Origin of the sequence: Solwaraspora sp. WMMD406, from assembly GCF_029626025.1 — a bacterium.
In the GTDB taxonomy this organism is placed as follows: domain Bacteria; phylum Actinomycetota; class Actinomycetes; order Mycobacteriales; family Micromonosporaceae; genus Micromonospora_E.
On the sequence record NZ_JARUBF010000001.1, the window covers coordinates 5,481,304 to 5,596,646 of the forward strand.

Sequence of the window (115,343 nt, forward strand, 5' to 3'; positions counted from 1 at the left end):
GCCGCCGAGCGCGCCGGCGACACCCACCAGGTGGGCGACCTACGAAGCGGTGCCGGTGACGGACGAGCCGCTACGGCGCACCGTGTACGTCACGGTCGCCCCACTCCAGAAGTGGAAGGTGAGCGTGACCGGGGCGTTGTCGTTCACCTCGGCGAAGAAGGTCGAGGTCAACGAGATGGTGTTGGCGCTGTAGTTCGGCGCGAACGTGACGTCGAACTCCTTGTACGACGTCCAGTTGTGCGGGCCGGCGTTGGACCCGTCGGCGTACCGCGCCTCCATCGTGGCCAGTTGGTCGCCGTTGAAGGCGGTCGGAATGCTGAACGCCGACGTGGTGCCGGTCGCGTTCTGCAGCACCGGCCGGTCGTGCGAGAGGATGTTGATCCGCCAGGGCACACCAGCGGAAAAGTGGGCGTGCAGGGTGGCGTTCACCCCGTACGCCCGGTTGCCGACCAGTCGGGTGACGGCGGACGCGGTCAGCGTCAGCTGGTTGCCGCTGATCGTGTAGTCGGTCCCCCGCACCAGCTCGGTGTTGCCCTGTCGCAGGCTCTGGAAGGTCAGACCGTTGAGGTTGAGCGCGAGGGTCTTTGCGGTGATGCCGCCGGTGCGCGGAACGAAGATCATGTCACTGGCGGCGGTGCCGGACCGGGTGGTCCAGCTCGACTTGATCTGCGCGATGAGCTCGGGGTCGCTCCACTGGAAGCTGGTCCGGCCCAGGTGCTGGCCGTTGTCCCAGAGTTGGGTGGCGATCTTGCGGGTCCGGGTGTGGTAACCGAAAAACTCGAAGAACTTGAGCTTCTCACCCTGTTGGATGGTCCCGGTGTGCCGGTCGAAGCCGAGCAGACCGTACTCGCCGATGACCACCGGGATGCCCCGGGAGACGAACGTGTTCTGCACCCGGTTGAGTGAGTCGATCACGTCCTGTTGCGCGGTGGCGTCGAACCGGTATCCGCCGGCCACGTTGACACTGAACGGCCAGTAACCGTAGTAGTGCACGGTGGCGATCAGGTTGGGGTCGTTCAACGCGGTGAAGGTGCTGGCCAGTTCGTCCAAGCGCGCCTGGTCCGACGAGGTGTGCAGGGTCGGCAGGATGAGCAGCCGGGTGGCGTTGTTTCCGCCGGATCCCCGGACGATCTGGTGGAACCGACGGTTCAGCTCGTCGAGCAGCTGCGCGTTCTGCGCGTCGCCGGAGCTGTTGGCGAACTGCGGCTCGTTGACGCTTTCGAAGTGCAGCTTGGGCGACGAGTCACGGAACGTCGCCGCCAACTGGGTCCACAGGGCGCTGTAGCGGGCCAGGACGGTGGTCCGGTTGCTCGGCATCTGGTGGATCCACTGCCACGAGTCGTGATGCAGGTTGATCATCACGTACAGGTCCTCGGCGAGCGCCCAGTCGACGACCTGTTTGACCCGGGCCAACCGGGTCGGATCGATCGTGTAAGTGGGGGCCGCGCCGTGGTGGTGGGTCCAGGTGGTCGGGATGCGGATGCTCTTGAAGCCCTGGGCCTTGATGTTGCGGATCAACGCCTGGGTGACCAGCGGGTTGCCCCACGACGTTTCGCCGCTGCCGGCCAGGTTGTCGCCGGTGGCGTCGAGGGTGTTGCCGAGGTTCCAGCCGGGCTGCATGTCGTCGACGATCGCCTGGGGGTTGCCCGGCGGGCGCGGGGTGCTGGTCGGGGGCGCGGTCGTCGGGGGCGCGGTGGTCGGCGGTGCCGTCGTGGGCGGTGCCGTCGTGGGCGGTGCGGTCGTCGGGCCGACGCTGCCGGTGCAGGTGACGCCGTTGAGCGCGAACGAGGTCGGGGCGGTGTTGCTGCCGGACCAGGAACCGTTGAAACCGAAGGAGACGGTCGCGTTGGTGCCGAGGTTGGCGTTGTAGCTGACGTTGGTCGCGGTGACCTGGCCGCCCGAGCTGGTGATGGTGGCGTTCCACGCCTGGGTGACCTGTTGCCCGGACGGGAAGGTCCAGGACAGCTGCCAGCCGCTGATCGGGTCGCCGAGGTTGGTGACGGCGACGTTGGCGGTGAAGCCGCCGGGCCACTGGGACGGTGCCGAGTAGATCACCCGGCAGCCGGTGGCCGCGTGGGCGCTGGCGGCGACGGCGAAGCTGCCGCCGAGCAGTGCGGCGGTGACGCCGCCGGCGACCAGGCCGGCGCGCCACCGTCGGCGGCCCGCTGTCGTTGTCTGTCGTGTCATGTCGCTCCTCGCCGTGGGGTGCCTGCACGCAGGCATGAGGGACGGGCACCGGCGGTCGGGGAGGCAGCCAGCACCAGCGAAGTGGCCGCAGACTAAGTCGGGAGCCTAAACTTTGTCAATCGGCGACGACCTATGTAGACAACTGACGATGCGTCTACGAGAGCGGATCGGAGCAGGGTCACAGACCCGCCCGAGCAAGGGAGGAAATACCGCCGGGCCCAGGTCTGTCGGGCCTCAAGGGTCAGACAGCCTGAGCCGCAAGGCGACAAGGTGACCAGACATCAGTCAGGACCGGTGACGTCAAGTCAGCCGTGGCCGGTACAAAGATGACCCAGCAACCACCACGGCCCCGCACCTCACCAGGTACGGGGCCGTTGCCGTGATGCTCAACGGCTCAGCGGGCCTGCTTCGCCAGCTCCACGAAGCTCGACCAGGCGGCCGGGCCGAAGGCGAGCGTACCGCCGTCGCGGTCCTTGGTGTCCCGGACGAAGACCCGGCCCGGGATGTTGTCGGCGACCTCGACGCATCCGTTGGTGTCGCTGTGGCTGCTCTTGTGCCAGTGCGCGCCGGTCATGTCCATCTCTCTTCCATCCTTGCAATCAGCTCCAGGCTCTGCCGGTGCGGCAGCGCATGTCCCCGGGTCACTTCCCACGCGTCCTCAAGCCTCGCCGTGTCATCCGGAGCCTCGACAATCCGGCCGCGCAGGTAGCCGTCCAGGAACCCCACGGTACGCCCTTCAACGGTGGCGAGCACCAGTCCGCCATGCAGCCCTGGATAGAGACCGGTCCCGAGGGGGATCACGTGGACCTGAACGTTGGGCCGCTCGGCGACCTCTAGCAACGCCCCGATCTGCTCACGCATCACGTCCCGGCTACCGACCTCGCGATGAAACGCCATCTCGTCGACCACCGCGACGAGCCGACATGGACTCTTCCGGGACAGGATCGACTGACGAGCAATCCGGGCGGCAACCAGGCCGTCTAGGTCGGCTCCGGGATCATCCTCGAAGACGGACAGCACCTCGCGGGCGTACGCCTCGGTCTGGAGCAACCCGGGTACGACGAACGGGTGAAACGCACGGAGCAGGGTTGCTCGCCCTTCGTACTCGACGAACGGACGGAGCCACACGGGCGCCCGCTCGCCGACGACGAACTCTCGATAGAACTCGGCGAGCGCCGTTCCAAACGCCTTGTCGACGGCTTGCAGGTAGTCAGGCAGGATGGGCCGCTCGCCGCGTTCGACCGAGCCGACGTGGCTCCCCGAGAAGTGAATGCGCTCGCCCCATGCCTCTTGCGTCAGCCCTGCCGCTTCACGCAGTCGACGCAGTTCCCTTACCAGATATCGACTACCGCCCATAGACCTTCACATCCCTCAAATTCTCCGTGTTGGACCGCGCCACACCTTCGCAGCCACCGAGGACCGCAGACTGCCACGAGCAACCACCTGGTCACTCCTGGTCGTCGTTCATCTTCCGTCGATACCGATCCGCAGTCCAGGGTGGAAATCGACCTGGGACGAATCCTTGCCAACCCGAGGTCCCCGAACCGCCCGCTCTCCGAAGGGGATCAAGGTGCCCAGAGATAACGGCGCATCCGCCGGCCGCAACGCCCAGCTACCAAAACGCGTTCCCGGGCAGACGGACGTCGAGCACGATCCGCGCTTCCGCCTCATCGCGGCACGCGGTGTCGCCCAGGCCCCCGCCCGATCGAAAATGCCCCTCGCGGTATCGGTCGAGATCGCACGCTCGACCGTCGAGGCCCGTGAACGCATCAAGCAGCACATGCCGTCGCGGCATGGAGACTGCCCGACGTGCGAGGAGACCGCACCGTGCCGGCCGTTTACCCGGGCGCTGACCATCCTCGACAGGCACGACCCGGGCATGGCACGGCGGGTGCGCGCGGTGCTTCAGGTCCTCGCGCTGCCGGCGCCGCCCTCGGCGAACCAGGGGGCCGCGTGATGACCGAGGATGAACCACTGCTGCGCGTTGGCGAAGTGCTCAACCTGAGCAAGGCAGACTGGGTGTACGGCGACCGAGACCTGACCGTCCGGGTCTCGGACATCCGCTACGGACTCGACAAGCCGGATTGCCTGGTCGTCGCGATCCTCGCCACGGTGATGGAGTTCGGCCGGGACGGGCGCATGTTGATGCTCAACGTTTACAAGTCCGCCCTGACCCGCCCGGGCGTCCGTGCGGTGAACGGCGCAGTCCCGTGACGCGCGCCGCGTTCCGGGCAAGATCCCCGCCCTGTCTATGCTCGGCTCTGAACAGCGCAGACAGCCTTAGATCGGAGACGCGGACATGCAGGTCGCCGAAGTCCTGGACGTGCTCGAAGCACTGTTCCAGACCAGCAAGCACCCGGACATCACCGATGTGCGGCGATACGGGCAGGACACCGAGCCCGGCGCCAACTCGCCGGCCGGGGTACGGGTCTACTACTCGACCGGGTCGACCGGAATGCTGTGGGTGGCCGCCGGCAAGCCCGCCCCGGCCCCGGCACCGTTGCCGGCCGAGCTGCCCGCGCCTCGCGAACGGGCACGTCGCACCCTGGCGTTCGCAGTACAGCTGCTGGACTTCGCCCGCCCTGAGGAGTTCACGTCGTGGGAGCCGTGCGCCTTTTCTGGCGTGCACATGTCCCCATCCGGGATGAAGATCACCTGCCGGGACGGCAGCGCCGTCTACCTGCGGGCGACCGCCACCACCGGACCGGGCGGCATCGCAGGCGAACCACAGGAAGACCCGTATCCGGACTACCAGATCCCCGAAGGAGTCCATTCATGGCGCCAAGAGGTAGATGCTCGGTCTGCGGCCAGCAGGTAACCAGCGCCCCCGGCCAGCCCGCACCGCCGCACCAGAGCCCGGGAAGCCGGGCCGGATGTGCCGGATCAGGCCAGCCCACGGCATAACCGACTCAACCTTGCGTGCGAGGCACCAAAGGGCCGATCCCGGCGGAAGACCGGAGTCCTCCGCCGGGATCGACGCAGCTGAGCAATGGGCGTCAGTGCCGTCAGTGCACCGTCACGGTCGGCCCGGACACCAGGTCCCGCAGCTCGGCCGGCAACTCGGTGCCCATCTCGTCGGCCAGCCGCAGCGCCTCCTCGACCAGGGTCTCCACGATCTGCGACTCCGGCACCGTCTTGATCACCTCGCCCTTGACGAAGATCTGACCCTTGCCGTTACCCGACGCCACCCCCAGGTCGGCCTCCCGGGCCTCACCGGGACCGTTGACCACACAGCCCATCACCGCGACCCGCAACGGCGCCGGAAACCCGTCCAGCGCGGCCGTCACCTGGTCGGCGAGAGTGTAGACATCCACCTGGGCCCGCCCGCAGGACGGACAGGAAACGATCTCCAGGCCGCGCTCGCGCAGCCCGAGCGACTCCAGGATCGCCGCGCCGACCTTGATCTCCTCCACCGGAGGCGCGGACAGCGACACCCGGATCGTGTCCCCGATCCCCTCGGCCAGCAAGGCACCGAACGCGACCGCCGACTTGATCGTGCCCTGGAACGCCGGACCGGCCTCGGTCACCCCGAGATGCAGCGGATAGTCGCACCGCTCGGCGAGCAGCCGGTACGCGCGGATCATCACCACCGGGTCGTTGTGCTTGACCGAGATCTTGATGTCCCGGAAGTCGTGCTCTTCGAACAGCGAGCACTCCCACAACGCCGACTCGACCAGCGCCTCGGCGGTCGCCTTGCCGTGCTTGGCCAGCAGCCGCTTGTCCAGCGAACCGGCGTTCACCCCGATCCGGATCGGCGTACCGGCCGCTGACGCCGCCTTGGCGATCTCCGCCACCTTGTCGTCGAACTGCCGGATGTTGCCCGGGTTGACCCGGACCGCCGCGCAGCCGGCGTCGATCGCGGCGAAGACGTACTTCGGCTGGAAGTGGATGTCGGCGATCACCGGGATCTGCGACTTACGGGCGATCGTCGGCAGCGCGTCGGCGTCGTCCTGCGACGGTACGGCGACCCGCACGATCTGGCAGCCGGACGCGGTCAGCTCCGCGATCTGCTGCAGGGTGGCGTTGACGTCCGACGTCAACGTGGTGGTCATCGACTGTACGGAGACCGGCGCGCCGCCGCCGACCGGCACCGAACCGACCATGATCTGCCGGCTGATCCGACGTGGCGCCAACGGCGGCGGCGGCACGGCGGGCATGCCCAGGCTGACAGCGGTCACTTTCAACTCACCTCGTGAACAGCGTGATCGGGTTGACCACGTCCGCGGTGATGGTCAGCAGCGTGAACGCGCCACCGATCAGCAGGACCGCGTACGTGAGGGGCATCAGTTTGAAGTAGTCGACCCGGCCCGGATCGGGACGGCCGAACACCGCGTACACCCAGGAGCGGATCTTCTCGAACCAGGCGATCGCGATGTGGCCGCCGTCGAGCGGTAGCAGCGGCAGCAGGTTGAACACCCCGACGAAGAAGTTCAACGAGATGAACAGCAGGACGAACAGCTCCCAGGCGTCGTTCGCCACCGCCTCGCCGCCGAGTCGGCTGGCACCGACCACGCTGATCGGGGTGTCGATGTCCCGCTCGGAACCGGTGATCGACGCCCACAGCGCGGGGATCTTCTCCGGGATCCGCATCATCGCCTCGAACGTGCCGATCGCCATCTGGCGCAGGTAGTCGCCGGTCGCGGGAAAGGCCTCCAGCGGCGAATAGGTCACCATGCCGGGCTTCTCGATCCGCAGACCCACTCCGAGAGCGGCCACGGTGCTCACCGGGCCGTCGTCGGCGCCGAGCGCCGGACGCCGTACCGCCGCGAGATCGGCCGGGACGGTGTCGGTCACCCCGTCGCGCTCGTAGGTCACCGTCGTCGTGCCGGGTTCGGCCGACCGGACGACCTCCAGCATGTCGCCCCAGGTGTCGACCGGGGTGCCGCCGACGGCGGTGATCCGGTCCCCGTCGCGCAGTCCGGCGAGTTGGGCCGGGCTCGGCGGGTCGTCGGCGGCGCAGGCCCGGGCGACCGCCTCGACGATGACGCAGTCGGTCACCGTGACCACCGCCGGCTCCTGCCGGGCCTGCTCCTCGCTGGCCGGGAAGTCCGGGTTGGGCAGGCCCATGAAGACCGCCGCCAGCCACAGCGCGACGATCGCCAGACCGAAGTGGGTGATCGACCCGGCCGACATCACGATCGTCCGTTTCCACACCGGGTAGCGCCACATCACCCGGGACTCGTCGGCGGGGTCGACGTCGTCGTCCTGCGGCGTCATCCCGACGATCTTGCAAAAGCCACCGAGTGGGATGGCTTTGAGACCGTACTCGGTCTCGCCGCGTCGGAACGACCAGACAGTGGGGCCGAAGCCGACGAAGTAACGGGTGACCTTCATCCCGAACTTCTTGGCCGTCACCATGTGACCGGCCTCGTGGAGGCTCACCGAGATCAGGATCGCGAGGGCGAACAGAACCACCCCGAGCAGGTACGCCATCAAGCTCCCTCCGCCGACGCACCGATGAGCTCCTGCGCCCGGGACCGGGCCCAGGACTCCGCAGCGAGCACATCCTCGACCGTACCCGGTTCGCCGAAATCGGGGGCCGACCCGAGCACCCGTTCCACCGTGTCGACGATGCCGAGGAACGGTAGCCTGCCGGCGACGAACGCCGCCACGCACTCCTCGTTCGCCGCGTTGAACACCGCCGGGCGGCACCGCCCGTCCGCGCCGGCCTGCTTGGCCAGGACGACCGCCGGGAACGCCGTCTCGTCCAGCGGGGCGAACTCCCAGGTTTGCGCCCGGGTCCAGTCCACCGGTGTGGCGGCCGCCGGCACCCGGGCCGGCCAGCCGAGCGCCAGCGCGATCGGCAACCGCATGTCCGGCGGGCTGGCCTGGGCGATCGTCGAGCCGTCCACGAACTCCACCATCGAGTGGATCACCGACTGCGGGTGGACCACGACCTCGATTCGCGGGTACGGGATGCCGAACAGTTCGTGCGCCTCGATCACCTCCAGGCCCTTGTTGACCAGGGTCGCCGAGTTGATCGTGACGACCGGGCCCATGGTCCACGTCGGGTGGGCCAACGCCTGCTCCGGGGTGACCCCGGTCAGCTCGGCGCGCGGCCGCCCCCGGAACGGGCCACCGCTGGCGGTCACCACCAGCCGGCCCACCTCGGCGGCCGTACCGGAGCGCAGACACTGGGCGAGTGCCGAGTGCTCCGAGTCGACCGGCACGATCTGGTCCGGACGTCGCAGCGCCGCCCGTACGATCGGGCCGCCGGCGATCAACGACTCCTTGTTGGCCAACGCCAGGGTCCGACCGGCCCGCAACGCGGCGAGGGTCGGTGCCAGTCCTCGGGAGCCGTCCACCCCGTTGAGCACCACGTCACACGGCCACTCGGCCAGTTCGGCCATGGCCGCCGGCCCGGTCAGGATCTTCGGGATCTTGAATCCGCCCGTCGGGTAGCCCTGCCGGGACGCCTCGGCGTAGAAGGCGAGCTGCAGGTCCTGGGCGGCCGACGCCCGGGCCACCGCGACGACCTCGGCCCGCAGCTCCAAGGCCTGGCGGGCGAGGAGTTCGACGTTGCCGCCGCCGGCGCCGAGCCCGACGACCCGGAACCGGTCCGGATTCCGGGTGACGATGTCGACCGCCTGGGTGCCGATCGAGCCGGTCGAACCGAGCAGGACGATGTCCCGTGGGGAGGCTGTCACCGCCTCATTCTGTCGCAGCCTCGTCCAACAGCTCCGCCGGGTCGATCGAGAACTCGAAGGGCTCCTTCATCACGAACGTGGTGCCGGCCGCGGCCGCCGCAACCGGGCGGTACTCACCGTCGGCCAGCTCGTGCAACGCCAACGCCGGCACCCGGTTGCGAAGATCCACACGCAGGAACCATGGCACGCCGGCAGTGGCGTACTGACGTGGCCGGTCGATCACGTCCTTACGCCGGTTGCCTTTGGAGACGATCTCGCCCAACAGGACGGCGTCCGAGATCGGCATCGACACCTGGCCACTGCCGGGCACCCGAAGCACCGCGATGTCCGGAATGAATAGATCCTCACCCGAGACGATGTTCACCTCGTGGTAGAGCCAAAGCTTCGCCCGGCGCGCAGCCTGTTTCAACAGGTACGCCAGATCCAGCTCGATCGTCTGGTGGTCGTACCCTGCATGTGGTGTCACGATCACGCTCCCGCTGAGGACCTCGACCTTGGGACCATTGGTCTCCGGCAACAGGTCAAGGGCGAGCTGCGCGGTCCACGGCTCGTCGAAGTCCCCGAGTACGTCGAACGACGGTTCGCGCGGCGGCGCCGGATCGGGCACGAATGCCGGCTGTGCCACGTTGCTCACCCCTTTCCGCGGGACTGATGCACCGACCAGCCTAGCCGCGCCGGCCCGCCACGGCGGCACGCCGGGCCATGTCGCCAACCCGACGCACCGTAGGTGACCGCCGGGGCACCGGCGTGCCGGGCGTCGCGGGAGTGGCGGTTGCCCCGGTGGGGAAAGCTAGTCGGCATGGTCACCCGAGGTCGCCGGCTGGTCCGGGCAGCATTCCGGCCGCTACGCGGGCGGGACCTGTCCCTGCACGCCGCCTCGATCACCTTCTTCGGCGCGATCGCCGTCGTGCCGGTGGTGCTGCTGGCGATCTGGCTGACCGGGCTGTTCGCCGGCGCCGGCCGGGTCCGCCGCCTCACCGACCCGGCGATCGACACCCTGCCCGGCCAGATCGGCGCCGACCGGGCCGCCGCCGCGCTGATCGACGCCGGCCTGCACATGACCCCCCTGCTGGCGTTGGCCGCCCTGCTGCCCGCCTCGCTGTACGGCGAAGGGCTGCGCCGGGCGTTCGTGTCGGTGGCGCCGCCGCCGGAGCCGGCCGAGTCGCTGGTCGGTTGGCGGGGCCGGGTGCTGCTGCTGCCGCTGCTCGGTGCCGCACCGGCGCTGATGCTGCTGGTGCTGCTGGTGCTACCGTGGGCCACCGACCTGTTCGCCCGGGGCGGCTGGGCGGGCGCGCTCGGGGTGATCGTGTCGTTTCTGGCGGTCTGGCTGGGGCTCAGCCCGGTGCTGGTCTGGGTGTTCCGGGTGGTCGGACCCGGCAAACCGGACTGGTTGGCGACCGTCGCGGTCGGTTCGTTCACCGCCGCCAACCTCTCCGGTTTCCTGCACGGCTTCATTCTGTTCTGCTCGCTGCCGCTGGACCTCGGGGTGCCGTTCGGCGGGCTCGACCAGGTCGGCGCGGCGGTCGCGGTGCTGCTCTGGCTCTACCTCCTGCACGTGATCGTGCTGGCCGGCTACTCCGCGACGCTGGCGTTCAGCCGGTGGCGCCAGCGCCACCCGCCGAAGAACCACCCGCCGAAGAACCGCCTGTCGGACCCACCGACACCAGCTCCCGCCGGGGTGGCGCCTCGTGCAGGCCGAACCGGCGGTACACCCGGCCCAACGGACCCGGCGCCCACCAGTTCCACCGACCCAGCAGCCGCATCGTCGCCGGCACCAGCAGCACCCGGACCAGGGTCGCGTCCACCACGATCGCCACGATCATCCCGACGCCGATCAGCTTGATGAACGAGATGCCGCCGGTGGCGAAGCCGGCGACGACCACGATCAGCAGCAGCGCGGCGGCGGTGATGATCCGCCCGGTGTGCTGCAGACCGGCGGCGACCGATGCGGTGTTGTCACCGGTGCGGTCCCACTCCTCGCGTACCCGCGACAGCAGAAAAACCTCGTAGTCGGTGGCCAGCCCGAACAGCACCGCCAACATCAGGATCGGGTTGGTCGGGTCGATGAACCCGGTCGGGGTGAACCCGAGCCAGTCGGCGAAGTGCCCATCCTGGAACACCCAGACCACCACGCCGAACGACGCACCGATCGACACCAGGTTCATCAGCACCGCCTTGACCGGCAGCACCACCGAACCGAACGCCAGGAACAACAGCACCATGGTGGCGGTAGCCATCAGCACCGCCATCCACGGCAGATAGCGACCGAGGCTGTCCAGCATGTCGATGTCGGCGGCGGTCCGACCACCGACGAGCACCTCGGCTCCGGCCGGCGGCGGCAGATCCCGGATCGCGCGGACCAGCGCCTGCGCCTCGTCGCCGGTGGGTTCGCCGACGTAGCTGACCCGGATCAACGCCGAGGCGTCACGTACCGCCGCGATCTGGGCGCCGGTCGCACCCGGCAGCCTGGCGATCTCATCGGCCAGCGTCTGGGCCAACTGCGGTCCGGCGCCGGAGACCAGCACCTCGATCGGGCCGACGCCGGACCCGTCGGGGAAGTCGGCGGCGATCGTCTCGGCCACCACCCGCGACTCGGCACCGGCCGGTAGCACCCGTTCGTCGAAGCCGCCGAACTCGGCCCGCGCGAACGGGGTGGCCAGCAGCAGCAGGCCGACCACCACGACGGTGGCGTAGCGCACCGGGCGGCGCATCACGCTGCGGGCGATCCGCGCCCACGCGCCGTCGGCGGCCGACTCACCCCGCTCACCCGGCGCGGCAGAGACCGCCGCCGCCGGGTCGGCGCGACGACGGCGCCACGGCAGCGGTACGGCGAGTGCGTTGATCCGGGGGCCGAGCACCGCCAGCAGCGCGGGCAGCGCCGTCACCGAGGCGAGCATGGCGACCAGCACGGCGGCCATCCCGCCGAACCCGATCCCGGTGAGGAACGGCTGCGGGAAGATCAGCAGGCTGACCAGCGCGGTGCCGATGATCAGGCCGGACACCGCGACGGTACGCCCGGCGGTGGCCACCGTGCGGACCAGCGCCGCTTCGGTCGGATGCCCGGCGGCCAACTCCTCGCGGAACCGGCTGACCACGAACAGCGCGTAGTCGATCGCCATGCCCAGCCCGATCAGGGTGATCACGTTGATCGCGAACACCGACACCTCGGTGACCAGGGTCAACGCCCGGACCGCCACGAACGCGCCGAGGATCGCCAGGACACCCACCAGCAGCGGCATCGACGCCGCCACCAGTCCGCCGAAGATGAACACCAGCAGCACCAGCAGGATCGGCAGGGCGATCAGCTCGGCCCGGGTGATGTCCCGGATGATCTGCTCGTTGGCCTGGTCAAGGAACGGCACCCCACCGCCGGCCTGGGTGGTCAGTCCGGGAGCGTCCACCAGCGGGCGGATCCGCTCGTACGCGGCGATCTTGGCGTCCTCGTCGACGCCGTCGAGCTGGACCAGGGCGTAGGTGGCCCGCCGATCGGCGGAGACCAACGCCGGGGACTGGCTGCCGTAGAAGCTGACGACACTGGTCACCTCGGGTCGTGCGGCCAGCTGGTCCAGGGTGCCGGTGACCGCCTCCTGGAACTGCGGATCGTCGACCGAGTAGCTGTCGCTGCGGTACAGCACCAGCACGTCGACGTCCTGATTGCCCAGCTCGGCGGTGATCCGATCCTGGGCCCGGGTCGATTCGGCGTCCGGGTCGGCGAACCCGCCGCCGGAAACCGCCCCGAACAGCCCGGTGCCCCAGGTCACGCCGACGACCACCAGCACCGCGGCGGCGGTCAGCACGACCCAGCGCAGCCGGACCACGGCCTGTCCCCACCATACGAACACGCCTCGACTATCGCAGGGCCTTCCCGCGCACCGCAGGGCGACTAGGGTCGACACATGGGTACGTCACAACCTGCGGCCACCCGACTCGACCCGCCGCTGCCCACCCGGGCCGACGTCGTCGTCGTCGGTGCCGGACACAACGGCCTGGTCTCGGCGGTCCTGCTGGCCCGGGCCGGGCTGGACGTGCTGGTGCTGGAGGCGGCCGACGTCGTCGGCGGCGCGACCCGCACCGAACAGCCGTTCGCGAAGGTGCCGGGACTGCGGCACTCCACCGGCTCGTACCTGCTCGGACTGATGCCGCCGGAGCTACTGGCCGTCCTCGACGTCGACATCCCGGTGCTGCGCCGCGACCCGCACTACTTCCTGCCCACCCCGGGCGGGCCGGGCTCGCCGTACCTGTTGTTCGGAGCCGACCGGGCCGCCACCCGGGCGCAGATGGCGTCGGTCTTCTCCCCCGCCGACGTGGCCGCCGACGACGCGATGCAGGCCGAGTTGGCGGCGCTGCGGGCCGACCTCGCGCCGGCATGGCTGGTCGAGCCGCTGCCGGTCGAGCAGACCGCGCAGCGCTACATCCGGCCGGCGCTGCGACAGGTCTTCGTCGACCTGGTCCGGGGGTCGGTCGCCGACTATCTGGCGCGCTTCGAGTTCCGTTCCGAGCTGCTGGTCGCGATGTACGCCGTCACCGACGGGCTGAGCGGGCTGACCGCCGGACCGGACGATCCCGGCACCGGCCACAACTTCCTGGTGCACAACATGTGCCGGTTGCCCGGTGCCGACGGCACCTGGATGATCGCCGCCGGCGGGATGGGGACGGTGTCCCGGACCTTCGCCGACGCGGCGCGGGCCGCCGGGGCACGGATCGTCACCGACACGCCGGTGACCGGGGTGACCGTGTCCGGCGGTGCCGTCACCGGAGTCGTCGTCGCCGACGGCCACGAGGTGGCCGCCGAGCTGGTGCTCGGCGCCGGTGACCCGTACCGGCTGCTGGACCTGGTCCCCGACGGTGCGTTGCCGGCGGAGTTGACCGATCGGATCGCGGCCACCCAGCGTCCGGGCAGCACGCTCAAGGTCAACCTGGCGCTGACCGGACTGCCCCGGTTCAGTTGTCTGCCCGCCGACGCGCCCAGCCCGTTCGGGGCCACCATCCACCTGCTGCCCGGCTCGGCGTCGCTGCTGCCCGACGGTGGGGGCGAGTCACCGATGGCCGCGCTGCGGGGGATGTGGTCGCAGGTGCGGGCCGGCCGGCTGCCTGCCGAGCCAACGATCGAGTGGTACCTGCACACCACCGTCGACCCGTCGCTGCGCGACGCCGACGGGCACCACTCGTCGGCGTTGTTCGTGCAGTCGGTGCCGTGGCAGCCGGCGGGTTCGTCGTGGTCGACCGAGCTGCCCGGGTACGTCGACCAGCTGTTGGCGATCTGTGACCGGTACGCCCCGGGCACCAGTGCGCTGGTCGCCGACGCCGTGCCGCTGGCTCCGCCCGGTATCGAGGCGCATTTCGGCATCACCGGCGGACACATCCACCACGTCGACAACACGTTCGCCTTCACCGACCGGATGCCGTACGCGACCGGGCTGCCCGGGCTGTACGCCGGAAGCGCCGGCTGCCACCCGGCGGGCAGTGTGATCGGTGCCGCCGGGCACAACGCGGCCCGGCGAATCCTGCGCGACCTGGGACGCTGAGGCCCGCCCCGGCTGTCGCGAACGCCCGTCAGGCCTGGGCGGCCGGCGCGTCGGCCGGTGCCGGTTCGCTGGCCGGTGCCGGTTCGTCGGCCCGGCGGGCCCGGATCTCGTGCCCGACGCTTGTCAGACAACGCCCGCTGGGCAGGTCGAACCGCCAGCCGTGCAGCTGGCAGGTGAGCTGATCACCGTCGACGATGCCGAACCGGGTCAGATCCGCCTTGAGATGGGGGCAGCGCCGCTGCACGATCCAGTCACCGAGCTTGATGTCCTCGGCGTCCGGGCGCTGCTCGGCGTACCAGCCCTCGGCGTACTGCAGCCGCTCGGTGGACAGGCACTTGAAGAACGCGTACACGAACTCGTTGTACTGGCCGATCCGGGCCGCCGAGAAGCGGCAGGACAGGAAGAGCGAGTTGACCCAGTCCACCTCGCCGATGTGCAGCAGGTGCTCCACCAGCGCCCGGTCGGTACGGAACCGGTAGCGGACCTTCTCGTCGCCGTACGGGCGGACCTGTTTGCCGGGGAAGTCGACCACGATCGACTCGACCGACTCGCCGTCGTAGCCGACCAGGTCGAAGCGGACCGGCCCGCCGACTCCGTTGGCCAGGTAGACCGACTCCTCCAGCAACGGTTCGATGCGGCGCTTCATCTCCACCAGCACGTCGACCTCGGGGTGCCGCCAGGACACCTTCTCTGCCTCGATGATCGGGCGCTTACGCTCGCGCATCTCGACCAGATGGGCTTCCTTGGCGGCGAAGAACTCCTCGACCGGCTGCGGATGGGTGGTCCGGCAGTCGTCGGCGGTGACCTCGGCGACCGAGCCGGGCAGCAGCACCACGCCGTTGGTACCGCCGACCTTGGCGTACTCGGTCAGGAAGACCTGCTGGTCGGGGAAGATGTTGCCCTCGTCGCCGTGGATGTCGTTGAACTGCCACAGCCCGTCGTCGAGGAAGCAGGGCGGACCGGCGATCGGGAAGACGTACGACGCCTTGAGATCGTCGATGTAGCGCCAGGTACGGTCGAACTGGCGGTCCCGTTTCTGCTTGCCGAACGCCGTCTTCGCGGCGGCCGGCAGCTCGTAGACCATCGGGTACCAGATGGCGCCGGAGAACTGCAGCAGGTGGGCGTGCACGTGGCCGAGGGCGGCGAACGTCGACAGGTCGGTGGGGCGGGCGTCGTTCTGGTTGAGCAGCCGAATGCCGTCGTGCTCGACCCACAACGACGAATCACCGATCGGGCCGTCGGTCGGGCTGGTCAGCGCCTGGATCATGATGTTGAGGCCGCCGTCGAGCTCGACGACCTCGTCGCTCTTGGTCCGCAGAAAGCTGGTGAAGCCCAGCTCCCGCAGCTCGTCCTCCAGCTCCGAGGTCGGATACTCCGGCAGCAGCACGGTCGCCTTCTTCGACACGTACCGCTTCAGGTGCGCCGCGTCGAAGTGGTCCCGGTGCAGGTGCGACACGTACAGGTAGTCGACCTGGCCGAGCGTCTCCCAGTCGAGCTGGGAGTTGTCCGGGAAGGGGAACCACGAGGCGAAGTAGGCCGGATTGACCCACGGGTCGCACAGGATGCTGCCCGCGGCCGTGTCGATCCGCATGCTGGCGTGCCCGGTACCCGTCACTCGCACCGCAAAGACCCCCTTGGTCGCACATCGAGGTGTACGTCGCAGACGCTACCGGAGCGCCGTGGCGCACCGGCTCGCGACGCCCGGATCGGGCGGCGGCACCCCGTCGAGGCGGACCGTGCCGGAGCCGGCGGGACGGGTCCCCGCCAACGGGATCTGCCAGCCCCATGCCAAACTGGTCGGGTTCCGTTTCGAACAAGGAGGACCGACCCGTGGCCGGAACCGAGCCGGTAACGTCGCCCGACCAGCACAAGCCGGGCCATCGTAAGGCAGGACGCATCGGTGCCGTGGTCTCGGCGCTGGCACTGCTCGCCATGCTGATCGGCAACCACGACGGCCGGGTCGAGAACATCTGGCTGATCGGCCTGGCCGTCGGCCTGCTGGCGATCGTCGTCGGCGACGCGGTGCTCCGCCGCAACGGCCTTCGTTCTTGACGGCGATCACCCGACCGACCGGTCGGCTTCGGGGGTCAGCGGCGCTGGAGAATGTCTTGCACCTCCTTGAGCGCCGCGTCCACCTCCGCTTCGAAGTAGCCGCCAGTGACCAACCCGAACTGCACGGTGTCCAGCTCGGCGGTGTCCACCGGCATCGGCCCGCGTCCGGCCATGGCGGTCAAGATGTCTTCGAACAGCCGGTCGACCTGGGCCGGGTCGTAGCCGCTACCGAAGCGGCGGACCTGGAAGGTGCGCCGCATCTGATCTATCCGCTGCAGTTCGTTGCCAGGGCCGGACGGACGCGATGACATCGGGCCGCCGATCGAGGGGCCCCGCATCCCACCGCCGGGTCCGCCCATCCCCGGATGGCCACCGCCGGGTCCGCCCATCCCCGGATGGCCACCGCCGGGTCCGCCCATCCCCGGGTGAGCCGGAGCTTCTCCCTGACCAGGGCGCGTTCCCTGACCGGGCATGCCGGCGGGCCCACCGACCGACGGTGGACCGCCCGACCCCGACCGACGGTCCGGAAAGTGAATCTCGGCAGTCATGTCGGCTCGGCCGTGCCGCCCCTGTTGGAAACCGTCGAACCTGCCCTCGGGGGTGGGGCCGAACCCGCCGTGCGGGCTGGCCGGGGCCGGCGGGGGTAGCTGACCAGCGGGCGTGACCGGCGGGTATCCCCCGGTGGCGCGCGGATCCTCGTACCGCCCGTAGGCGCCGGTGGGCTGATCGGCGTACTGGCCGTACGGGTCGTGGCTCGGTCCACCTGCCTGCGCGGGCAATGGACGCGGCGGCAGCGCGGCGGCCGGCGGCATCGGGCGATCGGGAATCATCGGGCGATCGGGAATCATCGGCGCCACCCGCTCCGGCGGACCGTGCCGGTCCGCCGGCACCGACCGGTTCTCGGCGACTCGCCCGGCCGGGCCGCGTTCCTCCAACTCGGCCAACTGCCGCTCCACCCGGTCCAGGTGAAGGTCGACCTGCCATTCGTCGTATCCGTTGAACCGGACCCGAAAAACGACGTCGTGTACCTCCTGGGCGGAAACCGGTGACCCGACCGGCTCACCCGCGAGTGTGGCCTCGACACGGTCCAGGAAGGCATCCACTTCGTCGACCTTGTAACCGCGACGAAGCGCCCTACGCCGAAAGCGCTGTCCCTGACTCGCCACTATGTCTCCTGGTGTACTCGCTGATCACGCCAGCAGCTCATGTCGCCACCGCCGCGGCGGCCAGCTGCCCGCATGCACCGTCGATCTCCCGGCCCCGGGTGTCGCGAACCGTGGCCGGGACGCCGGCCGCGCGCAGCCGCCGAACGAATTCCCGCTCCACCGGCTTGGCGCTGGCGTCCCACCGGCTGCCGGGTGTCGGATTGAGTGGAATGAGATTCACGTGGGCCATGCGTCCAGCCAGCAATCGGCCCAAGAGATCGGCTCGCCACGGCTGGTCGTTCACATCCCGAATCATCGCGTATTCGATGGACACCCGCCGTCCCGTGCGATCCGCGTACTCCCACGCGGCGTCCAAGACTTCGGCGACCTTCCACCGTTGGTTGACAGGCACGAGCTCGTCGCGCAGATCATCATCGGGCGCGTGCAACGACAACGCAAGGGTCACCGAAAGGTCTTCTCCGGCCAGCCGCCGCATCGCCGGTACCAGCCCGACCGTCGAAACGGTCAGATGCCGCTGGGACAGGCCCAGGCCTTCGGGCGGGGGGGCACAAAGCCGCCGAATCGCGGCGAGTACCCGGCCGTAGTTGGCCAACGGCTCGCCCATTCCCATGAACACGACATGCGACAACCGGGGCGGTGATCCGGTGACTCCACCGCCGGCCGCCACCCTCGCCAGGTAGACGACCTGGTCGACGATCTCGGCGGTCGACAGGTTGCGGGTCAGCCCGGCCTGACCGGTGGCGCAGAACGGGCAGGCCATTCCGCAGCCGGCCTGGCTGGACACGCAGACCGTGACCCGGTCCGGGTAGCCCATCAGGACGCTCTCGACCAACGAACCGTCGTGCAGCCGCCACAGCGCCTTGTGGGTGGCGCCCGCGTCGCACGAGCTTTCGCGCACCGGGGTCAGCAAGGTCGGAAGCAGGCGCTCGGTGATCAGGTCACGGGCGAGCGCTGGCAGGTCGGTCATCGCCGAGGGATCCCGGACCAGCCGACCGAAGTAGTGGTTGGAGACCTGCTTGGCCCGAAAGGCCGGTTGCCCCAGACCAGCGAGCAGCGTCCGCCGCTCGGCGAGATCCAGGTCGGCGAGGTGCCGGGGCGGCATGGTGGGCCGACCGGCGGCCTCGGTGGGCACCGGACGGAGTGGGGTCAGCGGCAGGCTTCTCATGACAGGTCCAGTCTCCCACGATCCCGCCGCAACCGGCTCACCCCGGGGCAGGGATCGATCAGTGACGGCACGAGCGCCCGGATCCACGTCTCATCCGGCTGGAGCGATCAGGGTCAACACAAGATAGGCGGTGGGCAGCGCGAACAGGATCGAGTCGAGCCGGTCCATCAACCCGCCATGGCCGGGCAACAGATTGCTCATGTCCTTGACGCGCAGATCCCGCTTGATCATCGATTCGGCGAGGTCACCGAGCACGGCGGCCACCGAGATCGCCACCCCGAACACCGCTCCCCACCAGGGCATGACGTCAAGCAGCAGGTAGAGCAGCAGCGCGCTGCCAGCGGCGGCGGCGGCCACCGAACCGGCAAACCCCTCCCAGGACTTCTTGGGGCTGATCGTCGGCGCCATCGGATGCCGGCCGAGGAACACTCCGGCCGCGTAACCTCCGGTGTCGGACAGGATGACCGCGGCCAGTGTCACCAGGATCTGGAGGTCGCCATCGGGTCGGCTCGTCAGCAACGCGGCGAACCCACCCAGGAACGGAACGTAGACGGCGACCAAGGTCGCGGCGGCGGCGTCCCGTTGGTACCCCTGAGGGCCGTCACCCAGCCGCCAGACCAGGGTGGCCAGCACCGTCGCCAGCAGCCCGAGGGCGAGCGCGTCCGGGCCGGTACGCCAGGCCAGCACCATCATCAGCACGCCACCCACCAGCAGCGGCGGTACCGGTGGCTGCAGTCCGGCGGTCCGCAGCGCCCGACTCATTTCCCAGATCGCGACGCCGATCGCCACGACCAGAACTCCGAGGAACGCCGGCCGCCAGACGAAGAGCGACGACAGGATGAGGGCCCCCAGCCCGACGCCGACGCCGATCGCCGCAGGCAGGTTCCGACCAGCCCGGCTCGGCCCGGGACCACTACCGCCCGGTCCGGAACCGGCAGACGGCTCCCGGCCAGCGGACGTCTCACGGTCAACCGAGACGTCGGCGGAGCCGGCCTTCGCGGCGGCAGAGGATCGACTCGGCGTGCCACCTGCGCGACGTCGGCGCGCGCCGGCGCGGCGACGCGCCGGGGATTCCGGCTCGGTCCGGGGCAGCATCTCGGTAGGGGTCTCGGCCGTCGCCGCTGACTCGTCTACCGGTGACGACCTGCTCCCGGTCGGCCGGTCGTTCGTACGTACACCATCGGGGTGGAGATGGTCCGGACGCGAGCCATCGGGACGCAGGTCGTCCGGACCATCGACGGCCCCGGCGTACGGGGCACGACCACCGGCACCGGTGAAGGGGCTACGGCCGGCGGTCGGTCCCGCGTACGGGAACTCGCCGGTACCGGTATACGGGCCACCGCCGGACGGGCCGGCACCGTTGATGCCGGCGTACGGGTTCGTCGGGGGTCTACCGTCGTATCCGGGGCGTCCGTATCCGGGGCGTCCCACCTGGCCGTTGGGTTCAGCCCGATCGACCGCCGGGTGGCCGTTACGGAACCCCGGAGCGGACGGTTCAGGCGCGGCACCGGAGTACCGCGCCCGATGACGATCGTCCGGGTGATCACCGCCGGCGGTCTCGGGGTAGGACATCAGACCTCGAGCAGCTCGGATTCCTTGTGCTTGACCAAGTCGTCAATGCTCGACACGTACCGGTGGGTCAGGTCGTCGAGTTCCTTCTCGGCCCGGCGTCCATCGTCCTCCCCTGCCTCGCCGTCCTTGACGATCCGATCCAGTTCTTCCTTGCCCTTACGGCGGACGTTGCGGATGGCCACCTTGGCGTCCTCGCCCTTGCCCCGGGCAACCTTGATCATGTCGCGCCGACGGTCCTCGGTCATCTGCGGCAGCAGAATGCGCAGCTGGTTGCCCTCGTTGTTGGGGTTCACCCCAAGATCCGAATCACGGATCGCCTTTTCCATCGCGGCCAACTGCGACATGTCGTACGGCTTGATGATCGCCATCCGCGGCTCGGGAACGGCCACCGACGCCATCTGGGTGATCGGCGTCGGGGTCCCGTAGTAGTCGAGCACGATCCGGGAGAACATCGCCGGCGTCGCCCGACCGGTCCTGATCGCGCCAAGGTCCTCCTTGGCGTGCTCGACAGCGCGCTCCATCTTCTCCTCGGCTTCGAGAAGCGTCTCCTCGATCACCTGCTCCGTCGCCTCCTTCTGGTGGTTCCTGTCCTGCGTGGCCGCTCGGCGGGCGTGCCGGCGGACAACCGTCCGTCAGGCCGTGATCAAGGTACCGATACGTTCGCCGGCGACCGCGCGCACGATCGTGTCGTCGCCCTGCGCGCCGAAGACCAGCATCGGCAGGTCGTTGTCCATGCAGAGGCTGAAGGCCGCGGCGTCGGCCACCCGCAGTCCGCGCCGGAGCGCCTCGGCGAAGGTCACGGTGTCCAGCTTGCGGGCGGTGGGGTCGGTACGCGGATCGGCCGTGTACACCCCGTCGACGCCGTTCTTGCTCATCAGCACCACGTCGGCGTGGATCTCCAGGGCCCGCTGCGCCGAGACCGTGTCCGTCGAGAAGTACGGCATGCCGGCCCCGGCGCCGAAGATCACCACGCGGCCCTTCTCCAGATGACGGATGGCACGTAGTGGGATGTAGGGCTCGGCGACCTGGGCCATGGTGATCGCGCTCTGCACTCGTGTCTCCACGCCTTCCTTCTCCAGGAAGTCCTGCAGAGCCAGGCAGTTCATCACGGTGCCGAGCATGCCCATGTAGTCGGCGCGGGCGCGGTCCATGCCGCGCTTCTGCAGTTCGGCGCCACGGAAGAAGTTGCCGCCACCGACCACGACGGAGACCTGCACGCCGAGCCGGGACACGGTCGCGATCTGCCGGGCGATGTCCTGCACCACGTCCGGGTCGACCCCGATCGCCCCGCCGCCGAAGACCTCCCCGGACAGCTTCAGGACGACCCGCCGGGACCGTCCGGGCGGGGGTGCCGTGGGGTCGTCCGCCGCCAGCGTGTGCCCACTCACTACCTGCGTCATCCGACCCGCCCTTCCCTAGCTGCCGTCAGCGCCGCACTGCCCACACTACGGAACGAGGAGGCCGTAGTGCCTGTCACGTACACCAACGGCCTCCTCTATCGATCGCTTTCACCTGTCCGTCGGCCTGGCCGACGGACAGGTCTGGCCCACGGATCAGGCCTGGCCGACCTCGAACCGCAGGAAGCCGGTGACGTCGATGCCAGCCTCGGCGAGCACCTGCTTGACGGTCTTCTTGTTGTCCGCGACCGAGGCCTGCTCGAGCAGGACGAAGTCCTTGAAGAAGGCGTTCACCCGACCCTCGACGATCTTGGACATCGCCGCCTCCGGCTTGCCCTCCTCGCGGGCGGTCTGCTCGGCGATCCGGCGCTCGGATTCGACCGTCTCGGCCGGGACCTCGTCCCGGGTGAGGAACCGCGGCCGCATCGCGGCGATCTGCATCGCCACGCCACGCGCGTCGGCGTCGCCGGCCTCGTCGGCCTTGCCCGCGTACGCCACCAGCACACCGACCTGCGGCGGCAGGTCCTGCGCCTTGCGGTGCAGGTAGACCGCCACGGTGCCGTCGAGGCGGCCGAACCGGTTCAGCACCAGCTTCTCGCCGATCTTGGCGGACTGCTCCTGGACGGCGTCGGCGACGGGCCGTCCGTCCGGCAGGGTGGAGCCGAGCAGCGCCTCGGCGTCGGCCGCCTTGATTTGCTCCCCGTGCTCGACCAGCAACTGGGCGAACTCGATGAAGTCAGTGTTCTTCGCGACGAAGTCCGTCTCGCAGTTGAACTCGAGAAGCGCGGACCCGTGGTGGGCCACCAGTCCGTTGGCGGCGGTCCGACCGGCCCGCTTACCGACATCCTTGGCACCCTTGATCCGCAGGATCTCGATGGCCTTGTCGAAGTCGCCCTCGGCTTCCTGCAGCGCCTTCTTGGAGTCCATCATGCCGGCGCCGGTGAGGTCGCGGAGCTTCTTGACATCCGCTGCGGTGAAGTTGGACATAACTCTCTCTTCGATCTCGTCAGGCAGCTGGTTGAATGGTCGTCATTCTGCGGCGGCGGGGGCGGGTGCGGGCTCGTTGTCCTTCTTGTCCGGGCCTTCGAGCAACTCGCGCTCCCACTCGGCGAGCGGTTCGTCGGTGGCGACGGCGCCCGGCTCGGGCTTGTCGTCGGTGCCCCGCTGCTTGCCGGAACGGGCGATCAGACCGTCCGCGACCGCTGCGGCGACGACCCGCGTGAGCAGTTCGGCGGAGCGGATCGCGTCGTCGTTGCCGGGGATCGGGAAGTCGACCTCGTCGGGGTCACAGTTGGTGTCGAGCACCGCGATCACCGGGATGCCCAGCTTGCGGGCCTCGTCGACCGCGATGTGCTCCTTCTTGGTGTCGACGACCCAGATCGCCGCCGGAACCTTCTGCATGTCCCGCAGACCGCCGAGGGTCCGGCTGAGCTTGTCCTTTTCCCGGGACAGCTGCAGCGTTTCCTTCTTGGTGTAGCCCTGCGCGGTGCCGGTCAGGTCGAGCGCCTCGAGTTCCTTCATCCGCTGCAGCCGCTTGTAGACCGTCTGGAAGTTGGTCAGCATGCCGCCCAGCCAGCGGTGGTTGACGTACGGCTGTCCCACCCGGGTCGCCTGCTCGGCGATTGCTTCCTGGGCCTGCTTCTTGGTGCCGACGAACAGAATGTTGCCGCCCTCGGCGACCGTGTCCCGGACGAAGCTGTACGCCTTCTCGATGTAGTCGAGAGTCTGGCGCAGGTCGATGATGTAGATGCCGTTACGCTCAGTGAAGATGAAGCGCTTCATCTTCGGGTTCCAGCGCCGGGTCTGGTGCCCGAAGTGCACACCACTTTCCAGCAACTGCCGCATGGTCACCACAGCCATGGTGCGTTCTCCCTCGAAGTCCCTGGTTGTCACGCCAGCCAGGTGGCCGGACGTCCTGGCGCCCGGTCGCCGGTCATGGTGGGCCTGAGCGATCAGGACCAGGGAACCGTCGCCCCCACGGCAACTGCCGGGGAGAAGGGCGCGCGAGGTCGACCACACAAGGTGGTCGCCAGTTGTTCAGTGTACGCCCTACGCCCCTCGCCGGGCCCGGCAGGCCAGGCGTACCCATTTCGGGCACATCGCCACCGCTCGCGCCGAGCCGACGCCCACGCATTCCAGGACCGCGTCGCCGCTGCCTGGGCTGGCCACCGCCCTGGCCGGCCGGGCCCACGGCTCGGCCGGCCAGGCCCACGACTCAGGCGGCCAGGCCCGCGACCAGGAAGAGCACCAGACCGACGAAGAGGTAGGCGGTCGGTGGACGCAGCCACGCGTTGGCCGGGTCACCGACCTTGGTCGCACCGGTGGTCAACGCGAACAGGCCGACGCCGAACGCCGGAAGCCCGATCATCATGACCGTGCCGGCGACGACCGCGCCCACCTGCACCGGGTCGGCCAGCGCTCCGTCGAGCAGGAGGCGCAGGGCAGGCACTTCGAAGATCATCACCAGTACGGCGTACAGGATCGCCAGCGCCGGTCGCCGGCTGCGGTACACCCCGTCGCCGAACGTTCCCGCTGCCGGCGCTCGACGGCCGTACTCCCCGGGTGGCTGACCGGACGGGTCACCCGCCGGCCGAGGCGTCACCGGCGGCATCAGGCCGGTCGGTACGTTCACGGAGCTGGTCGGCTCCGCCGGCCGGCCGCCCGGTTGGCCCGCGATCGCCGGCTCGCCGCGTTGCTCGGGTGCCGCGAGCGGCGGAGCGCTCGCCGGCCCCGCCGCGAACGGCGGGCTACTCGCGGGTGCGGCGAATGGCGGAGCGCTCGCCGGCCCCGCCGCGAACGGCGGGCTACTGGCCGGTGGGGCGAACGGCGGAGCGCTCTCCGACCGGGCGAACGGCGGAGCACTGGCGGGTTCCGCCGCAGCGCGGCGGCCCGGTTCCGCAGCGGCGCGGCGACCCGGTTCGGCAGCGGCGCGGCGGCCCGGCTCCAGCGGCGTACGGGACGACCGGCTCGACCGTGTCTCACCGATGCCGTCCGAGCCCTGTCCACCCTCGCTGCCGGGGTAGCCGCCTGGTTCGCCGTGCCGGGCGCCGAGGCCCAGCGGATCGTCGCCGAAGCGCTCGGCGGGCCCGTCCGCAGGATGGCCGGGATGGCCGTTGCGCGGCTCGGCGATCGGATACCGCTCCGCTCCGCCAGCCTGCCAGCCCTGGTCAACATAGGTGCGCTCGGAGTACCACCGAGGATCGGGGTCGTCCGGGTAGTTTCGGTTCGGGTCCACGGACAGGCACCGTATGCCACCGGCACCAACACCGCCACCCAGCCGATCGGGTGACCGTCGGCACCTCGGACCAGGGACGTGACGGGCCCGCTTAGCACACTCGCGGTGACGATCTCGCGCTGTCCACATCCGCCGCCGGTCGTCCACATCCCGGGACCGACACCGCGCGGCTGACCCGGCGTGCGCCGCAGGGTGGAGCGATGACTTCCACCAGACAGGCCGTCGGGGCGTACGGCGAACGGTGCGCCGTGCGGTACCTGATCAATGCCGGGCTCGTCATCGTCGCCCGCAACTGGCGTCGCCAGGGCGGCGAGATCGACATCATCGCGCGCGACGGCGAGACGCTCGTCTTCTGCGAGGTCAAGACCAGGCGGGACACCCGCTACGGGTCGCCCGAGGAAGCGGTCACCGGCGCCAAGGCCGCGCGGATTCGTCGGCTCGCCGCCCACTGGCTCGCCGAGAATCCGGATCAGGGCAGACGCGACGTCCGGTTCGATCTCGTCGCCGTTCTGGTGGGTACGCGCGGCGCGGCCGAGGTGCGACACCTGCCTGCGGTGTTCTGAGGCCCGGTGCCCGATCGCATAGCACATCACGGGTTCGCGGGAGGCGTTGTCCACAGCGACGCCGTCATCCACAGTGCCGGCTCCGGCGGCTCGTTCGGACGCCACACCGGACGCCATCGTCGACGCATGACAGTTCGATCGCATCCCCGTGCCCGTCGCGGAACGCCGGCACGCTCCGGCTCTGTTCCTGAGGCGGTCCGGCGATGAGCTACGCGAAGGTCGTCTGCGTCGGCCTCGTCGGGGTGACCGGGCATCCGGTGGAGGTCGAGGCCGATCTGGCCGCTGGTTTGCCTGCGGTGATCATTTCCGGCCTACCGGACACGACGCTGCACGAAGCGCGGGATCGGGTCAGAGCCGCCATCGTCAATTCCGGGCAGCACTGGCCGAACCGCCGCATCACCCTCAACCTGCTGCCCGCCACCTTGCCCAAGATCGGTTCCGGTTTCGATCTGGCGATCGCCACCGCTCTGCTCGGCGGAGCGGGAGAGCTGCCGCTGGCGGCGGTCGACGGTGTCGCTCTCCTCGGCGAGCTGGGCCTCGACGGCACCGTACGGCCGGTCCGTGGTGTCCTGCCGATGGTGGCCGCGGCCGCCCGGTCCGGGATCACCCGGGTGGTGGTGCCGATCCAGAACGCCGCCGAGGCGGCGGCGGTGCCCGGCGTACGGGTCAAGGCGGTCGACACACTGCACCGGCTGGTGGCCTTCATCCGTGGCGAGGGATCCCTGCTGGATCCGCCCTCGGCCGAACCGGCACCCCCGCGTACCGGTCCGGACCTGGCCGACGTCGCCGGGCAGGGCCTCGGCAAACGTGCGTTGGAGATCGCCGCCGCCGGCGGGCACCATCTGGCGCTGCTGGGGCCGCCCGGGGCCGGTAAGACGATGTTGGCCGAACGCCTCCCGACGCTCCTGCCGGCGCTCGACGACGATGCCGCGCTGGAGGTCTCCGCGCTGCATTCGATCGCGGGAGCGCTGCCCCCGGGCAGCCCGCTGGTACGGCAGCCACCCTTCCAAGCCCCGCACCACTCGACCACTGTCAGTTCGCTGATCGGCGGCGGGACCGGGTTGGCCCGACCGGGGGCGGTGTCCCTCGCCCACCATGGGGTGCTGTTTCTGGACGAAGCGGCCGAATTCTCGGCCCGGGCGTTGGAGTCGTTGCGTCAACCCTTGGAAAAAGGGCGGGTGCTGATCACCCGGGCGATGGGGACGACCGAATACCCCGCCCGCTGCCAACTCGTACTCGCGGCCAATCCGTGCCCCTGCGCGCGGCCGGCCGGCGACCAGTACTGCGAGTGCAGCCCGACGGTCCGGCGCCGGTACCGGGGCCGGTTGTCGGGGCCGCTGCTCGATCGCATCGATCTGCAGGTGACGCTCCATCCGCTGCGCGCCGCCGAGCTCACGGCGACGCATTCGCCCGCCGAAGCCTCGGCGATGGTCGCCGCCAGGGTCGCCGCCGCCCGGTCGGCGGCGGCGGCCCGCTGGTCCGGGTCCGGTTGGCGGATCAACGCCGTGGTGCCGGGACCGGCGCTGCGGCAGTCGCCATGGCGGCTTCCCACGGCAGACACCGCGTCGCTTCGCCAGCGGCTGGACACCGGGAGCATCTCCGCCCGGGGATTCGACCGCATCCTGCGGGTGGCCTGGTCGATCAGTGACCTCGACGGCCGCGACCGACCGGTAGCCGCCGACATCGACGAGGCCATCGAACTCCGGACGGGAGACTTCTGATGCGGACATCGCCCCAACACCCCACGCCGGAGCCGCCCGCACGACCCGCCTCGGAACCGCCGGTCCTACCCACACCGCCACTGGCGGCACCCACGACGCGGTCGGCCGACGACGTCCGGCTCGCCCGGATCGCCCTGACGTGGCTCACGGAACCGGGCAACGAAGCTGTCCATCACCTGGTCAGCGCGGTCGGCCCGGTGGAGGCACTGGCCCGGGTCCGCGCTGGACGAGCTCCCGATCGGCCCTTCCGTACGGCCGCCGCGCGCTGGTCCACCGGGGATCCCGAGGAGGTGGCCGCCGACGCGCTGAACCGGGCGTCCCGGCTCGGCGCGCGCCTGGTGACCCCGGAGGATCCGCACTGGCCACGGCAGGTCGACGAGCTACTCCGCCTGGTCCGGCGACAACGCCGGGGCGACGGGCAGCCCGACGAGCGTGACAGCGCACCGCCCCTGGCCCTGTGGGTCCGCGGACCGTTAGAGCTGGACGAAGCCCTTGCCAAGTCGGTCGCCGTGGTGGGTGCCCGAGCCCTCAGCGAGTACGGCCGGCACGTCGGTACCGAGTTCGCGTACGGGCTGGCCGAGCGCGGTTGGACAATCGTCTCCGGTGGCGCGTTCGGGGTGGACGCGGCCGCACATCGAGGGGCGCTCGCCGCCGGCGGATCCACCGTCGCGGTGCTGGCGTGTGGGGTGGACCGGCCCTATCCCAGTGGGAACGCGGCGCTGTTCGACCAGATCCTGGACACCGGTCTCCTGGTCAGTGAATGGCCGCCGGGCGCTGAGCCGCTGCGGCATCGCTTCCTCATCCGTAACCGGTTGATCGCCGCGGCGACGGCCGGGACCGTACTGGTCGAGGCCGGAGTGCGCAGCGGTGCCACCCAGACCGCCCGGCGCGCGTTGGCGCTCGGACGAGCGACCATGGTGGTGCCTGGACCGATCACCTCGGCGGTGTCGGTCGGCTGCCACGAGATTCTCCGCGAGTACCCACAGGCCCGGTTGGTCGCTGGCGTCGCCCACGTCCAGGAGGAGATCGGCCGGATCGGCGTCGATCTCGCGCCGACACCACGCGCGCCGGAGCATGCCCGGGACAAGCTCGACCCGCAGAGCGCACGGATCCTGGAGGCGGTGCCGAGCCGGGGCACCATCGGCTTGGACGCACTGGCCGGCCGGGCCGGGGTGGACACCCGAACCGCGTTGCGGAAGGTCTCCGCCTTGCAGACGCAAGGGCTTCTGGTCGGATCGGACGGGCAGTACCGACTTCCACCTCGTGGATCAGCGGGCAACCGTTGACCCGGCGCGGGCGGACCGGCACGACCGAGTCACCTTGATCACCGGTGGCTGGGCCCTCCCCGGCGGGTTCTCGGCCGGTGCGGCGGCCTCCCTGGCGGGTTCGCGGCCGGTGCGGCCGCCTCCCTGGCGGGTTCTCGGCCGGCGTGGCGGCTTGACGCATCGCCGATCACCATCGACGGTGCACCCATGAGCCAGGGTGACCGGGGAACCCAGCACCGGCACGGCACGCTGCCGCCGGCCATGCGGGAGTCGGTGGACTCCTTCGCCCGTCACCTGGCCCTGGTCGACAACCGCTCCGCGCACACCGTACGCGCCTACGTCGGAGACGTGGTGTCGCTCCTCGATCACGCCACCCGGATGGGTCGACACTCGCCCGCCGGACTCGACATCACGGTCCTGCGGAGTTGGCTGGCGCAACAACGGACCCGAGGCGCGGCTCGGACCACATTGGCCCGAAGGGCCGCCGCCGCACGCACGTTCAGCACCTGGGCCCATCGACAGAAGCTGATCGACAACGATCCGGGGGCGGCACTGGTCAGCCCGAAACCCCATCGGGAGCTGCCGGCTGTGCTCCGAGCCGAGCAGACCGCCCGACTTATGCCGGAACCGGACGGGCCGGCGGATCCGCTGCACCTGCGCGATCGGGTGGTGCTGGAACTGCTCTACGCCACCGGGATCCGGGTCAGTGAACTGTGCGGACTCGACGTGGCTGACGTCGACCCGGGCCGCCGCGTGGTGAGGGTCTTCGGCAAAGGCGCCCGAGAGCGGTCGGTGCCGTACGGAGAACCAGCCGCCGCCGCACTCGACGCGTGGCTGCGGCACGGGCGCGAGGCGCTGGTCGGTCCGGGCTCGGGCGACGCCCTCCTGCTGGGCGCGAAACGCGGTCGGCTGCAGACTCGCGTGGTACGGCGGATCGTCGCCGGAGCGGCCCGCGATGGCGGCATGCCCCACACCACCCCGCACGGTCTACGCCATTCGGCGGCGACGCACCTGCTGGAGGGTGGCGCCGATCTGCGAACCGTCCAGGAGTTCCTCGGTCACGCGTCGCTGTCGAGCACGCAGATATACACCCATGTCTCGGTCGAGCGACTTCGCACCGCCTACCAGCAGGCACACCCACGGGCGTGACCTCCTCGTAGATGGCCAGCGCCCGGCCCGGCGGCGTAAGTCGCCGTTCACCCCCACACCGGCCAGGTGGTGGATCGGTACGCACCCTCCGTCGGACACGCCCCCTTATGATCGACCCGATGAACGCTGCCTGGGTCCCACCACAGCCATTGGCCGGTGCCCGCATGTTGTTCTCGTTGGACCCCGCCGTGGCACACCTCAACCATGGTGCTTTCGGCGCCGTACCGATCACGGTGCAGCGCGCACAGCGGCGGCTGCGCGACGAGATGGAAGCCAACCCGACCCGGTTCTTCACCCATGGACTGCTGGACCGGTTCGCCCACACCCGCCGTCGTCTGGCGGAATTCCTCGGCGCCACGGCCGACCGGGTGACGCTGGTGGACAACGTCACGACGGCGTCGGCGATCGTCCTGCGATCCCTGCGTCTGGCCGCCGGCGACGAGGTCCTTCTCACCGATCACGGCTACGGAGCGGTCACGTTGGCCGTCGATCGGGAATGCCAGCGGACCGGGGCGCGGCGGCGTGCTGTCGCGGTCCCGCTCGGCGGTTCCTCGGAGGACATCGTCGCCGCCGTTCGGGCCGCACTGGCACCCGGACGCACCCGGCTGTTGGTGGTCGACCAGATCGCCTCGGCGACGGCGCAGCTCTTTCCGGTCGACCGGATAGCCGGCGTCGCCCGGGAACTCGGCGTACCCGTCCTGGTCGACGCCGCGCACGTCCCCGGGATGCTGCCGGTGGCGGTCGATCGGATCGGCGCCGACTTCTGGGTCGGCAACCTGCACAAATGGGCGTTCGCGCCGCGCGGCACCGCACTGCTCGTGGTCGGCGGCCAGTGGCTCGAACGAGTCGAGCCACTGGCGGTTTCCTGGGAGCAGGAGTCAGGTTTCCCGCAGCGGGTGGAGTGGCAGGGGACCCGGGACTACACCGCCTGGCTCGCGGCACCGGCCGGGCTCCATGCCCTGCGTACGCTCGGGATCGACCAGGTACGGACACACAACGCCGCCCTGGCCCGGTACGGGCAGCAGGTGATCGCCGACGCGTTGGCGGTGCCGGCGGACCGGCTGCCGGCACCCGACCCCCGCCAGCCGGAGGCCGCGAGCCTGGCGATGCGGCTGATTCCACTGCCCGACGGAGTCGCCAACTCGCTGGAACAGGCGCGGGAGCTGCGGCGACGCATCGCCGAACAGCTGGCTACCGAGGTGATGGTCTCGTGGTGGTCGAGCCGGACCTGGTTGCGGATCTGCGCACAGGTGTACAACCGTCCGCAGGAGTACGACCGGTTGGCCACCCGGCTCGCGGCGATGCTGCGCCGCTGATCTGCCGCTGACCGCGCTTCGGGTTCGCTCGGCGCGCATCGGATCGACCGGCAGCAGCCGGGCTCGGCCATCGCCCAGCAGCAGCAGCGGATCCAGGTAGGCCTCGCCGTACCGGAGTCCCCAGTGCAGGCAGGCCGGTCCGGGGCAGCCCCGATGGCCGGCGGCGAGCACGCCTATCGGGCTGCCGACCTCGACCTCGGCGCCGACCGGCAGGTCGGTCTCGACCGGCTCGTACGTGGTTCGCAGGCCGTCGTCGTGAACGATGGTCAGCACGCCACGGTCGACGAGTCGCCCGGCGTAGCCGACCGTCCCGGTTCCGGCGGCGAACACCGGGGTGCCGACGGGTGCCATGAGATCGATCCCGCGATGTCCACGACCCCAGGGAACCCGGGGTGGATCGAAGTAGCGGGTGACTCGTACCGGGCCCGGCAGCGGGACGGCGAATCGGGCGGTACCCGGCGCCCGGGCTGACACAGGGCTGATCCCTGAAGCCGCTGGACCAGGGGGTTCGACCGCGGCGGCCGCCCCGGTGAGGACGATCAGTACGGCGGTGACGGCGGCGACGACGAGCAGTGAGATCGTTGGGCGGCTGTTCATCTCGGCAGGATGTCCGGCCGCCGCGCCTGCCGGCCACCGGTCCGGCAACGCCCTGTGGACGGTCACCCGGGCTGTGGACAAGTCGGTCGGTGGACGAGATCCGTGCTACTGGCGGCCTCCGTCAGCCGACGCCGGACTCCGCCGTACGTGGCTACGAAGCTCGCCGACAGGGTCGACGGAGCCGCAGGGCCATCAGGTCAGCCGCTGAAACCGGAATCGGCGGGCAGCGAAATCTCCGGCTTGTCGAGTTCCTCGACATTGACATCTTTAAAAGTCATTACTCGGACATTTTTGACAAAACGCGCCGGACGGTACATGTCCCACACCCAGGCGTCGTGCATCTCCACCTCGAAGTACACCTCGCCGTCCGAGTTACGCACGTGCAGGTCGACCTGGTTCGCCAGATAGAACCGGCGCTCGGTCTCGACCACGTACGAGAACTGGCGGACGATGTCGCGGTACTCCCGGTAGAGCTGCAACTCCATCTCGGTCTCGTACTTCTCGAGATCTTCGGCGCTCATCGCAATCCGCCTTCCATGACCACATCTTCCCCCAGAAGCGCCGGTTGGCGAAGCTGCTCGTCCAACGCCACGCCGACGGTACCCCGTGCCGGGTCCGGTCGTCCCATCGGCTCACGGATGCCGATGCCGGGCTGGTCGGCCGGACCAGCCTCGCCCTCGCCGCCGTCCGGGCGCGCCGGTCGCCGGGAACGAGGGGGGCGGCCGGTTCGACCGGCGACCGCCGCCACGTTGACGTACGAGAATCGATGCTCCGCGCACGGACCCAGCCGCCGCAACGCGGCCTGGTGCTCAACCGTCACGTACCCCTTGTGCTCGGCGAATCCGTACCCCGGATGGCGCTCCTCCAAGCCGACCATGATCCGATCCCTGGTCACCTTGGCCAGCACGCTCGCCGCCGCCACGCAAGCGGCCACCCGGTCGCCCTTCCAGACGGCCAGTCCCGGTACGCCGAGCCCGTCGACGCCGAACCCGTCGGTGAGCACGTACTCGGGACGCACGGTGAGCGCCGCCAGCGCCCGCCGCATGGCGGCCAGGTTGCAGACGTGCAGGCCGCGACGGTCGACCTCCTCGGACCCGACGACCACGACCTGGAATGCCAACGCCTGCTCGCACACCGCCGCGTACACCCGCTCCCGGGCCGCCGCCGTGAGCAGCTTGGAATCGGCCAGGCCGGGCACCTCACCGCGACGGCCGGCCGGCAGGATCACGGCGGCCGCGACCAACGGCCCGGCGCAGGCCCCTCGGCCGGCTTCGTCGGCGCCGGCGACGTGGGCGAAGCCGCGCCGTTGCAAGGCGCGTTCCAGCGCGTAGAGGCCAGCGTCACGGCGAACCACGGTCCGTGGCGGGGTCAACACGATAGATCCTCTCCCAACAGGCGGTGCACCAACTCCGGCAGCTCGGCCGGGTAGTACCGCTCCCCCGAACCGGCGAGTTCCTGGACCGACCACCAACGGTAGGCGTCGATGGTCCGCCGCTCGATGTGATCGAATCCACTGGTGTCGACCTGCCACCGGGTCACCCGGAGCCGGAAGAAATCCTGTTCCTGCCGGTACCACCGGCCGTCGAACGGAAACACCACGGTCTCGTGCCAGACCGGTGCGCCCAGGTCGTCCGGGGACACCCGCAGTCCGGTCTCTTCGGCGAGCTCGCGGACCGCGCCGAGCACCGGGGTCTCCTGCGGCGCAAGGCCACCGCCCGGCGTGAACCAGTACCGGTGGTGCGGACGGGCCGGATCGTTGCCGCGCAGCATCAGGACCCGGTCGGCCGCGTCGATCAGCAGGACGCGGGCGGCGCGACGGGTGCGCACCGCGACCGACGCTGGCGGGCCGGCAGGCGCCGGGACCGTCACCGGCGCGCCGCCCGTCAACTCCGCGTCCGTCACCTGTCCAGAGTAGGAGACACGGCGGACATCCGGAGAGTTCACGGCGGCGGACCGCGTGCGGCTAGGAAGCCGGCACGGTGTCGAACGGCTCCGGTACGGTGAGCCAGGTGGCCCGGTCCAGCGGCCAGAAGATGGTGAACGCCCGGCCGACCACGGCGTCCTCGGAGACCGTCGCGTAGTCGATGTCGCCGCTGCGGTCCCAGTGTTCGAGCGAATCGCCGGAGGCGGACCGGTGGTCACCCATCACCCACAACCGTCCGGGCGGCACGGTGATGTCGAACGGTCCGACGGCCGCCGGGTCCTGAAGGCCGCCTTCGGCGAAGATGTACGGCTCGTCGAGCGGCTGGCCGTTGACGATGAGCCGTTCCTCGGGGTCACAGCACTGCACCCGGTCACCGCCGACCCCGATCACCCGCTTGATGAAGTCTTCACCGTCCGGGTTGCTACTCCACTCCGGTGGGGCCCGGAACACGATGATCTCTCCCCGTTCGGGGGACCGGAAGTGGTAGACCACCTTGTTGACCAGCACCCGGTCGTTGATGTCGAGAGTGTGTTCCATCGACGGCGACGGGATGTAGAAGGTCTGCAGTACGAAGGCCCGCACCAGGACAGCGACGAGTACCGCCACGCCCAGCAGGATCGGTAGTTCACGCCAGAACGAACTGGGCTTCTTCTCGGTCTGCTCGTCGATCACGTTCGGAGCCTACGACGTCTGGCTGGGAACGGTCTCGCAGAGGGCGAGGCGAAGAGTAAGGGAAGCAATACCGGCAGCACGACGACCAGGTCACCGGAGGTCTCCGGCGCGGCGTCCGGATTGTCGACCGCCGAGGGGGTGTCAGCGGCCGCCGGCAGGTCGTCGAAGGTGTCCGGCACCGACAGCCCGTCCCAGCGGTCCTGCGGCCAGACGATCACGAACGCCCGGCCGATGACGTTGTCTATCGGAACCTGTCCCTGACAGCGGGAATCCTGGGAGACCAACCGATGGTCACCCATCACGAACAGGTTCCCCGGCTCCACGACGATCTCGCCGAACTGCCGGGACCGGCACTCGTTCGGGTTGGGCGGAACGTCCAGCGGGGAGTCCTCCAGAACGTAGGCGGACTCGTCCAACGGCTGACCGTTGACCGTCAACCGTCCCTGCTCGTCACAGCAGCGGATGCGGTCACCTGGCACCCCGATCACCCGCTTGATGAAGTCCTTCTCGCCGGGACGGCCGATGCCGATCAGATCGCCGACGGTGCGACCGAGCTTGGCCACGAATCCGACGTCGGGTTCCTCGATGTACTCCGGGACCCAGTCGTTGGTGCCACGAAACACCACGACCTCACCGCGCACCGGGTCACGGACGTCGTAGACGACCTTGTTGACCAGCACCCGGTCGCCGATGAGCAGAGTGTCTTCCATGGAGCCGGAGGGGATGAAGAACGCTTGCAGCAGGAACGACCGGATCAACACCGCCAGGCAGAAGGCGACGACCAGCAGCAGGGGCAGCTCCTGCCACAACGGCATCTGCCGGCGGCGGCGCTGCACCATCTGCATGTTCGATCGGCTGGGCCGCCTGGCCCGGACCCGCGTCGGTCGGGCCGGCGTTCGGCTCTGCCGACGACCACGCTGCGGTCGGTCCGTCGCCTGGGCACGCCGCTGCCAGGGTTCCAGGTCTTCCTGTGGATACACGCTACGCATCTCCCCGGTCCCGAGACACGGCGCTACCGCTCACGGCGCCTCTCGTCAGGCGCCACGAGCGGTAGCACGGTTGATTCCCGCCGCCGCAGCGGTCGCCGCGGATGTAGCGCTCCCCATCGGTCACTACCGCAAGGGTAGTTGGCGCGAGCCCGTAGCGGCAGTCCTGGAATCGGGATCCGGGATGATTCGTCCTAGCTGACCTGCTTTTCCCGCTTTTCCTTGATCTTGGCGGCCTTACCGCGAAGGTCCCGCAGGTAGTAGAGCTTGGCCCGGCGGACGTCACCACGGGTCACCATCTCGATCCGGTCGATGGCCGGGCTGTTGATCGGATAGGTCCGCTCGACGCCGACACCAAAGCTGACCTTGCGAATGGTGAAGGTCTCCCGCAGACCGGAGCCCTGGCGCCGGATCACCACGCCCTGGAAGACCTGGACCCGGGAACGGTTACCCTCGACGACCCGAGCGTGCACCTTGAGCGTGTCACCGGCGCGGAAGTCCGGAAGGTCGGTCCGCTGCGACTGGGCGTCAAGAGCGTCCAGCGTGTTCATCGCTGCATCCTCGGAGTACTCAAGGCGCACCGGCTCTGCGGTGCGCGGATGGATGATACTGATCCCACACCGAGAGTGTCCTCTGCTGATGGGATCCTCGCAGCCGGACGCGGATGCCCGGCTGCGGCAACCCCACTACTCTGCCATATCGGCGGCCGGGACCTGAAATCCGGCCGCCGCCAACAGCGCGATGTCCGCTTCATCCAGACTCGCCGGGGACAGTTGCGCAATCATGTCCGGCCGGCGCGCGGCGGTACGCAACAACGCCTGCTCCCGACGCCAGCGGGCGATCCGACCGTGGTCGCCGGAGCGCAGGATCGCCGGCACCTCGTGCCCACGCCACTGCGGCGGCTTGGTGTAGACCGGCGCCTCCAGCAGTCCGTGCGCGTGCGACTCATCGGCCAACGACCCGGCGTTGCCGAGCACCCCGGGAATGAGCCGCACCACGGCCTCCAAGACGACCAGGACGGCCACCTCACCCCCGAAGAGGACGAAATCACCGAGCGACACCTCGGTCACCGGCATCCGGGTCGCGGCGTCGTCGATCACGCGCTGGTCGATCCCCTCGTACCGGCCACAGGCGAAGATCAGCCGGGACTCCCGGGCGAACCGCTCGGCTGTCGACTGGGTGAATCGTCGCCCGGCCGGAGAGGGCACCACCAGTCGGGCCGGTGGCCGGTTCGCTGCCGTCAGTTCCTCCAGCGCGGCCCCCCACGGCTCGGGTCGCATCACCATCCCGGCCCCGCCACCGTACGGCGTGTCGTCCACCGTACGGTGCACGTCGTGGGTCCAGTCCCGCAGGTCGTGCACGGCCACGTCGAGCAGTCCCGAACGGCGGGCCCGGCCGATCAAGGACAACTCCAGCGGAGCGAGGTACTCGGGGAAGATCGTCACCACGTCGACCCGCAGCCCGGCGGCCCGCGACGGCGGCCCGACCCCGTCGGCGACGGCCCGGTCACCGGTCGCCGGGGTCACCTCGGCTGCCTGCCCGGGAGTCTGCGCGGCGGTCACAGGTCGAACAGGCCGGCTGGAGCGTCGACCACCACCCGGCCACCCGGTAGGTCGACCTCGGGAACGATCGCCCGGACGAACGGCACGAGCGCGCTGCGCCCGTCCGGGCGGCGCAACACGAGCAGATCGGACGCGGGTGCGTGATCGATCCGGGTCACCTCACCGAGGCGTTCCCCTGTCGGCGACACGGCAACCAGACCGACCAGTTGATGATCACGGTACTCGTCCGGATCGTCGGGATCGGCGATTTCGGAGCTCTCCACACAGAGCAGCACACCGCGCAACGTCTCGGCGACGTCTCGGTCGGCGACACCGGCGAACAACACCAGTGGCCGCCCCTGATGCCAGCGGACCGTATCGACGGTGAGCCGCTCGGGAATCCGCACCTGGACCGCCCCGGACGGCAGCGACCCCACGACCGGTTCGTCGGACGCGGCGGAGCCGCGCGACACCGCAGCGGTCGCCGGATCGGTGACGAACACCGATCCGGCGACGAAGCGAATCTCCGGTTCATCGGTCCGTACCTCGACGGTGACCTCGCCCCGGACGCCGTGCGGTCGACCGACTCGGCCGACAACGAGCAACATCAGTAGGAATCGACGATGTCGACGCGGACGCCACGGCCGCCGATCGACCCGATGACCTGGCGTAACGCCTTGGCGGTGCGCCCACCACGGCCGATCACCGTACCGAGATCCTCGGGATGCACCCGGACCTCCAGGCGCTTGCCCCGACGCGAGTCGACCAGCCGCACCCGAACGTCGTCCGGGTGGGTGACGATCCCCTTGACCAGGTGCTCCAGCGCGGGCCGGAGAACCATGTCAGGCCTGCTCGCTGGAGCCGGCACCAGCGGGCTCCTCGGTCGCGGCCGGCGCCTCGGCGGCTGGCTCGGCGGCCGCCTCGGCCTTCGGTTCGGCCTTCGGTTCGGCCTTCGGCTCCGCCTTCTTCTCGGCCTTCTTCGCCGGTTTGGTCGGCGTGTCGGCGACGCCGGCCGCAGCCTTGGCCTCCGCCTCGTACGCCGCCTTGCGGTCGGCCCGCTCGGGGGCGATCAGCAGCGGCTCCGGTGCCGGCAGTCCCTTGAACTTCTGCCAGTCGCCGGTCTTTTCCAGCAGGCGCTGGACGGCCTCGCTCGGCTGCGCGCCGACCGAGAGCCAGTACTGGATGCGGTCCGAGGTCACCTCGATGACCGACGGGTCTTCCTTCGGGTGGTAGATCCCGACGAACTCGATCGCCCGCCCGTCACGCTTGGTGCGTGAGTCGGCGACGACAATGCGGTACTGCGGGTTGCGGATCTTGCCCATCCGCAGAAGCCGGATCTTTACGGCCACGGTTTGTTCGCTCCTGTTGCGATCTTCACCGACCCCGAGGGCGGTGCGCGGGTGAACGCCGACCGGCACAGTGGGGTTGGGCCAGAGGCAGCTCGGGTGGACTGGTGACGTGCCCGGGTAGAGGGCGCCGGACACGTACCGGATACCAACTGGCTATTGTGCCAGACGGTCCCCCTACGGCCACAGCCGGAGGGGCCGGGTCAGCCGGGGCATCGACAGCGCCGACAGCGCCCACGACGCCGACCGTCGCCATGGGATCACCCGACCGCCGGCGGTCGATCCCAGCCAAGCGGCAGTTCAGCCGGCGGCGACCAGGACGGTTCCGGACGAAAGTCGCACCAGGTGCCGTCGAACGGGAACTCGCCCGCTTCGGCGATCGTGATGACGCGCCGTCCTTCGGCCCGGACGGCGGCCTCGTCGCGGACCCAGTAGTGCTCGGGGAAAGCCAGCCGCTCGACGAACTCTTCCTCGTCCTTCCAGGTCCAGCTCCGGTCCGGTCGGATCACCACGTCCAGATCCTGGTCGACGACATCCACTCCGGCCAGCTCGTCGTCGGCCCACCGGACGCCGGGCTCCTCGAGGTTGACGTACCAGTTGAGGAACTGGTGGTCGTCGTCCCGGAACCACCAGACGGAGTGCGCCGCCCCGGTCGGCAGGAACTTGAGCACCGGCGGGCCGAGCCAGAAACCGTGCTTGATCTGGTAGGAGCGGGTGATCCACTCGGTGAACGGCATCGCCCGCATGCCACGTCCGTCGTCGGCGACCTCGTTGGCCACCGGGCTGCCCCGGTCGAGCCACACCAGCAGGCCGTGCTCGTCGTCGGAGACGACCCGAGCCGGCCGGACCCAGCCGAGCCGGCCCCGGCGTACGTTCCGGTGCATGATCAACTGACCAGGCTGAAACCGCATGGCATCTCCCTCGTTCATGAGGCCCAACGACGATGCCGCCGGCGCGAGACACAGCCGCACGCGCGGCGCGAGACACAGCCGCACGCGCGGCGCGAGACACAGCCGCACGCGCGGCGCGAGACACAGCCGCACGCGCGGCGCGAGACACAGCCGCACGCGCGGCGGGCTGACGATCGCCCGGTAGAAACGGATGGGCGGACGGTCAGTAGGACCGGGCCAGCACCGCGACCAGGTCGGGCTCGTCGTCGGAGTCCGGCACCGACCCGTCCGCCCGCAGCAGGCAACGTACGGTCACGCCTTGGGCGTTGGCGTCGGCCTCACCCGCCGCGCCAACGGCCGACCACGGCACCCGGGCCCATCCGGTCGCCGCGGCGGCGATCGCGTCGGTGAGGGTGCCGACCTGCACGGTGCGCGACTCGCGCAACGCCAGCGCCTGGTCGTACAGCGCCTGCTGGTCGGCGTCGAGCGCCGCCCGGACCGCGCCGACGACGTCGGCCACCGCGACCGGGGTCTTCGACCCGTCGGTACGCCGGACCAGCACCGCGTTGCCGGCGGCGAGATCCCGTGGGCCGACCTCGATCCGTACCGGATAGCCCTTGAGCTCGGCGTCGACGGCCCGCCGGCCGAACGGGGTGTCCACCCGGTCGTCGAGTGCGACCCGCAGCCCGGCGTCACGCAGCGCGTCACGCAGCTTGGTCGCCGCTTCCCCCACCCCGTCGCCGGCCTTGACCACCATCACGTACGCCTGGATCGGTGCCAATCGGGGCGGCACCCGCAGCCCGTCGTCGTCGCCGTGCACCATGATCAGCCCGCCGAGCATCCGGGTGGAGACCCCCCAGGACGTGGTCCAGGCGTGCTCGACGGTCCGCTCGGCGGAGGTGTAGGTGATGTCGAACGCCCGGGCGAAGTTCTGGCCGAGTTCGTGCGAGGTGCCCAGCTGTAGCGCCTTGCCGTCGCCCATCATCCCTTCGAGGGTGTACGTGCTGGTGGCACCGGCGAAGCGCTCGCGGGCGGTCTTCCGGCCCACCAGGACCGGGATGCCGAGTACGTTGACCATGAAGTCCTCGTACACCTCGTGCAGGATCCGCCGGGCGTAGGCGCGGGCGTCAGCCTCGTCGACGTGCGCGGTGTGCCCTTCCTGCCAGAGGAACTCGCTGGTGCGCAGGAACACCCGGGGGCGCAGCTCCCAGCGCACCACGTTGGCCCACTGGTTGAGCAGCAGCGGCAGGTCCCGGTAGGAGTCGACCCATTTGGCCATGAACTCGCCGATGACGGTCTCGCTGGTCGGGCGGACGACGACCGGCTCGGCGAGCTGCTTGCCGCCGCCGTGGGTGACGACCGCCAGCTCCGGGGAGAAGCCTTCGACGTGTTCGGCCTCCCGGCGCAGGTAGCTCTCCGGGATGAACAGCGGAAAGTAGGCGTTCTCCGCTCCGGCGGCCTTGATCCGGTCGTCCATCTCGGACTGCATCCGCTCCCAGATGGCGTATCCGGCGGGCCGGATCACCATGGTGCCGCGCACCGGGCCGTTGTCGGCGAGTTGCGCCTTGGCGATCAGATCCTGGTACCAGCGGGGGAAGTCCTCCGCACGAGGTGTGAGCACGCGGGCCATGACCGGACATCCTATGCGCCGCCGGTGACGGGTCAGCGCAGGACCCGGCCGCGCAGGACGATCCGCTGTGGGGCGCGGACCACCCGCAGGTCGACGCGGGGGTCGGTCGGGTAGACGACCAGGTCGGCCAGCCCGCCCTCGACCAGGCCGGGGAAGCCGAGCCAGTCGCGGGCCGCCCAGGACGCGGCGGCCAGGACCGCCTCTGCCGGCATGCCGGCCTGTTCGTGCAGGGTGAGCATTTCGTCGGCGGCCCGGCCGTGGTCGATGCCGCCCCCGGCGTCGGTGCCGACGAAGATCGGTACGCCGGCGGCGTGTGCGGCGCGCACCACCTCCGGGAAGCCGTCGCGCAGTGCGAGCATGTGGTCGGCGTACCGGGGGAACTTGTCCCGGGCCCGGTCGGCGATGCCGCCGAACGTGGCGATGTTGATCATCGTGGGGACGAGGGCGATCCGGCGTCGGGCCATCTCGTCAACGAGGTCGAGGCTCAGTCCGGTGCCGTGCTCCACCGAGTCGACCCCGGCCCGGACCAGGATCTCCACCGCCGTCTCGTCGAAGGTGTGCACGGCGACCCGGGCACCGGCGCGGTGCGCGGCGTGAACCGCCTCGGTCATCGCGTCGGCTTCCCAGGCGGGGGCGAGATCGCCGACCGAGCGTTCGATCCAGTCGCCGACCAGCTTCACCCAGCCGTTGCCGGCCTTGGCCTGGGCGACCACCGCCTCGGACAGTTCGGCCGCCGGCACCTCGACGCCGATGTCGCGCAGGTAGCGGCGGGGCGGCGCGACGTGCCGGCCGGCTCGGGCCAGCCGGGGCAGGTCCGGTTCGTCGTCGAGTTCGGGATAGGGGTACGGCGAACCGGCGTCGCGCAGCGCCAGCACGCCGGTGTCCCGGTCGGTACGGGCCAGGCGGCGCGCGTCGTCGAGGGAGGTGATGGGTGCGCCGCCGCGCGCGATGCCGAGGTGACAGTGGGCGTCGACCAGGCCCGGCAGGAGGAATCCGCCGTCGACCACCGTGGTGGCCCCGGGCACCGGTTCGAAGGTGATCCGGTCGCCGACCAGCCACAGGTCACGGGTCTGGTCGTCAGGTAGGGCGACCCCTCGGACGTGCAGCGCGGTGGGCGCGGTCACGGCCGTACTCAGTCCTTGTCCCGTTTGTTCAGCTTGTTGAAGTCGATCTTGGGCAGTTTGAATCCGGGTGGCAGACCGTCCGCCCCGCCGCCGCCGAGCGCGCCCGGGTCCAGCCCGGGCGGCAGCTGCGGCATGCCGCCCGGGAAACCGGCGGGCATGCCGCCGGCCCGCTGGCGGGAGCCGCCCCGCGCGCCGCCCTTGGTGCCCTTGCGCTTGTTCTTCGGCGACTTCGTGGCCTTGCGCCGCCCGCCGCCGGGCAGGCCCATCATGCCGCCCATCTGCTTCATCATCTTCTGTGCCTCGGTGAAACGGTTGAGCAGCTGGTTGACGTCCATCACGGTGACGCCCGAGCCGTTGGCGATCCGAGCCCGCCGCGACCCGTTGATGATCTTCGGGTTGGACCGCTCCCCCGGCGTCATCGACCGGATGATCGCGGTGACCTTGTCGAAGTGCTTGTCGTCGACCTCGGCCAGCTGGTCCTTCATCTGCCCCATGCCGGGCATCATCGCCAGCACGTTGGCGATCGGCCCCATCCGCCGTACCGCGATGAGCTGGTCGAGGAAGTCCTCCAGGGTGAACTGCTCACCGCCCATCAGCTTGGCGGTCATCTTCTCCTTCTGATCGGCGTCGAAGGCCTGTTCGGCCTGCTCGATCAGAGTGAGCACGTCGCCCATGCCGAGGATCCGGCTGGCCATCCGGTCCGGGTGGAAGACGTCGAAGTCGGCGAGCTGCTCACCGGTGGAGGCGAACAGGATCGGCTGCCCGGTGACCTCCCGGACGGACAGCGCCGCACCGCCCCGGGCGTCGCCGTCGAGCTTCGACAGCACCACCCCGGTGATCCCGACCCCGTCGCGGAACGCCTCGGCGGTCCGGACCGCGTCCTGGCCCACCATCGCGTCGATGACGAAGACCACTTCGTCGGGGTCGACCGCGTCACGGATCGCGGCGGCCTGCGCCATCATCTCCGCGTCGATGCCGAGCCGGCCGGCGGTGTCCACGATGACGATGTCCCGGGCCGTACGGCGGGCGTGGTCGATCGACGCCTTCGCCACGGCGACCGGATCGCCGACCCCGTTGCCCGGCTCGGGCGCGAAGACCTCGACGCCGGCCCGGCCGCCGAGCACCTGCAACTGGCCGACCGCGTTGGGTCGCTGCAGGTCGGCGGCGACCAGCAGCGGCTGGTGCCCCTGGCTCTTCAACCAGCGGGCCAGTTTGCCGGCCAGGGTCGTCTTGCCGGAACCCTGCAGACCGGCCAGCATGACGACCGTCGGTGGCTGTTTGGCGAACTGGAGCCGGCGCTGCTCGCCACCGAGGATCGCAACGAGCTCCTCATGCACGATCTTGACGACCTGCTGGGCGGGATTCAACGCCTGGGAGACCTCGGCGCCCCGGGCCCGCTCCTTGATCCGGTTGATGAACGCCTTGACCACCGGCAGCGCGACATCGGCCTCCAGCAGGGCCAGCCGGATCTCGCGCGCGGTCGCGTCGATGTCGGCGTCGGTAAGCCGGCCCTTGCCCCGGAGCTTGGTGAAGATCCCGGACAGCCGATCACTCAAAGTGTCAAACACGACGCAACATCCCGTATGTCGATCCGACAGGGCAACTGGCGGCGGCACCCGGCGGCGTGGGCCCCGGCCACGCCGAGCGGCTCGACGCGATCGGCACCCGAACGACTCGGCACACCCGACCTCCGCAAGCGTAACCGGGCGCTTGCCGGCCCGCCCGCGCCGGGCGGCACCCGGCTCAGCCGGCGGCGGCGAGCACGGCGGCTTCCAGCCGGTCCCGCTCCGCGTCGTCGGGTCCCGCGCCGACGAGATAGAACGCGTCGACCACGTCACCGCCGAGCGTGGAGATCCGGGCCGCCCGTACCTGGGCACCGGCCTCGTCCAGCGCGGTGGTCACCCGATAGAGCAGGCCGGCCGAGTCGGCGGCCCGCAGCTCCAGCACGACCGCGTCGGTGGCGGCTTCCCGGTGCCAGACGATACGCGGATCGGCCCCGGCCCGGCGGGCGGCGAGCGCCCGCCCCCGCAGCCGCTGGGTCACCGACACGTCTCCGGTGACCGCCCGGCGCAGGTCGGCGGCGAGCGCCACGGTGTCCGGCGGCGTACCGTAGCGCGGCTGCACCCGGAACTCGACCAGAGCCCGACCGTCGATAGTGGAGGCATCTGCGGTCAGTACGTCCAGCCGGTGCAGGGCGAGACACCCGGCGACCGCGGCGAGCAGGCCGTGCCGGTCGGCGGCGGCCACCGCGACCCGGTCGTCACCATCGATGTGTACGGCCGGCAGCGGCCCGGCCACCAGCGCCGGATCCGGGGCCGGCGGATCGGGCAGCACGCCGGTGTCCAGCGCGGTGTGCACCCGGCGGACCAGCTCGGCGATCAGCCGCCCCTTCCAGGCCGACCAGGCCGCCGGACCGGTGGCGTGCGCGTCGGCGCGGGCCAGGCCGTGCAGCAGGGCGAGGGTGGTGGTGTCCCCGACCGCCTCGGCCACCCGCGAGATCGTCACCGGATCGCTCAGGTCGCGACGGGTGGCCACCTCCGGCAGCAGCAGGTGCAGCCGGACCAGCTTCTCGATCGTCGCCACGTCGGCCGGCGGCAGCCCGACCCGGCCGGCGATGCCGGCGGCGATCGGCGCGCCGACCGTGCTGTGATCGCCGGGGAGCCCTTTGCCGACGTCGTGCAGGAACGCGCCGAGCAGCAGCAGGTCCGGCCGGTCCACCTCCCGGGTGTACGCGGTCGCCTCCTGCGCGGCCTGCACCAGGTGCCGGTCGAGGGTGAACCGGTGCACCGGATTGTGCTGCGGCAGGCTGCGCATCCGGGGCCACTCGGGCAACCAGCCGTCGACCAGCCCGTACCGGTCGCAGGTCTCCCAGGTGGGCACCAGGCCGGGACCGGCGCCGAGCAGGGTGATCAGCGCGGCGCGGGCCGCGTCCGGCCAGGGCGCCGGCAGCGGCGGGCAGTACGCGGCGAGCCACTCGCAGGTGGCGCGGGCGATCGGCAGCCGGCTGGTGGCGGCGGCCGCGGCGACCCGTAGCGACAGGCTGGGGTCCGGGCGGGCGCCGATCGCGGTCCGGGCGAGGACCAGCTCGCCGTCGTGTTCGACGACGTCGCGGGCGACCGGACGGCGGACCGGCGGGCCGGTGCCGCGTCGGCGGCCGGAGCGCAGCCGTTCGGCGCTGCGCCAGGCGTCGTCGAGAGCGTGGGTGACGGTCCGGGCGTCGGAGGCGACCCGGCGCAGCAGGGTGTCCGGGTCGTCGAGGTCGAGCAGTCGGGCCACGGCGGCGCGTTCCTGCGCGACCAGCCGGTCCACCCGGCGGCCGACGGCGACGTGCAGCGCGTCGCGGGTGTCGAGCAGGCGCAGGTGCGCGGCGCGGGCGGCCGGCCGCATGCTGTCGGCGATGCCGGCGAGGGCGATTCCGCGCAGGATGCCGACGTCGCGGAGCCCGCCGGCGGCTTCCTTGAGATCGCCTTCGAGCAGGAAGGCCAGCTCACCGTGGGTGCGCCAGCGGGCCTCGGTGACCTCCCGCAGCGCTGGCAGCTGCCGGACGGCGGTGCGCCGCCACTGGTCGGTGGCGGCGTCCTGCAGCGCGGCGGTGAGCTCCCGGTCACCGGCCACGTGCCGGGCGTCGAGCAGACCGAGCGCGACCTTGACGTCGTCGTGGGCCACCGACAGCGCTTCGGGCAGCGTCCGCACCGAGTGGTCGAGGCCGAGCCGGGCGTCCCAGATCGGATACCAGATGCGGGCCGCGAGTTCGTCCATGCCGGCGACGCCTCGGTGCAGCAGCACCAGGTCGAGATCGCTGTACGGCGAGCACTGCAGCCGGCCGAGTCCACCGACCGCCACCAGGGCGACGCCGGGGAGCCCGGCCGGCAGCAGCGAGGCCAGCCAGACGTCGAGCGCCGCCGCACGCTCCACGCGTGCGGCGGCGCCGATGCCCATGGTGAGCGTCGGGCCGGGGCCGGCCCCGCCGATCTGCCGGGCCCCGACTCCGTCGATCACCTGATCTCCCGGTGCTGGATCAGAGCGCGTCGAGTCCGCGCTCACCCGTCCGGACCCGGATGACGTCCTCGACGGCCGTCACCCAGACCTTCCCGTCACCGATCTTGCCGGTCCGGGCTGCCGTGACGACGGCGTCGACGACCTTCTCGACGTCGATCTCGTCGGTCAGCACCTCGATGCGGATCTTCGGCAGGAACTCCACGGTGTACTCGGCTCCCCGGTACACCTCGGTGTGGCCCTTCTGCCGTCCGTATCCTTGGACCTCGCTCACGGTCAGGCCGGCCACGCCGAGGGCGTGCAGGGCCTCCTTCACCGCGTCGAGCTGGTACGGCTTGATGACTGCGGTCACCAGCTTCATGTCTAACCCCTCCATCAGGGAACGTTATCCGGCGACCTTTTCGCTGACCGGAGCGGACTCGCCCGATGCGGTGGGCGCCTTCCCGATGCCGGCGGCGGCGAAGCCACCACCAGAGGTGCTGCCGAACTCGTACGCGCTCTCGGCGTGTTCGGCGGTGTCGATGCCCTCGACCTCGGCGTCGGCGCTGGCCCGGAAGCCGATGGTCTTGTCGATCGCGAAGCCGATGATGTAGGCGACGACGAACGAGTAGACCAGCACCGCGACCACACCGAGCGCCTGCAGGCCGAGTAGGTCGATGCCACCGCCGTAGATCAGTCCGTCGTTGCCCTCACCCGCCAAGACCTCGACGGCCAGGAAGCCGATCAGCAGCGAACCGATGATGCCGCCGACCATGTGCACGGCGACCACGTCGAGCGAGTCGTCGTAGCCCAGCTTGTACTTCAGGCCGACCGCCAGGGCGCAGACGGCACCGGCGATGATGCCCAGCGCGATGGCACCCAGCGGCTCCAGGAACGCACAGGCCGGGGTGATCGCGACCAGACCGGCGATGGCACCGGAGGCGGCACCGAGGGTGGTCGGCTTGCCGTCACGCAGCCACTCGACGACGATCCAGCCCAGCACCGCGGCGGCCGTGGCGACCTGGGTGTTGATGAAGGCGACCGTCGCGGTGCCGTTGGCGGCCAGGGCCGAGCCGGCGTTGAAGCCGAACCAGCCGAACCAGAGCAGACCGGCACCGAGCAGGACCATCGGCAGGTTGTGCGGCTTGAACTTGTCCTTTGGCCAGCCGACCCGCTTGCCCAGCACCAGAGCCAGGGCGAGCGCGGCGGCACCGGCGTTGATGTGCACCGCGGTGCCACCGGCGAAGTCAAGGACGCCGAGCTCGAAGATCCAGCCACCGCCCCAGACCCAGTGCGCGACCGGGAAGTAGACCAGAGTCGCCCAGAGGCCCGCGAACAGCAGCCAGGCACCGAACTTCGCCCGGTCCGCGATCGCGCCACTGATCAGCGCGACGGTGATGATCGCGAACATCATCTGGAACACGACGAAGAGCAGGTCCGGGATGCCACCTTCGGTGCCGGACTCGAGCATCCCGCGCAGCCCCGCCATCGACAGGTCGCCGGTGATGCCGCCGACGTCCTCGCCGAAGGCGATGCTGTAGCCGTAGAAGACCCACAGCAGGCTGACCAGGCCGATCGCCCCGAAGCTCATCATCATCATGTTGAGCACGGACTTGGACCGCGTCATGCCACCATAGAACAGCGCCAATCCGGGCGTCATGAGCAACACCAGGGCGGCTGAAGTCAAAATCCAGGCGGTGGCACCAGAATCTAGTTCCGGCACGCTGCCTCCTCTCAGTTGGAAACAAAACCGGCACCAAGAGGCAGCATCGCCCGCTCGCCGGTTGCGCGAAGCTTGCTGGGCTGCTGTTTCACACACGGTCCCCGAGGGGTTTCCAACAGGTGACGGGTTGTTTCCAACATGTGAAGAACCGTTCACGATCCCTTGATCAGGTGGGGGCATATCAGCCGAATAGCCCACGGCGAGTGTCCGGAAGGCGACACAAGCTTGCGGCTCGGCCGGATAGGCGGTGCCGAGCGGTGAGCCAACGACACCAGACGATCCATCGGACCTGCGGCACGGCCCGTGCGACCCGGTGGCACCCGCCCACCGGAACCACTCCGCCGGTCACCGCAGGGCGTACTCCAGGATGTGCCGTTCGTAGTCGAGTAGCCGCAGATCGCGCATCGGGCGACGGAGGTGACCCTTGTGCACGATACGGACGAACGCCGGGTCGCCGGCGGCCGCCATCCGCCGGATCCCCTCCACATGGTCGACGACCCGCTTGCGGATGGTCCGGACCAGGCGGTGTCGGTCCCGGGGGATCAGGCCGTACGCGTCGGCGAACAGCCGCAGCCGGCGCGGACGGTCCGGCTGGCGCCAGCCGAGCGTGTAGGAGTCCCGGTCGGAGAAAAGCGGCACCCAGGTCCAGGCGGCATAGGCCACGTCGTAGATCCGGGCACCCGGCGACGCGAGGTCGAAGTCGATCAGCGCGAGCGTGCCGTCCGGCCGCCAGATCACGTTGTGCGGGGCGGCGTCGTGATGGCAGATCACCTCGGTGTCCGGGGGCGGCGGACCGAACGAGCGCCAGACCGCGTTGCGCGGCGGCTGGAAGCCGTACTGGGCGTCGTGGAACATCCGCAACATGGTGGCGACGGTGACCAGCGCCTCGTCGCTGACCCAGTGCGGGGCCAACGGATACTCTCCGCACTCGCCGTCGACGTAGGACAGCACCTCGCGGTTGCGTTCGTCCATGCCGAGCGCGCGCGGCGACCCGGTGAACCCGACGTACTCCAGGTGCCGCAGCAGGGCGTGCACCGAGGGTGTCCACGGGCCGACGTTGCGCCGGACGGTGTCCCCGACCCGCACCACGGTGCTGACGTTGCCACCGCGCAGGGGGATCTCATGCTGGGTCACGTACGGTCTCCCGAGACGTGGCTCCTGATCGCGATAGCTCACCCGAGGCTACGCATCCGTTCCACGAGGTTCGACACCCAGCAGGGCGTCGACAAACTGTACGGGGACAAATGGTGCGAGATCGTCCGGCCCTTCGCCGAGACCGATGAGTTTCACCGGGATGCCGAGTTTACGTTGCACCGCGATGACGATGCCTCCCTTGGCCGTGCCGTCGAGCTTGGTCAGCACCACCCCGGTGACGTCGACCGCCTCGGTGAACAGGCGGGCCTGCTCCAGGCCATTCTGACCAGTGGTCGCGTCCAGGACGAGGAGCGTCTCGTGTACCGGACCGTGCTTGCCGACCACCCGTTTGACCTTGCCCAGCTCGTCCATCAGGCCGACCTTGTTCTGCAGCCGCCCGGCCGTGTCGATCAACACCGCGTCGACCGAGGTGTCGATCCCGCGCTTCACGGCGTCGAACGCCACACTGGCCGGATCCGCCCCCTCCGGGCCACGGACCACCTCGGCGCCCACCCGGGACGCCCAGGTGGTGAGCTGATCGGCGGCTGCGGCACGGAAGGTGTCCGCCGCACCGAGCAGCACGGTGCGCCCGTCGGCGACCAGGACCCGGGCGATCTTGCCGCAGGTGGTGGTCTTACCGGCACCGTTCACCCCGACCACCAGGATCACGCTCGGCCCGCCCCCGGTGTTCAGTGTCCGGTCGAGCTGCGGATCGAGCGCGGCCACCAACTCCTCGGACAACAGGGTACGCAGCTCGTCGACGCTGCGGGTGCCGAGCACCCGGGTCCGTTCGCGCAACCGGCCCACGATGTCGCTGGTGGCGTCGATGCCGACGTCCGCGCTGATCAGGCTCTCCTCGATCTCCTCCCAGACGTCCTCGTCGAGGCGGTCGCGGGCGAGCAGGTTGAGCAGCCCCTTGCCGAGCAGACCCTGCGACCGGGACAGTCGGGCGCGCAGCCGGACCAACCTGCCGGCGGTCGGTTCCGGGCGTTCCAGCGTCGCGGGTGTCGGGGCGACCGGCTCACCGGGAGCCTGTTCCGGCTCGACCGGCGGCGCCGGTGGACGGGGCTCGACCGCGATCCCGGCCGACCGGTCGGCGTCCTCGACGGCCGGGGGGCGTTCCTCGGTGACCGTGCCTTCCGGTGGGACCGGGGGCGCCGGGGGCAACGGGGGCTGCCGACGGAACCGGGGAACCAGCAGCCCCACCCCGGCAAGCAGCAGCACACCGAGCAGGATCGCGGCGAGGACGAGGTAATCCATCCGGAAATCCTGACAGATGGCCGCCGGGTCGTCCCGCCCACCGCGCCTATCCGTGACGCCGACCCACCGGTAAGGTGTCCCCACCGTGGCGAACAGGCACGACGCCGGCAGCTGGCGCGCCGACGTGCGCAATCCGCCGCCGACTGTCGGCCGTTGGCCCGTCCGCGCCGGTGGCACCCCGGTGAAACCCAGGTGAGAGGTACGTCGCCAGGCTGGGTGATCGGTCGTCGGCAGGGGTACAACAGACTCGCGTCCCGCCCGCCCCGGCTTTCCGCACCCGCTCCCGGAGGTCGCACATGTCGCAGTCCCGACGACACCGCCGGCTGGCTCGGCCGTGACCAGCGACCCAACGCCACCGACTGGCCACGAAACGCTGCCGGCCGGCGACGAACCGCTGCCGGAGTCGCTGCTGGAGCCGACCGCGCCGCACGACGCGGGCACCCACCGCGCCGACCGTACCCACCACGGCGGCCGCGCCGACCTGCTGATCGGGCCGGTGCTGCGCCGTGTCGTCGGCGATCGGGCGACGATCTGGGTGGAAACCAGCGCGCCAGCGACGGTCCGGGTGACGGCCACGACCGCCGCGACGGGCTCGTCGGCGGCCCGCGTCACCGCGAGCGGTACGGCCCACACCTTCAGCGCGTACGACCACCATTACGCGTTGGTCGTGGTGACCGGACTCGCCGCAGGTGCCAGCGCGCGATACGAGGTCTTCCTGGACGACCGGCGGGTCTGGCCGGACCCGGAGTCGCCCTATCCGGCGAGTGTGATCCGTACCCGTCGGGACGACACCCAACCGGTACGGCTGGTCTTCGGCTCGTGCCGGGAGACCACCCAGCATTCGACCACTCGTCGGCTGCCCCCGGACGCGCTCGACGCGTACTCGCGACGTCTGATGGGTCTCGACCCGGGCGGGGACGACTGGCCGGACCTGCTGCTGCTCCTCGGTGACCAGGTCTACGCCGACGAGACCTCGCCGATGATCCAGCGGTTCCTGCGGCGCCGCCGCCGGCACCGGGGACTTCCGCCGGACGCCCCGGCCGACCAGGTGGTCAGCTACGAGGAGTACACGAAGCTCTATCTGGAGTCGTGGCGGGATCCGGAGATCCGGTGGCTGCTGTCGACCGTTCCCAGTGTGATGATCTTCGACGATCACGAAATCATCGACGACTGGAACACCTCCGCGTCCTGGCGGGCGCAGATGCGCCGGCAGAGCTGGTGGTCCGAGCGGATCAGCAGCGGCCTCGCTTCCTACTGGGTCTACCAGCACCTGGGCAACCTCAGCCCGGACGAGATCGTCGCCGACCCGGTGTACGGCAAGGTGGTCGCGGCGGCCGACGACGCCACCGAGGTGTTGCGCGAGTTCGGCGGCCGGGTGGACACCGAGTCCGGCGTCGCCCACGATTCCCGGCTCTGGGCCGAGGCCCAGTACCAGTGGAGCTATGCGCTGGATGTCGGACGGACCCGGATCGTCGTGCTGGACAACCGGTGCAGCCGGGTACTGGAGCCGGGTGCGCGGAGCATCCTTCCGGTCGGTGAGTGGTCGTGGTTCACCGACCAGGTCCACGGGCGGTACGAGCACTTGGTGGTCGGTTCGTCGTTGCCTTGGCTCATGCCGCCGGCCATCCACCATCTGGAGGCGTGGAACGAGCGGCTGGCGGAATCACCCAGGCGGTGGGTGGCCGCCGCGTCGGAACGGCTGCGTCGGGGCATTGACCTCGAACACTGGGCCGCCTTCCGACGGTCCTTCGACGACCTCGGTCACCTGTTCGCCCGGGTGGGTGCGGGCACCCGCAGCGCGGCACCGGCACCATCTGGGGCCGTGGACTCGCCGGGTGCCGAAGGGTCGATCGCCGCGGCTGGGACGACGGACACCGCGCCAGGCCGGGTGGGAGCCGGTGCGGCCTATCCGCCGCCGGCGTCGATCAGCGTGCTCTCCGGCGACGTGCACCATTCGTACGTGGCCCGGGCCGGTATGCCGGCCGAGGTCCGCACCCCGGTGCACCAGCTGACCTGTTCGCCGATCCACAACCAGGTGCCGGCACCCATGCGGCCCCTCATGCGGCTGGGTTGGTGGCGTGGTCCGGCCACGGTGCTCCGGGCGCTGGGCCGGGCGGCCGGCCTGCCGGCTCCGTCGGTGCGCTGGCGCAAGCTGGACGGCCCGTACTTCGGCAACGCGGTCAGCACGCTGGTACACGACGGGTCCACGGCCGAGGTGCTGCTGGAGGGCACGACCAAGGACGGTCACCTGCGTGAGGTCACGCGGCGGGTGCTCAGCGGGGCTCGACCGTAGCGGCGGGCTCCGGTCGCGACGTCGGAACCGTCGACGTCGGAGCAGCCGACGCCGGATCCACCGACGCCGGATCCACGGACGCCGGAGCAGCCGACGACGGGGTGTCCGAGGGGGTGTCCGACGCGGTCTTCAGCCGCTGGCTGATCACCTGGGTCACCCCGTTGCGCATGGTGACGCCGTAGAGTGCGTCCGCCACCTCCATGGTGCGCTTCTGGTGGGTGATGATGATCAGCTGGCTACGGTCCCGCAGCTGCGCCATCAGGGTGATCAGCCGGCCCAGGTTGACGTCGTCGAGGGCGGCCTCCACCTCGTCCATGATGTAGAACGGGCTGGGCCGGGCGCGGAAGATGGCGACCAGCATGGCGACGGCGGTCAGCGAACGCTCCCCGCCGGAGAGCAGCGACAGCCGCTTGATCTTCTTGCCGGGTGGCCGCGCCTCGACCTCCACCCCGGTGGTGAGCAGGTCGTCGGGGTCGGTGAGGATCAACCGGCCCTCGCCGCCGGGAAACAGCACGGTGAAGACCTGTTCGAACTCCCGGGCCGTGTCGGCGAAGGCGCTGGAGAACACCTCCAGGATTCGATCGTCCACATCGGATACGACGGTGAGCAGGTCCTTGCGGGTGGCTTTGAGGTCTTCGAGCTGGTCGGAGAGGAACTTGTAGCGTTCCTCCAACGCGGCGAACTCCTCCAACGCCAGCGGGTTGACCTTGCCGAGCAGTGCCAGCTCGCGTTCGGCCTTGGCGGCCCGTTTCTCCTGCGTCGGCCGGTCGAAGGGCACCGGCTGCGGCTCCGGTTTGCCGTCGGCGGCGGCCGTCGCCAGCTGCGCCTCGGTCGGCGGCACCGGCTGGCCGGGGCCGTACTCGGTGAGCAGCGTCTCGACGTCCAGGGCGAAATCCTCGGCGGCCTTCGCCTCCAACTGCTCGATCCGTAGCCGCTGTTCGGCCCGCGCCACCTCGTCGCGGTGCACCGCGCCGGTGAGCCGCTCCAGTTCCGTACCGAGCCGTTTGACCGCGCCCCGTACCTCCTGCAACTCGGCCTCGCGCCCGGCGCGGGCGCGGGCGATCTCGTCGCGGGTCCGGGCGGCCTCGACCAGGGACTCGGCCAGCCGGGTCAGGGCGGCGCGGGCACCGAGGCCGACCGCGCGGGCGATCTGAGCGCCCCGCGCGCGGGCGGCACGCCGGGCGGCGGCGCGTTCCCGGGCCGCCCGTTCGGCCGCCGCCTGACGCAGCAGGGAGTCGGCCCGCCCGGCGATCGAGGAAACCCGTTCCTCGGCGGTACGGACCGCGAGCCGTACCTCCATCTCGTTCTGCCGGGCACCGGGCAGCATCGCGGCGAGTTCGTCCCGTTCGGTGGTCGACGGGTCGGCGTCGATCGGGGTCGCCTCGGCGAGCCGGAGCCGCTCCTCCAGGTCGGCGAGGGTGGCCAGGTCGCGCTCGCGCGCCTCGGTCGCCTTGTCCCGGGAGGCCGCCAGCCGCTCGGCTTCGGCCCGTGCCGATCGGGCGGCGGCACCGAGTTCGGCGAGCCGGCGGGCGGCGGTGTTGCGCTGCCCCTCGGCCTGCCGGCGGGCGGCGCTCGCCTCGGCGACCAGCTCGGCGTGGGCGGCGACGACGTCGCGCGCCTCGTCGAGTTGGGCCCGCAGCTCGGCGATCTGCTCCTCGGCGGTGAGTCGGTTGGCCCGGGCTTCTTCGACCGCCGCCTGCACCTCGATGAAGCTCGGTGCCTTGGCCGATCCGCCAGCGGCGGCGTAGGCGCCGACGATGTCTCCGTCCGGGGTGACCGCCCGGAGTTGGGGATGGTCGGCCACTGCCCGCGCCGCCGCGTCGAGGTCGGCGACCAGGATCACGTCGCGTAGCGCCCAGTGCAGCGCCGGGCGCAGCGGTTCCGGGCAGCCGATCGCGTCCGGTGCCCAGGTGGCGTCCGGCGGCATGGCCGGCCGCAGCGCGTCAGCCGGCCCGATCATCCCCGGTCCGGCCGGTCCGGCCACCAGCAGACTGGCCCGCCCGGAATCCTGGATCTTGAGCAGCCGCATCGCTTCGGTGGCTTCGTCGACGCCTTCGACGGCGACCGCGTCGGCGAGACTGCCGAGCGCCGCAGCCAGCGCGGCTTCGTGGCCCGGCGCGACGGTCAGCACGCTGGCCAGGCTGCCGAGCAGGCCGGGTACCTGGTCGCCTCGGGCGAGCAGGGCACCGGCTCCGTCCGCGCGCCGCAGTCCCATCGCGAGGGCGTCTTCCCGGGCCTTCCAGGTGGCCGCTTCCTTCTCGGCCCGCCGCTCGGCGTCGGACAGCTGCCGGACCTGGGCGGTGGCGGACTCGTGCGCGGCGACCGCCTCGGCGTGCCGGGTGTCCAGGTCGGCGTTGTCCCGGTCTGCTTCGGTGGACTGCTCGGCGGCCGCGTCGAGTTCCTGTTGACTCTGGTCGGCGCGGGTCCGCGCGTCGGCGTACGCGGCGGCGAGCCGGGAGATCTCCTCGGCGGAGCTGGAGGTGCGCGCCCGGGCGGAGTTGACCTGGCCGGTCAACCGTGCCAATCCCTCGCGGCGGTCGGCGATCGCCTTCGCGGCGGCGACCAGGGCCCGCTCCGCCTCGGCGAGCTGCGCTTCCAATTGTTGGCGGGACTCGACCGCTTCGGCGAGCCGGACCTGGTCGTCGGTGAGCGCGGCGCGCAGCTCCTCCTCCTGGGCCCGGATCCGGTCGGCCTCCGCGGTGAGCTGGTCGGGGTCGCGGCCGGGGCGCTCGTCGTCCGGCACCAGCGACAGGTGTCGCAATCGTTCGCTGGCGAGTTGTTCGGTGGAGCGGAATCGTTCCTGCAGGGAGGCGAGCTTGTACCAGGTGTCCTGGGCGGAGGCCAGCAGCGGGGCGTCCTCGGCGAGCGCGGCTTCCAGTTCGGCCAGCCGTTCCTGGACCTCGGCGTGCTCGGCCTCGACCTCGGTACGCCGCTGCCGCAGCGCGGTCTCGTCGGCGATTTCCTTGTCCAGTGTGGTTCGCAGCGTGGTCAGGTCGTCGGCGAGCAGCCGGAGTCGGGCGTCGCGCAGGTCGGCCTGGATGCCGGCGGCCCGCCGGGCGACCTCGGCCTGTCGGCCGAGCGGTTTGAGCTGGCGACGCAGTTCGGCGGTCAGGTCGGTCAGCCGGTCCAGGTTGGTCTGCATCGCGGTCAGCTTGCGCAGCGCCTTTTCCTTGCGCTTGCGGTGCTTGAGCACTCCGGCGGCCTCTTCGATGAAGGCTCGCCGGTCTTCCGGCTTGGCGTGCAGTACGGCGTCGAGCTGGCCCTGGCCGACGATGACGTGCATCTCCCGGCCGATGCCGGAGTCGGAGAGCAGTTCCTGGATGTCGAGTAGCCGGCACGAGTTGCCGTTGATCTCGTATTCGCTCTCCCCGGAGCGGAACATCCGGCGGGTGATCGACACCTCGGTGTACTCGATCGGCAACGCTCCGTCGGTGTTGTCGATCGTGAGGGTGACCTCGGCCCGGCCGAGCGGTGCCCGGCCGGCGGTGCCGGCGAAGATGACGTCCTCCATCTTGCCGCCCCGGAGCGCCTTGGCGCCCTGTTCGCCGAGGACCCAGGCGATGGCGTCCACGACGTTGGACTTGCCGGAACCGTTTGGGCCGACCACGCAGGTGATCCCGGGTTCGAGCTTCAAGGTGGTGGCGGAGGCGAAGGATTTGAATCCCTTCACCGTCAAACTCTTGAGATGCACGGTGCGATTCCTCGTCCGACGGGTCGCCGTGCGGCCGTCAGTCCCTGGTCAGTACCGCACAGGTTAACCGGTCCGCGCCCAGGTCACCCGGTCCGGCGCGCAGTGCGACACCCGGGATACCGTCCGGCACCGCCGGACCTGCCCGGGATACCGTCCGGCACCGCCGGACCTGCCCGGGATACCGTCCGGCACCGCCGGGAGACGGTCGGCTGTGCCGGAGTCGGACAGTGGTGGCGCCGGCCACACGACAGCCAGCGGGCCCGGACAAAAAGGTGCGCGCCGCCACGGGTGAGGTGTCGGCGCGCTCTGGGTTACGTGCGGTAGGGATGGTGCACTGGCGGTGGGCGCCGGTCACCCGGCGCCCGGTGAGATCAGGTAAGTGCTGGCTCAGCCAGCCGGAGCAGGTCGTCTGCTTCGGCGGCCGCTGCGGCGAGCCGATCATTGTCAGCTCGCAGCCGGGTGATCTCGAACTCCAGTGCCTGCACCCTGGCACGCAATCGGGTGACCTCGTCGAGCATGCGCCGATCGGCTGCCGCACCAACGTGGCCGTAGAGGGCCTTCGCCATTTCGTCTCCTTGTAATGCGCTGCCGGAAAGGCCGGCCAACGCGCGCCCAAACTCTCGCGACTGTCAACCCCCGGGCATGCGGGGGCGCGACTGGGCGCGACTGGCGACTTCTTTATGGTCCGCCGAAGTCGTCGCTTCGTCAAGTTCCACCGGACGAGGATCCCCACATCATCTACCGAACCTATCGCCCAAAAGGTACGAAGGGTGGCGGTTTTGCGGCGCAGGTCACACCAGCAACGCCACCAACTCGCGTGGAGGTCTGTCCGCCTTATCTCTTCCTTAGGCGGATCGCCGGAGTTCCTTAGCCGGATTGCCGAACGTCACAGTGGTCCGTAGCGTCGCACCCGGCCCGGCCGCGATCGACGGCGAACCCCGCCCTGGCGACGAAGCCCACAGCTCATCTGACGGAGGAACCGACGTTGTACCGGCGGATCGACCCGGGTGACGACTCCGCCCAGGGCAGGACGTCACCGTCACCGACCGACCAGCGCCTCCCCGGTACGGGTGGCGACCGACCGGGTGACGACGGCGGCTGGGACACCCGGTCGCTCGGTCAGACGTCCTGGCGCGACCATCTCGACGCCGGCTGGCGCGGTCCAGACGGCCAGCGCGGGCACGACCCGGCCCAGCTGGACGAAAACCAGCACCTGGGGCACGATCAGCACCCGTACCCGGATCAGCACCCGCACGTCACACACCTCGGCCCGGAGCCGACCGGCGAGGCCTGGCCCGCTGAATGGCCTGACACGCCGGGTTGGCTCGCTGCCGACGCCGCCGAGGACACCGCGCGCCATCCGGCCGAGGGCGACCACGCCGAGAGCCACGACGGCCACGACGGCCATCCCGACCACGACCCGGATACGGCCGCGCTCACCCCGGCGGTTCCGTCCGGTGCCGCCGACACGAGCCGGGCTGCGAGGCGACGTGCCGCCCGCCTGGCCGGCGAGCCGACGTCGAGCCGTACCGGCCGGCCGGGTGACCGTAGACGGTTCGCCCCGGGCCCGATCGCACTGGCCACGCTCGTGGCCGTACTGCTGGTGGCCATCGGCGGCGGGGTGGCGATGATGCGTGCCGGGCTCGCCGACGGCTCGGGGGACGGCACCGGACCGGCCACGGTGGCCGCCGACGACACCCGGGCTCCAACGACCGACGAGACCGACGGCGGCGACGGCGAGCCGGAGATCGGCGAACCGGAGGTACTGGGTGTCGAACTCGGTCCGGCACCGACTCCCAGTCCCACCCCGGCCCCCAGCACCGCTGCCCCGACACCGGCGGCGCCCGACCGCGACGCTTCCGAGCGCCCCGCTCCCGACCCGACCACGCCGACTCCGTCGAGACCGACCACGGCCGCACCGGGCGGTGCCGGCCCCGCACCAACTGCGGCGGGCGGTGGTGACGACGTCGAGCAGCAGGTGTTGGCTATCGTCAATGCCGAACGTTCCGCCAACGGCTGCGGCGAGGTCGTCGTCAACTCCCGGCTGTCGGAGGCCTCCCGGCTGCACAGCGAGGACCAGGCCGCGACCGACACCATGTCGCACACCGGCAGCGACGGCAGCGATCCGTGGCAGCGGGCGCAGCGGGCCGGATATCAGCGCGCCATCGGCGAGAACGTGGCGGCGGGTTACCCCACCGCGCAAGCGGTGATGGACGGCTGGATGAACAGTCAGGGACACCGGGCCAACATCCTCAACTGCGAGGCGGTGTCCATGGGAGTCGGCACCGCCAAGGCGGCCGACGGCACCCTCTACTGGACTCAGATGTTCGGCGCGGTGGCGTAGCCGGCCGGTCGCGTCGGCACGCTCCGTGGACGGGGCTGGGGACGGATCTGCGGGCGGGGCTGGCAGCGCGGACAGCTGAACGACGATCGGTTCATGAACGCCTCGCGGCGAATCGCCGCGCCGCAGCGGCGACACGGCCGGCCTTCCTGGCCGTAGACGCTCAACGACCGGTCGAAGTAGCCGCTGCGCCCGTTCACGTCGACGTAGAGCGCGTCGAAGCTCGTACCGCCCTGCACGATGGCCTCCCGCAGCACGTCCCGGACGTGGCCCAGCAGCCGGACCACCGCCGGCCCGGTGAGCCGGTCGGTGGGCCGGGCACCGTGCAGTTCGGCCCGCCACAGGGCTTCGTCCGCGTAGATGTTGCCGACGCCGGAGATCAGGGTCTGGTCCAACAGCGCCCGCTTGACCTCGGTACGACGACGGCGGAGCGCCGCCACGAAGGCGGTATCGGAAAAATCCGGATCAAGGGGATCACGGGCGATGTGCGCGATCTCCGCCGGCAACTCGGCACCACCGTCGGAGACCGACAACCCACCGAACGTACGCTGGTCGACGAAACGCAGCTCGGGATCACCGTCGGTGAACCGGAACCGGATCCGCAGGTGTGCCTCGTCGTCGGCGGTGGCCGGTTGCAGCAGCAACTGTCCCGACATGCCGAGATGGCCGACCACCGCGTCGCCGCTGTCCAGCGGTAGCCAGAGGTACTTTCCGCGCCGGCACACGTCGAGCACCCGTCGATCGACGAGCACCGCGGCGAAATGCGCGGCACCGGCGGCGTGCCGGCGCACCGCCCGAGCGTGCAGCACCTGTACGGCCGCGAACCGCCGCCCGACGATCCAGCCGGCCAGGCCCTGCCGGACCGTCTCCACCTCGGGAAGTTCAGGCATCGGCGCCGTCCTCGGGCCGATCGCCGCCAGCACGATCGCCGTCAGCGCGATCCTCGCCGGACGGCTCGACCCCCGGCTCAGTCCCGGCAGCACCGGACGGCGCGACCTCCGCCACACCGGACGGCGCGACCTCCGCCACACCGGACGGCACGACCTCCGCCACACCGGACGGCACGACCTCCGCCACACCGGACGGCACGATCTCCGACGCACCGGGCGGCGGGGTGCCGGGGACCCCGGACGGCGGGGTCACCTCCGGGTCGGCCACCTGCGCCGACAAGGTCCGCCACGCGGCCTCGGCGGCCCGCTGCTCGGCTTCCTTCTTGCTGCGTCCCTCGGCACCGCCGTACCGGATGCGGGCGACCACCACCCAGGCGGTGAAGGTCTTCGCGTGGTCCGGCCCGGCGTCGTCGATGCGGTACTCGGGCACACCGAGCCCGAGGGTCGCGGTCAGCTCCTGCAGGCTCGTCTTCCAGTCCAGCGCCGCGCCCCGGCGGGCGGACTCGGCCATCAGCGGGTCGAACAGCCGGTGGATGACGATCGACGCGGTGTCCAGGCCGTACTGCAGATAGATGGCACCGAGCAACGCTTCGAGGGTGTCGGCCAGGATGCTGGCCTTGTCCCGGCCCCCGGTGCTCTCCTCGCCCTTGCCCAGCAGCAGGTACGGGCCGAGCCCCTTCGGGCCGAGCGAACGCGCCACGTCGGCCAACGCCCGCATGTTGACGACGCTGGCGCGCAGCTTCGCCAGCTGACCTTCCGGCAGGTCAGGGTGGTTGTGGAACAACGCCGAGGTGATCACCACGCCGAGCACCGAGTCACCGAGGAACTCCAACCGCTCGTTGGTCGGCAGGCCGCCGTTCTCGTAGGCGTACGACCGGTGGGTCAGCGCGCGTTCCAGCAGATCCGGTTCGAACGCGACGCCGAACGCCGCTTCCAGGTGGGCGACCGCTGGCCGCCGGGACTGGTTGTTGCTCATGCCGTTACCTCGTCTACGTCTGCGTCTGCGAGCAGCCTGGCGGTGGTGGCGGTCACGTCGCGGCGGTGCAGGCTGGCCGCGAGGGCGATGCCGGAGGCGAGATCGGCGGCGGTGGCGGCGCCGTGGCAGACCACCGCCGTACCGGCGACGCCGAGCAGGGCGGCGGCCCGGGGCGCGATGTCACCCGGCTCGGGGCCACCGGCCATGGCGTACGCGCCTTCGATGCCTTTGAGTAGCACGTTGCCGGTGAATCCGTCGGTGACCACGACGTCGGCCCGGCCACCGAGGGCCACCTCGTGTCCCTCGACCAGCCCGACGTACCGGCCTTCGCCGGGTAGGGTGACGGACCGTAGTAGGACCTCCGCACCGCGCCGGGCCCGGTCGCCCTTGCCGCTTTCGGTGCCGATGGAGAGCAGCCCGACCCGGGGCCGGCGGTGAGTCCCGGTAGCGACGGCGTACGCCGCGCCGAGCACGGCGTGCCGGGCCAGGGTCGCCGGTCGGGCCTCGACCGAGGCGCCCACGTCGAGCAGCAGCACCGGTCCGGCGACGGCCGGCAGGGTGGCGATCAGGGCGGGACGGCGGACCAGCGGCAGGCGGCCGAAGCCGAGGGCCGCGGCGGTGACCGTGGCTCCGCTGGGTCCGGCGGACACGACGGCGTCGGCGGCACCGTCGGCGACGGCGGCGACACTGGCCTGGGTGGTGGTGCCGGCCCGGCTGGCCCGTACCGCCGGGTCGGTCATCCGTACGGCCTCCCGCACGGACCGTACGGTGATCCGGCGGCGGTCGTCGACCGGGAGCGCGGCGACCAGCTCGTCGGCCGCCTCGTGGGGGCCGACGAGCAACAGGTGAAGATCGGGATCGGCGCGGCAGGCCCGCAGAGCGCCGTCAACCACGACGGCGGGTGCCCCATCCCCGCCGAGGAGGTCGACGGCGATCCGCGCGGTGCCCTGCTCCGAAACGGTGCTCACCGGTTCGCGCCGGTCGGCACGTCCGGAGGCAGGCGCACCAGGCGTTCGCCCGAAGGCTCGCGCCGCCCGATCAAAGATCGGCGGCGTCACGACGACCGGATCAGACCTCGATGACCTGGCGGCCGTTGTAGGTGCCGCAGACGTTGCAGGCGGTGTGCGGCAGCTTGGCGGACTTGCACTGCGGGCACTCGACGGTCACGACCGCGGTGGTCTTCCACTGGGACCGGCGGGACCGGGTGTTGCTGCGGGACATCCGGCGCTTGGGAACGGCCACGTCGTTACTCCTCTTGGCGGGTCAGTTGCGTCAGGCCGGCCCATCTCGGGTCGACCTGCTGGTGGCTGTGGTCGTCCGGCAGTTCGTCCCAGTGCACCCCGCATTCGGAGCACAGGCCCGGGCAGTCGCGCCGGCAGAGCGGGTTGGTCGGCAGCGCGAGCACCACCGCGTCCCGCAGCGCCGGCTCCAGGTCGATCAGATCGCCCTGCAACCGGCCCACCTCGTCGATGTCGGTCGTCTCGTCCGTGGTGCTGTTCTCGTACGCGTACAGCTCCTGGATCGGGACGGTCAGCGACTCGCTGATCGGGCGGAGACACCGCCCGCACTCCCCGGAGACCGGTCCGGAGACCGTCCCGGAGACCAGCACCCCCTCGGAGACCGACTCGAGCCGCAGGTCCAGGCTCAGGTCGGCACCTTCGGGAACGCCGTTCATTTCCAGTCCGAGGTCCGCCGGTGCCGGGACCACCCGATCGACGGTACGCAACGAGCCAGGTCGGCGCGGCAGCTCCCTCGTATCGAGGACCAGCGGCGACCTGGGGTTGAGTTTGTTCGACGAGTGATTGCGCATAGTTGGACTCCGGCCTGGTAGAGGCCGACAAAGCAGGTTACCCGAGCGGCGACGTCAGCGTCGAATCGGGGCGGGCCACGCCCCCGACACGTCGGGTCGGGGGAGCCCCGTTACCGGGCCGCCGGGCCGCCGGCCCGGCGGCCCGAACCGGCCGTACCGGGCCCGACCCCGGCCCGACCCCGTACCGGGCAGAACCGGTCAGAACGGCAGGGGTCGCTCGTTTTCGTCGCCGGAGAAGGTGCCGATCTCCCGCAGCGCGTGCATCTTGTCCCGGCCGCGTTCGATCGAGGCGAGTGCCCGGGTGAGGAACTGCTCGAAGTTGGCCAGGGCCGTGTCGACGTAGTCGTCGACCTCGGCGCGCAACCGCTGCGCCTCGGCGCGGGCCTCGGCGACGATCCGGGCGCCCTCGTGCTCGGCAGAGACAGTGATCTCGTTCACCGACACCAGTCGGGCGTGCTCGGCCTCACCTTCGCCGATGATCCGGTCGGCCTCCCGCTTGCCGGCGTCCATGATCTTGTCGCGTTCCTCCAACAGGGCGGCGGCCCGGCGGATGTCGGCCGGCAGCTCGGCCCGGAGCTGGTCGAGGATGCCGATCATCTCGGCCCGGTCGATCATGCAGTTGTTCCGGGACATCGGAACGGCCCGCGCGGTCTCCACCATCGCGATGATCTCGTCGATGCGGTCGAACGGATCCACCAGCATCTCACTCCCTGTCGTCGGTGGGTCGACCCATGATGGCAAGGCCGGACCAGAACGTCATCATCGCGCAACCGTGCCGGATCGGCGCTCCACCAATGATGCGGTCGGGGGCGACGGACGGTCCACCCACACCCGTCAGCGGCGCGTCGCGGTCGCCGGCCGGGTCCCGACGCGTGGCGGCCGCGCGGCAGGCCCGCGCCGCCGGCCGGGTCAGGGCTTCGGCGGTACGGTCACTCGGGCGAGCAGCCGGTCGGCGACCACGTCCGGCAGGTGCGCCGAGACGTCACCGCCCCACTTGGTGACCTCCTTGACCAGACTGGAGGAAAGGAACGAATACAGCGGATTGGTGGGCATGAAGAGGGTCTCCACCCCGGCCAGGCCGATGTTCATCTGCGCCATCTGCAGCTCGTAGTCGAAGTCGCTGACCGCTCGCAGCCCCTTGACCACGACCGCCGCTTCCTGCGCTCGGCAGAAGTCCACCAGCAGGCCACGGAACGATTCGACCCGTACGTTGCGGTAGGACTCGGTGACTTCGCGGAGCATCGATATTCGCTCGTCGATGGTGAACAGCCCCGCCTTGGACTGGTTGATGAGGACTCCGACGATGACCTCGTCGAACAGTCGGCTGGCCCGGCCGATGATGTCGAGGTGACCGTTGGTGACCGGATCGAACGAGCCGGGACACACCGCACGTCTCATGATCGCCGACCGTACCAAAGCATTGTCTCGCCGTAACGCCGCCCGCGCTCGGCAGTGATGCCTTCCACCCATTCCCACGCCGGCCCCCGGGCGGACCGTTCGACCACCACCACGGCGTCCGGTGCCAGCCACCCGCCGGTGACCAGGGCGCCGAGCACTCGACGTACCTCGTCGTCGGTGACCGCGTACGGCGGGTCGGCGAAGATCACGTCGTAGCCGCCGCCGTCCGGCGGCGTGGCCAGGGCGGTGGCGACCTTCGCGGTGATCAGGCGTACGTCAGGTCCGGCCCGTAGCGTGGCGATGTTGTCCCGGACGGTACGGGCGGCCCGCGCGTCGGACTCGATCAGCAGGACGTGGGACGCGCCCCGGGACAGCGCTTCCAGGCCGACCGCGCCGGAACCGGCGTAGAGGTCGGCGAAGCGGGCACCGGGCAGGTCGACCATGGTGCCGAGGGCGCTGAACAACGCCTCGCGGACTCGGTCGGCGGTGGGTCGGGTGCCCGCTCCCGGTGGCGCGGTGATCCGGCGCCCGCCCAGCCGGCCGGCGATGATCCGGGTCATGACCAGAACGCTACGCGATCAGATGAGCGGCTCCCCCGCCGGACGGACGACCGTCGGACATCACTCGTGACCAGCATCGGGGGCACTCTTCGTATATCAATTGTCTCGAATAGACAACATCACTCTTAGCTCGACCTGTGGGTCACTACGGGACTTCAGGAACCGCTAAGGTCGGGCGCTGTGCCGGCGTGAACTCGCCGGACGCGCGACGCGAGGAATCGTCGCACCGGCCGCTCGACCGCATCCGACACCGGCCGTCCGCCCCGCGTCGCGCCTTGATACCCCTCACCCAGGAGTACCTGTGAACCGTCTGAAGTCTCCGCTTCGGCGCGCCTTGGCCCTCGCGGCCGGCGCGACGATCGGCCTGGTCGGTGCGGTGGCTTTCGCCGCCCCCGCCAGCGCGCACTACTCCGTACCGACCGGTAGCGCGGTCTGTGACACCACCACCGGCGAGTGGGTGGTGACCTGGAACGTCGACAGTGAGTGGCATTTCGAGTCGACGCACTTCAAATTCCTGGCCGCCTTCCACCTGCCGGCGAGCACGACGCTCACCGGCATCGAGCGGACCAAGATCCGGGACGGCTACCCGTACCCGGTCGAGGAGACCGTCGTCGGCGAGCAGCGCCTGCCTGGTGACGCCAAATGGGCGACGCTCGGCGTGATGGTCGGCTGGAACGACGGATTCGCCGAGAAGAAGCTGCGCAAGCAGACGATCACCTTCGAGGGTGAGTGCACCACCGAGACCCCCGAGCCGACGCCGACGCCGAGCCCGACTCAGGAGCCCAGCCCTTCGCCGGAGCCGAGCCCCGAGCCGACCGCGACGGCCGAGCCGACGCCGTCGCCGAGCCCGACCCAGGAAGTCCCCACCGTCGCGCCGGCCGCCAGCTACCTGTCCGACTGCGACGGCATGGTCTGGGTGACGCTGAGCAACGGTGAGACCGCCACCGAGCCGGTCGAGCTGGTCGTGTCCGCCGGTGAGTTCAGCGAGTCGTACGTCATCGAACCCGGTGACAGCAAGGAAGACATCGTGGTGCCCGGCGACGCCGGGCCGGTCACGGTGACCGCCGACGGCGAGCCGGTCGGGGAGCCGTACAGCTGGGTCGAGCCGGAAGACTGCGTCGTGCCGGGCGAGCCCGAGGGCGGCTACGAGTCCACCTGTGAGGAGCTGGTCTTCGGGTTCGCCAACCCGGAGGACGGCGAGGAGTTCAGCGTCACGCTCACCCCGAACTCGGGCGACGCGCAGACCGTGACCGTGGCGCCGGGCGTCACCGAGATCGTCGCCTTCCCGGCAGAGGAGGGCCTCGAGGTCACCGTGGTCAGCGAGACGCTCGGGGTCGAGGAGACCATCGCCTGGGAGCAGCCGGAGGACTGCGGCGGTGAAGGCGGCGGCGAACTGCCGGTCACCGGCGCGGCCGCCGGTGGCATCGCCGCCGGTGCCCTGGCCCTGCTGGCCCTGGGTGGCGGCCTGTTCTACCTGGCTCGTCGTCGGCGGATCACCTTCACCGCCTGAGCACGACCACTGCGGATGACCTGAACCGTCATCCGTGACAGCACCGCACGACGGAGGAGCGCCGACCGGTTCCGGTCGGCGCTCCTCCGTCGTTGGGAAACCCGTCCGGATGCCGTCGACCCAGGACCGGACCGCCGGTCAGCCCTTCTCCAGGTATTCGGCGCGCTCCTCGTCGACCAAGGCCGCCACCGCCGCCGCCAACGCCGGCTGCCGGACCAGTTCCGGGTCCTCGGTGAGCAGCTCGATCGCTTCGGCCCGCGCCTGCCCGATCAACTCGCTGTCGCGTAGCAGGGACAGCAGCCGCAGGTGTGAACGCCGGCCCGACTGGGTGGCGCCCAGCACGTCGCCCTCGCGCCGCTGCTCCAGGTCGAGTTCGGCCAACCGGAACCCGTCGGTCGTCGACGCCACCGCGTCCAACCGTTCCCGGGCCGGGCTGCCCTCGACCGCCTCGGTGACCAGCAGGCACAGCCCGGCCGCCGCGCCCCGGCCGACCCGGCCCCGGAGCTGGTGCAGCTGCGACACCCCGAACCGGTCGGCGTCCAGCACCACCATCACGGTCGCGTTCGGTACGTCAACGCCGACCTCGATCACGGTCGTGGCCACCAGCACGTCCAGGTCACCGGCGGCGAAGGCCCGCATGACGGTGTCCTTCTCGTCCGCCGGAAGCCGGCCGTGCAGCACACCGAGCCGCAGCCCGTGCAGCGGGCCGTCGGCCAGCAGCGGCGCCACCTCGGCCACCGCCAGCGGCGGTCGTCGCGAGCCGGTGTCGGAGCTGCCGGCGTCGGTGCCACCGTCACCGGGCGGTTCCTCGTCGTCGGACGCCGCCGCGCCGGATCCCCCCTGGTCACCGATGCGCGGGCAGACCACGTACGCCTGATGGCCGGCGGCGACCTCCTCCCGGATCCGCCGCCAGGTGCGGTCCAGGAACGCCGGCTTCTCGGCGGCGGGCACCACGTGCGAGGCGATCGGCGAACGGCCGCCGGGCAGCTGGGTCAGTGCGGAGATCTCCAGGTCGCCGTAGACGGTCATCGCGACCGTACGCGGGATCGGGGTCGCGGTCATCACCAGCACGTGCGGCGGCTGCTCGGCCTTGGCCCGCAACGCGTCGCGCTGCTCCACCCCGAACCGGTGCTGCTCGTCGACGACCACCAGGCCCAGGTCGGCGAAGTCGACACCCTCGTACAGCAGGGCGTGGGTGCCGATCACGATGCCGGCCCGGCCCTCGCGTACCTCCTCCAGGGCGGCCCGCCGGGCCGCCGCGCCGAGCGAACCGGTGACCAGCACCACCCGGGTGCCGTCCGGGTCGCCGTCCAGTTCACCGGCCCGGCCGAGCGGCCCGAGCAGGTCGCCGATCCCCCGATGATGCTGGGCGGCGAGGACCTCGGTGGGGGCCAGCAGCGCCGCCTGACCGCCAGCGTCGACCACCTGCAGCATCGCCCGCAGCGCGCAGACCGTCTTGCCGGAACCGACCTCGCCCTGCAGCAGCCGGTGCATCGGGTGCGCGGTCGCCAGGTCGGCGGCGATCTCGTCACCGACCCGCCGCTGCCCGTCGGTCAACTCGTACGGCAGCCGTCCGTCGAAGGTGGCCAGCAGGCCGGCGTCCGCGCGGGGCCGGGGCCGCGCCGGCCAGTCGGCGGCGCGCAGCTTGCGCCGCACCAACGTCAGCTGTACGGCGAACGCCTCGTCCCACTTGAGCCGCCGCCGGGCCTGGAACAGCTCTGGTTCGCCGGCCGGACGGTGGATCTGCCGCAACGCGGCGTCCAGCCCGATCAGGTTGCGGGTGGCCCGGACCGCCGCCGGCATCGGGTCCTCGGGCGGGGTGAGCACGTCCAGCACGGTCTTGACGCAGCGGGCGATCACCCAGGTGGGTACGGCGGCGGCGGCCCGGTAGACCGGGATCAGCGCGCCGGCGAACTCCTCCACGTCGCCCTCGGCGGCCACCTCGCCGTCGGCGGCACCGTCGCCGAGCAGCACGTACTCGGGTCCGTTGAGTTGCCGTACGCCCCGGAACTCGGTGACCTTGCCGGCGAACAGCCCCCAGCGGCCGGGTCGCAGGTCGCGTTCCCGCCAGGCCTGGTTGCCGAAGAAGGTCAACGTCAGGGTGCCACCGGAGCCGTCCTCGACGACGACCTCCAGCAGTTTGCCCCGGCGTTGCCGCATCGGCCGTACGGTGGTCCGCCGCACCTGGCCGAGGACGGTGACCTGCTCACCGACCTCCAGGGACCGGATGTCGGTGTGTTCGCCGCGTTCGTCGTAGCGGCGGGGGAAGTGGTAGAGCAGGTCACCGACGGTGTGCAGGTCGAGGTGGTCGGCCATCGCCTTGGCGGTCTTGGCGCCGAGGTTGACGGTCAACGGCGTGTCCAGGGTGCACGGCTGGGTCATTCGACTCCCCATGGCTGTCGTTCGGCTCCCGGTGGCGATGTCATTCGACTCCCACCAGCAGCGGATAGTGCGGCTGCCCGCCGGTGAGGACGTGCACGTCGACGAACGGCCAGGCGTGGCGGACGTGGTCGGCGACGGTGTCGGCGAGCCCGGCCGGGGCCTGCGCCCCGACGACCAGGGTGACCAGTTCACCGCCGCCGCCGAGGAGCTGGTCGAGCAGGTTGCGGCAGGTGCCGGCCAGGTCGGTGCCGATCAGCAGCACGTCCCCTTCGACCAGGGCGAGTACGTCGCCGGGGCGGCAGCGGCCGGCCGTGGTGAGTGCGTCGCGGGCGGCGTAGCAGACCTCGGCGTACCGGCAGGCTCCGGCGGCCTCCGCCATCGCGATCACGTCGTCGTCGAAGCGGCGCCGGGGGTCCCGTACGGCGAGCGCGGCCAAGGCCTGCACCGGGGAGCGGGTGGGGACGACGGCGATGGTGACGCCGTCGGTTTCGGCTTCGCGGGCGGCGAGGCCGGCGACGGCCTGGGTGTCCGGGTCGTTGGGCAGGACCACGACCTGGGTGGCGCCGGTGGCCCGGATCGCGGCCAGCAGCTGCCCGGTGGACGGGCCGGCGGGGACCACGGCCGCGCCTTCGTCGGCGAAGATGGCGGACAGCCCGTCCCCGGCGGCGACGACCACGGCACCCCGGGCGGGTCGCGGCACCGCCGGGTCCGCGTCGGAACGCAGGTCCGCCCCGGGTCGCGGGGCCACGTCGCCGGTCGCCGCCGGCTGGGCGGCGAAGCGGGTCACCGAGATCTGGTACGGCCGGCCGGCGGTGATCCCGGCTTCGATGGCGGCCCCGATGTGCCCGACGTCGACGTGTACGTGCACGTTCCAGGTGGGTGGGTCGTCGCCGGTGCCGACCACGACCAGCGAGTCACCGAGGCGGCGCAGTTCGGCGCGCATCCGCCGCACCGCGTCGGCGGTGGCGTCGAGCAGGAACTGCACCTCGTAGGCGTACCCGCTGGCACCGGTCGGGTGGGGGTGTTCGCCGGAATCGGTGGCGTGGACGGTGCCCGCGCCGGCACCCCGGCCGGCAGCGGTGTCGGGGCCTGGGTCGGTGTCCGTGTCCGTGTCCGTGTCCGTATCCGGGTCGGTGTCCGTGTCGGTGTCGGTGTCGGGGCTCGGGTCGGCACCTGTGGCGGTGCCGTTGGTGACGACCGCCGCCAGGGCGTCCAGCAGCAGGCACAGTCCTCGGCCGCCGGCGTCGACGACCCCGGCGCGGGCCAGCGCCGGCAGCTGCTTCGGGGTGGCGGCGAGTGCCGTGGTGGCGGCGGAGGCGGCGGCCCGGACCACGGTCGGCAGGTCGTCGGATCCGGTCCGGTCGGCGGCCCGCGCGGCGGCGGCGACCACGGTCAGCACGGTGCCCTCGACCGGTCGGGCCACCGCCGCGTACGCGGCGTCGGTGGCGGCGGTGAGCGCGCCGGCCAGGGCGCGGCCCCGGATCACGGCGGTGTCGGTCAGCGCGTCGGCGAGGCCGCGCAGGATCTGCGAGACGATCACGCCGGAGTTGCCTCGGGCGCCGAGCAGCGCGCCCCGGGCCATCAGCCGCAGCACCCGGCCGTGTGCGGTCTGCTCTCCTTCGGAGGAGTTGTCCAGGTCGAGGGCGAGCGCGTGGTGGGCGGAGGTGAGGGTGAGCACCAGGTTGGTGCCGGTGTCGCCGTCGGGCACCGGATAGACGTTGAGGGCGTCGATCTCGCTCTGATGCCGGCGCAGCGCGGCCAGGCCACCCGCGCACCACCGGCGGACGGCGGTGGCGTCGAGGGTGTCCAGCACGGCGATGAGCCTACTGGCGTGCCCCGACAGCTGCCGGAAGGACGGCCCCGACCGGGCCGGTCCGCAGCGGCAGAGCGACGGCGGGGCAGCAGCGTGGGCAGCAGCGGGCAGCGACGGGGCGGGGCGGGGGCGATTGGCCGGGCGGGCGGGGCATCGGGTAACCTGGCCAGGTTGTCTGGGCGGCGTGTCTGTCGGGTCTTCCGGCGTTTCATGTCCCCGCGACCGGCGACCTGATGAACGACACAATCCCAGGAGTATCCCGTGGCTAGCGTGTGCGACGTCTGTGGCAAGGGGCCGGGCTTCGGTCACAACGTGCCGTGGTCGAAGAAGAAGACCAACCGCCGCTGGAACCCCAACATCCAGACCGTGCGCACTCCGGCCGGTGGCGGCAACACCCGCAAGGTGAACGCCTGCACCTCCTGCCTAAAGGCCGGCAAGGTGGTCCGGGGCGCCTGACGCCCTCGCCTTTCGATCTACTCGATTTACCGTCCGTAGCCGCCGGGTCGTCTGACGACCCGGCGGCTACGCGTGTACCCGCGGTCGGTTACGCGGGTGCCCCGGACGTCTCCCCCGGCCGGGTCACAGGTCACGACCGAAGGACAGGCAGCCCGGCGAGTCCCGGTAGTAGCCGAAGTTGGGGATCCGGGCGTACCCGCTGCTGCGGTAGAGGGCGATCGCCTCGGGTTGCTTGTCGCCGCATTCGAGGATGACCCGGCGGCGGCCGTGTTCGGCGGCGGACCGCTCGACCGCGCCGAGCAGCGTGCGGGCCACACCTCGGCCACGGGCCGCGTCGGCGACGTACATCCGTTTGAGTTCGGCGTCGGAGCCGGCGTCGCCGTGGCTGCGCCAGCCGGCGCAACCGACCGGTACGTCGTCGAGGTAGGCGACGAGAAACGTCCCGGCGGGCGGTGCGAAGTCGGTCGGGTCGACCGGGGTGTCGTCGCCGGTGCCGCCGTAGCGGGCACCGAGGTCGGCCATGGCGGCGCGGACCAGGTCCTGGGCCACCGGGTCGGTGTAGGGCACCGGGCGGATGTCGACGCTGGTCCTGAGCAGATCGGTCACGATCCCCAGGGTAGGTCCCGGCGCGGCCGGACCGGGATTCGCCCGGCCGGCTCAGGCCAGCTCCGCTCCGGCGGTCAGCGGAAGTGTTCCCAGCCGGCGGCCCCCTGGTAGGGGCGGCCGTCGATGGTCACGCCCGCGCCTTTGACGACGTGCCCGACGTGCTGCCAGCCTTTCGGCAACGGCAGGTCCTCGGGGAAGGTCGCGGCCAGGGCGTGGTCGTCGCCACCGCCGAAGATCCACTGGTACGGGTCGACGCCGAGCGCGTTGGCGGTGTCGCGCATCTGCGGCGGTACGTCGAAGGCGTCCCGGCGCAGATCGATGCCGACCTGGCTGGCGGTGGCGACGTGGCCCAGGTCGGCGATCAACCCGTCCGAGATGTCGATCATGGCGCTGGCGCCGGCGAGCGCGGCGGCCGGCCCGGCGGCGTACGGCACCTCCGGACGTCGATGCGCTTCGACCAGCAGCTTCGGTGACCGGAACCCGCGCGACAGCACCGTGTAGCCGGCAGCGGCGTACCCGAGCCGGCCGGCCAGAGCGACCACGTCCCCGGCGTGGGCGCCGCCGCGCAGCACCGGGTCGACGCCGTGCAGGTCACCGAGGGCGGTCACCGCGATGGTCAGCGTCGGACTGGCCGACATGTCCCCGCCGACCACGCTGGCACCGACCAGGGCGGCTTCCGCCGACAGGCCGGCGGCCAGGTCCTCGGCCCAGCCGGCGTCGGTGTCCGGCGGGGCGCAGAAGGCCACCAGCAGCGCGGTCGGCACCGCCCCCATCGCCACGATGTCGGCCAGGTTCGCTGCGGCGGCCCGATGCCCGACGTCGACCGCGCTCGACCAGTCCCGCCGGAAGTGGCGGCCTTCGACGAGCACGTCGGTGGAGGCGACCACCCGGCCGTCGGAGGCGGCGACCACGGCCGCGTCGTCGCCGGGACCGAGCAGAGTGGCGGCACCGGGCCGCAGCCGCGCGGTGACCCGAGAGATGAGCCCGAATTCACCCGCCCGTGCCACATTCACCGGTCCACCTCGTCCATCGTCGTCTCCACTCGGGCACCGTCATGAATCCGGCCTGCTCCGTACGGTAGTTTCACGTTCGAGCCGCTCCCGGCGGCGGATAGGAGTCGGGTCGTGGTCCAGGCATACATCCTCATCCAGACCGAAGTCGGAAGGGCACGCGACGTGGCAGACTCGATCGCGGACATCTCCGGCGTGGTCCGGGTGGACGCGGTGACCGGGCCGTACGACGTCGTCGTGCTCACCGAGGCGCATACCGTGGACGAACTCGGGACGATGATAGTCAGCCGGGTCCAGATGGTGCCGGGCATCACCCGCACCCTTACCTGCTCGGTGGTGCGACTGTAAGTGACCGACCAGCTCACTCCCCCGACGACCAGCCCGTCCGCGCCGCAGCCGGCGCCGGGCGGGTCGGACCGCACCACCCGCCAGGCGGCGATCTGGGCGACCGTGGTGGCGCTGCCGCTGACTCTGATCGTGGCGTTCGCCGCGCTGAGCCGGCTCGCGCCGGCCGACCCGGCGGACCCCGGCACCGCGCCGGACGCCGCCGCGGCGGCGTCCGGCGCGCCGGGCGCCGGACCGGACGCCGGGGGCTCGGCCGCGCCGGTGCCGACCGCGCCCGTACCGATGGAGGCCGCCGCCCTCGACGAACGCTCCGCGATCGTCTGCCGGGCGTTGCTGTCCCAACTTCCCGGTACGCTGCGCGACCTGCGCCAGCGGCTGGTGAGCGCCGGGGCGGAGCAGAACGCCGCGTACGGCGAGCCGCCGATCACGGTGGCCTGCGGGGTGCCGGCCGCCACGTTTCCTCCGACTGATCTGGTGTATCCGCTGGACGGGGTCTGCTGGCACGCCGCCGAGCAGCCGGCCGGCGAGCAGCCAGCGGGCGAGCAGCCAGCGGGCGAGCAGCCGGCTGCGACGGTCTGGACGACGGTCGACCGGGAGGTGCCGGTACGGGTGACCGTGCCCGGCTCCTACGACGAGCCGGGGCAGTGGGTGATCGCGTTGTCCGACACGCTGATCGAGACGGTGCCGAGCGACCGGGAGGCGGCACCGCGCGGCTGCCGCCCCTGAGCCGAGCGAATCGCGTCGGTCGGCGGGTCAGCGTACTGCGGTGCCTCGGCTGAGCGGTCAGCGTAGTCCGGTGCCTCGGCTGAGCGCGGTGCGGATCAGCCGGTCGACCAGCTTCGGGTATTCCAGGCCGGTCGCCGCCCACATCCGGGGGAACATCGATGTCGGGGTGAACCCGGGCATCGTGTTGATCTCGTTGAGGTAGATCTGGTCGTCGTCGGTGACGAAGAAGTCGACCCGGGCGAGTCCGGCGCAGTCGAGCGCGGTGAAGGTCCGGCAGGCGTAGTCCTGGACCTGTTTGACGACGTGCGCGGGTAGTCCGGCCGGGATGTCGTACTCGCAGGAGTTGTCGAGGTATTTGGCCTCGAAGTCGTAGAACTCGTGGTCGGTGACGACCCGTACCTCGGCCAGCATTGACGCCTCGGGTCCGCCGCCGGCTTCGCCTTCGATCACGCCGCATTCGATCTCGCGGCCGACGATCGCCGCTTCGACGAGCACCTTGGGGTCGATCTCGCGGGCGGTGGCGACGGCGGCGTCCAGGTCGGCCCAGTCGGAGACCTTGGTGATGCCGTACGAGGATCCGGCGCGGGACGGTTTGACGAAGACGGGCAGGCCGAGGCGGTCCTTGTCGGCTTCGCTGAGGCTGACCCCGGCGCGCAGTACGGCGTACGGGCCGGTGGGGATGCCCTCGACGGTGGCCAGCTTCTTGGTGAATTCCTTGTCCATGGCGGCGGCGGAGGCGAACACCCCGGCCCCGACGTACGGGATGCCGGCCATTTCCAGCAGTCCTTGGATGGTGCCGTCTTCGCCGTACGCGCCGTGCAGGGCGGGGAAGACGACGTCGACGCCGGCGAGGGCGGCGGCCGGGCCGGTGGTCGGGTCGAGCACCATGATCCCGTTGTCGGTGGGGTCGGCGGGCAGCACCACGGCCGAGCCGGAGCGGTCGGTGATCTCCGGCAGTCGCCGGTCGGTGATCGCCAGTTCGGTGGTGTCGCCGGTGGTGAGCACCCATCGTCCGGCGCGGGTGATGCCGACCGGGACGATCTCGTACTCGTCGGTGTCGAGGGCGGCGAGGATGCTGCCGGCGCTGACGCAGGAGATCGCGTGTTCGGTGCTGCGGCCACCGAAGACGATGGCGACGCGGGTCTTCCGTGGGCTTGTCACAGGGGTGCCTTTCGTTCGCGGCTCACGCGCGTGCCGGACGGGTCGGGGGGTGCCCGGCGGGTACGCGGTTCACGTCTTCGCGCTCACGCGGGTGACCCTACTCTGCGTGCCTGCCCGCCGGGCCCTGACCGGCCCGGGTTCCTCCTGATGATGCGAGGAGTGACCGGCGGGTCGCTGTGGCGGCCGGGCGAGGCGAGTCCGGGGCGAGTCCGAGACGAGGCCGGGGTGCGGCCGGGGTGGCTGATGGAAACAGCTTCGGTCTCGACGACGAACCCAAAAACATCGATATTCATCTATAGTTGGCGATGCGTTCACCCGCACGTACCGTCCCATCCATCCGAGTCAGGACAGCCCATGAGACGCATCCCCCTGAGAGCCATCATCCCCGCCGGGCTCGCGCTCGCTCTGCTCGCCGGCCCGCTGCAGGCACCGGCAGCCGCGCAGGCGACCGTCCCGATCACGCTGACCGGTGCCAGCGCCACCAGCCCCAGCGCCGACGTCACCATCGCCGGGCGGGCGGTGACGATCACCGCGCCGGGCACCTACGAGATCAGCGGCACCCTCAACGACGGCTACCTTGACGTCGACACCTCCGCCTCCGGCACCGTCCATCTGATCCTCAACGGTGCCGCCATCACCAACTCCAGCAACGCGCCACTGCAGATCAGCGACGCCGACGACGTGGTGATCACCCTCGCGGCCGGCACCACCAGCCGGCTCACCGACGCGGCCACCTACGTCTATCCCGACCCGGACACCGACGAGCCGAACGCCGCCCTGTTCAGCCGCGCCGACCTGCGGATCACCGGAGCCGGGGCGCTGGCCGTACGGGGCAACGCGTACGACGGCATCACCAGCAAGGACGGCCTGGTCATCGAGTCGGGCACGATCACGGTGAACGCGGTCGACGACGGCATCCGGGGCAAGGACTTCCTCGACATCACCGGCGGAAACGTCGACGTGACCGCCGGCGGCGACGGCATCAAATCCGACGACACCGAAGCGGACCGGGGCCGACTCACCATCACCAACGGCACCGTACGGGTGAACGCCGGTGACGACGCCGTCAAGGGCGAGAACACGGTCGCCATCTCCGGCGGCTCCGTCACCGTCACCAGCTCGTACGAGGCGATCGAGAGCCGGCAGATCACCATCAGCGGCGGCGCCGTCGACGTCACCGCCCGCGACGACGCGATCAACGCCGTCGAGGACGGGTACGGCGATTTCGAGGTGGCGCCGAACGCGTTCATCCGGTTCACCGGCGGGACCACGCTGGTCAACTCCAGCATCGACGGCATCGATTCCAACGGTACGGTGACCTTCGCCGGCGGCACGGTGGTGGTCAGCGGGCCGAGCAGTGGCAGCCCCGGTGAGGGGGCGATCGACTCGAACGGCGCGGTCCACTTCACCGGCGGCACGATGCTCGGTGCCGGGTCGACCGCGCTGGCGGTGCTGAGCCTGCCGCCGACCACGGGCCAGGGCTGGGTGGCGCCGCAGCTGTCCAGCGGCCAGTCGGCCGGCACCCTGCTGCATCTGGTCTCCGGCGGCCAGGTGCTCGTCTCCTACCGCGCTCCGAAGGCGTTCCGGGAGGTGGTCTTCTCGTCGAACCGGATCCAAAATGGGCAGACCTACGAGGTCTACCGCGGCGGCAGCCTCTCCGGCGCGACGACCGGCGGCATGGCCACCACCGGCGGCAGCATCGCCGGTGCCACTCGGCTGATGACCGTGACCGCCGGGCAATATCGTGGCGGTCTGGTCGGCTGGCCGCCCGGCGGACCGGGCTGGCCGCCGTTGCCGACCCCGTCGCCCACCGCACCGCCGCCGAACCCGACCACCCCACCGCCGAACCCGACCACGCCGCCGCCGAATCCGACGACCCCGCCGCCGGGCGCTGCCGGCTGCACGGCGACCTATTCGATCCTGGGCCAGTGGCAGGGCGGTTTCCAGGGTGACGTACGGGTCACCGCCGGCTCGTCGGCGATCAGGGGTTGGCGGGTGACCTGGACCTTCGCCAACGGTCAGACGATCAGCCAGTCCTGGAACGCGACGATCACCGCCGCTGGTTCGACGGTGACGGCGACCAACGTCTCCTTCAACGGTTCACTGGGTGCCGGGGCCAGCGCGACGTTCGGGTTCATCGGCACCTGGAACGGCAGCAACACCGCCCCGACCCTGACCTGCACCGCGACCTGACCTGGGCTGGCGGGCGCGGCTGGCCCGGTCGGGCAGTGCCCGCGTCCGTCAGCGTCGACGCTCACCACGTGATCGGTAGAGTCCGGCACGATCTGGTGCCGGGCTCCACCGGCGGCCGGCCGTCGCGCTGCTCGCATGAGCGTCTCGCTTTCTCGCTTCGACCTTCCTCTCACTCCTTCGTTGGAGACGTCGTCAAGTCGGCCATTCGCATACCGTTCGGAGTGTTCTTCAGCCACAGTTCGTCGAATCCACCGAGGCGCCAACCTGTTTCGTCGCACCGGGCTACGACTTTGGCAATCACCTCAGCAACCGCACCTTTCCAGGGTACGAATCCAGCCTCAGCGAGCTCGCCTACCTCAGCTAGTTCCCGAGTCAAGAGATAGTCCAGCACAGCCACGACCTCTTCCCTGAACGCATCTCGCGGCTCCGGCACGGCCTTCTTTGCCTCACCGAACAGCGCATGGAGCGCCACCCAGTCATCCGCGCCATACCAAAGAATGCGTTGAGCGATTCTTTCAGTGCCCATCGATATGCACCTTAAACTGATCGACACCGGAGAAGATATCGATTGTTTCACCTCCTGAAGCCGAGGTCGTCCTCCATTGGATAAGGGCCGTTGATCGTTCGAGTCCACACAACCCGAATGATCTAGACGATGCCGGCCGCCGTCTCCACAAACGACACGCCCGAGTTGATCACACCCCGGCCGTCACACCACGTTACATAGACAAAGCCCGGTTTCGAATCGGCGGACCCCTTTCGGAAAGTCCTCCTCGTCGAGGTAGTTGTCGGATCTTGCTGATAGTCGGCCGGCGATTACGACGGCCTTGGCTGTGGACTTGGTAGTGGACACGCCTCTACCGACATGCCCCAAGAAGCTGATCCCGGTCCACGTGCATCCTGAGACGGAGCCTTGGCCGCAGGCTTTGGTGTCAGCTATCCCGGTCAGTTCGAGAAAGATCATGTCCAGGATCGCATCTTGCTGCCGGTTGTATTCCCGGCAGATCTCTGGCGCGTTGTAGCAGATGGTGTTCCAGATGACCCAGCGCTGCTCCTGGGGGTTTAGCGCCGCGAATCCAACGTTGTCGTATTCCAGTTTGGCAACATTGTCAAGTGTGACACTTGCCTTGCCGTCACGCGCCTTACCGGGGTTGCTTGGGGTCGGCACCGGGTGCCTGGCTACCCTTGCCCGAAGAATTAGCCGTCTTGCCCGATGTGCCCGATGTAGTGATCTTATTTTTTTCCGGATGGCATTTCGTTCACAGAGCCCCGATCCCAACGCCACGCCCGAGCGGCACTGACGCGGGCGGTCGCCGCCCTCGACGAAGTCCTCGAGTTCGCCCCGGCCGACGCCACCGAGATCCCGGCGGACGCCTTCACCAGCGACACCGGACGACAGACACGGGTACGGAAACCAGGCCGCTTCCACCGCGACCGCCTCACCGCCCTCCGCACCACGTACGCCATCCTTCTGCACGGCAACGAACCCGACGAGGAGTAGGCACGTCATCGGATAAACTCCAACAGGAAATGTCGGATCTCGTCCACAACCCCAGGCAAGTTCTAGGGACAGAAGTCGCCCATCCGGAAGCCGGAATATCAGCTTACCGACGTCGTTGCTTGCCGCTTCTGAAACACGGACACATCTCCACCGAGCAGTTCTTGAATATCACGAGCAACAGCCTCACATCCGCTCGAATTGCAAATATCGGACGGCATTCTCAATTTGACACAAGTTCACCACAGCCGCCCATATTGGCGACGAGGACTGGCGTCTTGGAGGAACAACGCCAGGGCCGTAAAAGGAACCTCAAGACAAACCCAAATCCTGAACGACTTCCACGCTATACAGCCTCATTGGGATAGTACGAGTCGCGACTTCGCATTTTTCCTGTAGGTCGGATATCCTTATCATCATACACAACGACCTGGTCCTCTCCATCTAGGATTACTGCGTAGCTGTTCCCCCCACTAGCATTCTCCGATACGCCAACTATGGCACCGAACCGACCATCTTGCCCGGACTGTTGCGGATCACGTAGGACGACAATTTCGGAATAAAAAGGGATCAGCTCGTTTTCCATCGTGACTGGACCTTCCACATCGTCTCAGCATAAACGACAATCCTGGCGAACACACGTAGAGTGATCGCACCCAATCTTCAGATCGATCCTAGGGTTCGATCCATCGCCGTGACCCTACCCACCCAAGTGCCCACAAGAGCGCTAATGGGTAATTCTTCCATCCAGCGACACATTCAAGTGCCTTCCATCAGGACTCAGCCTCTCCAATTGAGCCTTGCCAGTCCTACTGAGCTGGACATCCCACTCGAAATCTTGACCAGCAGTCCGAGAAGGACCACGCACCCATTCGTTTCCGAACCTGTCGATATATCCGCCTTTCGGGCCTCTAAGTAGACCCGAGTTAACTGATGTCCGCTTCGGCGGAACAAATCTAATTTTGCCGGACACCGGCAGTCTGGCGTTCTTAATTAGCCCCTTCACCCCACTGCGCAACACCTCGGGCAACGCAGCCCTGACAACCGGACCGAATCCGGCCTCTTGATACAAGACATAAGGGGAGGCGGATTCCGCACACCACGAAGGGTTATTCTGACAGATGTAGTTGTACGTATAATTATCCAGCTGCGTATCGTCGCAAATCAAGGTAAACCAGGAGCAATAACTGTCGCGAGCCTGCCGCAGCATGTTATCAAGATCGGCAGCAGACGGTGCGATTACTAGCTCGCCCCGATCACCAAGCATCGCAGCGCTGTCAACAATATCCTGCCGGTCTCGTGAACCAGAACCGCCGCCCGATGAATTGTTCTTCCCGGTCGACCTGTTGTCACTTCCCTTACCACTCGAGCCCTTACCCGGAGGCTTAGCCGGTTTGCCCGATGTGCCCGACGTGGTGATCTTATTTTTTCCGGACGGCGTTTCGGTGATATAGCCCCGATCCCCGTTTCCGTAAGGGTCCTCATCGAAGTAGAGGCCGGTGGGGTCGCTGAAGGTGGTGGGGTTGTTGTTGGCGTAGGCGTAGGCGTTGAGGGTTCTGGGGTCGCCGGGGTCGATGAGGGGGTCGGTGGTGGTGAAGCGGCCGTGGGTGGGGTCGTAGAGGCGGGCGCCGATGTGGGTGAGTCCGGTGGGGTCTTCGGTGCCGCCGAGGAAGCCTTTGTCTCCGGGCCAGCCGGCCGGTGGTGGGATGGTGCGGGGATTGCCGAACGGGAGGGTTCGGCGGTGGGTGAGGTCGAGGGTGGTGGGGTCGATGGCGATCTGGTGGGTGCCGTGGTGGTCAGGCACGAGCCAGGTGAGGCCGGTGACGGTACGGACGGCGACGGTGGCACCGTTGTGCTGGTAGTAGCGGGTGCCGTCGATCTGGCCGGTGCTGCTGGTGCGGCGGAGTTCGCTGTGGCCGAGGTAGAGGGTGGTGCCGGTGGCGTCGCGGCGGAGGACCCGGTTGCCTGAGGTGTCGTAGACGTAGGTGGTGTCGAGGCCGGTCTGCGTGGTCGCGGCGAGACGGCCTTCCGCGTCGTAGGTGTGGGTCTGGGTGACACCGTCGACGGTCCGCTGGTCGGTGTGCCCACCCGCCGTGTAGGTGAAGCTGTCGGTGCGGGTGATCTCACCGTCGTAGTCGACTTCGGTGACGGCGTGCGGGCGAGGGCTGCCGGGGGTGGGGTAGGTGTAGGTGGCGGTGGTGGACCCGGTCGCCGTCCAGGTGGTTTCGGTTTCCCGGTTGCCGGTCGCGTCGTCGTACTCCCACTGCTGTCGGTAGGGGTCGGCGCCGGAGCGTTGCGGCGGCAGGCTGCAGGGGGTGGTGGTCTTGGTCCAGGCTCGGCGGAGGCGGCGGAAGTTGTCGTAGGTGAAGCATTCGGTCTGGTCCGCGACGCCTGCTGTTTTCCCGGCCATGGAGGTGATGTTGCCGGCGGGGTCGTAGGTGTAGGTGGTGGTGGCCGCGTCGTCCCACGTGTTCGGGGTCGTGGGGTGTTCGGTGTCGACCTGGGAGGCGGCGAGGCGGCGGGTGCCGGGCTCGACGGGTGAGGAGACCCGTACCCGATCGGCGCCGGTGCCGAGGATGCGTTGGGCGATCTGGCCGTCGTAGTGGTAGCTGGTCGCGGAGACGTAGGTGTCGTTGGCGGTGGTGAGGGTGGTGGGCAGGCCGGAGGCGGTGTGGTAGCCGTATTGAATTTCTTCGGCGGGGAGGCCGCCGACGGCGGGGATGGTGGTGGTTTCAGGGGCGCCGTTGTCGTGGTAGCTGTGGCTGGTGGTGTAGGTGCCGGCGAGTCCGGTCTCGGCGGCGGGGATGGTGACGGTGGTGCCGAGGGGTCGGTAGCCGTCGTCGTAGGCGGTGACCGCACTGGTGTAGGTGTCGGCGCCGATATGCCGGCTGGACGAGGTCAGCAGACCGAATCGGATCGTGTCGTACAGCCAGGAGGCCCGCAGGGCGCCGGTGGGGTTGTCGTCGCGGAGTTCGGTGGGGCGGCCGAGGGTGTCGTAGCCGTACCAGAGGGTTTCGCCCCGGCCGTCGGTGGTGGTGACCAGCTGCCCGGCGTTGTCGTAGACGCTGGTCGAGGTGCCCGCGTCCGGGTCGACCGTTTCGACACGGCGGCCGAGCAGGTCGTAGTCGTAGGTCCACTCGTTACCGGCGGGGTCGGTGACCGAAGTCAGCTCGTCGCGCAGGTTGTAGCCATAGCTGGTCTGCTGGTAGCCGCTTACTAGGGTGCCGTCGTGCTGCCGCAGGTGGGTCAGCCGGCCCCGGACATCCGTGAGGGTGGTGGTGGGGGTGCCGCCGGCGGGTGGGGTGACGGTGACCCGGTCCCCGCCGTACCCGGTCACGGTCTCCCACTGCAGGCTGTCAGCCGACCAGAACTGGTCCCGGGTCGCCCGCCCGACACCGTCATAGACGGTGCGGGTCTGGGTGTCGACAGCGGTGTCGGCGAAACCGACCAGGGTCCCGGTCGGACCCGAGGCGTTGTTGTAGAACGTCGACGTCTTGACCGGCAGACCCCGGCCGTCGTACCGGGTGTCGACGATGGTCCGTTTGCCGTCCGGGGCGGTCACCTGCGTCTGACGGGGGCGCAGCAGCCCGTCGGAGATGTCGAACGCGGACACCACACCGCCGTACGGGGCGAGGGTTTTGGTCTGGATTGTCGCCGGCGCCGTCAGGCTGACGGTGTACACGTATTCGGTGTCCGGGGTGTCGGGGTTGCCGCGTTCGGGTGCCCACACGTGGGTGAGTCGGCCGAGGGCGTCGAGCCACGCCGTGGTCGTCTTGTCGTTCGCGTCGACCGCGCTGGTCGGCAGCCCACGGGTGGTGTCCAGGGTGACCGTCGTCTCGTGGCCGGCCGGGTTCGTGGTGATCACGGTGCCGAGCAGGTCGTTGTTGTTGTGGACGTAGGTGGTGGTCGTCTCCCGGCCCAGGGCGTCACCCGCCACCTCGATCCGGCCCCACGTGTCGTAGTCGGCGGTGGCGACCATCACCCAGTCCGGACTCCCACCCGTGAAGTCGGCGACCTGCTCGACACGGGTCACCTCCCCCTTCGTGGGGGCGGCACCGTGGGTGGTGGCGTGGTCGTGGAACACCCGCGACTCCGACAACACCTGCCCGGACGTCGGCGCCACCTTGCAGGGACCCTCCGCGAGCTGGGTCCGGTTCGCCACCCCCACCAGATACAGGTTGGTGTTGATGTTGCTGCTGTACCAGGTACGGGTACAGCGGTCATCAGTGGTGACGGTCGGGTCACCGAGATCGGACAGTTCGGTGCGGTAGCCGAACGTCTGATGCCACGAATGCTCCGTCTCGGACTCCCGCCAACTCGCCGTGTCGGTCACCCACGTGAAATGCCGTTCCACCCCGACCCGGACGAGCACCGAATGGTGCACCGTCGGCACCGCCCAATGCGCCGGGTAGGTCCGTGCCCCGGTCTGCCAGCCCTCGACCGTGTACACCGACTTCGACAGCGGGATACCGCCGGCCCCGTCGAAGACGATCTCCTCCAACAGCTGACCCCGCCGCCACAGGTCGTCCCGGACCACCTCGGACAGCGAGTTGCTCACCGTCGACACCCGGTCCTCACCCGTGTCCGTGAGATCGAAGCTCAGCCCCCGGAAGTAGACCCGTCGCGTCTGCGACCGCATGCCGCCGCTCGTCGGGCCGACCGTCGTCGTCACGTCGGTGTAACCCCGCCAATCCGACCACGACCGGTACGGCAACGAACTGCTGTAGACCGCCGCCCCGTTCTCGTGCCCCCACAACACCTGCGCCGACCCCGACGCCGAGCCCAACGTGTACTGGTAGTCGTGCACCACCGGCGGTGACCCACCCACCAGATCGTTCTCCACCACCCGCGTCACGATGTACTTGTTCCACCACCCGAACCCCGCGCTGTTGTCCTCCGGCTTCCAATACTTCGGAAAACAGCGGTGGATGTTGTTGTCCGGATCCGGAAAGCTACCGCCGAACTGACACCCCGACCCCGGACTCAGATACGTGACGTCGATCCGGCCACCCGTCTCGGTGAACACCTGCGACACCCGATACTTCCGCGGCTGCGCCATCCCCGCGTTCGGATCATAATCAGCCCGCTGATCCCGCCGCGTCCCCCCGAACCGCACCTGCGGCAACACCACCGCCGGCGTCCGCGACGACCCCGTCCGGGTGATCGACTGCAACCACAACGCCGCCGACGTGCTGTTCCCCGTCGCCGGGAACAACTGCTCCAACACCCACGAATCCACCACCCGCCGGTTCGCCCCCGGCCCCGTCCGCACCGACGTCGACACCGACGTCAACCGCTTGTCCGACCAGAACGACGGCGCCGGATTCGACGGACACGACGACGCCGACACCCCGCAGTACAGATCCCACGGCGTGTCCGGCCAGTTCGCCGCCGCAGGCGACGACGGCGCGCTCCCGCACGACGACACACACCGGTCCGACCAGGTGAACTCCACCCGCGCCGGCGGATCACCCGCGAACCCCGTCGACGCCGTCACCCCGTAATCGATCCGCGTCAACCGGACCGCCCGGTCATACGACTGCGTCCCACCCGCGCCGAACCCCGACCGCTGCACCTCCTTCTCATAGAAATACGCCATCGCGTTCCCGTGCACATCCACCACATACGACAGAGACCACCGCCACGCCTGCCAACACGACGACACCGCGAACCCACCCAGGTCGAAACACGGCTCACCCTGATTGTTCGCCCGCACCCGCACCGTCGCCGTCGAATTCGTCTGCACATTGCCCGGCACCGTCTCCAACCCGAAGTAATACTGCGTGCCGTCCTGCGTCGTCAACCGCCAATACTCACCCGTGTTCGACGGCAAGTCGCCCTGATCCCCGTTGTTCGACCCCGCGAACGCCTGCACCATCTCCCCGTCATCATCCGCCAACCGCCACCTGCCCGACCCGTCCCGCACCAACTCCGTCGACTTCCCACCCCACACCAACCGCAGATTCGGCAACCGCCAACACAAATCCCCGTTCGCCTCCGTATAGTGCGCCGGATTCTCCAGATCATCCGCACACGACCTGTACGCCCGCTCGATATAACCACCCGCCCGCAGATCCCACCCCTCACCCACCGCACCCGCCTGCACATTCCGACCCGCCGTCTGCCCGTCCACCCCACCCGAGCTGTACCCCAACCCCACCTGCGGCTCCAACCCACCCGGCACCGGCGGCACACCCATCCCGTACGACCACCCGAAATCCCCCGACGACCCACCCGACGACCACTCCGCCGACACCGACAACGGCGTCTTCGTGAAATCCCCCGTCTCCCCCGACTGCACCCCCGTCACCGCGAACACCACCGCACCACCCGACGACAATGTCGACGACTCCCCCAACCCCGCGAACACCCCACCCCGCCGCACCTGATCCACCCCCGGCACCGCCTCCACCACCGCCGACACCACACCCGACCCGTTATCCAACCGCGACGACACCACCGGCCGCCCCACCCCACACCCCACACCCTCCGGCGACGTCACCACACACCCCGGAAACGCCACCACCCCCAACCGCGCACCCCAATCCCCACCAAACGCCCCCGAAAACCCCGACGTGTCCACCTCCACACCCACCCGACCCGCCACCAACCCACCATCCGCCCGCACCACCCGGAACAACACACCCGACACACCCGCCGACACCGCCACCGACCGATCCAACACCTCCACACCCACCCGCGACACCGACCCAGAACCATCCCCAGCCCCCGACCCGGACCCCGGCCGGCCAGCCGAACCACCCTCGACCGACGGCGCCGGACCCACCGCGAACCCCGACCCACCCACCGGCACCGAATCGACCGCCGGCACATCCACCACACCAGACACCGCCACCGGCCACACCGGCTCACGCGGCACGAACCCCGGCAACCCCGGCTCAACCCCAGCCCCAGCCGCGACCCTCGCCTCCGACACCGGCACCGACCGCTGCCCCACCCCCGGATCCCCCGCCGACCCCACCGGAGCCGCCACCACCCCCGGCGCCGCCAACAACGACGCCGACACCACCACCACCATCACCACCGCCACCCGACCACGAACCCCGACCCACCACCCGAACCCACCACCACGACCCGACATCACACCCACCTAACGAAAGGAAAACAGCACCTGACCTGCCCCGCGACCCTAAACACCACCCCCGACACCTGTAAACGATCAACACAAACAGCCACCACAAACCCACCACCCAACCAGAAAAACACCACCAAAATCACCAACAGTAACCGACCACAGTAGATAGACAACTCGAAACCATCACGACCGCCGACTCAACCAGCAACAGCACCAGAAACCCACAAAACAACAAAACCAGACGACAACCAGCACCACCCAACGACGAAGCGCCGACCCTGCCGAAGCAGGGCCGGCGCTCGGCACACAATCCCGCCACCGGGAGATGTCAGGGCACCGTCAGTCGTACCGCCCCGCCAGCTCGACGAACGAACGCCACGCAGACGGGCCGAAGGTCAACACCGGCCCGCCACGGTCCTTGGTGTCCCGGACCAACACCCGGCCCGGCAGGTTGTCTGCCACCTCGACGCAGGAACCGGCTTCGGAGTAGGTGCTGGTGCGCCAACGGGGTGCGGTGGTCAGGTCCATTTCTCAGCCGTCCTCGTGATCAGGTCAAGGCTCTGGTGATGCGGCAGAGCGTACCCCCGGATCGTCTCCCAGGTGCCTTCCAGCGCCGCCGTCTGGTCCGGGCTCTCCACCACCTGGCCCTCCAGATGCCCGTCCAGGTAGCCCACAGTCCGGCCGTCGACGCTCGCCAGCACGAACGGGCCATCCATGCCGAGATAGACGCCGACCTCCGTCGGGATGACCTGCACCTGGATGTTCGGCCGCTGGCAGGCCTCGACCAGCGCGGTCAACTGGTCGCGCATCGTATCGGCGCTGCCCGCCTGCCGGGTCAGCACGCTCTCGTCGATCACGGCGGCGAGCTGGCAGGGATTCGTGCGATGGAGGATGCCCTGCCGTTCCATGCGGGTCGTCAACGCGATGGCCGCCGCGTCCTCGGGCACCCGGTAGGCCGAGAGCACCGCCTTGGCGTACGCCTCGGTCTGGAGCAGACCGGGGATCAACAGCGGCTGGTACGCCCGGATCAAGGTGGCGCGGCCTTCGTGCTCGCTGAACGGCCGGAACCAGATCGGGATCTGCTCGCGGACGACGAACTCCCGGTAGAACTTCATCATCGAGGTGTTGAACGCCTTGTCGACCATGGTCAGGTAGTCCGGGAGCGCTGGCCGCTCCCCGCGCTCGATGGCCCCCACGTGGGTGACCGAGAAGTGAACGCGATCCGCCCACGACTCCTGGGTGAGCCCCAACGACTCACGGGTCCGGCGTAGCTCCAATACCAGATACTCGCTTGCAGACATAGACTCTCACGTCCCCCAATTCACTCGACTCTGTCCACGTGCTGGTCGCCCGATGCCGGGTCGATATCACGGGTCTCTCATACCGTTCCATACGGCGGTTGAAGCGTCCAGGGTGGAATAGACCCCGGGAAGTCGTTCTCCCGCTCGGATCACTTCCCGGGGTCCTCGTCGAGTCGACTGAGGGGGATTTTCTTGATCAACAATGACGGCGGTAAAAGCGACGCGAGAAGATCATCAACGCGCGGCGGCATCGGCGACGCCGCGTCCGCCCGGCCGGCGTTGCCGAAACGGGTGCCCAACCCGGCCGGTGTGGACACCGATCCGCGTTTCCGCCTGACGGCGGTGCGAGAGGACGTACGGGCGCACCTGCCGACGCGGTGGCGGGTCTGCCGTACGTGTGGCCGGGCCACGCCGTGCCGGCCGTTCCTGCGGGCGCTGACGATCCTCGACCGGCACGACCCGGCCAAAGCGAGACGGCTGCGTACCGTGCTGCACCTGTCCGGACTCTGGTCGGCACCGCTGCCGGCCCGCAAGTGAGAGGGTGTGTCGACGATGGAGATCGGAGCACTCGTCGGAGCGGCACTGCTCGGCTTCTGCGCCGGACTTTTCTCGTTCCGGGTGAAGTCCCGGTGGTGCCCGCAGTGCGGGCTCACCACCTGGCCGACCGAACGAGGCGCGGACGGCGTCGAACGGCCACGCCGCGACGCACCGCCCCGTGAATAGCCGACTGCTGCGTACGCCCGAACCGAAAGCCGGCGATGTGCTGCTGATCGGCGCGGAAGCGAGCGTGCAGTTCGCCGGCGGCCGACGACTCACGTTCCGCGTCATCTCGGTCGATCGGAAACCGACGTACCACGGCTGGGTGTGGCTGACCGGCTACGTCATCGACGAACGCGGATTGGCCGCCGATCGGCGGGAGATATTCGTCCAGCGACGTGGACTCTACCGGCTGCCCAAACGTACCGCGAAATTTTAATTGATCAAGGAGTATGATGGTGATCTTCGATGTGTTGCGGGACTGGTGGCTGCGCTGGCTCGACTGGCGCTCCGGCCGGTCCACGGCGTCCCGGCGACTCGAACACCTGCGCCGCGAACGACTCGACCAGCAGCAACGCCACCGGACGACGGCCCGGCACCGCCGACTCGACGGCAACCGGGGACGCCACTGGTCGGCCGAGGCGACCACCGCCTTGCTGCCGACGCTGCGCCCGCTGATGACCTACGGCCAGCAACTCGGCTACCAACTCCCGCCCACCACCGCCCCGACCAGCCACAGCCGCAGCCGGTGAGCCAGGAGTAGTCGTGGCCTGGTTCGCCGTAAGGTCGGGGCAGGAGGTCCAGGTATGGCGAGGGCAGAGGGCGCACCGTCTGGTTCACGATATGTCGACCAGCGGCACTTCATCGTGCCTGCGAGCCTGGCTGATCTGCGCGGGCCGATCGGTGGTGTGGTGACGCTCGACCGCTGGCTCGACTGGTCCGGCGACAGCGCCTACGACCTGGACGACACCGGGGACCTGCAGGTGATGTATCAGACCGTGCTCAACCAGGCTGCCAGCGTGGCTGACCTGCATCGGTGGCTCGACGCGGACACCTTGGGTCGGCTGTGGCCGAGCCTGTGGTTGCCCGCTCGGCTGCGTGCGCTGTGGCAGGCTCGGTTTCCTGAGCTGGCCGCGCCGCCGCAGGCGCTGGCCGGCTGAGTGTGGAAGCCGTCCACCTGCGGCTGGCGGAGATCGGACTCCGGGTCGCCGCCCGCTACGGCTTCGCGTTGGCCGGCGGCTACGCGGTGCGATGCGAACAGCTTCTCAGCGGTGGCACGTAAGTACCCTCGAACACCGCTCCGCTCACCCGATCGGCCGCCCGTCGGTCAGGGCACGACGGGTAGCCGGCGCGAGTGTGGCCGGCACCATGGTGAGGGTTTTCCACGTCATCCGTCGATGTTGACGTGGAAAACCCTCACCATGAGGTGCCACCAGCGGCGATCAGGCGGTCGGCGCACGGGATCCACCGCGCTGGCCCCGCCGATGCGAGGCCGCCTCGTCCCTCACGCCGCTTCCCGCCGCGCCCGAGCGGCCAGTTGGCGGCGCAGCTCTGCGACGTCTATCGCTTGACCTGCAGTGATGTCAGCCTCAGCCTGACGAATTTGCTCCAGCACGCCAGGCGTGGACAGCAGGTCGAGGGTCTCCTCCAGGGCACGCACGTCCGACACGGCCATCAGTATCCCGCGCCAGCAGGCGGGATCGGTACGGACCCGGGCCTGCCACCCTGAAACGTCGGCAGCATCACCAGTATCGGACGTTCACCGCGTCGCGGAGCACGGATACGTCAAGGTCCATCATCGACATCTGCCACTCGAAATGCGCGAAGTAGCGCAACGGCAACGTCACGATCAGCCCGAACACGATGACGATCGGCAACACGAACCAGACCTGCGGCCAGATAACGGAACAGGGCAACGCCACGGCCGCCAACCGCAGGAACCAGACGCTCAGCCGGTAGACCACCAGTCGCCGGTAGCCCGGCGGCGGACCACCACCCGGCTCCTGTCCCGTCACTCAGGTCCCGCTTCCCGCGCGCCGGCTCCCACGTGGGTAAGTCTGTCAGCTGGCGTCCAGGGCGGCGGTGATGTCAGCGACCAGGTCGGCGGTGTCCTCGATGCCGCAGGAGAGCCGGACGAATCCCGGTGGCGTGTCGTCGCCCCACTGGGCCCGCCGGTCCGCCGCCGTGTGCAGGCCACCGAACGACGTCGCCGCCGACACCAGCTTCGACACCGTCAGGAACCGGCCGACCCGCTCGGCGTCACCCAGATCGAACGACACGATCCCCGGCACCCGCCGCATCTGCGCCGACGCGACCGCGTACGACGGATCGTCCGGCAGGCCGGGCCACCGTACGCCGGAGACCTCTCCCCGCCCGACCAGCGCGGCGGCCACCGCTGCCGCGTTGGCCGACTGCCGACCCAGCCGCAGATCCAGAGTGGCCAGTGACCGGTGCGCCAGCCAGCAGTCGAACGGCCCCGGCACCGACCCGGTCAGCTTGCGCCACGTCGTCACCGCCGACAGCAGCTCCGCCGAACGGGTCGCCAGGTAGCCGAGCAGCAGATCGGAATGGCCGGTCAACGCCTTCGTCCCAGAGGCGACCACGACGTCCGCGCCGAGGTCCAACGGCCGCTGCCCGAGCGGCGTCGCCGCACTGTTGTCGACCGCCACCAGCGCCCCGGCCGCGTGCGCCGCCGCCGCGAGCGCCGCGACGTCACACACGTCCAGCCCAGGATTGGCCGGCGTCTCCAGCAGCACCAGCCGCACCCCGGCGAAATCCGGGTACGGCCCGGCGGTCGGCACCATCCGTACGGTCACGCCGAGCGGCGCCAGCACCGTGGAAGCCAGCGCCCGCACCGTGAAATAGCCGTCGGCCGGCAGCAGCACCGTGTCGCCGGGGCGCAGCGTGGTCATCAGCAGCGCGGTGATCGCCGCCTGACCGCTGGCGAAGACCCGCGTGTCGCCGCCCTCCAGGGCACCGATCGCCGACTCCAGGTTGCGCCGGGTCGGGTTGTCCTCCCGGGCGTAGCCGTCGCGGTCCGGCGCCGGCCCGGTCACCGGATCCAGGTGGTACGGGGCGGCGAACACCGGGCCGGGCAGAAACGGCTGCCCCGGCGTTGGCTCGGGCAGCCCGGCGGAGACACAGCGGGTGCCGTCGCCGTACCCCGGATCGCGGGAGGTGTCTGTCATGCCGATCATCCTGACCGACGCCGCCGACCAGCGGCAGAGCCTATTCCGGTTTCGTGGCCCGCGTCATCAGCAACGTCAACGCGGTACGCGGGTCCAAGCCCTCGTGGCAGATCCGCTCCACCTGCTCGGTGATCGGCATCTCCACCCCGTGCGCGCGGGCCAGGTCCCGGATCGACAGGCAGCTCTTCACGCCTTCGGCGGTCTGCCGGGTCGACGCCTGCGCCTGCTCCAGGGTCTCCCCGCGCCCCAGATGCTCGCCGAAGGTCCGGTTGCGTGACAGCGGCGACGAGCAGGTGGCGACCAGGTCACCGAGGCCGGCCAACCCGGCGAAGGTCAACGGGTCCGCGCCGAGCGCCACCCCCAGCCGGGCGGTCTCGGCCAGCCCCCGGGTGATCAGGGTCGCCTTGGTGTTGTCGCCGAGGCGCATCGCGGTGGCGATCCCGTACGCCAGGGCGATCACGTTCTTGACCGCCCCGCCCAGCTCGCAGCCGATCACGTCGTCGTTGGTGTACGGGCGCAGGTAGCCGGTGAGCATCGCCTGCTGCACGGCGGCGGTACGGTCGGCGTCGGTGCCGGCGACGACGCTCGCCGCCGGCTGCTCGGCGGCGATCTCGGCGGCCAGGTTGGGGCCGGAGACCACCACCACCCGGTCCGGGCTGACGCGCGCGGTCTCGACGATCACCTCGCTCATCCGCTTGGTGGTGCCGAGTTCGATCCCCTTCATCAGGGAGACCAGCGTCGCGTCGGGGTCGATGTGCGCGGCCCACTCGCCCAGGTTGCCGCGCAACGTCTGCGACGGTACGGCGAGCACGACCAGCCGCGCCCCGGTGATCGCCTCGACGGCGTCGCTGGTGGCGGTGACCCGGTCGGGTAGCCGTACCGCCGGCAGGTAGTCGGGGTTGGTGCCGTATTCGCGGATCGCGGCGGCGACCTGTTCGCGGCGGGCCCAGACGACCACGTCGGCTCCGGCGTCGGCGAGCACCTTGGCGAACGCGGTGCCCCACGATCCGGCACCGAGCACGGCGGCGTGTCCGCTCACCGCCGGTTCTCCGGGCTGCCGTTACGGGTGCCGGAGGTGCCGTTACGGCGGGCCGGTGGACTCCACAGCGGCGGCGGGGTGCCGCCCCGGATCTCGGCCAGCAGGTCCCGCACCCGCAGCATCACCGTTTCGGTGATTTCCTCCAGGACGGCGCGGGTCGGCTCCGCCCCCGACCAGCGACTGAGGTCGATCGGCGGGCCGGCTTTGACGGCGACCTGCCGGCGCGGCAGCAGGTTGAGTTTCTTGGTCCGGGGGTCGTACAGCCGTTGCGGTCCCCACATGGCGACCGGGACCAGCGGGGCACCGGTGATCAGCGCCAGCCGGGCGGCGCCGGTCTTGCCGCGCATCGGCCACAGGTCCGGCTCCCGGGTGGTGGTGCCCTCCGGGTAGATGACCACCGCCCCGCCCTCGTTCACCCCGGCGATCGCCGCTTCCAGCGATTTGATCGCGTCGACGCTGCCCCGGTGCACCGGGATCTGCCGGACCTTGAGCAGCCAGGGGCCGACCACCGGGATGGTGAACAGGCTGGCCTTGCCGAGGAACCGGGGCCACCGGCCGGAGTCGTAGACGAAGTGCGCCACGATCAGCGGGTCGGCGTGCGACATGTGGTTCGGCACGATGATCACCCCGCCGGTGGGCGGAATGTGCTCCATGCCCGACCAGTCGCGCCGTGTCCAGATGGTCAACGTCGGCTTGATCACCATCACGACGAACCGTCGCCAGAAACCCAGCCTGCGCCGCGCCACCCGTACCTCCTGTCGACACCGTCACCCGACCGCTCGCAGCGAATCATGCCCTGTCCGACCCGGCCAGGGCCAACACGAGCCCACCGGGCAGGATGGTGGGCGTGGGCGACGTGACCTGGTCCGTGGTGCTACCGGTCAAACGACTGTCGGCGGCCAAGAGCCGGCTGCGCGGCGCGCTGGACGGGGTGTGCCACGAGGAGTTGGCGCTGGCGCTGGCCTGCGACACCGTCGCCGCGGTGCTCGGCTGCCCGCTGGTGGCCGAGGCGGTGGTGGTCACCGCCGACCCGACCGCCGCCGCCGCGTTGGCCGCGCTCGGTGCCCGTACGGTCGACGAACCGGCCCGGCCCGGGTTGAACGCCGCCCTGGCGCACGGCGCCGCTTCGGCCGACGGAGGCGCAGCCGGGCGGCCAGTGGCGGCACTCACCGCCGACCTGCCGGCGCTGCGTCCGGCCGAGTTGACCGCCGCGTTGACCGCTGTCCGCGCCAGCGCCGGGGCCGCTCCGGCCGGTTGGTTCGTGCCGGACGCCGCCGGCACCGGCACCGTGCTGCTCGCCGCGCCGGCCGGCACGGCGCTGCGGCCCTGCTTCGGCGTGGACTCGGCCCGCCGGCACACCGCGTCCGGCGTGGTACGCCTCGACGGCGACTGGCCGACGTTGCGCCGCGACGTCGACACCGCCGCCGATCTGGCCGAGGCGACGGCGCTCGGGCTGGGCCGGCACACCGCCACGGTCGGCCGCGTCGGCGTACGGCGCTGAGCCACGTCGGAGTACGGCGCTGAGCCGCGTCGGAGTACGGCGCTGAGCCGCGTCGGAGTACGGTGCTGACATGCAGGGCACGGTGGCGACCTTCGATCCGGCGACCCGTACGGGCACGGTATTGCTCGACGACGGCGCGGAGCTGGCGTTTCCCGCTCCCGCGTTCGACTCCTCCGGGTTGCGGCTGCTGCGCCTCGGCCAGCGGGTACGCATCGAGCACGATGAGTCCGGGCACGTTAAACGCATCACGTTGCCCACTTTTGACTGACTCAACTCGGGACAAATTCATGTCACGTTCACGATGATCAGGTCATGATTGTCGGGTGACGCCCGCCCCCTCCCGGCGCGCCGCCGCACGTCCGCGCCGCGCAGCCGACCAGACCGCCGCCGCCGACGCCGCCGCGACCCCGACGCCTCGGCCGACCCGACGCCGCAGCGCCAACGGCAACGGTCGCAGAGCCGGCGCGACCGAGCCGGCGCCGGAAGCGGTGGCCGAGACCGCTGCGACGGCCGCCGCGTCACCCTTGCCGGACGGCACTCCCGACCCGGCGGACCCGACCGTCCCGGTGGACGCCAGCACCGAACCGGTCGAGGCCGAACCCGAACCGGTCGACGCTGCCGACCCGGAACCGGCCGACGCCGACCCGGAACCGGCCGACGCCGACCCGGAACCCATCAACGCCAGCACCGAACCGGCCGACACCGAACCGGCCCACACCCATCCGGCCGACACCGAGCCGTACGTCCCGGCACCGCTGCCGCCGGACCGGTTCCTCAACCGGGAGTTGTCCTGGCTCGACTTCAACGCCCGGGTCCTCGAACTCGCCGAGGACCCGCAGACCCCGCTGCTGGAACGGGCCAAGTTCCTGGCCATCTTCGCCAGCAACCTCGACGAGTTCTACATGGTCCGCATCGCCGGCCTGAAACGGCGCCAACAGGCCGGCCTGCCGGTGCGCGGCGGCGACCGGCTGCCGCTGCGGACCCAGCTGGAGCTGATCGCCGGCAAGACCGCCGGCCTGGTCGCCCGGCACGCCCGCTGCTTCACCGAGGAGGTCCGCCCGCAGCTGGCCGCCGAAGGCATCCACCTGATCCGCTGGAGCGATCTGGTGGCCGGCGAACGGGAGGAGCTGCGCACCTACTTCCGGGAACACATCTTCCCGGTGCTGACCCCACTGGCCGTCGACCCGGCGCACCCGTTCCCGTACATTTCCAGCCGGTCGTTGAACCTGGCCGTCGCGGTCCGCGACCCTAACGGCGGCCCGGAGCTGTTCGCCCGGGTCAAGGTGCCCAACAACGTGCCCCGGTTCGTGGTGGTCAGCCAGGACGGCCAAGGTGCTCGGTTCCTGCCGGTGGAGGACCTGATCTCCGCCCAGCTCGGGCAGCTGTTCTCCGGCATGCAGGTGGTGGAGTGCCACCTGTTCCGGGTGACCCGCAACGCCGACTTCGAAGTCGACGAGGACCGCGACGAGGACCTGCTGCAGTCGCTGGAACGGGAACTGGCCCGCCGTCGGTTCGGCCCGCCGGTCCGGCTGGAGGTCGCCGCCTCCATTTCCGACCACATGCTCGACCTGCTGGTCCGCGAGCTGGACATGGACAGCCACGACGTGCTGCGGGTACCCGGTCTGCTCGACCTGTCCGCGCTGTGGCAGGTCTTCGAAGCCTCCGACCGGCCCGATCTCAAGGACCGGCCGTTCGTGCCGGCCACCCACCCCCGGCTGGTCGAGGGCGAGGTGCCGCGTAGCGTCTTCGCCACCCTGCGCGACGGCGACATCCTGGTGCACCACCCGTACCACTCGTTCTCCACCAGCGTGCAGCGTTTCATCGAGCAGGCCGCCGCCGACCCGCTGGTCCTGGCGATCAAGCAGACGCTGTACCGCACCAGCGGCGACTCCCCCATCGTCGACGCGCTGATCGAGGCCGCCGCCGCCGGCAAACAGGTGGTGGTGCTGGTCGAGGTCAAGGCCCGCTTCGACGAACAGGCCAACATCGGCTGGGCGCGGATGCTGGAACGCGCCGGCTGCCACGTCGTGTACGGCCTGGTCGGGCTCAAGACCCACTGCAAGACCGCCCTGGTGGTACGCCAGGAAGGCAACCAGATCCGCCGCTACTGCCACATCGGCACCGGCAACTACCACCCCAAGACCGCCAGGCTGTACGAGGACTTCGGCATGCTCACCGCCGACCCGGAGGTCGGCGCCGACCTGACCGACCTGTTCAACGTGCTGACCGGCTACAGCCGGCAGACCGCGTACCGGCGGCTGCTGGTCGCCCCGCACGGCGTGCGCAGCGGGCTGATCGACCGCATCGAACGCGAGATCGCCCACGTACGGGTCGGCCGCCCCGGGCTGGTGCAGATCAAGGTGAACTCGCTGGTCGACGAGGACATCGTGGACGCGCTGTACCGGGCCTCGCAGGCCGGCGTACAGGTCGATCTGCTGATCCGGGGCATGTGCACGCTGCGGCCGGGCGTGCCGGGGCTGTCGGACAACATCCGGGTCCGGTCGATCCTCGGCCGGTTCCTCGAACACTCCCGGGTCTTCCGGTTCGGCAACGACGGCGACACCGAGTTCTGGATGGGTTCGGCGGACCTGATGCACCGCAACCTGGACCGCCGGGTCGAAGCCCTGGTGCAGGTCACCGACCCGGTGGCCCGCGCCGAGCTGGACCAGGTGATGACCGACGCGTTCAGCCCCGAGTGCGAGTCGTTCGAGCTGCACCCGGACGGCACCTGGACCCGACACCACTCCACCGAGGGCCGCCCCCTGATGCACCTGCAGGAACGGCTGCTGCGCCGGTTCGTCGGCGCCGCCAAGTAGGGGTTCGTCGGGGCCGCCAGGTAAACGATCGACGGCGCTAGGCTGGCCCGATGGTGGAGGAGGAACGCAAGTACGAGGTCGACCCGGGTTTCGCCGTGCCCGACCTGTCCGGGTGTCTGCCGGACGGCGGCCGGCTGATGGAGCTGCCGGCGGTCAAGCTGACCGCCACCTACTACGACACCCCCGATCTGCGGCTGGCCCGCGCCGGGGTCTCGTTGCGGTACCGGGTCGGCGACGCGCAGCCGTGGACGGTGAAGCTGCCGGCCGACGCTCCGGGCGTACGGCACGAGATCAGCCGGTCGGGTAAGCGCGGCAAACCGCCGGAGGACCTCGTCTGGCTGGTCACCGCGTACTCGCGGGGGGTGCCGTTGACGCCGGCCGCGACGGTGCGCACCGTACGGCAGGTGCTGGAGGTTCGCGACGCCGACGACGCGCTGCTGGTGGAGCTGGCCGACGACGCGGTGTCGGTGCTGGACGGCAAGAAGGTCCGGTCGACGTTCCGCGAGGTCGAGGTCGAGTTCAAGACCGGCGACCGGGACCTGCTCGACCGGGTGGAGGCCGAGCTCGTCGCGGCCGGGGCGACCGCCGGCGGGTTCACCCCGAAGCACGTACGGGCGCTCGGTGCCGCCGCGGCCGGACCGCCGGAGCTGGCGGCGGTCGACGAGCTGCCGGCGGAGCCGTCCGCCGCCGACGTGGTCACCCGGGCCATCCGCGACGACATCGCCCGGATCCTCGCCCACGACCCGCTGGTACGGCTGCACGCGCCGGTCGGCGACGACGACACCGCCGTACACCAGATGCGGGTCGGTTGCCGGCGGCTGCGCAGCGACCTACGGACCTTCCGCGCGTTGGTCCGCAGCGACTGGGCCGCGTCCATCCGCGACGAGCTGAAGTGGGTGGCCGGGGTGCTGGGCGGGGCCCGCGACGCGGAGGTGCTGCGGGACCGGCTGCGCCGGACCGCCGACGCCGACCCGTTGGCGCCGCTGCCGGAGGCGGCGGTCACCCGGATCGACGAGGCCCTGGCCGCGCGGCACGACGCGGCACTGGCCGAGGTGGACGCGGCGCTGCGGTCCGAGCGGTACGTTGCCCTGGTGGAAACCCTGGTGCTGGCGGCCCGCGAGCCGCAGCTGACCGGGGCGGCGCGCGGCCCGGCCGTCGAGGTCCTGCCCCGCCTGGTGGCCAAGCCCTGGCGGCGGCTGGCGTACGGCGGCGACGGGGTGGACGGGGCCGCCGACCTGACCGCCGACGCGCCCGACGACCGCTGGCACGCGGTGCGGATCAACGGCAAGAAGGCCCGGTACGCGGTGGACGCCGTCGCGCCGGTGCTCGGCGGTGACGCGGCCAAACTGGCAAAGGCGCTGTCCAAGGTGCAGAACCTGCTCGGCGAGCACCAGGACGCGGCCGTGGCCGCCCAGACCTGGCAGGAGATCGCGGACGAGCGGCCCGACGACCACGAGCTGGCGGTCACCGCCGGGCGGCTGGTGGAACGGGAACGGGCCGCCGTACGGGCCGCTCGGGCCGGCTTCCCCGCCGCCTGGGAACGGGCGTCGGCGCGTCGGCGGACCCGATGGCTGCCGTGACCGAGGTCCGCGCCGCCGGCGGGGTGGTGTGGCGGACGGGCGACACCGGCGCCGTCGAGGTGTGTCTGGTGCACCGGCCCCGGCACGACGACTGGTCGTTGCCGAAGGGCAAACTGGAGCCGGCCGAGCATCCACTGGCGGCGGCGGTGCGCGAAGTCGGCGAGGAGACCGGGATCCGGGCGGTGCCGCAGGTACGCCTGCCGTCGATCCGCTACACGATGCCTGACGGCAACCTCAAGGCGGTGGACTACTGGTCGATGCGGGCCGTGGAGTCGGCGGTCGGGCCGGTGCCGGACGAGGCCGCCGACGAGGTGGACGAGCTGGTGTGGCTGCCGCTGACGCAGGCCCAGCGGCGGCTGACCTACCGGCACGACGTCGGGGTGCTGCGGTCGTTCGCCGCCGTACCGCCGGTGACGGCGGTGTTGACGCTGGTCCGGCACGCCCACGCCGGCAGCCGGGACACCTGGCCGGGTCCGGACACCGCCCGCCCGTTGGACACCGCCGGGCTGCGTCAGGCGCAGGCGTTGGCCGGCCTGCTGGCGTTGACCGCGCCGCGACGAGTGCTGTCCGCCTCGCCCCGGCGGTGCGTGCAGACGGTGGCTCCGTTGGCCGAGGCGGTCGATGTGGCGATCGAGGTGGACTCGACGTTCGACGAGCCGGCGGCCGGGCAGAACGCCGACGAGCGGGCGTTGGCGGCGGCGGCGCGACTGTGCGAATTGGCCGCCGACGGCGTCGGGGCGACGGTGTGCAGTCAAGGCAAGGTGATCCCGGCCGCGCTGACGTTGTTGAGTCGCCGGGCGTCGGCCGACTACCGGACGGCCAAGGGCGGCGGGTGGCTGCTCGCCTTCGCCGGCGACCGGTTCGTCGGCGCCGACCAGTTGTAGCCGCACCGCAGCAGGCGCACCGCAGCAGGCGCAGCCGCACCGGGCAACGGGATCCACAGACGCGAAGACGCCCACCGGGGTTCTGGTGGGCGTCTTCGCGCTGATGTGCCGTCGCGTCGTTGCGAGGGCCGGTCAGCGGGTGGTTTTGCGGGCCGCCGACTTCTTCGCCGGGGCCTTCTTGGCGGCGGTCGACTTCGCCGCCGACTTGGTCGCGGTCGACTTGGTCGCCGTCGTCTTCTTGGCCGCCGACTTCTTGGCGGCCGTGGCCGGAGCCGACTTGGTCGCCGTGGTCTTCTTGGCCGCGCTGGTGCTGGCCCGCTTCGCCGGCGCCTTGGTGGCGGTCGACTTGGCCGCCGTGGACTTGGCGGCCCCGGTGGCCTTGGCCGTGGTCGACTTGGCGGCGGTGGATTTGGCCGCCGTCGCCCGCGACGTGGTCGACTTGGCCGCCGTGGACTTGGCCGCCGTCGCCGACTTGGCCGCAGTGGCCTTGGGAGCCTTGCCGCTGGCCACCATGTCCTTGAAGCCGGCACCGGGCCGGAAGACCGGCACGGATGTCTTCTTGACCTTCACCGACTCGCCGGTACGCGGGTTACGCGCTGTTCGAGCCGCTCGGACGCGCTTCTCGAACACTCCGAAACCGGTGATACCCACCCGGTCGCCCTTGGTCACCGCGGCCTGAACCTCAGCGAGGACCGCGTCGAGCGCGGTCGTCGCGGTCTTACGGTCCCCCAGGCGAGCAGCGAGCGCGTCGATGAGCTCTGCCTTGTTCACGAGTTCCCTCCCGTATGTGCAACTGGACTCCACGAGCCATTCTGCGCGCACGGTATGCCCTGTGCCGGCAGGACACAAACATCTACGGGAAAAAAGTCCTTGTGTCGTAACGGATTCGCCCCCATCCGGTGGCCGGAACCACCCGGATGGCATAGCCGTACGGGTGACGGGGCACCGGATGGGGGCGAAATCCTGGGCCTGTGACGTCGCGGAGCGGGCCGGATCGGCGCTATGCGACCACCCAGATCGGCGCTATGCGACCACTGGCTTGAACGGTAGCCGGCCCTGCTCGTACTCGGTGATAGCCGACTCGTGACGCAGGGTCAGTCCAATGTCGTCCAATCCTTCAATGAGCCGCCAGCGGCTGAAGTCGTCGATCGGGAACGACCATGCCGTACCGCCCGCTCTGACCTCGCGGGTGGTGAGGTCGACGGTCACCTCGGCGGTCGGGTCGGCCTCGACGAGCGACCACAATTGCTCAATGGCCGGCAATTCCAGCTCGACGGGGAGCAGCCCTTCCTTGAGCGCGTTGCCCCGGAAGATGTCGCCGAAGCGCGGAGACAGCACAGCTCGGAAGCCCCAGTCCCGCAGAGCCCACACCGCGTGTTCACGCGATGACCCGGTGCCGAACTCGGGGCCGGCGACAAGAATCGAGGCACCCGAATACGAAGGATTGTTCAGAACGAATTCCGGGTCCTCGCGCCACGCGTTGAACAGACCGTCGGCGAAGCCCGTCCGGGTCACCCGCTTCAGATACACGGCCGGGATGATCTGGTCGGTATCCACGTTGGAACGACGCAACGGGACGGCGGTCCCGGTGTGCACGGTGAACTTGTCCATGTCGGTGATCCCGTTCTCAGTTGAGGTCCGCCGGGGCGGCCAGCCGGCCCAGCACGGCGGTGGCGGCGGCCACCGGCGGAGACACCAGATGGGTACGTCCGCCCTTGCCCTGCCGGCCCTCGAAGTTGCGGTTGGAGGTCGAGGCGGACCGTTCACCCGGCTTCAGGGTGTCCGGGTTCATGCCCAGACACATCGAGCAGCCGGCGAACCGCCACTCGGCACCGGCGTCGGCGAAGACTTTGTCCAGCCCTTCGTTCTCGGCGGCCTCCCGGACCTTTGCCGACCCGGGCACCACCAGCATCCGTACGCCGTCGGCGACCTTGCGTCCGCGCAGCACCTCGGCGGCGGCGCGCAGGTCCTCCAGCCGGCCGTTGGTGCAGGAACCGACGAAGACCACGTCGACGGCGACGTCACGCAACGCCGTACCGGGGCGCAGGTCCATGTACTCCAGAGCCCGGCGGGCGGCGACCCGCTCCGCGTCGGTGTCGAACCGTTCCGGATCCGGCACCGTTTCGCTCAACGCCGCGCCCTGCCCCGGGTTGGTGCCCCAGGTGACGAAGGGCGTGATCGCGGCGGCGTCCAGGATCACCTCGGCGTCGAAGGTCGCGCCCTCGTCGGTGACCAGGCTGGACCAGTACGCCACCGCGGCGTCCCAGTCGGCGCCCTGCGGCGCGTTGGGCCGGCCCTTGAGGTAGGCGAAGGTGGTCTCGTCCGGTGCGACCATGCCGGCCTTGGCACCCCACTCGATGGACATGTTCGCCACCGTCATCCGGCCCTCCATGGAGAGCTTGCGGATCGCCTCACCCCGGTACTCGACGATGTGGCCGCGCCCGCCGCCCGTACCGACCTGGGTGATCAGGGCCAGGACCAGGTCCTTGGCGGTGACCCCGGGGCCGAGTTCACCGACGACGGTGACCGCCATCGTCTTGGGCCGGGTCTGCGGCAGCGTCTGGGTGGCCAGCACGTGCTCCACCTCGCTGGTGCCGATGCCGAAGGCGAGGGCACCGAAGGCACCGTGGGTGGCGGTGTGCGAGTCGCCACAGACGATCGTCATGCCCGGCTGGGTCAGCCCCAGCTGCGGGCCGATGACGTGCACGATGCCCTGGTTGTCGTCACCGAGGGCGTGCAGCTTGACGCCGAACTCGGCGCAGTTGCGCCGCAGCGTCTCGATCTGCGTACGCGAGGTCGGGTCGGCGATGGTCAGCAGGTCACCCCGGCGACGGCTGAACGCCGGGTCGGCGTACCCGGTCGGGGTGTTGTGATCCTCGGTGGCGAGGGTGAGGTCGGTACGGCGTACCGGCCGGCCGGCCATCCGCAGCCCGTCGAAGGCCTGCGGGCTGGTCACCTCGTGCAACAGGTGCAGGTCGATGTAGAGCAGGTCCGGCTCACCCTCGGCGGATCGCACCACATGAGCGTCCCAGACCTTCTCGGCCAGGGTTCTGGGCGATGACGGCTTCGAAGTGACTCCCACCATCTGGACATCCTAAATTCTGGGAGGTATGTTTCGGCTTGTGGGACACAGTATGAGCGGTGTCGGCGTTCTCGACAAGGCGGTGGTCATCCTCGCGGCCTGCGTCGACGGCGCCAGCCTGGCCGAGCTCGTCGAACGGACCAAGCTACCCAGAGCCACCGCGCACCGGTTGGCCCAGGCCCTGGAGATCCACCGGATGCTGGTCCGGGACACCCAGGGACGCTGGCGACCCGGCCCGCGACTGGGTGAGTTGGCCAACGCCGCCCCTGACGTCCTACTCACCGCCGCCGAGCCGCTGCTGGCCGCGCTGCGCGACGCCACCGGCGAAAGCGCCCAGCTCTACCTGCGCCGCGCCGACGAACGGATCTGCGTCGCCGCCGCCGAACGGGCCAGTGGGCTGCGCGACACCGTGCCGGTCGGCTCGGTGCTGCCGATGACCGCCGGATCCGCCGCCCAGATCCTGCTCGCCTGGGAGCCACCCGAGGCGGTCATGCCGCTGCTGCCCCGCTGCAAGTTCACCGGCCGCACCCTGGCCGAGGTCCGCCGCCGAGGCTGGGCGCAGAGCGTCGCCGAGCGGGAAGCCGGAGTGGCCAGCGTCTCCGCGCCGATCCGTGACCGCACCGGCCGGGTGATCGCCTCCGTCAGCGTGTCCGGCCCGATCGAGCGCCTCGGCCGGCGCCCCGGCGAACGGCACGCGATGGCCGTCGTCCGGGCCGGACAACGGCTGTCCGGCCTCTGACAACGGCTGTCCGGCCTCTGACAACGGCTGTGCGGCCGCTGACAACGGCTGTGCGACCTCTGGGGATCACGCGCTGGGCGGCGCCGACACTCCGGCCCGCTACGCCATCCGCCGCGATGTACTCGAAAACCGCCCGCGAGCCCGCACATCCGGGCACAATGGCAGATAGGCCGTCGACGCGGATCCGACCCGCACGTCGACCGGCACCAACCAAACAAGGCACCCTCGAACGAGGGTGCCTTGTCAGGACTGCGTAGCCCCGACCGGATTCGAACCGGCGCTACCGCCTTGAGAGGGCGGCGTCCTGGGCCGCTAGACGACGGGGCCAGAACCGCTGTGGTGCAACCGCTTTGCCCTTTCGGACAACGGTGCCGAACTCTAACAGAGACCAGCACCCCGACACCAACTGGTGTCGGAAGCTGGGGTACCAGGACTCGAACCTAGACTAACTGAACCAGAATCAGTCGGGCTGCCAATTACCCCATACCCCATCGGTGCTTGCCGCACCGGGACAGAACTCTACCTGACCCCATGGTGCGCGCCAAATCGGGTTACCGCAGCGGATTCCCGCAGCCCAGCTCGACGGACCCCGGCGGCGAGGCCGTACCGCCGGCTGTCCACCGACGCGAGGCCGTACCGCCGCCGGGCGTCACCGACAGGATCAGTCGACCGCGACCACCGGGTTGGCAAGCTCGCCGATGCCCTCGACCCGCACCGCCACGGTGTCCCCGGCAGTGATTTCACTCACCCCGGCCGGCGTGCCGGTCAGGATGACGTCTCCCGGCAGCAGCGTCATCACGTGGGACACGTACGAGACCAGTGTCGGCACGTCGAACACCATCTGTTTGGTCCGGCCGAGCTGCCGTACCTCCATCTGGTCGGGGTTGGTGCCCACCTCGCAGCGGACCTCCAGGTCCGACACGTCCAGCCCGGTGACGATCCACGGCCCCAGCGGGCAGAACGAGTCGAAACCCTTCGCCCGGGTCCACTGGCCGTCGGTGCGCTGCAGGTCCCGGGCGGTGACGTCGTTGCCGCAGGTGTAGCCGAAGATGGCCCGTTCGGCGGCCGCCCGGTCGGCCCGACGGGCACCCGGCGGCCCGATCACGACCGCGAGCTCGGCCTCGTGCTCGACCTGCTTCGACTGGGTGGGCAGCCGGATGGCGTCCCGTGGCCCGATCACCGAGGTCGACGGCTTGAGGAACAGCAACGGTTCGGCCGGCACCTCGGCCCCGTGCTCGGCGGCGTGATCGGCGTAGTTACGCCCCACGCACACCACCTTGCTCGGCAGGATCGGTGACAACAACCGGACGTCGGCCAGCGCCCAGCGCTGGGAAGTGAAGGTCAGCTTGCCGAACGGGTGACCGTCCACCTCGGCAACCGTCAGGCCCTCCGGCCCCACCCCCGGTTCACCTTCGACGACCCCGAACGACATGCCCTTGCCATGGGCGAAACGAGCGATACGCACCAGGTCAATCTACGGCAGGGCGGGCGAGCCTAGCAGCGGTCACCGGATCCGGGAGCAGAACCGGCTTCTGTCGTACAGGCGGCCAGCACCGCCCTACCGTTCGGATCGGGGGCGGGGAACGTGATGCTGATGTCACCGTGGGAACGGATGCTCGTAACGAGCGCGCTACTGGCCGGCCTGACGAGCCTGGCCATCGGGTGGGCACCGGCCGCCTCGGCGCAGGACGGGGAGCCGGCGGCGCAGGACGGGGAACTGATCGCGGTCCGGATCGACGACGTCGGACAGAGCGCGCCGACTTACCGGATCGAAGCCCTGAACCACACGGTCGCACCGGTCGAGGTGACCCTACGGCTGGGCATCCCGTCGGACACCGCGGCGGCCACCGTCAGCTCCGGCGGACAGGTCGACGAGTCCGAGATCACCTGGCGGCTGCCGCTGCCCGCCAGCGGAGCGGCCACCGTCAACGCGTCGTTCCGGCCCGGGGGTTCCGGCACGCCGCAGACCTTCCCGGTCTGCGCCTACGAGCCGGACACCGCGCGGCCGTACGACTGCGCGGCCGACGAATGGATCCCCACAGCGGGGCTGGAGGCGAGCGACCCCTGGTGGCAGCGACCGTCGCTGACCCTGATCGGCGGTCTCGCCGCGCTGACCCTGGTGGCGATGATCGGCTACGGCTGGCGGCGCCGGCTGCGGGAGCATCAGGTCCGTCGGCGACGCACGCTCACTCCGGCCGGTCGACGGGTCCGGCCGCCGTCAATGTCGACCCGCGCACTGTCTTCTCCCGAGCCGCCGGCGACGCAGCGGTGGCGGCCGTCCCCGCCGATGGTGTTCGGACTGCTCAGCGCCATGCTGCTGGGTCTGGGGGTGGCCGGGGTCCGAGCGGCCACATACGGCTCGGAAGTCCTTGACCAGGCCAATCAGGCACCCAGCGGCTGGATCGGCGACTCACAGACCGGCGGAATCGGCGCGTTGCTGTCGGAGAGCGCGTTCGAGTTCGTCGTCTACCGACTGGCCTGCGCCGAGGCTGGTGGTGACCAGCGTCGCTGCCTGGCCACGGTCGAGGTACGCAACACCGGCGGCTCCGAGCAGTTGTGGTACGGCCCGTTGCAGCGGGCGTACTTGCCGACCGGCGACTGGGTCGGGGTGGACGAGGCGGCGACCAGGGAGGAGAACGGCGGCCGGGACATCTTCACCGAACCGGTACCGCCGGACGGGCGGATGCTCGTGCCGCTGGCGTTCACGGTCGCCGGCGAACTCACTCCAGACCGGCTGGTGTTGCGCAGCGGGGCCTTCTCCGCCGGAGTCACCGTTCTGTGCCGGTGAGCTCCGCCCGATCCGTGCGTGCCCGCCCGGTGCGCTCCGGCCGATCCGTGACCGTCTGATCCGTGACCGTCTGATCCGTGACCGTCTTGTCGATGAGTGCGGCCACCGCCGTCAGGAGCCGACCACGCAGTACGGCGGCCCGGTCGGCGAACGCCCGCTGCGCGGCGACGTAGCCGGCCCGCCCTTCGGCGGTCTCGATCCGCACCGGCGGGTAGCCCAGCTCACGCAGGTCGTACGGGCTGGCCCGCATGTCCAGGTCACGAATGTCGCGGGCCAGCTCGAAGCAGTCCGCGACGAGCTCACCGGGCACCAGCGGGCTCAGCCGGTAGGACCACTTGTAAAGGTCCATGTTGGCGTGCAGGCATCCCGGTTGCTCCTGATCCGGCTGGGTCTGCCGGGTCGGGCTCAGCAGATTCAGTGGGCGGGCCGCCGGGGTGAAGAACCGGTACGCGTCGAAGTGGCTGCACCGGATCCGCTGGCTGTCGACGAACTCGGCGATCCGCTCCGGTGCCATCCGCAGCCGCCACCGGTCGTGCCGCACCTGATCGGCCGGCTGCCGGTACACCATCGCCCACTCGTGCAGCCCGAAACAGCCGAAGTGCCCGGGGCGCCGCGCCGTGCCGGCCAGCACCCGCCGGATCCACTCCACCGTCTCCCGCCGCCGCGCCAGCAGGCCGGCGGTGTCGACGGTGACCGCGTCCGGCTCGTCGGCACCTCGGCGGACGGCGTGGTAGTCGCGTCCCCACTCACCCGGATCCGTCCCGGTGAGCCACACGCCGGCACCCGGATGCCAGCGGCGCAGTTGCGCCGGGCGGAAGGCGTAGTAGGTGAAGAGGAAGTCGGCGACCGGGTGCGCCTCGCCGCGCCTGCGGCGGTCGAGATGCGCGCCGACGAGCTGGTCGATCCGTGCCTCGTGTGCCGCCCGACGGCGGGTCCAGGCAGTCCGGTCCAGTACGGTCACCGTCACCTGACCAGCCTAGGCCGGCCCGGGACCCGCACCGTACGCCCGGTCAGTCGACCTCGTCGACGTCGGCGAGATCGGCGGCGCTCTCCCCCACCCGCAGCAGCGCCTCCCGGCGCGTCAGCACGGTCACCCGGTACGACATCCCGAGGTTGGACCAGATTTCGCCGCGTACGTGCAGGCAGATCCCCACGCCGGTGTCGCCGTCGGGGTGTTCGAAGAAGTCGACGGCCGGCTCGGCCAACGCCCCGACCAGGCCCTGGGTTCGTCGAGCGGTCGGGGCCACCTGCAGCAGGCCACCGGTCACCTGGATCTCGACATCGTCGAGGGCGTCGACGTCGTACCAGTGGGTGTCCGGCAGGAACAGCTGCTCGTCCACGGTGCGATGGGTGTATTCGGGGCCGGCCAGGCCGCTGTCCGGGGCGGCCCGGTCGCCGATCCAGACCGTCCCCGCGTAGTCGGTGCGCAGCCGCTGGGACTCGCTGTGCAGCTCGGTGACGAGAGAGTCGAGGCGGGGCTGGACGACGATGTGTACGGCTGCTTCGGTCACGCCCGGGACCCTAGCACCGTGGCTGCGTCACGCGGCCCGTCCGGGGCGCAGTCCAGGGCCTGATCGACCACCAGGTCCAACGAGGTGCTGCCGCCCAGTCGCCAGGCGGCGTCGAAGTCGACCGGGCCGAGGACGTGTCGCGCGGCGGCGAGACTCGCGTCGCGGCGGGTCTGCACCGCCAGTGGGGCCGCCAGGCCGTAGCGGCGGCGCAGCGAATCGACCGCCGCCAGGATCCGTACGGTCAGGGCGGGGTCGTCGACGACGATCACCTCGGCCACCGTCTCCAGCGAGGTCGCCAGGTCCGCCCGGTCGCCGAGTTCGAATCGGCGTTCCAGCGCCGCGACGAACAACCGCAGCGCGGCGGTACGGTTTCCGCCGGCCAGTTCACTCTGGCCGAGGTGGTGTAGGGCGACCGCCTCGCCGAACAGATCGCCGAGTCCGCTGGCGAGTTCGAGTGCCTCACGTGCCACGTCGGCGGCGCCCGCCGGGTCGGGTTGGGCCAGCAGGATCTCGGCCAGGCAGGTCAGGCCGAGCAGCACACCCCGGCTGTTGCCTGCTTCCCGTTCCAGGGCCAGGCACTGCTTGATGTGCCAGTCGGCGTTGGTGATGTCACCGAGACGGAGACAGATCTTGGCGAGGTTGCCGAGCGCCATCGCCATTCCCGACTTGGCGCCCAGGTCCCGCCAGACCTCCAGTCCGTAGCGGTAATGGTCGCCGGCTTCGTCGTACCGTCCGGCGAGCATCGCCGCGACGCCGAGGATGTTATGGGCCGCAGCGGTGCCCTCCTGGTCGCCGGACCGTTCGTTGAGGGTGAGACATTCGGTGCCGAGCCGGGTCGCCGTCGCCGTGTCGTCCTGGGTCGCGGCGAGCACCGCCGCCGGATAGAGCAGCCGGCGGCGGTCGGTGTCGGGCAGCCCGGTCGGGGTGGAGAGCAGTCGGTCGAGCCACTCGCGGCCGTCGCGGATCTGGTTGCCGTTGCGCCAGTGTCGCCACAGCCCGAGGCAGAGCCGGGTGGCCAGGGACAGCTCCCCGGCGGCGACGGACTGTTCCAGGGCGGCTCGCAGGTTGAGGTAGTCGTCTGCGAGCGCCTCGGCCCAGGCAGCCTGATCGGGGCCGGCCATTCCGGGGCCGGCCCGGTCGGCGTATCCGGCGAAGTGGTGCAGGAAGTTCCGCTGGTAGCGGGCCCGCCGTCCGTCGGTCAGCAGTTCTCCGGCGCGGGCCGCGATGGTGTTGAGCATGGCGTACCGGCGGGTTCCGGCGGTCCCCGGGACCGCCACCAGCAGGCTCTTGCGGACCAGTGCCTCCAGTACCGTCGTGCGGCGCTCCACCGCCGTCGGGTCGTCCCGGGCGACCGCACCGCCGTCGATCACCGCCGCCACGCCGCCATCCGCCACCGCCGGCAGGCCGACGCCGTCGATCACCGCCGCCACCGCCGTGGCGTCGGCACCCCCGGTGAAGATCACCATCGCGGTGAACGTCGCCTGCTCGTCGGGACCGAGGAGCTGATAGCTCCAGTCGACGGTGCCCCGCAGTGTCTGCTGGCGGGCCGGCCGGTCCCGGGGCCCGGGGCCGAAGACGTCCAGGTGTGGCCCGAGCCGGGCCAGCAGCGTCAGCGGGCTCATCTGGTCGACCCGGGCCGCCGCGAGCTCGATGGCCAGTGGCAGGCCGTCGAGCCGACGGCAGATCTCGGCCACCGCCGGCAGCGACGTCGCGGTCAGCTCGAAGTCGGCGTCCGCCGCGCGAGCCAGCTGGTCGAACAGGGCGATCGCCGGGTGGTCGGCGACGGCCCGGGCGACGGCGTCGGCTCCGACCGGGTCGTCGACCAGCTGCGGCAGGGGCAGGGCGGGGACCCGGTAGACCTGTTCGCCGTAGATGGCCAGGGGTTCCCGGCTGGTGGCCAGGATCCGCAGGTTTCCGGCGGCGGCCAGCAGCCGCGCCAGGTACGGACCGGCGGCGAGCACCTGTTCGAGGTTGTCCAGCACCAGCAGCACGCAGGCCTCGCCGAGGTGGCCGATCAGCGCGGGCAACTCCGGGTCGCCCGGCTGCCGGGCGATGTCGATGGCGGCGGCGATGGCGCCGACGACCTCGTCGGCGGTACGGGCGTGGTCCAGCGCGACGAAGTAGACACCGTCGTCGAACTGGTCGGCGACGCTGGCGGCCACCGACAGCGACAGCCGGGTCTTGCCGATCCCGCCCGCCCCGGCCAGGGTGACCAGTCGGCCGCTGGCGAGCAGCCGGGCGACCCGGGCCGCGTCATGTTCCCGGCCGACCAGCGCGGTCAGCGGGGTGGGCAGCCGTACCCGGCGTTCCGGTCGACTGAGCAGTTCCGGGCCGAGGGTCCAGCCGCCGGTGCCGGATCCGACCAGGCCCCGGCGGGCCCGGACCCGGTCGAGTTCACGGGCGACGGCCGCGGGCAGTCCGGCGGTCTGCCGGACGAACCAGGACACCAGCGTACGGCTGGGCTCGCCGCGCAGGGTGGTCCGCAGCCAGATTCGCAGGGTCGCTGGCGACCACGGGGTCAGTTCGAGCTGGTCGAGTTCTGGTAGGTGCAGCCCGGGTGGGTCGTACCCGGGCAGCGGGCCGGGCCGGTCGGCGTCGACGGTGGCCTGCACCAGCCCGAGTACGGCCGGCAAGACCCGGGGACGCGACCACTGGCGGAGCAGATGCGGCAGTTGTCCGGCGGCGGCCACGTCCGCGATCAGCAGCACCTGGTCGGCGAAGACCGGCATCGGCAGCGGCTCGGGGGCGGCCGGCACGGTCACCACCGCGAAGCCGCGCAGCGCCGCGAGTCGGGCCGTCTCGGCCAGGAACCGGGTGTGCCCGGCGCCGCGTTGGCCCCGGATCCGCAGTGTCCCCCGCCCGACGACGTGCAGGTGGGTGAGGAACTCGTGGGTACGGCGTAGCGCGTCGTCGCGTTCCCAGAGTCGGGATTCGTCCCGCTCGGTGATCTCGGTGTCGTCGGCGACCGCGCTGTCGCGCCCCCGTCGTTTGGCCAGGTAGTTGCGCCGGTCGGCGTGGTCGATCAGGTGGATGGGGGTACGGCCGTCCTCGGGTGCGGTCGCCACGCCGAGGCTGACCGTCAGGTGCAGCGGCGGTTCGCCGGGAAATTCGGTGGTACGGATCCGTTCGGTGAGGCGCAGGGCCAGCCGGATCGCCTCGGCGCGTCCGGTGTCGGGCAGCACCACCACGAACTCGTCGCCGCCGTAGCGGAACAGGACGTCCTGCGGCCGGCAGATGGCGCGCACCCGGTCGGCGAGTTGTCGGAGCACGAGATCGCCCCGCAGGTGGCCGTACACGTCGTTGACCGTTTTGAAGAAGTCGACGTCGAAGAGGAACACGCCGCAGGGATCGGTGCCCTTGCTGAGCTGTCGTCGCAGGTAGGGCTCCAGGAAGGCGCGCGGGCGGGCCCCCGTGACCGGATCGGTCGCCGCCACGTCGTACCCCTCAAACGCCCTCGTCGCCGCCGGCCGGCCGGCCCTCCCGCCGAAAACAGCCGGAGATGACGGCGTGGTTAACAGTGCACGTTACCTATGTCACCACAAAAATCGATGTTATCGGCAAGCCGCCAGGCTCGGAGTCAGCCGGGCCGCCGCACGTCCTACACGTTAGGAGGATGTTCGCACTCACCCGCAAGGATTCTGCTACCAATCACGTCCATCATGGTGTGATTCGTCGCGCCACTTCGGTGGGCCGATGATCACCCGATCTCTGCAGCAATCAGGAGGAACATACCGGTGCGAACCAACAATGCCCCGAACGGACGACGACAGCGACAGCGGCCCTGGGCGGCAGCCGCACTGTCGACAGTCCTCTTGCTCCTGGTCATCGGGGTGGCCGGCCCCACGGTCGCCCCGCCCGCACCTCGTACGGGCATTCCGGCGGGTGACTTCGCCAGCCTGTGGAACGGCTCGGCGGGCGCCGGGAACGGCACGACACTGTCCACCGTACGGGCCATCGTCGGTGCCGCCACCGCGACGACCGCGACACTGGACGGCACCGGCATCGGTATCGCCATGATCGACACGGGGATCGTCTCGGTGCCGGGGCTGCCGGCCGCGCGAGTGACGAACGGACCCGACCTGTCCTTCGAATCGCAGGCGGCCAACCTCCGGTGGCTCGACACCTACGGCCACGGCACGCACCTGGCCGGAATCATGATCGGCAACGAACAATCCAGTGGGACCCAGGGCCTGGCCCCCAACGCGAGACTGACCTCGATCAAGGTCGGCGCGGCGAACGGCGCGGTCGACGTCTCACAGGTCATCGCGGCCGTCGACTGGGTGGTCGCCAACCGCAACCATGACCCGTCCCACCCGATCCGGGTGCTCAATCTGGCCTACGGCAGCGCCGGCAATCCGGCTTTCTGGACCGATCCACTGCACTACGCGGTCGAGCAGGCCTGGCACGCCGGTATCGTCGTGGTGGCCGCCGCCGGCAACGACGGCAACGGGTTCGGCCGGCTCGACAATCCGGCGGCCAACCCGTACGTCATCGCCGTCGGAGCCAGCCTGACCAAGGGCACCGTGACCACCGCCGACGACGAACTGGCACCGTTCACCAACATCTCGAACGCCGGCAAGCAGGTCGACCTGCTGGCGCCGGGCGAGTCGGTGATCTCCTTGCGCAACCCTGGCGCCAACGTCGACAACACCTATCCCTCGGCCCGCGTCGGCACCACCCTGTTCCGGGGCACCGGCACCTCTCAGGCGGTGGCGGTGACCTCCGCCACCGTCGCGTTGTTGTTGCAGGCCCGCCCCTGGCTCAACCCCGACCAGGTCAAGCAGCTGCTCGTGGAGAGCGGGACCTATCTGACGGTCGGCCCCCGGGCCAGCCTCGGCCTGCGCACGCTCAACCTGCACGCGGCGCTGAGCCACAACCCGGCCTACCAGGCTCAACAGTGGACACGGTCGGACGGCACCGGACCGATCGACGCGTCCCGGGGCACCAGCCGGGTGGTCCGCAACAACGTCACCCTGCAGGGCGAGGCGAGCATTTTCGGCCCGTTCAGCAGTTCGGTCTGGGCCGGGCACTCCGCCGCCCGTACGGCGTGGAACGGCGGGGTGTGGATGGGCCACCGGATGGCCGGTGACGGCTGGACCGGCAACTCCTGGGCGACCAAGACCTGGGCACCGGCGACGTGGACGGCGCCGTCCTGGGACGGCTCGGGTTCCTGGGTCGATCCCGCCTGGTCGAGTCACTTCTGGTCGACCGGCGCGTGGACGCCGGGTGACTGGGGGTCGCACTTCTGGTCCACCGACAGCTGGGCCGGATCCTGCTGGTGTTGACCGTACCGCCGGCCGGTCGCACCACCGACCGGCCGGCGGTCCACCATGTCAGGTGCGCCGAGCGCGTCGGGTGCGGCGAGCCCGTCGCGTCCGGTCGTCAGTCGTCGTCGCCACGACGTAGCCGTTTCGTCTGCGCCCGACGCTTCTTGTCCGAGATCCGGCGCTCCTTGGCCGCGCGCGACGGCCGGGTCGGGCGGCGCGGCGCGGCCGGCGGCGCGACCGCGTCCCGGAGCAACTCGGCCAACCGTTGCCGGGCAGCCGCGCGGTTGGCCAACTGCGCCCGGTGCTCGCTCGCCGCGATGGTCAACACACCGTCGACCAGCCGCCCGGACAGCCGGTCCAGTGCCCGTTGCCGAAGCCAGTCCGGCAGCGCCGCCGACGCCCGTACGTCGAAGGACAGCTCCACCCGGGAATCGGCCGTGTTGACCCCCTGGCCGCCCGGCCCCGAGGACCGGGAGAACCGCTCCCGCAACTCGCGTGCCGGGATCACCACGGTGTCGGTGATCCGGAGGTCTCCTGCCGCCATCGCCTGACAGTACCGGCGCTCGCGTCACCAGCCGCGATGTCATCCGCCGACGGGGTCATCCGCCGCGACGGATGATCTCGTCGGCCGCCTGTTCGGCCCGCTGGATCGGGATCGCGAACCCGATCCCGATCGAGCCGGCACCCTCAAGGGTGGCGATCGCGGTGTTCACGCCGATCACCTCGCCGTCGGCGTTGACCAACGGGCCACCCGAGTTACCCGGATTGATGGAGGCGTCGGTCTGGACCGCGGTCCGCCGCCCCCCGTTGCCCAACCGGACCTCGCGGTCCAGTGCGCTGACGATACCGGCCGTGACCGTACCGGACAGGCCAAGTGGGGACCCGACCGCCAGCACCGCCTCGCCGACCTGGGTGGACCCGGTCTGGGCGAGCACCAACGGACGCAGCCCGGCCGACGGCGACACCCGCAGTACGGCGATGTCGCTGCCCGGATCCCGCCCCACCACCTCGGCCACGATCCGGCGACCGTCCGGGGCGACCACACTGACCTGGTGACCGTTCAGCGGGGTACCAGGTAGGCTGTCGCCGTCCAGAATATGGTCGTTGGTGATGATGTGATGATGGTCGTCGATCGCGAAGCCCGAGCCGCTGGAGACCATGGCACCCCGGCTGATCTGCACCGACACCACGCCCGGCAGGACCTGGGCGGCGGCGGCCACCAGGTCCGCCGGCACCCCGGCGCTGGCCGACGCAGACGGCGACGGTAGGCCGGCGGCCAGCCGGGCCGGCCCGTTCTCCCAACCGGCCACCACTCCCCCGGCCAGCCCCCCCGAGGTCACCGACAGCGCCAGGACCGCGCTGGCGGCCAGCAGCCTGCGCCGCCAACGACCCGGACCGTCCGGGCCGGACGGGCCGTCCGTCGCGGCGGCGGCCGCCGCCCACGGATCGGTTACGGGCGAGACGAACCAAGGGCCGCGCGGCTCGCCCAGCCCGGTAGGCACGGTCATGGTGTCCTCCACGTAGGTCGGTCCGGTCAAGGCAGGCGGGCGAACCACAGCATCGAGGTCCCGGCGGCGATCAGGGCCAGGACCAGCCCGAGCCCGATGAACCGGGCCGATACGTCGGCCGGCTCCAGCCGGTAACCGACCGACGTGCCGATGTCGGCGTAGACCGCGTTGAGTTCCCGGCTGCTCGCCGCCTCGTGATAGGCACCGCCGGTGAGTTCGGCGACCGCCTTGAGGTTCTCGCCGTCCACCGGGACCCGCAGCGGCCGGCCGCCGCCGTAGTCGATGTATCCGGCGTCGGTGCCGACCGAGATGGTGTCGATCGGAATGCCGGCCTCGACCGCCTCCGCCGCCGCCGACTCGGGCGAACGACCAGAGGTGTTCGCCCCGTCGGAGAGCAGCACGATCCGCGCGGGTGGCGTCTCCTGCGCGGCCCGGGCGTCCAACGACCGGATCGCCTCCAGCGAGGTCTTGATCGCCTCGCCGATCGCGGTGCCCTGAGCCCCGGTGATCCCCTCGGCCAGCCGGTCGATCCCGGCGCCGAGCGCTTCCCGGTCGGTGCCCGGCCCGACCAGCACGGAGGCGTTACCGGCGAACGCCACCAGGCCCACGTTGAACTGTGCCGGCAGGGTGTCGACGAACTCGTGCGCCGACCGTTTCGCCGCGGTGAGCCGGTCCGGCCGTACGTCGCCGGCGAGCATCGACGTCGACACGTCCACCGCCACCATCACGGTGGCCCGTTCGCGGGGCACCCGTACCTCGTCCATCGGGCGGGCGAACCCGACCACCAGCAGGGCCAGCATGGCCAGGAACAGGCCGGCCGGCAGATGCCGCCGCCACGCCGGTCGCCGGGGAGCCACCCGGTCGAGCAGCCGAAGGTTGGTGAAGCGCACCGCGTACCGGCTGCCCCGGCGTTGCATGATCACGTATCCGACGGCCAGTGCCGCCACACCGGCCAGTAGCCACAACCGCTCCGGGGATTGCCAACTCATCGGTTCCTCCGTCGCTGTCCGCTCGCCGCCCCTGACCCTGCCACCCCGGCCAGTCCCGCTGACCCAGCCGGCCCTGCCGACGCCGCCGCCCCAGCTGACCCCGTCGGCCTTGACCCCGCCGGCCCCGCCGGCCCCGCCGGTACGGCGGACAGCTGCCGCTGCCGGTGCACGTGCCGGACGATGTCGTTCACCCAGTCCCGGTCGGTCCGCAGCACCAGATGCGCCGCGCCCGCCCGACGGATCGCCCGGGCCACCAGGTCCCGCTGCTCGGCGGCGGCCCGCGCGTACCGCTCACGCAGTTCCCGGTCGGCGGTGGAGAACTCCCGCCGCCGGCCGCTCTCCGGATCTTCGAGGGTGATCACCCCGACATCCGGGAGCTCCAGTTCACGAGGGTCGATGACCTCCACCACGAGGGTCTGCTGGGCGGCGGCCAACCGGCGCAGCGCCACTTCCCAGTCCGGCCGCTCGTCGGCACCGTCCGGCAGGCCGTCGAGGAGGTCGGAGACCACCACGGCCAGGCCGCGCCGGGTCGCCGCCCGCCGCAGCCCGTCGATGGCATCGGCGAGGGCGGGCGCGGGCGGATCGTCGCGCCGGTCGGCCCGGGGCGCGGCCAGCAACGCCCGGAGTACGTAGTGGAGGTGGTCGCGGCTGGCGGCGGTGGGAAACCGCCGTACGCCGCCCGGCGCGAGCAGGTGGGCCCCGAGTCGGTTGCCGATCCCGGCGGTGAGGAAACCGACGGCGGCGACGGCGGCCACCGCGAGTTCCCGCTTCTCCAGTTCGCCGGTGCCGAAGTCCATGCTGGCCGTGCCGTCGACCAGCACCCAGCAGGTCAGCTCCCGGTCGGCGTCGACCTCACGCACGTGCGGCACGGTGGTGCGGGCGGTCACCGCCCAGTCCATCCGGCGCACCTCGTCGGAGCCGGGGCGATACTCCCGGCTGCCGGCCAGCTCGCTGCCGGCACCGGGCAGCAGCCCGAGGTGCTGGCCGTGCAGCAGACCGTCCAACCGGCGGGTGACCACCAGTTCCAGCGTGCGCAGATGTGCCGGCGGGGTCAGCTCCGACACCGTGGCCGGACCGAGCGGCTCCCGGTCGACGGTCACGCCACTGCCGCCAGTCCGGCCCGGGGATCGTGCGCCGGGGCGATCCGCGGTGGCGGAACCACCTGGACCAGCCGACGGACGATCGACTCCGCGCTGACTCCGTCGGCCACCGCGTCGAAGGAGAGCACCAGCCGGTGCGCGATCACGTCCACGGCGAGTTCCCGGACGTCCTCCGGCAGGACGTAGTCCCGGCCGCGCAACAGGGCCAACCCTCGGGCGGCGGCGACCAGGCCGAGGGTGGCGCGCGGGCTGGCCCCGTAGACGAGCAGGCCGTGCAGCTCCGGCAACCCGAACAGCTGCGGTCGCCGGGTGGCCAGCACCAACCGGACGATGTACTCGGCCAGCGCGTGGTGCACGAAGATGTCCCGGGCCTGCTGCTGCATCGCGTGCAGTTGCCCGATGTCGAGCACCCGGCGGGGTTGCGGACGGTCCACGCCCATCCGATAGAGAATGCCCAGTTCCTCCTCGTCGGTCGGGTAGTCGACGACGACCTTCATCAGGAACCGGTCCCGCTGCGCCTCCGGCAGCTGGTAGACCCCTTCGGACTCGATCGGGTTCTGGGTGGCCAGCACCAGGAACGGCTCCGGTACGGGATAACTCCGTCCGCCGATGGACACCTGACGCTCGGCCATCGCCTCCAACAGCGCCGACTGCACCTTCGCCGGAGCTCGGTTGATCTCGTCGGCCAGCACCAGATTGGCCATCACCGGGCCGAGTTCGACGTCGAACGTCTCGGTTGACGCCCGGTATATCCGGGTACCGACGATGTCCGACGGCACCAGGTCCGGGGTGAACTGGATCCGGGAAAAGGTACCGCCGACCGCTACCGCCAGGGTCTGCGCGGCGAGCGTCTTGGCGATTCCGGGCACTCCTTCGAGCAGACAGTGCCCGTTGGCCAGCAGCGCGGTCAACAGCCGTTCGACCAGCCGGTCCTGGCCGACGATGACCCGTTTGACTTCGAACAACGCCTGCTCGAGGGCTACTGCCGCCGGATCA

Annotated in this window: 101 protein-coding genes, 2 tRNA genes and 5 pseudogenes (2 of these 108 only partly in view); 31 read left to right on the top strand and 77 right to left on the bottom strand. The window is 70.5% G+C overall.

The window, feature by feature from the left end; all coding sequences use genetic code 11:
- The 4 genes from O7632_RS24220 to O7632_RS24235 all read right to left on the bottom strand — a co-directional run.
- On the bottom strand, positions 1–27 hold the start of the coding sequence (locus tag O7632_RS24220) for a hypothetical protein (protein ID WP_278117498.1). The gene continues 156 nt to the left of window position 1, outside the view; 27 of the gene's 183 nt are visible here — the first part of the coding sequence; it begins with the start codon at positions 25–27; its stop codon lies off the left edge, out of view.
- Between the two features lie 12 nt (positions 28–39).
- Entirely contained in the window at positions 40–2,187 is a 2,148-nt protein-coding gene (locus O7632_RS24225) for a cellulase family glycosylhydrolase (RefSeq protein ID WP_278117499.1), read from the bottom strand.
- Positions 2,188–2,581: 394 nt separating this feature from the next.
- Positions 2,582–2,761, bottom strand: coding sequence for a DUF397 domain-containing protein (locus O7632_RS24230; protein ID WP_278120333.1), 180 nt, complete (start codon positions 2,759–2,761; stop codon positions 2,582–2,584).
- Entirely contained in the window at positions 2,758–3,543 is a 786-nt protein-coding gene (locus O7632_RS24235; RefSeq protein WP_278117500.1) for a helix-turn-helix transcriptional regulator, read from the bottom strand. The genes O7632_RS24230 and O7632_RS24235 overlap by 4 nt, the downstream gene beginning before the upstream one ends.
- Before the next feature lie 214 nt (positions 3,544–3,757).
- Between O7632_RS24235 and O7632_RS24240 the strand changes: the two genes are divergently transcribed.
- The 3 genes from O7632_RS24240 to O7632_RS24250 all read left to right on the top strand — a co-directional run bounded on the left by O7632_RS24240 (position 3,758) and on the right by O7632_RS24250 (position 5,005).
- Entirely contained in the window at positions 3,758–4,144 is a 387-nt protein-coding gene (locus O7632_RS24240) for a hypothetical protein (protein ID WP_278117501.1), read from the top strand.
- A complete protein-coding gene (locus O7632_RS24245) occupies positions 4,144–4,401 on the top strand; it encodes a hypothetical protein (RefSeq protein WP_278117503.1) in 258 nt (85 codons plus the stop codon). Before O7632_RS24240 ends, O7632_RS24245 begins: the two co-directional genes overlap by 1 nt.
- 85 nt (positions 4,402–4,486) lie before the next feature.
- Complete coding sequence (locus O7632_RS24250; RefSeq protein ID WP_278117504.1) at positions 4,487–5,005, top strand: hypothetical protein; 519 nt, start codon at positions 4,487–4,489, stop codon at positions 5,003–5,005.
- Between the two features lie 187 nt (positions 5,006–5,192).
- Here O7632_RS24250 and ispG read toward each other — a convergent pair whose 3' ends face one another.
- Genes ispG through O7632_RS24270 form a run of 4 tightly spaced genes read right to left on the bottom strand, consistent with a single transcriptional unit; the run spans position 5,193 to position 9,459 of the window.
- Positions 5,193–6,365, bottom strand: coding sequence for a flavodoxin-dependent (E)-4-hydroxy-3-methylbut-2-enyl-diphosphate synthase (ispG, locus tag O7632_RS24255; protein ID WP_278117505.1), 1,173 nt, complete (start codon positions 6,363–6,365; stop codon positions 5,193–5,195).
- A 7-nt stretch (positions 6,366–6,372) separates the two neighbouring features.
- Complete coding sequence (locus O7632_RS24260) at positions 6,373–7,620, bottom strand: site-2 protease family protein (RefSeq protein ID WP_278117506.1); 1,248 nt, start codon at positions 7,618–7,620, stop codon at positions 6,373–6,375.
- The gene (gene dxr, locus O7632_RS24265; RefSeq protein ID WP_278120335.1) at positions 7,620–8,813 is read right to left on the bottom strand and encodes a 1-deoxy-D-xylulose-5-phosphate reductoisomerase; all 1,194 of its coding nucleotides are present in this window, start codon (positions 8,811–8,813) and stop codon (positions 7,620–7,622) included. The genes O7632_RS24260 and dxr overlap by 1 nt, the downstream gene beginning before the upstream one ends.
- Before the next feature lie 25 nt (positions 8,814–8,838).
- Complete coding sequence (locus O7632_RS24270) at positions 8,839–9,459, bottom strand: Uma2 family endonuclease (protein WP_278117508.1); 621 nt, start codon at positions 9,457–9,459, stop codon at positions 8,839–8,841.
- 174 nt (positions 9,460–9,633) lie between these two features.
- Between O7632_RS24270 and O7632_RS24275 the strand changes: the two are divergent.
- Positions 9,634–10,440: pseudogene (locus O7632_RS24275) on the top strand (YhjD/YihY/BrkB family envelope integrity protein); the annotation flags it as partial.
- On the opposite strand, the gene O7632_RS24280 reads toward O7632_RS24275, so the two are convergent.
- Positions 10,427–12,676, bottom strand: a complete 2,250-nt coding sequence (locus O7632_RS24280; RefSeq protein ID WP_278117510.1) for an MMPL family transporter — start codon at positions 12,674–12,676, stop codon at positions 10,427–10,429. The pseudogene O7632_RS24275 and the gene O7632_RS24280 sit on opposite strands and share 14 nt — an antisense overlap.
- Before the next feature lie 54 nt (positions 12,677–12,730).
- Here O7632_RS24280 and O7632_RS24285 point away from each other — a divergent pair, with 54 nt between their 5' ends.
- Positions 12,731–14,359 (top strand): NAD(P)/FAD-dependent oxidoreductase, encoded by a 1,629-nt coding sequence (locus O7632_RS24285; protein ID WP_278117512.1) that lies wholly within the window; start codon positions 12,731–12,733, stop codon positions 14,357–14,359.
- A 28-nt stretch (positions 14,360–14,387) separates the two neighbouring features.
- On the opposite strand, the gene O7632_RS24290 is transcribed toward O7632_RS24285, so the two are convergent.
- On the bottom strand, positions 14,388–15,980 hold the full coding sequence (locus O7632_RS24290) for a Rieske 2Fe-2S domain-containing protein (protein ID WP_278117514.1): 1,593 nt from the start codon (positions 15,978–15,980) through the stop codon (positions 14,388–14,390).
- Positions 15,981–16,144: 164 nt separating this feature from the next.
- Between O7632_RS24290 and O7632_RS24295 the strand changes: the two genes are divergently transcribed.
- The gene (locus tag O7632_RS24295; protein ID WP_278117516.1) at positions 16,145–16,411 is read left to right on the top strand and encodes a DUF2631 domain-containing protein; all 267 of its coding nucleotides are present in this window, start codon (positions 16,145–16,147) and stop codon (positions 16,409–16,411) included.
- Between the two features lie 35 nt (positions 16,412–16,446).
- On the opposite strand, the gene O7632_RS24300 is transcribed toward O7632_RS24295, so the two are convergent.
- The 8 genes from O7632_RS24300 to O7632_RS24335 form a co-directional block, all read right to left on the bottom strand.
- Entirely contained in the window at positions 16,447–17,577 is a 1,131-nt protein-coding gene (locus tag O7632_RS24300) for a DivIVA domain-containing protein (protein ID WP_278117518.1), read from the bottom strand.
- A 37-nt stretch (positions 17,578–17,614) separates the two neighbouring features.
- Positions 17,615–18,742, bottom strand: a complete 1,128-nt coding sequence (gene rlmN / locus O7632_RS24305) for a 23S rRNA (adenine(2503)-C(2))-methyltransferase RlmN (protein ID WP_278117520.1) — start codon at positions 18,740–18,742, stop codon at positions 17,615–17,617.
- Between the two features lie 90 nt (positions 18,743–18,832).
- A complete protein-coding gene (locus O7632_RS24310) occupies positions 18,833–19,963 on the bottom strand; it encodes a phosphatidate cytidylyltransferase (protein WP_278120336.1) in 1,131 nt (376 codons plus the stop codon).
- A 350-nt stretch (positions 19,964–20,313) separates the two neighbouring features.
- Positions 20,314–20,871 carry a ribosome recycling factor gene (gene frr / locus O7632_RS24315; RefSeq protein ID WP_278117522.1) on the bottom strand — a complete coding sequence of 186 codons (558 nt, stop codon included), beginning with the start codon at positions 20,869–20,871 and terminating at the stop codon, positions 20,314–20,316.
- Positions 20,872–20,946: 75 nt separating this feature from the next.
- Positions 20,947–21,714: a UMP kinase gene (pyrH, locus tag O7632_RS24320; protein WP_278117523.1), complete on the bottom strand. Its 768-nt coding sequence runs from the start codon at positions 21,712–21,714 to the stop codon at positions 20,947–20,949.
- A gap of 153 nt (positions 21,715–21,867) precedes the next feature.
- Positions 21,868–22,698 (bottom strand): translation elongation factor Ts, encoded by an 831-nt coding sequence (tsf, locus tag O7632_RS24325; RefSeq protein WP_278117525.1) that lies wholly within the window; start codon positions 22,696–22,698, stop codon positions 21,868–21,870.
- A 42-nt stretch (positions 22,699–22,740) separates the two neighbouring features.
- Positions 22,741–23,571 carry a 30S ribosomal protein S2 gene (rpsB, locus tag O7632_RS24330; RefSeq protein ID WP_278117527.1) on the bottom strand — a complete coding sequence of 277 codons (831 nt, stop codon included), beginning with the start codon at positions 23,569–23,571 and terminating at the stop codon, positions 22,741–22,743.
- A 355-nt stretch (positions 23,572–23,926) separates the two neighbouring features.
- Positions 23,927–24,946, bottom strand: a complete 1,020-nt coding sequence (locus tag O7632_RS24335; RefSeq protein WP_278117528.1) for a hypothetical protein — start codon at positions 24,944–24,946, stop codon at positions 23,927–23,929.
- 200 nt (positions 24,947–25,146) lie between these two features.
- On the opposite strand from O7632_RS24335, the gene O7632_RS24340 reads away from it, so the two are divergent.
- From O7632_RS24340 to O7632_RS24360, 5 genes are all read left to right on the top strand, one after another.
- Positions 25,147–25,509, top strand: coding sequence for a YraN family protein (locus O7632_RS24340; protein WP_278117530.1), 363 nt, complete (start codon positions 25,147–25,149; stop codon positions 25,507–25,509).
- 203 nt (positions 25,510–25,712) lie between these two features.
- The gene (locus O7632_RS24345) at positions 25,713–27,230 is read left to right on the top strand and encodes a YifB family Mg chelatase-like AAA ATPase (RefSeq protein ID WP_278117531.1); all 1,518 of its coding nucleotides are present in this window, start codon (positions 25,713–25,715) and stop codon (positions 27,228–27,230) included.
- Positions 27,230–28,516, top strand: coding sequence for a DNA-processing protein DprA (gene dprA / locus O7632_RS24350; RefSeq protein ID WP_278117532.1), 1,287 nt, complete (start codon positions 27,230–27,232; stop codon positions 28,514–28,516). Before O7632_RS24345 ends, dprA begins: the two co-directional genes overlap by 1 nt.
- A 186-nt stretch (positions 28,517–28,702) precedes the next feature.
- Complete coding sequence (locus O7632_RS24355) at positions 28,703–29,644, top strand: tyrosine recombinase XerC (RefSeq protein WP_278117534.1); 942 nt, start codon at positions 28,703–28,705, stop codon at positions 29,642–29,644.
- A 119-nt stretch (positions 29,645–29,763) separates the two neighbouring features.
- Positions 29,764–30,960: an aminotransferase class V-fold PLP-dependent enzyme gene (locus tag O7632_RS24360; RefSeq protein WP_278117536.1), complete on the top strand. Its 1,197-nt coding sequence runs from the start codon at positions 29,764–29,766 to the stop codon at positions 30,958–30,960.
- 147 nt (positions 30,961–31,107) lie between these two features.
- On the opposite strand, the pseudogene O7632_RS24365 reads toward O7632_RS24360, so the two are convergent.
- From O7632_RS24365 to ftsY, 20 genes and pseudogenes are all read right to left on the bottom strand, one after another.
- Positions 31,108–31,557 (bottom strand): annotated as a pseudogene (locus tag O7632_RS24365) (peptidoglycan DD-metalloendopeptidase family protein); the annotation flags it as partial.
- Positions 31,558–31,754: 197 nt separating this feature from the next.
- The gene (locus O7632_RS24370; RefSeq protein ID WP_123604412.1) at positions 31,755–32,078 is read right to left on the bottom strand and encodes a DUF2469 domain-containing protein; all 324 of its coding nucleotides are present in this window, start codon (positions 32,076–32,078) and stop codon (positions 31,755–31,757) included.
- Positions 32,075–32,932 (bottom strand): ribonuclease HII, encoded by an 858-nt coding sequence (locus O7632_RS24375; protein WP_278117539.1) that lies wholly within the window; start codon positions 32,930–32,932, stop codon positions 32,075–32,077. The genes O7632_RS24370 and O7632_RS24375 overlap by 4 nt, the downstream gene beginning before the upstream one ends.
- Positions 32,926–33,459, bottom strand: a complete 534-nt coding sequence (locus O7632_RS24380; protein ID WP_347403596.1) for an NUDIX domain-containing protein — start codon at positions 33,457–33,459, stop codon at positions 32,926–32,928. Before O7632_RS24380 ends, O7632_RS24375 begins: the two co-directional genes overlap by 7 nt.
- A 61-nt stretch (positions 33,460–33,520) precedes the next feature.
- Positions 33,521–34,153 (bottom strand): signal peptidase I, encoded by a 633-nt coding sequence (lepB, locus tag O7632_RS24385; protein ID WP_278117541.1) that lies wholly within the window; start codon positions 34,151–34,153, stop codon positions 33,521–33,523.
- Positions 34,150–34,998, bottom strand: coding sequence for a signal peptidase I (gene lepB, locus O7632_RS24390; RefSeq protein WP_278117543.1), 849 nt, complete (start codon positions 34,996–34,998; stop codon positions 34,150–34,152). Before lepB (O7632_RS24390) ends, lepB (O7632_RS24385) begins: the two co-directional genes overlap by 4 nt.
- A 335-nt stretch (positions 34,999–35,333) precedes the next feature.
- Positions 35,334–35,690 (bottom strand): 50S ribosomal protein L19, encoded by a 357-nt coding sequence (gene rplS / locus O7632_RS24395; protein ID WP_278117545.1) that lies wholly within the window; start codon positions 35,688–35,690, stop codon positions 35,334–35,336.
- Between the two features lie 135 nt (positions 35,691–35,825).
- Positions 35,826–36,599, bottom strand: coding sequence for a tRNA (guanosine(37)-N1)-methyltransferase TrmD (trmD, locus tag O7632_RS24400; RefSeq protein ID WP_278120340.1), 774 nt, complete (start codon positions 36,597–36,599; stop codon positions 35,826–35,828).
- Between the two features lie 98 nt (positions 36,600–36,697).
- Entirely contained in the window at positions 36,698–37,285 is a 588-nt protein-coding gene (rimM, locus tag O7632_RS24405; RefSeq protein WP_278120342.1) for a ribosome maturation factor RimM, read from the bottom strand.
- Between the two features lie 2 nt (positions 37,286–37,287).
- Positions 37,288–37,548 carry an RNA-binding protein gene (locus O7632_RS24410; protein WP_199757474.1) on the bottom strand — a complete coding sequence of 87 codons (261 nt, stop codon included), beginning with the start codon at positions 37,546–37,548 and terminating at the stop codon, positions 37,288–37,290.
- Positions 37,523–38,029 carry a 30S ribosomal protein S16 gene (gene rpsP / locus O7632_RS24415; protein WP_278120344.1) on the bottom strand — a complete coding sequence of 169 codons (507 nt, stop codon included), beginning with the start codon at positions 38,027–38,029 and terminating at the stop codon, positions 37,523–37,525. Before rpsP ends, O7632_RS24410 begins: the two co-directional genes overlap by 26 nt.
- A 257-nt stretch (positions 38,030–38,286) precedes the next feature.
- The gene (locus tag O7632_RS24420; protein ID WP_278117547.1) at positions 38,287–38,937 is read right to left on the bottom strand and encodes a DUF402 domain-containing protein; all 651 of its coding nucleotides are present in this window, start codon (positions 38,935–38,937) and stop codon (positions 38,287–38,289) included.
- A gap of 202 nt (positions 38,938–39,139) precedes the next feature.
- Positions 39,140–40,546, bottom strand: a complete 1,407-nt coding sequence (gene proS, locus O7632_RS24425) for a proline--tRNA ligase (protein ID WP_278117549.1) — start codon at positions 40,544–40,546, stop codon at positions 39,140–39,142.
- A 32-nt stretch (positions 40,547–40,578) separates the two neighbouring features.
- Complete coding sequence (locus tag O7632_RS24430; protein ID WP_278117550.1) at positions 40,579–41,670, bottom strand: amidohydrolase family protein; 1,092 nt, start codon at positions 41,668–41,670, stop codon at positions 40,579–40,581.
- Positions 41,671–41,678: 8 nt separating this feature from the next.
- Positions 41,679–43,238 carry a signal recognition particle protein gene (ffh, locus tag O7632_RS24435; protein WP_278117552.1) on the bottom strand — a complete coding sequence of 520 codons (1,560 nt, stop codon included), beginning with the start codon at positions 43,236–43,238 and terminating at the stop codon, positions 41,679–41,681.
- Between the two features lie 175 nt (positions 43,239–43,413).
- Entirely contained in the window at positions 43,414–45,666 is a 2,253-nt protein-coding gene (locus O7632_RS24440; protein ID WP_347403645.1) for a [protein-PII] uridylyltransferase, read from the bottom strand.
- A 22-nt stretch (positions 45,667–45,688) separates the two neighbouring features.
- Complete coding sequence (locus O7632_RS24445; RefSeq protein ID WP_199757473.1) at positions 45,689–46,027, bottom strand: P-II family nitrogen regulator; 339 nt, start codon at positions 46,025–46,027, stop codon at positions 45,689–45,691.
- A 24-nt stretch (positions 46,028–46,051) separates the two neighbouring features.
- Positions 46,052–47,305, bottom strand: a complete 1,254-nt coding sequence (locus O7632_RS24450) for an ammonium transporter (protein ID WP_278120346.1) — start codon at positions 47,303–47,305, stop codon at positions 46,052–46,054.
- A gap of 408 nt (positions 47,306–47,713) precedes the next feature.
- On the bottom strand, positions 47,714–48,544 hold the full coding sequence (locus tag O7632_RS24455) for an aminoglycoside phosphotransferase family protein (protein WP_278117556.1): 831 nt from the start codon (positions 48,542–48,544) through the stop codon (positions 47,714–47,716).
- A gap of 6 nt (positions 48,545–48,550) precedes the next feature.
- Positions 48,551–49,762 carry a signal recognition particle-docking protein FtsY gene (ftsY, locus tag O7632_RS24460; RefSeq protein ID WP_278117557.1) on the bottom strand — a complete coding sequence of 404 codons (1,212 nt, stop codon included), beginning with the start codon at positions 49,760–49,762 and terminating at the stop codon, positions 48,551–48,553.
- A gap of 481 nt (positions 49,763–50,243) precedes the next feature.
- Here ftsY and O7632_RS24465 point away from each other — a divergent pair, with 481 nt between their 5' ends.
- On the top strand, positions 50,244–52,055 hold the full coding sequence (locus tag O7632_RS24465) for an alkaline phosphatase D family protein (RefSeq protein ID WP_278120347.1): 1,812 nt from the start codon (positions 50,244–50,246) through the stop codon (positions 52,053–52,055).
- Positions 52,056–52,185: 130 nt separating this feature from the next.
- On the opposite strand, the pseudogene smc reads toward O7632_RS24465, so the two are convergent.
- Positions 52,186–55,746 (bottom strand): annotated as a pseudogene (smc, locus tag O7632_RS24470) (chromosome segregation protein SMC); the annotation flags it as partial.
- A 371-nt stretch (positions 55,747–56,117) separates the two neighbouring features.
- Positions 56,118–56,312 carry a hypothetical protein gene (locus tag O7632_RS24475; RefSeq protein ID WP_278117558.1) on the bottom strand — a complete coding sequence of 65 codons (195 nt, stop codon included), beginning with the start codon at positions 56,310–56,312 and terminating at the stop codon, positions 56,118–56,120.
- A gap of 419 nt (positions 56,313–56,731) precedes the next feature.
- Here O7632_RS24475 and O7632_RS24480 point away from each other — a divergent pair, with 419 nt between their 5' ends.
- The gene (locus O7632_RS24480) at positions 56,732–58,090 is read left to right on the top strand and encodes a CAP domain-containing protein (RefSeq protein WP_278117560.1); all 1,359 of its coding nucleotides are present in this window, start codon (positions 56,732–56,734) and stop codon (positions 58,088–58,090) included.
- Here the strand turns inward: O7632_RS24480 and mutM are convergent.
- The 8 genes and pseudogenes from mutM to rsmD form a co-directional block, all read right to left on the bottom strand.
- Complete coding sequence (mutM, locus tag O7632_RS24485; RefSeq protein WP_278117561.1) at positions 58,066–58,977, bottom strand: bifunctional DNA-formamidopyrimidine glycosylase/DNA-(apurinic or apyrimidinic site) lyase; 912 nt, start codon at positions 58,975–58,977, stop codon at positions 58,066–58,068. The genes O7632_RS24480 and mutM overlap by 25 nt on opposite strands.
- Positions 58,978–59,251: 274 nt before the next feature.
- A pseudogene (rnc, locus tag O7632_RS24490) lies at positions 59,252–59,953 on the bottom strand (ribonuclease III); the annotation flags it as partial.
- Positions 59,950–60,921 (bottom strand): phosphate acyltransferase PlsX, encoded by a 972-nt coding sequence (locus O7632_RS24495; protein ID WP_278117563.1) that lies wholly within the window; start codon positions 60,919–60,921, stop codon positions 59,950–59,952. The pseudogene rnc and the gene O7632_RS24495, both read right to left, overlap by 4 nt.
- Before the next feature lie 100 nt (positions 60,922–61,021).
- On the bottom strand, positions 61,022–61,195 hold the full coding sequence (gene rpmF / locus O7632_RS24500) for a 50S ribosomal protein L32 (protein WP_278117565.1): 174 nt from the start codon (positions 61,193–61,195) through the stop codon (positions 61,022–61,024).
- A 4-nt stretch (positions 61,196–61,199) separates the two neighbouring features.
- Positions 61,200–61,763, bottom strand: a complete 564-nt coding sequence (locus O7632_RS24505; RefSeq protein ID WP_278117567.1) for a YceD family protein — start codon at positions 61,761–61,763, stop codon at positions 61,200–61,202.
- Positions 61,764–61,961: 198 nt separating this feature from the next.
- Positions 61,962–62,459 carry a hypothetical protein gene (locus O7632_RS24510; protein WP_278120349.1) on the bottom strand — a complete coding sequence of 166 codons (498 nt, stop codon included), beginning with the start codon at positions 62,457–62,459 and terminating at the stop codon, positions 61,962–61,964.
- A gap of 213 nt (positions 62,460–62,672) precedes the next feature.
- Positions 62,673–63,161, bottom strand: a complete 489-nt coding sequence (gene coaD / locus O7632_RS24515) for a pantetheine-phosphate adenylyltransferase (protein WP_278117569.1) — start codon at positions 63,159–63,161, stop codon at positions 62,673–62,675.
- Positions 63,158–63,721: a 16S rRNA (guanine(966)-N(2))-methyltransferase RsmD gene (gene rsmD, locus O7632_RS24520; RefSeq protein WP_278117571.1), complete on the bottom strand. Its 564-nt coding sequence runs from the start codon at positions 63,719–63,721 to the stop codon at positions 63,158–63,160. The genes coaD and rsmD overlap by 4 nt, the downstream gene beginning before the upstream one ends.
- Before the next feature lie 301 nt (positions 63,722–64,022).
- Between rsmD and O7632_RS24525 the strand changes: the two genes are divergently transcribed.
- Positions 64,023–65,231 (top strand): LPXTG cell wall anchor domain-containing protein, encoded by a 1,209-nt coding sequence (locus O7632_RS24525; protein WP_278117572.1) that lies wholly within the window; start codon positions 64,023–64,025, stop codon positions 65,229–65,231.
- Between the two features lie 138 nt (positions 65,232–65,369).
- On the opposite strand, the gene recG is transcribed toward O7632_RS24525, so the two are convergent.
- Together recG and O7632_RS24535 are read right to left on the bottom strand one after the other, a co-directional pair.
- On the bottom strand, positions 65,370–67,613 hold the full coding sequence (gene recG / locus O7632_RS24530; RefSeq protein WP_278117574.1) for an ATP-dependent DNA helicase RecG: 2,244 nt from the start codon (positions 67,611–67,613) through the stop codon (positions 65,370–65,372).
- 40 nt (positions 67,614–67,653) lie between these two features.
- Entirely contained in the window at positions 67,654–69,426 is a 1,773-nt protein-coding gene (locus O7632_RS24535) for a DAK2 domain-containing protein (protein ID WP_278117575.1), read from the bottom strand.
- A gap of 261 nt (positions 69,427–69,687) precedes the next feature.
- Here O7632_RS24535 and rpmB point away from each other — a divergent pair, with 261 nt between their 5' ends.
- The gene (rpmB, locus tag O7632_RS24540) at positions 69,688–69,882 is read left to right on the top strand and encodes a 50S ribosomal protein L28 (protein WP_123600473.1); all 195 of its coding nucleotides are present in this window, start codon (positions 69,688–69,690) and stop codon (positions 69,880–69,882) included.
- Between the two features lie 123 nt (positions 69,883–70,005).
- On the opposite strand, the gene O7632_RS24545 is transcribed toward rpmB, so the two are convergent.
- Both O7632_RS24545 and O7632_RS24550 read right to left on the bottom strand, forming a co-directional pair.
- Complete coding sequence (locus O7632_RS24545) at positions 70,006–70,479, bottom strand: GNAT family N-acetyltransferase (RefSeq protein WP_278120351.1); 474 nt, start codon at positions 70,477–70,479, stop codon at positions 70,006–70,008.
- An 83-nt stretch (positions 70,480–70,562) separates the two neighbouring features.
- Positions 70,563–71,501, bottom strand: coding sequence for a thiamine-phosphate kinase (locus O7632_RS24550; RefSeq protein ID WP_278117577.1), 939 nt, complete (start codon positions 71,499–71,501; stop codon positions 70,563–70,565).
- Between the two features lie 111 nt (positions 71,502–71,612).
- On the opposite strand from O7632_RS24550, the gene O7632_RS24555 reads away from it, so the two are divergent.
- Complete coding sequence (locus tag O7632_RS24555; protein ID WP_278117579.1) at positions 71,613–71,846, top strand: Lrp/AsnC ligand binding domain-containing protein; 234 nt, start codon at positions 71,613–71,615, stop codon at positions 71,844–71,846.
- Complete coding sequence (locus O7632_RS24560) at positions 71,847–72,569, top strand: DUF3515 family protein (RefSeq protein WP_278117581.1); 723 nt, start codon at positions 71,847–71,849, stop codon at positions 72,567–72,569.
- Between the two features lie 57 nt (positions 72,570–72,626).
- On the opposite strand, the gene O7632_RS24565 is transcribed toward O7632_RS24560, so the two are convergent.
- Complete coding sequence (locus tag O7632_RS24565; RefSeq protein WP_278117582.1) at positions 72,627–73,730, bottom strand: D-alanine--D-alanine ligase family protein; 1,104 nt, start codon at positions 73,728–73,730, stop codon at positions 72,627–72,629.
- A gap of 354 nt (positions 73,731–74,084) precedes the next feature.
- On the opposite strand from O7632_RS24565, the gene O7632_RS32310 reads away from it, so the two are divergent.
- Positions 74,085–75,923, top strand: coding sequence for a carbohydrate-binding domain-containing protein (locus tag O7632_RS32310; RefSeq protein WP_347403597.1), 1,839 nt, complete (start codon positions 74,085–74,087; stop codon positions 75,921–75,923).
- Positions 75,924–76,092: 169 nt separating this feature from the next.
- Here O7632_RS32310 and O7632_RS24580 read toward each other — a convergent pair whose 3' ends face one another.
- The 5 genes from O7632_RS24580 to O7632_RS24600 form a co-directional block, all read right to left on the bottom strand.
- Positions 76,093–76,449: a hypothetical protein gene (locus tag O7632_RS24580; protein WP_278117584.1), complete on the bottom strand. Its 357-nt coding sequence runs from the start codon at positions 76,447–76,449 to the stop codon at positions 76,093–76,095.
- 183 nt (positions 76,450–76,632) lie between these two features.
- A complete protein-coding gene (locus O7632_RS24585; protein ID WP_278117586.1) occupies positions 76,633–77,400 on the bottom strand; it encodes a hypothetical protein in 768 nt (255 codons plus the stop codon).
- 748 nt (positions 77,401–78,148) lie between these two features.
- Positions 78,149–84,523 (bottom strand): polymorphic toxin type 17 domain-containing protein, encoded by a 6,375-nt coding sequence (locus tag O7632_RS24590; protein WP_278117588.1) that lies wholly within the window; start codon positions 84,521–84,523, stop codon positions 78,149–78,151.
- A 333-nt stretch (positions 84,524–84,856) separates the two neighbouring features.
- Positions 84,857–85,045: a DUF397 domain-containing protein gene (locus O7632_RS24595; RefSeq protein ID WP_278117590.1), complete on the bottom strand. Its 189-nt coding sequence runs from the start codon at positions 85,043–85,045 to the stop codon at positions 84,857–84,859.
- Positions 85,036–85,818 carry a helix-turn-helix transcriptional regulator gene (locus O7632_RS24600; RefSeq protein WP_278117592.1) on the bottom strand — a complete coding sequence of 261 codons (783 nt, stop codon included), beginning with the start codon at positions 85,816–85,818 and terminating at the stop codon, positions 85,036–85,038. Before O7632_RS24600 ends, O7632_RS24595 begins: the two co-directional genes overlap by 10 nt.
- 192 nt (positions 85,819–86,010) lie before the next feature.
- On the opposite strand from O7632_RS24600, the gene O7632_RS24605 reads away from it, so the two are divergent.
- From O7632_RS24605 to O7632_RS24625, 5 genes are read left to right on the top strand one after another with little or no spacing between them, the layout of a single operon-like run.
- Positions 86,011–86,355, top strand: coding sequence for a hypothetical protein (locus tag O7632_RS24605; RefSeq protein ID WP_278117593.1), 345 nt, complete (start codon positions 86,011–86,013; stop codon positions 86,353–86,355).
- 15 nt (positions 86,356–86,370) lie between these two features.
- On the top strand, positions 86,371–86,541 hold the full coding sequence (locus O7632_RS24610) for a hypothetical protein (RefSeq protein ID WP_278117595.1): 171 nt from the start codon (positions 86,371–86,373) through the stop codon (positions 86,539–86,541).
- On the top strand, positions 86,534–86,794 hold the full coding sequence (locus tag O7632_RS24615) for a hypothetical protein (protein ID WP_278117596.1): 261 nt from the start codon (positions 86,534–86,536) through the stop codon (positions 86,792–86,794). Before O7632_RS24610 ends, O7632_RS24615 begins: the two co-directional genes overlap by 8 nt.
- Before the next feature lie 16 nt (positions 86,795–86,810).
- Positions 86,811–87,107 (top strand): hypothetical protein, encoded by a 297-nt coding sequence (locus tag O7632_RS24620; protein WP_278117598.1) that lies wholly within the window; start codon positions 86,811–86,813, stop codon positions 87,105–87,107.
- Positions 87,108–87,161: 54 nt separating this feature from the next.
- Complete coding sequence (locus tag O7632_RS24625) at positions 87,162–87,515, top strand: hypothetical protein (protein ID WP_278117600.1); 354 nt, start codon at positions 87,162–87,164, stop codon at positions 87,513–87,515.
- 344 nt (positions 87,516–87,859) lie between these two features.
- On the opposite strand, the gene O7632_RS24630 is transcribed toward O7632_RS24625, so the two are convergent.
- From O7632_RS24630 to O7632_RS24650, 5 genes are all read right to left on the bottom strand, one after another.
- On the bottom strand, positions 87,860–88,024 hold the full coding sequence (locus O7632_RS24630) for a hypothetical protein (RefSeq protein WP_278117601.1): 165 nt from the start codon (positions 88,022–88,024) through the stop codon (positions 87,860–87,862).
- Between the two features lie 73 nt (positions 88,025–88,097).
- Positions 88,098–88,370 carry a hypothetical protein gene (locus O7632_RS24635; RefSeq protein WP_278117603.1) on the bottom strand — a complete coding sequence of 91 codons (273 nt, stop codon included), beginning with the start codon at positions 88,368–88,370 and terminating at the stop codon, positions 88,098–88,100.
- Between the two features lie 45 nt (positions 88,371–88,415).
- The gene (locus tag O7632_RS24640) at positions 88,416–89,543 is read right to left on the bottom strand and encodes a cystathionine gamma-lyase (protein ID WP_278117605.1); all 1,128 of its coding nucleotides are present in this window, start codon (positions 89,541–89,543) and stop codon (positions 88,416–88,418) included.
- Positions 89,544–89,583: 40 nt separating this feature from the next.
- Complete coding sequence (locus tag O7632_RS24645; protein WP_278117606.1) at positions 89,584–90,582, bottom strand: NAD(P)H-dependent glycerol-3-phosphate dehydrogenase; 999 nt, start codon at positions 90,580–90,582, stop codon at positions 89,584–89,586.
- Entirely contained in the window at positions 90,579–91,328 is a 750-nt protein-coding gene (locus O7632_RS24650; RefSeq protein ID WP_278117608.1) for a lysophospholipid acyltransferase family protein, read from the bottom strand. Before O7632_RS24650 ends, O7632_RS24645 begins: the two co-directional genes overlap by 4 nt.
- Positions 91,329–91,429: 101 nt before the next feature.
- On the opposite strand from O7632_RS24650, the gene cofC reads away from it, so the two are divergent.
- The 5 genes from cofC to O7632_RS24675 all read left to right on the top strand — a co-directional run bounded on the left by cofC (position 91,430) and on the right by O7632_RS24675 (position 97,363).
- Positions 91,430–92,083 (top strand): 2-phospho-L-lactate guanylyltransferase, encoded by a 654-nt coding sequence (gene cofC, locus O7632_RS24655; protein ID WP_278117610.1) that lies wholly within the window; start codon positions 91,430–91,432, stop codon positions 92,081–92,083.
- A gap of 70 nt (positions 92,084–92,153) precedes the next feature.
- A complete protein-coding gene (locus tag O7632_RS24660) occupies positions 92,154–92,351 on the top strand; it encodes a cold-shock protein (RefSeq protein WP_278117611.1) in 198 nt (65 codons plus the stop codon).
- Positions 92,352–92,757: 406 nt separating this feature from the next.
- On the top strand, positions 92,758–94,899 hold the full coding sequence (locus O7632_RS24665; RefSeq protein ID WP_278120353.1) for an RNA degradosome polyphosphate kinase: 2,142 nt from the start codon (positions 92,758–92,760) through the stop codon (positions 94,897–94,899).
- Positions 94,900–94,949: 50 nt separating this feature from the next.
- Positions 94,950–96,479 (top strand): CYTH and CHAD domain-containing protein, encoded by a 1,530-nt coding sequence (locus O7632_RS24670; RefSeq protein WP_278117612.1) that lies wholly within the window; start codon positions 94,950–94,952, stop codon positions 96,477–96,479.
- Positions 96,467–97,363, top strand: coding sequence for an NUDIX hydrolase (locus O7632_RS24675; protein ID WP_278117614.1), 897 nt, complete (start codon positions 96,467–96,469; stop codon positions 97,361–97,363). Before O7632_RS24670 ends, O7632_RS24675 begins: the two co-directional genes overlap by 13 nt.
- Before the next feature lie 132 nt (positions 97,364–97,495).
- Here O7632_RS24675 and O7632_RS24680 read toward each other — a convergent pair whose 3' ends face one another.
- From O7632_RS24680 to leuC, 3 genes are all read right to left on the bottom strand, one after another.
- Positions 97,496–98,134, bottom strand: a complete 639-nt coding sequence (locus O7632_RS24680; RefSeq protein WP_278117616.1) for an HU family DNA-binding protein — start codon at positions 98,132–98,134, stop codon at positions 97,496–97,498.
- A 252-nt stretch (positions 98,135–98,386) separates the two neighbouring features.
- A complete protein-coding gene (leuD, locus tag O7632_RS24685; RefSeq protein ID WP_278117618.1) occupies positions 98,387–98,974 on the bottom strand; it encodes a 3-isopropylmalate dehydratase small subunit in 588 nt (195 codons plus the stop codon).
- A gap of 16 nt (positions 98,975–98,990) precedes the next feature.
- A complete protein-coding gene (gene leuC, locus O7632_RS24690; RefSeq protein ID WP_278117620.1) occupies positions 98,991–100,448 on the bottom strand; it encodes a 3-isopropylmalate dehydratase large subunit in 1,458 nt (485 codons plus the stop codon).
- A gap of 49 nt (positions 100,449–100,497) precedes the next feature.
- Between leuC and O7632_RS24695 the strand changes: the two genes are divergently transcribed.
- Positions 100,498–101,184 (top strand): IclR family transcriptional regulator, encoded by a 687-nt coding sequence (locus O7632_RS24695; protein ID WP_278117622.1) that lies wholly within the window; start codon positions 100,498–100,500, stop codon positions 101,182–101,184.
- Positions 101,185–101,438: 254 nt separating this feature from the next.
- Here O7632_RS24695 and O7632_RS24700 read toward each other — a convergent pair.
- The 3 genes from O7632_RS24700 to O7632_RS24710 all read right to left on the bottom strand — a co-directional run bounded on the left by O7632_RS24700 (position 101,439) and on the right by O7632_RS24710 (position 102,649).
- Positions 101,439–101,511 (bottom strand) — tRNA-Glu (locus tag O7632_RS24700).
- Between the two features lie 92 nt (positions 101,512–101,603).
- Positions 101,604–101,675: transfer RNA gene (locus tag O7632_RS24705), tRNA-Gln, on the bottom strand.
- A gap of 170 nt (positions 101,676–101,845) precedes the next feature.
- Positions 101,846–102,649: a fumarylacetoacetate hydrolase family protein gene (locus tag O7632_RS24710; protein ID WP_278117624.1), complete on the bottom strand. Its 804-nt coding sequence runs from the start codon at positions 102,647–102,649 to the stop codon at positions 101,846–101,848.
- A 147-nt stretch (positions 102,650–102,796) separates the two neighbouring features.
- Here O7632_RS24710 and O7632_RS24715 point away from each other — a divergent pair, with 147 nt between their 5' ends.
- Entirely contained in the window at positions 102,797–103,972 is a 1,176-nt protein-coding gene (locus O7632_RS24715; protein ID WP_278117626.1) for a hypothetical protein, read from the top strand.
- Here the strand turns inward: O7632_RS24715 and O7632_RS24720 are convergent.
- Genes O7632_RS24720 through O7632_RS24730 form a run of 3 tightly spaced genes read right to left on the bottom strand, consistent with a single transcriptional unit; the run spans position 103,953 to position 108,917 of the window.
- Complete coding sequence (locus O7632_RS24720; RefSeq protein WP_278117627.1) at positions 103,953–104,939, bottom strand: 3-methyladenine DNA glycosylase; 987 nt, start codon at positions 104,937–104,939, stop codon at positions 103,953–103,955. The genes O7632_RS24715 and O7632_RS24720 overlap by 20 nt on opposite strands.
- 43 nt (positions 104,940–104,982) lie before the next feature.
- Positions 104,983–105,483: a hypothetical protein gene (locus O7632_RS24725; protein ID WP_278117628.1), complete on the bottom strand. Its 501-nt coding sequence runs from the start codon at positions 105,481–105,483 to the stop codon at positions 104,983–104,985.
- Complete coding sequence (locus O7632_RS24730) at positions 105,480–108,917, bottom strand: diguanylate cyclase (protein WP_278117629.1); 3,438 nt, start codon at positions 108,915–108,917, stop codon at positions 105,480–105,482. Before O7632_RS24730 ends, O7632_RS24725 begins: the two co-directional genes overlap by 4 nt.
- A gap of 300 nt (positions 108,918–109,217) precedes the next feature.
- On the opposite strand from O7632_RS24730, the gene O7632_RS24735 reads away from it, so the two are divergent.
- Positions 109,218–110,768 carry a S8 family serine peptidase gene (locus O7632_RS24735; protein ID WP_278117630.1) on the top strand — a complete coding sequence of 517 codons (1,551 nt, stop codon included), beginning with the start codon at positions 109,218–109,220 and terminating at the stop codon, positions 110,766–110,768.
- A gap of 97 nt (positions 110,769–110,865) precedes the next feature.
- On the opposite strand, the gene arfB is transcribed toward O7632_RS24735, so the two are convergent.
- From arfB to O7632_RS24760, 5 genes and pseudogenes are all read right to left on the bottom strand, one after another.
- Positions 110,866–111,294: an alternative ribosome rescue aminoacyl-tRNA hydrolase ArfB gene (arfB, locus tag O7632_RS24740; protein ID WP_278117632.1), complete on the bottom strand. Its 429-nt coding sequence runs from the start codon at positions 111,292–111,294 to the stop codon at positions 110,866–110,868.
- Positions 111,295–111,349: 55 nt separating this feature from the next.
- Positions 111,350–112,258: a trypsin-like peptidase domain-containing protein gene (locus O7632_RS24745; protein WP_278117633.1), complete on the bottom strand. Its 909-nt coding sequence runs from the start codon at positions 112,256–112,258 to the stop codon at positions 111,350–111,352.
- 26 nt (positions 112,259–112,284) lie between these two features.
- Positions 112,285–113,247, bottom strand: a complete 963-nt coding sequence (locus O7632_RS24750; protein WP_278117635.1) for a VWA domain-containing protein — start codon at positions 113,245–113,247, stop codon at positions 112,285–112,287.
- A 122-nt stretch (positions 113,248–113,369) separates the two neighbouring features.
- Positions 113,370–114,311: pseudogene (locus O7632_RS24755) on the bottom strand (DUF58 domain-containing protein); the annotation flags it as partial.
- A gap of 32 nt (positions 114,312–114,343) precedes the next feature.
- On the bottom strand, positions 114,344–115,343 hold the 3' portion of the coding sequence (locus O7632_RS24760; RefSeq protein WP_278117636.1) for a MoxR family ATPase. It continues 44 nt past the right edge of the window; 1,000 of the gene's 1,044 nt are visible here — the last part of the coding sequence; its start codon lies off the right edge, out of view; its stop codon occupies positions 114,344–114,346.

Bases quoted from the DNA above. Each gene is read 5' to 3' on its own strand.
- ftsY (WP_278117557.1), bottom strand. From the start codon at position 49,762: ATGGATTACCTCGTCCTCGCCGCGATCCTGCTCGGTGTGCTGCTGCTT.
- O7632_RS24660 (WP_278117611.1), top strand. From the start codon at position 92,154: ATGCAGGGCACGGTGGCGACCTTCGATCCGGCGACCCGTACGGGCACG.
- O7632_RS24235 (WP_278117500.1), bottom strand. From the start codon at position 3,543: ATGGGCGGTAGTCGATATCTGGTAAGGGAACTGCGTCGACTGCGTGAA.
- O7632_RS24595 (WP_278117590.1), bottom strand. From the start codon at position 85,045: ATGGACCTGACCACCGCACCCCGTTGGCGCACCAGCACCTACTCCGAA.
- O7632_RS24340 (WP_278117530.1), top strand. From the start codon at position 25,147: ATGACTTCCACCAGACAGGCCGTCGGGGCGTACGGCGAACGGTGCGCC.
- O7632_RS24250 (WP_278117504.1), top strand. From the start codon at position 4,487: ATGCAGGTCGCCGAAGTCCTGGACGTGCTCGAAGCACTGTTCCAGACC.
- O7632_RS24745 (WP_278117633.1), bottom strand. From the start codon at position 112,258: ATGACCGTGCCTACCGGGCTGGGCGAGCCGCGCGGCCCTTGGTTCGTC.
- proS (WP_278117549.1), bottom strand. From the start codon at position 40,546: ATGGCCCGCGTGCTCACACCTCGTGCGGAGGACTTCCCCCGCTGGTAC.
- O7632_RS24600 (WP_278117592.1), bottom strand. From the start codon at position 85,818: ATGTCTGCAAGCGAGTATCTGGTATTGGAGCTACGCCGGACCCGTGAG.
- O7632_RS24445 (WP_199757473.1), bottom strand. From the start codon at position 46,027: ATGAAGCTGGTGACCGCAGTCATCAAGCCGTACCAGCTCGACGCGGTG.
- leuC (WP_278117620.1), bottom strand. From the start codon at position 100,448: ATGGTGGGAGTCACTTCGAAGCCGTCATCGCCCAGAACCCTGGCCGAG.
- O7632_RS24370 (WP_123604412.1), bottom strand. From the start codon at position 32,078: ATGAGCGCCGAAGATCTCGAGAAGTACGAGACCGAGATGGAGTTGCAG.
- leuD (WP_278117618.1), bottom strand. From the start codon at position 98,974: ATGGACAAGTTCACCGTGCACACCGGGACCGCCGTCCCGTTGCGTCGT.
- rlmN (WP_278117520.1), bottom strand. From the start codon at position 18,742: ATGAGAAGCCTGCCGCTGACCCCACTCCGTCCGGTGCCCACCGAGGCC.
- O7632_RS24230 (WP_278120333.1), bottom strand. From the start codon at position 2,761: ATGACCGGCGCGCACTGGCACAAGAGCAGCCACAGCGACACCAACGGA.
- O7632_RS24285 (WP_278117512.1), top strand. From the start codon at position 12,731: ATGGGTACGTCACAACCTGCGGCCACCCGACTCGACCCGCCGCTGCCC.
- O7632_RS24580 (WP_278117584.1), bottom strand. From the start codon at position 76,449: ATGGGCACTGAAAGAATCGCTCAACGCATTCTTTGGTATGGCGCGGAT.
- lepB (WP_278117543.1), bottom strand. From the start codon at position 34,998: ATGCAGATGGTGCAGCGCCGCCGCCGGCAGATGCCGTTGTGGCAGGAG.
- O7632_RS24475 (WP_278117558.1), bottom strand. From the start codon at position 56,312: ATGGCGAAGGCCCTCTACGGCCACGTTGGTGCGGCAGCCGATCGGCGC.
- O7632_RS24620 (WP_278117598.1), top strand. From the start codon at position 86,811: ATGGTGATCTTCGATGTGTTGCGGGACTGGTGGCTGCGCTGGCTCGAC.
- O7632_RS24590 (WP_278117588.1), bottom strand. From the start codon at position 84,523: ATGTCGGGTCGTGGTGGTGGGTTCGGGTGGTGGGTCGGGGTTCGTGGT.
- O7632_RS24355 (WP_278117534.1), top strand. From the start codon at position 28,703: ATGAGCCAGGGTGACCGGGGAACCCAGCACCGGCACGGCACGCTGCCG.
- recG (WP_278117574.1), bottom strand. From the start codon at position 67,613: ATGACCCAGCCGTGCACCCTGGACACGCCGTTGACCGTCAACCTCGGC.
- O7632_RS24260 (WP_278117506.1), bottom strand. From the start codon at position 7,620: ATGGCGTACCTGCTCGGGGTGGTTCTGTTCGCCCTCGCGATCCTGATC.
- rsmD (WP_278117571.1), bottom strand. From the start codon at position 63,721: ATGACCCGGATCATCGCCGGCCGGCTGGGCGGGCGCCGGATCACCGCG.
- O7632_RS24625 (WP_278117600.1), top strand. From the start codon at position 87,162: ATGGCGAGGGCAGAGGGCGCACCGTCTGGTTCACGATATGTCGACCAG.
- rplS (WP_278117545.1), bottom strand. From the start codon at position 35,690: ATGAACACGCTGGACGCTCTTGACGCCCAGTCGCAGCGGACCGACCTT.
- mutM (WP_278117561.1), bottom strand. From the start codon at position 58,977: ATGCCTGAACTTCCCGAGGTGGAGACGGTCCGGCAGGGCCTGGCCGGC.
- O7632_RS24715 (WP_278117626.1), top strand. From the start codon at position 102,797: ATGCTCGTAACGAGCGCGCTACTGGCCGGCCTGACGAGCCTGGCCATC.
- O7632_RS24750 (WP_278117635.1), bottom strand. From the start codon at position 113,247: ATGAGTTGGCAATCCCCGGAGCGGTTGTGGCTACTGGCCGGTGTGGCG.
- rpsB (WP_278117527.1), bottom strand. From the start codon at position 23,571: ATGGCTGTGGTGACCATGCGGCAGTTGCTGGAAAGTGGTGTGCACTTC.
- pyrH (WP_278117523.1), bottom strand. From the start codon at position 21,714: ATGACGCAGGTAGTGAGTGGGCACACGCTGGCGGCGGACGACCCCACG.
- arfB (WP_278117632.1), bottom strand. From the start codon at position 111,294: ATGGCGGCAGGAGACCTCCGGATCACCGACACCGTGGTGATCCCGGCA.
- dprA (WP_278117532.1), top strand. From the start codon at position 27,230: ATGCGGACATCGCCCCAACACCCCACGCCGGAGCCGCCCGCACGACCC.
- O7632_RS24245 (WP_278117503.1), top strand. From the start codon at position 4,144: ATGACCGAGGATGAACCACTGCTGCGCGTTGGCGAAGTGCTCAACCTG.
- O7632_RS24420 (WP_278117547.1), bottom strand. From the start codon at position 38,937: ATGCGGTTTCAGCCTGGTCAGTTGATCATGCACCGGAACGTACGCCGG.
- O7632_RS24295 (WP_278117516.1), top strand. From the start codon at position 16,145: ATGCCAAACTGGTCGGGTTCCGTTTCGAACAAGGAGGACCGACCCGTG.
- O7632_RS24695 (WP_278117622.1), top strand. From the start codon at position 100,498: ATGAGCGGTGTCGGCGTTCTCGACAAGGCGGTGGTCATCCTCGCGGCC.
- O7632_RS24360 (WP_278117536.1), top strand. From the start codon at position 29,764: ATGAACGCTGCCTGGGTCCCACCACAGCCATTGGCCGGTGCCCGCATG.
- O7632_RS24610 (WP_278117595.1), top strand. From the start codon at position 86,371: ATGGAGATCGGAGCACTCGTCGGAGCGGCACTGCTCGGCTTCTGCGCC.
- O7632_RS24225 (WP_278117499.1), bottom strand. From the start codon at position 2,187: ATGACACGACAGACAACGACAGCGGGCCGCCGACGGTGGCGCGCCGGC.
- O7632_RS24345 (WP_278117531.1), top strand. From the start codon at position 25,713: ATGAGCTACGCGAAGGTCGTCTGCGTCGGCCTCGTCGGGGTGACCGGG.
- O7632_RS24640 (WP_278117605.1), bottom strand. From the start codon at position 89,543: ATGACAGACACCTCCCGCGATCCGGGGTACGGCGACGGCACCCGCTGT.
- O7632_RS24505 (WP_278117567.1), bottom strand. From the start codon at position 61,763: ATGCGCAATCACTCGTCGAACAAACTCAACCCCAGGTCGCCGCTGGTC.
- O7632_RS24450 (WP_278120346.1), bottom strand. From the start codon at position 47,305: ATGACGCCCGGATTGGCGCTGTTCTATGGTGGCATGACGCGGTCCAAG.
- O7632_RS32310 (WP_347403597.1), top strand. From the start codon at position 74,085: ATGAGACGCATCCCCCTGAGAGCCATCATCCCCGCCGGGCTCGCGCTC.
- O7632_RS24675 (WP_278117614.1), top strand. From the start codon at position 96,467: ATGGCTGCCGTGACCGAGGTCCGCGCCGCCGGCGGGGTGGTGTGGCGG.
- tsf (WP_278117525.1), bottom strand. From the start codon at position 22,698: ATGTCCAACTTCACCGCAGCGGATGTCAAGAAGCTCCGCGACCTCACC.
- O7632_RS24670 (WP_278117612.1), top strand. From the start codon at position 94,950: ATGGTGGAGGAGGAACGCAAGTACGAGGTCGACCCGGGTTTCGCCGTG.
- coaD (WP_278117569.1), bottom strand. From the start codon at position 63,161: ATGAGACGTGCGGTGTGTCCCGGCTCGTTCGATCCGGTCACCAACGGT.